Genomic DNA, 91,637 nt, shown 5'->3' on the forward strand with positions numbered 1-91,637 from the left:
GATCCAGGGGAACCTCGATTCGGCGATGCGGGCCTTCAGCACCTCCGTGCCGAAGTCGAACTCGTGATTCCCGAAGCCGACGACGTCCACGCCCATGGCGTTGAACAGGTCGGGCATCTGCGCCCCCTGCATTGTTCCGGAGAGCAGGGAGGGAGAGAGGAAATCGCCGCCCACCGTGGTCAGCGCTCCGGCGCTGCGCTCCCGCTCCGCCTTCAGCACCGTCGCCAGCGGGGCGAAGCCGCCGCGACCCTTCACCGGGGAAATCTCGTAGATGTCGTTGAAGTGCAGGAAGGTCACGGTGCCGTTCTGCGCGGCGGCGAGTGTCGGGAAAAGCAAGGTGCCGGCAAGAGCGGCGGCCCCCGCCAGCGTGCGAATCCGGGTCAGCATCGATCTCGTCTCCCTGGGGAAGTTGAAAGGCTTCCTTCGCGTCCTCGCACTGTACGCTGTCCCGCGACGCGGCGCATAGCCGCCTTGCACCGCTTGATTTCGCTTTGATTTCGCTGCCCCCGCCGCTCATGAACGGGGCATCCGCTTTCACCGACGTGGCCCCTCGATGCGCATCCTGGTCGTTCAGAACAACCGAAACGCCCCCGCCGGACTCGTCGGGGACGCGCTGACCGAGTTCGGCGCGACGCTGGTCACCGTCGCCGCGGACGAAGGGGAAGCGCTCCCCGCCACGCCGGAGGGCTATCACGGGCTGCTGGTTCTCGGCGGACCGCAGGACGCCTGGAACGATGGGCAGGGGCCGCACTTTCCGCAGGTCATGGAGTTGATCCGCGCCTTCGCGGCGGAGGAGCGCCCGGTGATGGGCATCTGCCTGGGCGCGCAGTTGGCCGCCCGTGCCTTCGGCGCCCGTGTCTACCGCCATTCGGTGGCGGAGATCGGCGTGGGCGCAGTCCGGCTGTTCAACGCCGCTTTGGACGATCCACTGCTCGGTGGGCTGGCGCCGGAACTGCACATGGTGCAGTGGCACTACGACACCTTCGAGTTTCCCGAGGGCGCCGTGCCGCTGGCCTGGAGCGACGCCTGCATGCGTCAGGCCTTCCGGCTCGGTCGCAACCTCTACGCCTTCCAGTTCCACCCGGAGGCCGACGCCGCCATCGTCCGCGGCTGGGCCGAGAAGTTCGGCGTCGACTCGCGGGAGCGCAACCGGGCCGTCCTCGACGGGCTGGACGCGGCGCTGGAGCGGCACCTGCCCGCCGCCGGGACGGTCGCCCGGACGATCTCCCGCCGCTGGCTGGATCTGGTGATCGAACGGGCCGCCTGACCTTACCCGCGAAGCTCCGCCAGCAGGTCCGGCGTGTCCACGTCGTAGAGGATGCCGCCGTCCTCCACCGGCACCTCGACCACCTGATCGGCGTGGGTGGCCAGCAGGGCCTTGGCCCCGGCGTCGCCGGAGAGCTTCGCCATCTCCGCGAAGAAGCCGCGGTCCCACAGGACCGGGTTGCCGCGCTTGCCATGGACGGTCGGGACGCAGACGGTCCGGCCCTCCAGCGGGTTGTAGGCGGCGATCAGCCGGTCGATGGCCTGCGGCGTGACGCGCGGCATGTCGCCGAGGCACACCACCACACCGTCGATATCCGCCGGCAGGGCGGCCAGCCCGGCGCGCAGCGAGGCGCTGAGCCCGTCGGCGAAGGACGGGTTGTGGACGATGGTCAGCGGCCGACCGGCCAGCGGGGCGGACACCGCCTCCGCCATGTGGCCGGTCACCACCACCACCGGCTTGGCCTGCGAGGCCAGCACCGATTCGACCGTGCGGACGACCAACGGCTCCCCGCCGACGTCGGCGAGCAGCTTGTTGCTGCCGCCCATCCGGCTCGACCGCCCGGCGGCCAGCACCAGCGCGGCGATGCGCGGCGCGCGGGGCGGCTCCACCGCAGCGGCGCCGGCGCGGGGCAAGGGACGGCTGGGGATTTCAGCCAGAAGGCCGCCCACCCCCATGCGCATCACGTCGGCCCGCGTCACCGGAATGCCGGCGGCGATGCGCTGGAGCACCCAGTCGAAGCCGTTCAGTTTGGGCGACCGCGCGCAGCCGGGCAGGCCGAGCACCGGCGTTTCGCCGATGCGGGCCAGCAGCAGCAGGTTGCCGGGATCGACCGGCATGCCGAAATGCTCGATCACGCCGCCCGCCCGCTCGATGCCCGCCGGCAGCACGTCGCGCCGGTCGGTGATGGCCGAGGCACCAGCGATCAGCAGCAGATCGACGCGCCCCGCCGCCGCGATGGCGTCGGCGAGCGCCGCCTCGCCGTGGTAGCAGCGCGAATCGCGGACCAGCCGCCCGCCCATCGCCTCCAGACGTTGCCGCGTCACGGTCACGGTTTTGTCGAGGACGCTGTCCTTCACGCCGGGCAGGCGGGTCTGGATCAGCGCGGCGGTCAGCGGACGGAAGGGGGCGACGCGCAGAGCCGGCACCCCGGCGGACGCCTCGACCTCCGCCCCCTCCACCGCGCCGCGGGGGGCGGCGAAGGGGATAATCTTGACCGTGGCGACCATCTGGCCGGGCTCGACCGGCGCGAAGGCGGGCAGGGTGGCGACCGTTACGCTTTCGTCGATGAGGTTCAGCGCGTTGATCCGTTCGATATCCGGAACGAACAGGCCGCGCGATTCGGCGAACAGGTTGACGCGCCCGGTGAAGGCGGCGCCGACGGTGATCTCCTGCCCCTTCAGGGCGGCGGCGATGCGGGCGGCGGCGGCGTCCTCGCCCACGTCGTCAGGACCGGGCTTGGCGACGGTCACCGTGGTAAGGCCGGCGTCGCGCAGCGCCGTCACGTCCTCGGCGCTGAGGACGCGGCCCTTCTTGAAGCTGACGGAGCCGCGGCGGACCGAATGCGCCAGAATGGCGCCCTCCAGCTCCCGCAAGGGCAGCGGGCCGAAAAACATGGTGATGAACTCCTGTCAGGCCGCGCCGGCCTTGCGCCGTACGGCGGTGATCTGGGCCATGACCGATAGGGCGATCTCCGCCGGGGTCACGGCGCCGATGTCCAGCCCGACCGGGGCATGGATGCGCGCCAGCTCCGCGTCGGTCATGCCCCGTTCCTTCAGCCGTTCCAGCCGCTTGGCGTGGGTGCGCTTGCTGCCGAGGGACCCGACGTAGAAGGCCGGGGAGCGCAGCGCCACCAGCAGCGCCGGGTCGTCCAGCTTGGGGTCGTGGGTCAGGGTCACCACGGCGGTGCGGTTGTCGATCGCCAGAGCGGACAGCGCCTCGTCCGGCCAGGCGTCGTGCAGGGAAACGCCGGGGAAGCGCGATTCCGTGGCGAAGGAGCCGCGCGGGTCGATCACCGTGACGGCGTAGCCGGTCAGCGCGGCGAGGGGGGCCAGCGCCTGGGCGATGTGCACAGCGCCGACCACCAGCAGGCGCAGCGGCGGGTTGTGGGTCTGGACGAACAGTTGGACGCCGTCCTCCTCCTCCTCCAAATCGCTGACGAGGCCGGAACGATCCTGGCGCAGCCGCTCCCGCACCTCCTCCAAAAGGTCGTCCTCCAGCCCGAAGCCGCCGTGGACGGCGTCCTCGTAGACGAGAGTCTGCAGACCGGTGCCGAGGTCGGTGACCAGGGCCACGGGACGCCCGGCCTTGCGGGCGGCCAGCAGCCGTTCGGTGATGTCGCGCTTCATTCCACGGCCTCGACATAGACCTGCACCCGGCCGCCGCAGGCCAGCCCGACCTCCCAGGCCATTTCGTTGCTGACCCCGAACGAGATCATCCGGGGCTCGCCATCCTCCATGGTCTTGCGCGCCTCGTGCACCACGGCCCCCTCGATGCAGCCGCCGGAGACGGAGCCAATCATCGAACCGGCGTCGTCCACCGCCATTTGGCTGCCCACCGGGCGGGGGGAGGACCCCCAGGTGGCGACCACCGTCGCCAGGGCCACTTTTCGGCCCTCCGCGCGCCAGCCTGCGGCCTGCTCCAGAATATCGTCCTTCATGCGGCCTCCTTCAGCCACTTGCGCAGGCTTTCGGCCCGTCGCGGCCCGTCGCGGTTCAATGCGTCGGCGAGCCCGGCCAGACTGTTCAGGTTGTGCACCGGGCGGAAGTCGTCCACATGCGGCAACAGGGCCCGGATACCGCTGGATTTTGGTGCGAACCCCTCCCACCGCAAGAGCGGGTTCAGCCAGACCAGACGGCGGCAGCTCTTGTGCAGCCGTTCGGCCTCCACCGCAAGCCCCTCGCCGGCATCCCGGTCCAGCCCGTCGGTGATGAGCAGAACCACCGCCCCCTGGCCCAGGACCCGCCGCGCCCAGGTCCGGTTGAAGGCGTGCAGCGCCGTCCCGATGCGCGTCCCGCCTGACCAGTCCGCCACCGCCGCCGACACGGCGTCCAGCGCCACGTCCACGTCCTTGTGCCGCAGATGGCGGGTGATGTTGGTCAGGCGGGTGCCGAAGACGAAGCTGTGCACGCGGTCGCGGTCGTTGCTGAGCGCGTGCATGAAATGCAGCAGCATCCGCGAATAGCGCGTCATGGAGCCGGAGATGTCGCACAGCACCACCAGCGGCGGTGGGCGCGTGCGGCGGCTGCGCCGCGCCAGATCGGCCAAGTCCCCGCCGGAGCGCAGCATCCGCCGCAGCGTCGCCCGTGGGTCCACGCGCGGCCCCCGCGGGTCGGGGCGGTGGCGGCGGGTCGTCACCTCGGCCACCGGCAGGGCGATGCGGGCGAGCATCCGCTTGGCCTCGGCCATCTCCGCCGCCGACATTTTCTCGAAATCCTTCTCCTGCAACCGTTCCTGGGCCGAAACGGTGAAGGCGGCGTCCACCTCGATCTCCGACTTCTCGGGCCCCTCGGCCTCCGGCGCGGTGCCTCGCAGCGCGTCGGCGACGCGGCGGGACAGCGGGTCCTGAGTGTCCGGCGACTCCGTGCGGATGGTCGGCAGCATCATCCCCATCATCCGCTTTAGGATGTCCGGGTTGCGCCAGAAGACGTGGAATGCTTGGTCGAAGACCTCCCGCTGGTCGCGCCGGTTCACGAAGACGGCGTACAGCGCCCAATAGAAATCCGCCCGGTTGGCGATCCCCACCGCCTCCACCGCCTCGACGGCCTGGAGCAGCTTGCCCGGCCCGACCGGCAGCCCCGCCGCCCGCAGCGCCCGGGCGAAATGCATCAGGTTGATGGCGAGGCCGCCCTGCATGGCCGCTCACCGCGCCGTGCTGGCGGCGAGTTCGGTCTTGACCTGGGCCAGGATGCGCGCGGCTTCGCTGCCCTGGATGCGGGCGATGTCATCCTGATACTTCAGCAGCGTGCCCAGCGTGTCGTTGATGACCGAGGGCTCCAACTCCAGCTGGTTCAACTCCACCAGCGCCTGCGCCCAGTCCAGAGTCTCGGCCACGCCCGGCGCCTTGTAGAGATCCATGCCGCGCAGGCTCTGCACGACGCCGACGACCTGGGCGGCCAGCCGGGCGTCGGCGTTTGGTGCCTTCACCGCCAGGATGGCGCGCTCGCGCTCGGCGTTGGGGTAATCGACCCAGTGGTAGAAGCAGCGCCGCTTCAGCGCGTCGTGAATCTCGCGGGTGCGGTTGGAGGTCAGGATGACGATGGGCGGCTCCGGCGCCGTGACCGTGCCGAACTCCGGGATCGAGACCTGGAAGTCGGAGAGGATTTCGAGGAGATAGGCCTCGAACGGCTCGTCGGTACGGTCCAGCTCGTCGATCAGCAGGACGGGAGGACCGGCCAAGTCGGGTTCCAGCGCCTGGAGCAGCGGGCGCTTGATGAGGAAGCGTTCGGAGAAGATATCGGCGCCGAGCGCGTCCCGGTCGCGGTCGCCCGATGCCTCGGCCAGCCGGATCTCCATCATCTGCCGGGCGTAGTTCCACTCGTAGACCGCCGCGGCGACGTCCAGCCCCTCGTAGCATTGCAGCCGCAGCAGGCGCCGCCCCAGCGTGGCGGACAGCACCTTGGCGATCTCGGTCTTGCCGACCCCGGCCTCTCCTTCGAGGAACAGCGGACGCCGTAGCTTCAGAGCGAGGTACAGCGCCGTTGCCAGCGAGCGGTCGGCGACGTAGTTCCCCCGCCGCAGCAGGTCCAGCGTGTCATCGACGGAGGCGGGGAGGGTGTTGGGCATGGTTGGCGGGATGCCTTGCTGGGTGATGTGACCCCTCTCCCCTCCGGGGAGAGGGTGGCCCGGAGGGCTGGTGAGGGGGTAGCGCTTATGGGAAGACCGGCACAAGCGCACCCCCCTCACCCTAACCCTCTCCCCAGAGGAGAGAGGGGACTTTCAAGGTAATGGGACTTTTACCCGCACGCCTCGACCGCGCGCTTCGCCATCACCCGCACCAGATGGGCGCGGTAGTCGGCGCTGGCGTGGATGTCGGCGTTCAGCCCGTCCGCCGACACCGACGCGCCGTTCAGGGCGTCGGCGAGGAAGTCCTGGGCCAGCGCCGCCTCCATGTCGTCCGCCCGGAAGACCGACGGACCGGCGCCGGTCACCGCCACCCGCACCTCGCTGCCGAACACGGCCACGAAAACGCCGACGATGGCGTAGCGGCTGGCCGGGTTGCGGAATTTGGCGTAGGCGGCCTTGTCCGGCTTCTGGAAATGCACGGCGGTGACGATCTCGCCGGGCTCCAGCGCCGTCTCGAACATGCCGGTGAAAAAGTCGTCGCCGGCGATCTCCCTCCGGTCGGTCCGGACCGTCGCCTTCAGCGCGACGACCGCGGCGGGGTAGTCGGCGGAGGGGTCGGCGTTGCAGATCGACCCGCCAAGCGTGCCCATGTTGCGCACCTGGCGGTCGCCGATGCCCTCGGCGAGGCTGGCCAACGCCGGGATGACGCGCTGCACGACCTCAGAATGGGCGACCTGGGCGTGGCGGGTGAAGGCGCCGACGGTCAGCCCGCCGGCCTCCTCCCGGATGCCCTGAAGCTCCGGGATTTGGCCGAGGTCGATCAGGTCGCTCGGCCGGGCGAGGCGCTGCTTGAGCGTCGGCAGAAGCGTCTGCCCGCCGCCCAGCAGCTTCGGGTCCTCGAACTGGCCGAGCAGGGCGACGGCGTCGGCGACGCTCTTGGGGCGGTGATAGGTGAAGGCGTACATGATGTCTCCTCCCTCTTACTCGGCCGCCTGGGCGGGGGTGTGGCGCCGGATCGCCTGCCAGACCCGCTCCGGGGTCGCCGGCATGTCGAGATGGGTGACGCCATACTCGGACAGGGCGTGCACCACCGCGTTCATCACGGCGGCCGACGCGCCGATGGTCCCGGCCTCGCCGCAGCCCTTCACGCCCAGCGGGTTGTGCGTGCAGGGCTGGTCCTCGTGGTAGCGCACCGTGAAGGACGGCACGTCGTCCGCCCGCGGCATGCAATAGTCCATGTAGGACCCGGTGATGAGCTGCCCCGACTCCTCGTCGTAGACGCAGTTCTCGTAGAGCGCCTGCCCGATGCCCTGGACCAGCCCGCCATGGACCTGCCCCTCGACGATCAGCGGGTTGATGACCCGCCCGAAGTCGTCCACGGCGGCGAAGCTCGCCACCTGGACCACGCCGGTGTCGGGGTCGATCTCCACCTCGCAGACGTGGCAGCCGTTGGGGTAGGTGAAGTTCTTCGGGTCGTAGAAGGCCTGCTCGTCCAGCCCGGGCTCCAGCTCGTCGAGCGGGAAATTGTGCGGGACGTAGGCCTGCAGGGCGATGTCGCCGATGGTCAGGGCCTTGTCGGTGCCTGCCACGACGAAGCGCCCGTCCTTCACCTCGATGTCGGCCTCGGCGGCTTCCAGCATATGGGCGGCGATCTTCTTGGCCTTGCGTTCCACCTTGTCCATCGCCTTGACGATGGCCGACCCGCCGACCGCCAGCGAGCGGGAGCCGTAGGTGCCCATGCCGAAGGGGATCTTGCTGGTGTCACCGTGGACGATCTCCACGTTCTCGATCGGCACGCCGAAGCGTTCGGAGACGAGCTGCGCGAAGGTCGTCTCGTGCCCCTGCCCATGGCTGTGGGAGCCGGTGAAGACCGTCACCGAGCCGGTCGGGTGGAAGCGCACCTCCGCCGATTCGTACAGTCCGGCCCGCGCGCCGAGCGCGCCGGCGATGTTGCTGGGGGCGATGCCGCAGGCCTCGATGTAGGTGGCGAAGCCGATGCCACGCAGCTTGCCGCGCCGGGCGGACTCGGCCTTGCGCGCCGGGAAGCCGTCGTAGTCGACCAAGGGCAGGGCGATGTCCAGATTCTTGGCGAAGTCGCCGGTGTCGTACTGGAGCGCCACCGGGGTCTGGTAGGGCATGGCGCTGGCCGGCACGAAGTTGCGGCGGCGCAACTCCGCCTTGTCGATGCCCGTCTCGGCGGCGGCGACCTCGACCAGCCGTTCAATCAGGTAGCAGGCCTCCGGCCGCCCGGCGCCGCGGTAGGCGTCCACGGGCACGGTGTTGGTGAAGACCGCCTTGACCTCGGCGTAGATCGCCGGGGTCTTGTACTGGCCGGCCAGCAGCGTGGCGTAGAGGTAGGTCGGGATCGACGGTGCGAAGGTGGACAGGTAGGCGCCCATGTTGGCGATGGTCGCGACGCGCAGCGCCAGGAAATTGCCGTCCTTGTCCATCGCCAGTTCGGCGTGGCTGACATGGTCGCGGCCGTGGGCGTCGGTCAGGAAGCTCTCGGAGCGCTCGGCGGTCCACTTGACAGGGCGCCCGACCTTCTTCGCCGCCCAGGTGACGACGGCCTCCTCCCCGTAATGGAAGATCTTGGAGCCGAAGCCACCGCCGACGTCGGGGGCGACGACGCGCAGCTTGTGCTCCGGAATGCCCAGCACGAAGGCGCCCATCAGCAGGCGGATGACGTGCGGATTCTGGCTGGTGGTGGTCAGCGTGTGCTCGCCGGTCGCCCGGTCATACTCGCCGAGCGCCGCCCGCGGCTCCATGGCGTTGGGGATGAGCCGCTGATTGACCAGATCGAGCTTGGCGACATGGGCCGCCTGCGCGAAGGCCGCGTCCACCGCCGCCGCGTCGCCCAGATGCCAGTCAAAGCAGAGGTTGCCGCCGACGTCGTCATGGACCAACGGCGCGCCGCCTTCCAGCGCCTTCAGCGAGGTCACGGCCGCCGGCAGCTCCTCGTAATCGACCATCACCAGCTCGGCGGCGTCTTTCGCTTGCTCGCGCGTCTCGGCGATCACCACGGCGACGGCGTCGCCGACGTAGCGCGCACGGTCGCGGGCGATGGGGAAGTGCGGCGGCTCCTTCATCGGGGAACCGTCCTTGGAATGGATCTGCCAGCCGCAGGGCAGGCTGCCGACCTTGTCGGCCTCCATGTCGGCGCCGGTCAGCACGGCGATCACCCCAGGGGCCTGCAAGGCCTCGGCCGCGTCGATGCCGGTGATGCGGGCGTGGGCGTAGGGGGACCGGACGAAGACCGCGTGGGTCTGGCCGGGTCGGTGGATGTCGTCGGTGTAGGTGCCGCGCCCGGTCAGGAAGCGCGCGTCCTCGCGCCGGCGCACGGAAGCGCCGATGCCGTTGGGGTTCGCCATCTTCGTGTTCCTCCCATGAGAGCCTTTTTCCGACCTTTATTCGGCGGCGGCCTTCATCGTGCCGCCCTGCATCGCCTCCGCCCCCGCCATCACCGCCTTGACGATGTTGTGGTAGCCGGTGCAGCGACAGATATTGCCCTCCAGCCCTTCGCGGACCTCATGCTCGCTGGGGGAGGGGTTGGCCGTCACCAGATCGACGGCGCTCATCACCATGCCCGGCGTGCAGAAGCCGCATTGCAGGCCGTGATGCTCGCGGAAAGCCGCCTGCATCGGGTGCAGCGTGCCGTCGGCCGCCGCCAGACCCTCGATGGTGGTGACCGCGGCGCCGTCGGCCTGGGCGGCCAGCATGGTGCAGGACTTCACCGACCGCCCGTCGATGTGGACGACGCAGGCGCCGCACTGGCTGGTGTCGCAGCCGACATGGGTGCCGGTCAGGCCGAGCTGGTCACGGAGGAAGGTGACCAGCAAGGTCCGCTCCTCCACCTCGCGCGAGACCGCCTTTCCGTTGACGGTCATGGAAACGGTACACGGCATCCGCTGTCCTCCCATTGTTGGTGACGTTCTGTTGCCCCGACCTTCGCGACGCTTCGTTCGACGGCTCTTCCAAATCTGCGGGATAAAGTGTGGTGCAGGACCAACCGGAACAAGGATAGGGGGGCGTCGTCCTATCCGGTCAAGACGCCGTTCGGCCTCCTCCGAAGGGAGAGTGCGTGTACCGAACCGCCGCGTTTCTTTCGGATCCTACGGACTGGCGGACCCACCGCCCGCAAGTTAGGATACCCAACAATCCGGCGCAAACCAAAGCGTCTTACGAACGATCCGAGACGGACAGCCTTTTGGGAGGGAAGTAGAATGAAGCGTTTCCTGGCCGCGGTCGGCGTCTGCATGCTCATCGCGCTGCCGGCCCAGGCCGAGCAGTTCGTCACCGTCCTGACCGGCGGCACCAGTGGCGTCTATTACCCGCTGGGCGTCGCGCTGTCGGGCATCTACGGCAAGGCCATCCCGGGGGCCAAGGTCACGGTCCAGGCGACCAAGGCCTCGGTGGAAAACCTGAACCTCCTCCAATCGGAGCGCGGCGAGATCGCCTTCTCGCTCGGCGATTCGCTGAGCGGCGCCTGGAAGGGTGACGAGGAAGCCGGTTTCAAGACCAAGCTGACCAAGCTGCGCACCGTCGCCGCCATCTATCCCAACTACATCCAGATCGTGGCGAGCAAGGATTCCGGCGTGAAGACGCTGGCCGACCTGAAGGGCAAGCGGGTGTCGGTCGGCGCGCCGAAGTCGGGCACCGAGCTGAACGCCCGCGCGATCTTCGCCGCCGCCGGGCTGGGCTACAAAGACTTCTCCAAGACCGAGTATCTGCCCTTCGCCGAATCGGTGGACCTGATCAAGAACCGGCAGCTCGACGCGACGTTGATCTCCGCGGGCCTCGGCGTGGCGGCGATCAAGGATCTGGCGACCTCACAGGACATCACCATCGTGTCGATCCCGGCCGACGTGATCCAGAAGGTTGGCGACCCGGCCTACATCGCTGAAACCATCCCGGCCAACAGCTACAGCGGCCAGAGCGAGCCGGTGCCGACCGCGGCGGTGCGCAACCTGCTGGTCACCCACGCCGGCGTGTCGGACGACGCGGTCTATGCAATGACCAAGGCGATGTTTGAGAATCTCGACGCGATGGCCGCGGCCCACGCCGCCGCCAAGCAGATCAAGTTGGACGCGACCACCATCCAGTCGCCGGTGCCGCTGCATCCGGGCGCCGAGAAGTTCTACAAGGAAAAGGGTCTGATGTAAGCGCGCCCCGTCGCCCCGGGAATCCCGTGCGATGAGCGCATCCTCCCAAGACGCGGACAACAAGATCCGCCAGGCCATCGACCGTGAGAACCCCTCCACGGTGGTGGCCTTCGAAGGCGTGGCGGGCAAGGCCGTCTTCGCCATCGCGGTGGCCTTCTCGGTGTTCCAGATCTGGACGGCGGCGTTCAACCCGCTGTCCAGCATGGTCGTCCGCTCGGTCCATGTCGGCTTCCTGCTGCTGATGACCTTCACGCTGTTCGGCTTCCGGCAGGACGCGGAGCGGCGCAGCGTGCCCTGGTACGACTGGCTGCTCGGCATCGGCGCCTTCGCGCTGGGTCTCTACCATTACGTGTTCGAGGTCGACCTGATCCAGCGGGCGGGCGATCCGAGCATCACGGATCTCGTCGTCGGGGCCGTCACCGTCGCCCTGGTGTTCGAGGCCGCCCGGCGCATCATGGGATGGGCGCTGCCGATCATCTGCGGCGTCTTCATCCCCTACGCTTTGTTCGGACGGCATCTGCCCTTCGGGCTGGCCCACCGCGGCTACGACATCGATCAGGTCATCGACAATCTGTACCTGTCGACCGAGGGCATCTACGGCACGCCGACCTTCGTCTCGGCGACCTTCATCTTCCTGTTCATCCTGTTCGGCGCCTTCCTGGAGCGCGCCGGCATGATCAAACTGTTCAACGACGTGTCGCTGGGCCTCGTCGGCTCCTCCAAGGGCGGGCCGGCGAAGGTGGCGGTCGTCTCCTCCGGCTTCATGGGGACGATCAACGGCTCGGGCGTGGCGAACGTGCTGACCACCGGCCAGTTCACCATCCCCCTGATGATGCGCTTCGGCTACCGCCCGGCCTTCGCCGGGGCGGTCGAGGCCACGGCCAGCATGGGCGGGCAGCTCATGCCGCCGGTCATGGGGGCGGCCGCCTTCATCATGGCCGAGACCATCGGCGTTCCCTTCAGCGACATCGCCATCGCCGCGGCGATCCCGGCCATTCTCTATTTCGGCAGCGCCTTCTGGATGGTCCATCTGGAGGCTGGCAAGCGCAACCTCGTCGGTTTGCCGAAGGACCAGTGCCCCAGCGTGTCCCGCGCGCTGGTCGAGGGCTGGTACCTGATCCTGCCGCTGGCGGCGCTGGTCTATCTTCTGTTCTCCGGCTTCACGCCGCTGTTCGCGGGGGTGATCGGCATCGCGTCGACCATCGCGCTGATCCTCGGCACGACAATCGTCGGCTCCATCGGGCCGATGGCGCTGCGCGTCGCCTTCTGGGTGGTTCTGGGTCTCGTCGCGGCGGCGCTGTGGAGAATGGGCTGGCGGACGGAGCATCTGGCCTTCGCCATCGTCGGGCTTCTGGTCATCCCCTGCCTGATCGTAAGGGGCGGGCGGGAGACGCTGGCAATGCTGGTGAACAGCCTCGCGGACGGCGCCAAGAACGCCGTTGGCGTGGGGGTGGCCTGCGCGCTGGTGGGTGTGCTGATCGGGATGCTGACGCTGACCGGTCTGGCCTCGAGCTTCGCCGGGACGATTGTTCAGCTTTCCGGCGGCAACCTGCTGGTCGCGCTGATCCTCACCATGCTGGCCTGTATCCTGCTGGGCACCGGACTGCCGACGACGGCCAACTACATCGTCACGGCGGCCATCGCGGCGCCGGCCCTGCTGCAGATGGGCGTGCCGCTGATCGTGTCGCACATGTTCGTCTTCTACTTCGGCATCATGGCCGACCTGACGCCGCCGGTGGCGCTTGCGGCGCTGGCGGCCTCGTCGATCTGCCGGGCAGGACACATGCAGGTCGGCTGGATCGCCACGCGGATCGCCATGGCCGGCTATGTCGTGCCCTTCATGGCGGTCTATTCCCCCGCGCTGATGCTCCAGACCACCGATCCGCTGGCCGTCGCCTACGTCCTGATCAAGGCGCTGATCGCCATCGGGCTGTGGGGAGCGGCGACCATCGGCTTCTTCTGGACGCCTCTCAACCTGGTGGAGCGGGTGTTCGCGGCGGCGGCGGCCTTCCTGTTCGTCGTGGCGCTTCCGGTGACCGACGAGACCGGATTCGTCATGACGGCGGCCTTCCTGCTGTGGCAGCGCCATCGCCTGCGCCGCGTGGGGCGGAGCAGCGCCCCGGCATGAGTGCAGCGTTATGCCTGTCGGCGCTCGGCGGGGCGGTTCTGGCCGCCCTGCCGGGTTCCGCCTTCACCCTGTCCTGGACCCATTCGGTGGAGAAGACCGAATGGCGGGAGGAGTGGCGCATCGCGGACCGGCGTCTCGTCCTGACCGAAGCCCGTGTGAAGGGGGGCGGCGCCGGGATGGAGCCGCCCGCGGGCGCCCGCTTGGCCGCTGGCTGGTGGGTTTGGGTGCCGGCGGTGCCGCCGTTGGAACGGGTGGTCCTGGCCGCTTCCTCCTTCACACCGGACCACACACTGTGCGCGGGCGGAGCGTGCCGTCCGCTTCACGGCTGGATCGGCGGGCCGGTCCCGAGTCCCCTCGAACTCAAGCCCTGCGGCTAGAGACACGTTATTCACGCACGGCCGATAAGGAAATTCCGAAGGGGCGTTCCGGCTTGGCTTAGCCCTTTCGGAGACGCATACTTCAGTAACTGATATTACAGATGAATGCGTGTTATGACCGACGCCCGACCGACCCGACATCGCCCCACCGGTTCCCTGACCGCCCCTTTGGCCGCCCTGGCGGGCCTCGCCGCCGCCGGACTGCCGGGGCTGGCCCTGGCGGCGGAGGCAACGGGCGCACCACATCTCGACGGGCGCGACCTGAATGTCTTCTGGGTAATTCCCTTCGTCGGAATTCTGCTGTCCATCGCCCTGATGCCGCTGCTGGCGCCGTCGTTCTGGCACCATCATTTCGGCAAGGTCGCCGCCGGTTGGGCCATCGCCTTCCTGCTGCCCTTCGCGTTGACCTTCGGGGCCAGCCTCGCTACCTACGAGCTGCTGCACACCCTGCTCCTCGAATACATTCCCTTCATCGTGCTGCTGACCGCCTTGTTCACGGTGGCGGGCGGCGTGCGGATCTGCGGAACGCTGGTGGGAACGCCGCTGGCGAACACGCTGGGGCTGGGGCTGGGCACGCTGCTGGCGAGCCTCATGGGAACGACCGGTGCCTCAATGCTGCTGATCCGGCCGCTGATCCGCGCCAACGAGCACCGGCGGCACAAGGTGCACACCGTCGTCTTCTTCATCTTCCTGGTGTCGAACGTCGGCGGCTCCCTGACGCCGCTGGGCGATCCCCCGCTGTTCCTCGGTTTCCTGAAGGGGGTCGGCTTCTTCTGGCCGACCGTCCACCTGTTCTGGCCGATGATGCTGGTAGCCGGTTGCCTGCTGGCGATCTACTTCCTGGTCGACCTCTACCTGCACACCAAGGACCCCGGTAAGCATCCGCTGATCGAGGGCGTGCATGAGCGGGAGCCGGTGCGCATCGAGGGGGCGGTCAACCTGCTCCTGCTCGTCGCCATTGTCGGCGCGGTGCTGCTGAGCGGCGTCTGGCATCCGGGGGTGGGGGTGGAGATTTATCACATCCAGGTGCCGCTGGAGACGATTGTCAGCAACCTGCTGCTTCTCGGCATCACCGGTGTGTCGCTGGTACTGACCAGCGCGCGCAGCCGCCGCCTGAACGCCTTCACCTGGGGGCCGATCCTGGAGGTGGCGAAGCTGTTCGCGGCGATCTTCCTGACCATCATCCCGGCCATCGCCATCCTGCGGGCCGGCACCGATGGCGCGCTGGGCGCCATCATCGCGGCGGTGAACCAGGACGGCCAGCCGGTGCCGGCGGCCTACTTCTGGGCGGCGGGCATCCTGTCGAGCTTCCTCGACAACGCACCGACCTACCTGATCTTCTTCAACACCGCGGGCGGCGACGCGCAGGTGCTGATGACCGACCTAGCCGTGACCCTGGCGGCCATTTCGGCGGGTGCCGTCTTCATGGGCGCCAACACCTACATCGGCAACGCGCCGAACTTCATGGTCAAGGCCATCGCGGAGGAGCGCGGCGTGGCGATGCCGAGCTTCTTCGGCTACATGCTGTGGTCCTTCGGCATCCTGGTGCCGCTGTTCGTTCTGGTGACCTGGGTGTTCTTCGTCTAGGTCCCCCACAAAAGGCCGGCGGGCGGCGGCGAAGTGCCGCCTGCCGCCCTTGTACGCCCTCAATGGGACATCAGGACCGGGGTGGTTAGGTTCGACAGCACCGTGCGCGTCGCTCCGCCCAGCACCATCTCGCGCAGACGGGAGTGGCCGTAGGCCCCCATCACCAGCAGATCGCCGCCCAGGCTGCGATGACTGTCCAGAATGATCTCCCCGACATCGCCGCCCTGGAAAATGCTGGCTTGGTGCTGGCTGCGAACACCGTGGCGCTCCAGCCAGATCATCAGGTCGCGGCCGCTGTCCAACGCATGGCCCGGCGGGTCGATGGTAACCACCGTGACCCGTTCCGCAGCCGTGAGGAAGGGCAGGGCGTTGCGCACGGCGCGCCCGGCTTCCCGCGTGTTCTTCCAGGCCACCACCACATGGCGGCCGATCTCCGTCCGGGGCGGGAAGTTGAAGGGGAGCACCAGGGTCGGGCAGGAGCTGGTCAGCGGAAGGCGGTCCGGCACCTGGAGCATCACCCGATCACCGAGGTCGTCGCCGTGGCTCTGGCTCACGATGGCGAGGTCGGCATAGGCGGCGCGGGCGGCCAGCAACTCCACATGTTCCCCTTCGTCGACCGTCCAGGAATAAGAGCAGTCCTTCAGCGCCGACCGGACCTCCTGTTCGATCTGTCCGGCCTTCTCGTGGGCGATGGCCGTGGCCTCGGCGATGTAGGCGTAGGAGGCGGCGCGTCCGGTCACCGCTGGCGGCATCGACACCGGCGTGGCCACGAACAGCACCTCGACAAAGGCGGAGAAGCGCTTTGCGAGTCCGACCGCGACCTCAAGCCGCTGTGTGTGGCGGTCGTCGTTCGACATGTGCAGCAGGATCGTCTTGATCGGCATGGTTTCGCTCGCAGGTTTCGAACCGGATGACCGGCCCTCCATAGGTAATGTTTGTTGAGCCAATCTGGCAACGATCCAGCTAACGGCTGGCGAGGCCGGTGCGCCCGCCCGCGCCGTGGTCGGGAGTGAGGCCGGAGATTTCCAGAAGCAGCTTGCTCAGGATGGCGTCGGCGAAGGCTTCGAAGCTGACCGCGGGCACCAGGAAAGCGCCGGGTCCGCCGATCACATGCTCCTCGTAATAGCCGTCGAGGTTCGTCGGCGCCGCCCCACCCCAGGGATTGGGCCGGTCGTTCAGGATCGGCAGGCCATTGATGGTGATCCCGGCGGCGACCGCCTCGTCGCGCGCCCATTGCACGGGACGGCCGCGGTTGTTGACCCCGTCGCCCGACACGTCGATGACCCGCCGTGTCCCTTCGAATCCGTTGTCGTTGAACAGGCGGGCACTGAAGTCGATGGCCGCGCTGATCGAGGTCCACTGCGCACTCAGCGTGGGCGATTCAGCGATGGAGGAGGCGAAGGCCTCGACGCTGCCGTGGTCGCTCAGCAAGGTCCAGGGCACGGTGATGCGCTGGAAGCTGTCTCCGGCCCATTCGACGTAGGTGACGGCGATGCGTCCGAAGGGACCGCCACGGATTGCCGCTTGTATCTTCGGGTCGGTGAGGGCGGCGACGTAGCCCTCGCGCTGGAGGCGGCCTTCCTCCGCATCCACGCTGCCGGACACGTCCACGGCCAGCACCAGTTCCAGATCGACCGGCGTGTCGGCCAGGACCGGCACACCCGCCCCGCCGGCCACAAGAACCGCGACGGCCACCCCCGCCAGACGCCACGAACCGTCCATGCCGTGTCTCCCCCGCGGATGTTTTCGCCCACACCCCTCAAGAAAAGAGATCGCCGCGCGGCCACGGCAAGGGGCCCTGTGCACGAGACGTTGACGGACGGGCGTCGCCGCTCCACCTCTCCACCCCATGCCGACCGATTTTCCCATCGAATTTCCGCCAACGTTTCCCGCCCGCCCGCTGTTTCTCGGCAGCGAGATCTACCGGGGCTCCAGCTACGGCGCGAAGCACCCGCTGGCCATCCCGCGGGTGTCCACCGCCATCGACCTCAGCCGCGCCATGGGCTGGCTGCCCGACGTGGTCTACCGCGACAGCCCGCTGGCGACGCCAGAGGAACTGGGCCGCTTCCACAATCCGGACTACATCGCCGCTCTCCACCGCGCGGAGGCGGACCAGCGGGTGGATGCCGAAACGGGGGAGCGCCACAACCTCGGCCGGCTGGAAAATCCCATCTTTCCGGAAATGTACCGCCGCCCTGCGATCAGCACCGGTGCCGCCATCCTGGCCGGGCGCCTGCTGGCGGAGGTGCCCGCCGGCATCGTCTACAGCCCGGCCAGCGGCACCCACCATGCCCGTCCGGGGAGGGCCAGCGGCTTCTGCTACCTCAACGCACCGGTGCTGGGCATCCTGGCTCTGCTCGATTCCGGGATCGGGCGGGTGCTCTACGTGGACCTCGACGCCCACCACGGTGACGGGGTGGAAGACGCCTTCGCCGACGACGACCGTGTGCTGACCCTGTCGGTTCATGAGGATGGGCGCTGGCCCTTCACCGGCAAGGCGGAGGATCGTCCTGGCGCTCTGGCTTTCAATCTGCCGGTCCCGCCGGCGTTCAACGACACCGAGATGGATTACCTTCTGGAGACGGTGATCCTGCCGCTGGGGCAAGCGTTCCGCCCCCAGGCGCTGGTCGTCCAGACCGGAGCCGACGCGCTCGCCGAAGACCCGCTGAGCCGGCTGGAACTGTCGAACGGCGCGCTGTGGCGGGCGGTGGAGGCGTTGATGGGGCTGGCGCCGCGCCTGATGGTGGTTGGGGGCGGGGGCTACAATCCTTGGTCCGTCGGGCGCTGCTGGGCAGGGATCTGGGCGGTGCTGAACGGCATCGACCCGGTGGTGCCGCCGACACCGCAGGCGGAGGACGTGCTGCGGGCGCTGACGTGGTCGCGCGCCGCCGGGCGCAACCCGCCGGAGCATTGGTTCACCACGCTCGCCGACGCGCCGCGTCCCGGCCCTCTGCGCGACGAGGTGCGTCGCGTTGCCGCTGCGGCAATCACGAAGATGGTCCGTACTGGATAATCTTTGGAAAGTTTTTCATTCACGTATGTCACGCAGTTGACGTATCGGGACGAATCGGACAGCCTGATTCGCGCGACTCGCGCTGTCCGCTGGCCAATTCGATGATTCACGCCATACCGGGAGCCGGATAGGGAGAGGGGCAGGCCGCCGATGTCCAACACCACCTTGCTCCTGCTGACCATCGCCGCGATGATGCTGGCCGCGGTGCCGGTCGCCATGATGCTGAAGCGTTTCCTGCCCGACTTTCTTCATCGCTCCGCAGGCATCGACCAGCTTGAGAACCGCATCTACGTCCTGCATTCGGAGATTCACGAGCTTCAGGACCGGGTGAACGGCAAGGTGCAGCGGCGCAACCACGCGTCCGCCGAGAAGCACCGCGCCGAAACCGAAAACCGCAAGATGGAGCGGGCGATCGCGGAAATCGCCCTTCAGCCGCCCGTGTTCGTGCACGAGGTGGGCGACCCCCAGGCCGGCCTGTCGAAATTCCTGGTGAACGTCGCCCAGGAAAAAGCCTCCTCCGGCGGTGACAAGTCCCAGGTCAACCCGATCTGGCGCTGTGCCAACGTGGCGGAGGTTTGGGCGTCCAACGCGGAGGAGGCCAAGCAACTCGTCGAGGTGGCGTTTCCCTTCAAGATGGGCTTCACCAAGGCGTTCCAGAAGACGCAGGGCCGCCTCAACCCCGCCCGCATCAAGGCACCCGCGTCATGATGATCAACTTCCTCATCATTCTCGGGATCATCGCCATTGGGGCATGGCTGGGGAATGTGCTGCTCGCGGTCGATGCTCAGGTGGCGCAGAGCCGCAGCCGGATGCGCGCCGCCAAGGATTCCATCGGCAAGCTGGAAGCGACGATCCGCCGGCTCCAGCGCGAGGAGGAGAGCCTCGTCAAGGAGATCGACGAGTGCATGGCCGACACCGTCGAGGCTCGGCGCAAGCAGTCTGACATCCAGCGACGCCTGTCCGAGGCGCAGACCAAGCAGCGGCCCCAACTCCTGATCCTGACCGACCGCCGGAATCCGAACGACAAGGAATGGCTGGTGACCGTCGTCAACACACAGATCGGCGAGATCGACGCCCTGCACCCTCTGGCCGTCGAATGGGCGCGCGGACGCGACTATCTCGTCTGGGCCGAGAGCGACCGGGAAGCCGGGGAGCGCGCCATCCGCCGCTTCAGCGCCCGCCCCGGCTACCAGATCAAGCAGGTCAAGCCCTTGACCAAGGACATCTACACCACCGCCACCGACCGGACGGCGGCGTAGCGCTGTCGAAGAGGCCGCTGGACAGCCGCACATCGCGGCGGCATCGTCCAAGCTCTGAACGTCAAGGAATGGGTTGGTCGCGATGATCGGACGGGCTGTGCGTGGCCTTGTGGGCGGGCTTCTGATGGGGGCCGCGATTCTGCTGTCTGCCTTGCCGGCGGCGGCGTTGGAGAGCTTCGCGCGCTCCTCCCTGACCGTCGAGACGGCGGGCGGCGGCAAGTACCGCTTCGACGTGGAACTGGCGGAAACCCCGGCGCAGCAGGCGCAGGGGCTGATGTTCCGCGAGAAGATGGCCGCCGACTCCGGCATGCTGTTCATCTACGACCGCCCGCAGCCGGCCAGCTTCTGGATGAAGAACACCCTGATCCCGCTCGACATGATCTTCATCGGCACGGACGGCCGGATCGTGAACATCCATGCCAACGCCGTCCCGCAATCGCTGGACGCGGTGAACTCCGCCGGTCCGGTGAAGGGCATTCTGGAGATCAACGGCGGCATGAGCGCGCGTCTGGGGATCCGTCCGGGCGACCGGGTGGCGCACGCGGCGTTCGGCACCGCGAAGTGACGGCGCCGCGGCGCTAACGAGCCTCATCGGGCAACCCGAAGGCGGTCAGGACGAGCCGGGCGGCCTCCTCAGGGGGCGTGGCGGCGCCGCCCACCACGATGCAGGCGCGCGGGTGCAGCCACATCCGCAAGGCGCGCCGCACCCCACCGACGGACGGCGGCTGTTCCTCCAGCACCGCCGCGGGCGTGCCCTGCCGCGCCAGCCGGACGGCGCCAAGGGCGACGAGTCCGGCGTCCCCTCCCACCCCGATCAGGCCGGCCGGCCGCCGTTCCGCGACGATCCGCGCGAGCGCGAGGACGGAAGTGCCGGTGTGGCGCTTGGCGAGGTCGATCTGGCCTATGCCCGGGTGCAGCGCCGCCCGCAACAATCCACCCCCCATCGGGGCCATGACGTCGAGCCCATATCCCCGCCGCCGCAGGGCATCGGCCAGAGCCACAGCGGCGCGTCCGGCCGGGGTGTCGTCCAGCCCGGACACGAAGACGGCGAGACGGGGCGGGGGCGAGGGCGAGGGCGGGGAGGAGGTGTTCAAGGAAGGGGTGGCCGACGCGGTCGAAGGGGGCGGCATCATACGGAAGGTCCACCCTGCGGGATAGATGCGGCAGCGTCTTGCCGTCCGCTCAGGGTTCGTGTATTCCACTGCGCGACGTCGGGGCGTAGCGCAGTCTGGTCAGCGCGCCAGTTTTGGGTACTGGAGGCCCCCGGTTCGAATCCGGGCGCCCCGACCAACGAAATTCGAACGATGCACCACGCACGTATCAGAGGAGATGCCGCGTCATGAAGGTCCGGATCTACCAGCCGAGCAAAGCGGCCACTCAGTCCGGGCGTGCCAAGACGCATCGTTGGTTGCTCGAATACGAGATCGAAACCCCGCGCCGTCCGGAGCCGCTGATGGGCTGGATCAGCTCCGGCGACACGCTGAACCAAGTGCGCATCGGTTTCGAGACGTCGGAGGAGGCGGTCGCCTTCGCCCAGCGCAAGGGCTGGGACTATACGGTCCAGGATGCGCCGGTGCGCCGCGTCCGTCCGCGCAACTACGCCGACAACTTCCGTATGGACCGTCCGCGATTCTGATCCGGACCGGGGCCCCATAGCTCAGTTGGATAGAGCAATCGCCTTCTAAGCGATAGGTCGCAGGTTCGAATCCTGCTGGGGTCGCCACCTTTCTCCGCAGCACCATTCCTCCATCACCATCGTGGGCCGTCCGCTGGTCATCATCAGCGGACCCTCTGTCGATTCCTAAAAACGGTCAACATAGTTATCCCCATATCCCCATTGCCGTAGGCCAAGGCGATGCGAAGCCTATGGTTTGCGGTGTAACGCTGACGATGTGCAGTGTATCCAGTGATTTCGCTTCGTGATGACCGGGCCCAATTTGGGGGCATAGGGGCAAGTTGACGCCACTCCAATAGGCTTGAAAACTCATCCACAAAGTTATCCACAGAAAATGGGGATAACTCGAAAGCGCCTGCGTGAGCAGAGGCTAAGGCGTTCTCATGCGCCACCGCCGTAACCATCTACCGCACGGAACGGTCTCCGTGCCGGTGGCGTTTTACGGGGCGCTTGATCAATCCCACGCCGTTCGGCGTCAGTACGAGGTGATGTCTTGGTGGGTTGGGTCGTCAGAACGCTTCTGCTGTGTTTCGTGGTCGGGTTGGTTCTGTCCTTTCTGGACATCAATCCGGCCAGTATCCTGACCAACAGTTGGGCCACCATCCAGGACATCGCCCGCCTTGCCGCGGACATGTTCCATTGGGCGCTGCCCTATATCCTGATCGGAGCGGTGATCGTCGTTCCGCTGTCCGTCATCGGAGCGGTCATGCGCTGGACCCGCACGCGGCACCGCCCGTAACGCAATCCCAATCTCCATCACCCGCAAAAGAAAAAACCGGAGATCCAGTGGATCTCCGGTTAAGTGAATACAGGGAGGGTTAGAGACAAGGACTGTCTAACTGTTCGGGAGATCCGCTTCGTTGATCTGCATCAATCTGCGATAATTTTATCGATACGCTGCAACCGGACCGGCTTTGACTTTGGACAAAAAAATAGCCGAGGGTTCCATTGGAACCCCCGGCATAGGCGAATACAGGGAGGGTTAGAGACAAGAGCTTTCTACCTCTTCCCGCCCCGGGCTACGTTGACATAGATCAAACACTTTTCGCATTGCAGCGAAGGTTTAGCGTCTTACTTATGCGTGTGTCCGTAGAGAACCGAAGGATCGGTTTCAACGTTCTGAATGATGGCGAGCTTCCCATCACGCAGCGCGCGGTAGAAGCAGCTGCGCCGTCCGGTGTGGCAGGCCACGCCGTCCTGTTCCACGATCACCAGCAGGGTGTCGCCGTCGCAATCGACGCGGAAGTCCTTCAGCCGCTGCATCTGGCCGGAGGTTTCGCCCTTGCGCCACAGCCCCTTGCGGGATCGCGACCAATAGCAGACGCGCCCTGTGCGCAGCGTTTCCAGAACGGCGTCGCGGTTCATCCAGGCCATCATCAGGATCTCGCCGGTTCCCTCGGCCTGGGCGATGGCGGGAACCAGCCCGTCGGCGTTGAAGGCGATGGCGGCGATCACGTCATCGAACGAGGGCTCGATTGAGGCCCCGGGCGCGGTGGCGTCCGTCATGATGTTCAATCCTCGTGTGTGTGCTCGTCGGGACCCGCCCTTTACAGGGCGGCCCTCAGGCGGGCGAAGGCGCCGTCCAGGTCGCGGATGAGATCGTCCACATCCTCCAGCCCGGCGTGCAGGCGCAGCATGGTGCCGGGATCGGTCCAGCGGGTTGCCGTGCGGATGGCGGCCGGGCGCGCCGGCAGGATCAGGCTTTCGAACCCGCCCCAGCTGTAACCCAGCCCGAACAGTTCCAGGGAGTTCAGCATCGCCGACAGGGCCGGCTTCGGCACCGCGCTCATGACGATGGAAAACAGGCCGGAGGAGCGTCCGATGTCGCGCTTCCACAGCTCATGGCCCGGGCATTCGGGGAAGGCCGGATGCAGGATACGCGTGACCTCGGGCTGCTTCGACAGCCACTCGGCCAGGGCGAGCGCGCTTGCCTCGTGCTGCTTCAGACGGACGGACAGGGTGCGCAGGCCGCGCAGCCCCAGATAGATGTCGTCCGGTCCGGCGCAGGTTCCCGTCCGCGTGGCGGCCTTCTTCACGGCCAGCCATTGCGCCTCGTTGGCGCAGGAGATCACGCCCAGCATCGCGTCGGCGTGGCCGACGATGTATTTGGTGGCCGAGTGGATCGACACGTCCACCCCGTGCCGCAGCGGCTGGAAGAAGAGGGGGGTGGCCCAGGTGTTGTCGATCATCACCGTGGCGCCCACCGTCTTGGCCGCGGCGGCGATGGCGGGGACGTCCTGCACCTCAAAGGTCAGCGAACCCGGCGATTCGAGGAACACCACGCTGGTGTTCGGCTTCAGCAACCTGGTGATGCCGGTGCCGATGGTGGGATCGAAATACTCGACCTCCACGCCGTAGGGGACGAGCGTGTCGTTGGCGAATCGGCGGGTCGGACCGTAGGCGCTGTCGGTGATCAGCACATGGTCGCCCGTCCTGGTGAAGGCGAAAAGCGCCGTGGCGATGGCGTTCAGGCCCGACCCGGTGTTGACGGAGCGGTAGGCTCCCTCAAGCTCGGCGATCGCCTGCTCGAAGGCCAGTGTGGTCGGAGTCCCGATGCGCCCATAGTTGATGCGGTCGAAAGGAGCTTGGTCGCCCGCTTCCAGATCCTCCAGCGTCGGGAACAGCACCGTCGAGCAATGGTAGACCGGCGGATTCACGATTCCGTGATTCTCGCGCGGGCTGCGCCCGGCGTGCCCGAGGATCGTATCTTTTCGTGCGTCTTTCATGGGGCTTCCCGCAACAACAGTGACGGAGGCCGCATCCCGACTTTCCAAGATGGACCCGACCGTCAGAGATTCTTTTCCCTAAGCCTCTGTAAGGGATAACCAAGCCAAATGCACGGCTTAAGGATGATTCGACAAGCCGGATGCGGTTGGTGCACTCTTGTCACACGCGCGTGTCCGCCATGCGGGCTGCGCAATGCATGAACCTAAGCGTAAAAACGCAAGAACAGGGTGGAGCTTAATATGAAATCGGGAATCCTCGCCGCTGCTGCCGCGGCCGTGGTGTTCGGCGCCGTGACCGGCGCTCAGGCCGGTCCGACGCTGGACGCCGTCAAGGGCCGCGGCTTCGTCCAGTGCGGCGTGAACGCCGGCCTTCCGGGCTTCGGCAACCCCGACAGCTCGGGCAACTGGACCGGTCTCGATGTCGATTACTGCCGCGCGGTCGCGGTTGCGCTGTTCAACGACCCCAACAAGGTCAAGTTCACCCCGCTGTCGGCCCAGCAGCGCTTCCCCGCCATCCAGTCGGGCGAGGTCGATCTGCTGTCGCGCAACACCACCGTCACGCTGACCCGCGACACCTCGGTTGGCCTGAACTTCGCCCCGGTCACCTATTATGACGGCCAGGGCTTCATGGTGAACAAGAAGCTCGGCGTGAAGAGCGCCAAGGAGCTGAACGGCGCCACTGTCTGCGTCCAGGCCGGCACCACGACCGAACTGAATCTCGCGGACTATTTCCGCACCAACAACATGTCCTACAACCCGGTCGTCATCGAGTCGAACGACGAGGTGAACGCCGCCTACTTCGCCGGCCGCTGCGACGTGCTGACGACCGACGCGTCCGGCTTGGCCGGGACCCGCGCCGGCGTGGCCCCGGTTCCGGACGACCACATCATTCTCCCGGAGATCATCTCCAAAGAGCCGCTGGCCCCCGCCGTCCGTCACGGTGACGACCAGTGGTTCGATGTGGTGAAGTGGACCGTCTATGCCACCATCCAGGCCGAAGAGATGGGCATCACCTCGAAGAACGTCGACGAGTTCGTGAACAGCAAGAACCCGGAGATCCAGCGCATCCTCGGCACCTCGCCGGGCATGGGCAAGGCGCTGGGCCTGGACGAGAAGTGGGCCTACAACGTGATCAAGACCATGGGCAACTATGGTGAGATCTTCGAGCGCAACGTCGGCATGAAGACCCCGCTGAAGCTGGAGCGCGGCCTGAACGCGTTGTGGACCAATGGTGGTCTGCAGTACGCGATGCCGATCCGCTGAGGACGGAAAGGGGGACCGCGGACCACAGGGAGGCCCGCGGTCCTTCCTTTTTTGACGACGGGCGGGGCGGCCGCAGGGCGACAAGAATCAATGCCCGTGCCGCAGGCCCGTTTGGGAGACGATATACGTGGCGCAAGTTGCGGCGGACGTTCGGGAGGCGGCCGGCGCCCTTATGCCATGCTGGTGAGGGGAGAGAACCGTGGCCAGCAAGACCCGGGACACCGCGCGCCCAAGCGCGCCTGGCGGTGTTTCATTTTCCCTCAGCGACCCGACGGTCCGTGCCGTGTTCTACCAGGTTCTGGTGGTCGGCATCGTCATCGCGGTCGGCTGGTTCCTTATCCACAACACGCTCGACAACCTGTCGAAGCGGTCCATCGCGACAGGATTCGGATTCCTGGAGCGTGAGGCCTCCTTCGGCATCGGTGAGAGCCTGATCGACTATCATCCGCGGGACAGCTACGGCCGGGCCTTCCTGGTGGGCGTGCTGAACACGCTGAAGGTGTCGATCATCGGCGTCGTCCTGGCGACCGTGCTGGGCACGCTGATCGGCGTCGCCCGCCTGTCCAGCAACTGGCTGATCGCCAAGCTGGCCTCCACCTACGTGGAGATTGTCCGCAACATCCCGCCGCTGCTCCAGCTCTTCTTCTGGTACGCGCTGGTCTCGGAAAGCATGCCGCCGGTGCGGCAGGCGCTGAACCCGATCCCCGGCGTGTTCCTGTCGCAGCGCGGCCTGTTCGTTCCGGTGCCCTCCGCCGACCCGGTGTGGGGCACGATGGGCTTCGCGCTCGCCATAGCGGTGATCGGCGTGATCTTCCTGCGGCGCTGGGCCAAGGCCCGGCAGGAGCGGACGGGCCAGCCCTTCCCGATCGGAACGGCAAGTCTGGGTCTGCTGATCGGCCTGCCGCTGATCGCCTATGTTGCCGGCGGCGCGCCGACGGCGCTGGACGTTCCGAAGCTGCAGGGCTTCAACTTCGTCGGCGGCGTGGTCCTCACTCCGGAGTTCTTCGCGATCCTGGTCGGGCTGGTCGTCTACACCGCCGCCTTCATCGCTGAGGTGGTGCGCAGCGGCATCCTCGCGGTCAACTGGGGCCAGACGGAAGCCGCAAGGGCGCTCGGCATCGACAGCGGCAAGACGCTGCGGCTCGTCGTCCTGCCGCAGGCGCTGCGGGTGATCGTGCCGCCGCTGACCAGCCAGTATCTGAACCTGACCAAGAACAGCTCCCTGGCGCTCGCCATCGGCTACCCGGATCTGGTGTCGATCGCCAACACGACGCTGAACCAGACCGGTCAGGCGATCGAGGGCGTGGCGATGATCATGGGCACCTATCTGGTCATCAGCCTGGGCATCTCGATCTTCATGAACTGGTACAACAAGCGCATCGCGCTGGTGGAGCGCTGACGGCCATGGCAAACAACGTTCATACCGGCAACGTCCATACCGGCAATGTCCCTACCGGAAGCATCCCCGACGAGCGTCCGCCGTCCAACACCGTCGGCCCCGTGGCGTGGCTGCGCAACAACCTGTTCAACACCTGGTACAACGCACTCCTGACCATCCTGATCGCCTGGCTGCTGTTCAAGGCGATCCCGCCGCTTCTCGACTGGCTGATCTTCAGCGCCAACAGCTTCGGCACGCCGCCCCAGGTGTGTCGGCAGGAGGGCGGGGCCTGCTGGACCTTCGTCAGCGAGAAGCTGCGCTTCGTCATGTTCGGCACCTTCCCGTACGACGAGCAGTGGCGGCCGCTGATCACCATCGTGATCATCATCGCGCTGGTGCTGGCGAGCTGCGACCGCCGTTTCTGGAAGCCCTGGCTGGCCCTCGTTTGGATCGCCGGCCTGACCGCGGTGGGCGTGCTGATGTGGGGCGGCGTGCTGGGCCTGACCTATGTCGAGAACACGCTGTGGGGCGGCCTGCCGCTGACGCTGATGCTCTCGGTGGTCGGCCTGTCCGTGGCCTTCCCGGCGTCGGTCCTGCTGGCGCTCGGCCGGCGATCGCAGCTTCCGGCCATCCGCGTGATCTCGGTGACCTACATCGAGCTGATCCGAGGCGTGCCGCTGATCAGCCTGCTGTTCATGGCGTCGGTGATGTTCCCGCTGTTCCTGCCGACCGGCGTGAACTTCGACAAGCTGCTGCGCGCCCAGATCGCCTTCATCATGTTCGCCGCCGCCTATATGGCGGAAGCGATCCGCGGCGGTCTCCAGGCCATTCCGAAGGGCCAGTACGAGGCGGCGGACGCGCTCGGCCTGAACTACTGGCAGGCGATGGGCAAGATCATCCTGCCGCAGGCGCTCGCCATCTCCATCCCGCCGCTGGTGAACACCTTCATCAGCTTCTTCAAGGACACGTCGCTGGTCATCATCATCGGCCTCTACGACCTGCTGGGCACGGCCAAGGCGGCGCTCTCCGACCCGGCATGGCGCGGTTTCTACCGCGAGGCCTACCTGTTCATCGGCGTGATCTACTGGGTGTTCTGCTACTCGATGTCCAAATACAGCCAAAAGCTCGAACGCGACCTGCGTCGCGGCCACCGTCGCTGAGGGAAAGGGAGAAGAGATGACCATGGCCCAAACCGCCGGCGCCGCGCGCAGCTTCCCGCAGGGGGAGCCGATCATCCAGTGCCAGGGCGTGCACAAGTGGTACGGCGAGTTCCACGTCCTGAAGGACATCGACCTGTCGGTCGCCAAGGGGGAGCGGATCGTGATCTGCGGCCCCTCGGGCTCCGGCAAGTCGACCATGATCCGCTGCCTGAACCGGCTTGAGGAGCACCAGAAGGGCTCCATCGTCGTCGACGGCATCGAGCTGACCGGCAATCTGAAGAACATCGAGCTGGTTCGCCGCGAAGTCGGCATGGTGTTCCAGCACTTCAACCTGTTCCCGCACCTGACCGTGCTGGAGAATTGCACACTCGCCCCGATCTGGGTCCGCAAGAAGCCGAAGGCCGAGGCGGAGGAGATGGCGATGCGCTACCTGAAGCGGGTGCGCATCGCGGAGCAGGCGCACAAGTACCCCGGCCAACTCTCCGGCGGGCAGCAGCAGCGCGTGGCGATCGCCCGCTCGCTGTGCATGAGCCCGAAGGTCATGCTGTTCGACGAGCCGACCTCCGCGCTGGACCCCGAGATGGTCAAGGAGGTGCTGGACGTCATGATCGGGCTGGCCGAGGACGGCATGACCATGCTCTGCGTCACGCACGAGATGGGTTTCGCCAAGTCGGTCGCCGACCGCGTCATCTTCATGGACCGCGGCGAGATCGTCGAGCAGAACACGCCCAATGAGTTCTTCAACCACCCGCAGTCGGACCGGACGAAGCTGTTCCTCAGCCAGATCCTGAACCACTGATGCTCATAACCGCGCCGGAACGGCTTGTTCCGGCGCGGTAAACCAGCGCAACCCGCAAGGAACGCTGGCGGGTTGCGCTGGTTTCGGGTTGAATGCAGTCCGTTCGTGCTGTTTGCCGCTATGCACAACGGAGCCTGCCTGATGGAGCTGCTGAGTCCCCGTCCCGGAATTGGCCAGATCAAGCCCTACCGTCCCGCCCGACCACCGGAGGACGGCGCCGCCTGGGTCGATCTGTCGCTGACGGTCAATCCGCTGGGACCCGGCAAGCGGGCGCTCACCGCCTACCGCCATATGGCGGCGCAAATCCACCGCTATCCCGACTGGTCGCAGGACCGCCTGCGCCACGCCATCGCCCGGCGTTACGATCTGGACGCCGGCCACATCACCTGCGCCAACGGCTCCGACGAGATGATCCACCTCGTGACCCAGGCCTTCGCCGGGCCAGGGGACGAGGTGCTGTGCCACGAGCATGGCTACCGCGGCTTCATGAAGGCGATCCGCGCCGCCGGAGCGACTCCGGTGATCGCCGCGGAACGCGATCTGGTTGTCGATGTCGAAGCGATGATCGACCGGGCGAACGAGAAGACCAAGCTCTGCTTCCTCGCCAACCCGAACAACCCCACCGGCACCTACATCCCGTCGGAGCTGGTCCTGCGGCTGCGCGCCGGTTTGCCGTCGCACACGCTGCTGGTTCTCGATTCGGCCTACGCCGACTATTGCCGCCGTGACAACTACAGCGACGGAACGGAGATCGTCGAAAATTCCGACAACGTGCTGATGGTGCGCACCTTCTCCAAGCTGCACGGGCTGGCCGGGCTGCGCGTCGGCTGGGCCTACGGCCCGGCAGGGGTGATCGAGGCGATCAACCAGACACGCGGCCCCTTCAACGTCGGGATTGCCGCGCAGGCCGCGGCGGAGGCCGCCATCGCCGACACCGAGCATGAGGAGGCGACCTTCGCCCACAACAGCGCGTGGCTGCCCTGGCTGAGCCACGAGCTGGAGCAGCTCGGCGTGCGCGTCTATCCCAGCGTCTGCAACTTCATCCTGGCGCGTATCCCGACCGACCCGTCGCTCGGTGTCCAGGCCGTGCTGGACCATCTGGCGCGCCGTGGCATCCTGGTGAAGCCCACCCAGGACTACGGGCTGGCCGACTGCCTGCGCATCACGGTCGGGCGGGAGGACGAAAACCGGGCTCTGGTCGCGGCTCTGGGAGAGATTCTGAGCTGATATCCGGCTCCTCGCCGGGAATTGGATCTGGCATCGGATCCGGATGTCGGGTGTGCTCGCGGGCGAAGATGAACAGGCCGGAGCCGACCACGATGACGATGCCGACCAGCGACAGCAGGTCCGGCCACTCGTCGAAGAAGATCGCCCCGATGGCCAGCGCCCACAGGATCTGGCTGTACTGGGCCGCCCCCACCCGATCCGCCGGGGCGAAGGCTGCGGCCAGGGTGAACAGGGCCTGGGCGGCGAAGGTCGTGGTGGCGAATCCCACCGTCAGAATCCATTGCTCCCGCGTTGGCCACTCGAAGCCGGGGATCATCAGCAGGCCGGACGCGACGGCGGTCGACAGGAACACCGTCCCGATCAGGGTGAAGCGTTTCTCCGTATGCCCGATCATCCGTCCGGTGATGACCACGACGGCGGAGCTGAAGGCACAGCCCAGCGCCGCGAAATGGCCGGGCAGCAACTCGCGGAATCCGGGACGGGCAACGATCAGCACGCCGATGAAGGCCGCCCCGACGGCCAGCCGCCGGCGCCAGCGCACCGGCTCCTTCAGCACGACAATCGCCAGCAGCGTCACCAGGCTGGGCATCAGGAAGATCATCGCGAAGGCTTCCGCGAAGGGAAGGCTGCGGAACGACATGACGCTGAGCGGGGTTGAGGCCGCCACGAAGACCAGCCGCACCGTCATCAGCCAGGGCCGGTTCCAGCGCAGCAGGTCGCTGACCCGGTCGCCCTTGGTCATGAAGACCGGGGAGAGTAGCAACGGCAGGATGTAGGCGAAGAAGGTGACCTCGAACGGGTCCAGCCCATGCCCGATCGCCTTCACCAGCGCATCGCCCCAGGCGAAGAAGGCGAAAGCCAGGAACGCGAACAGAATGCCCTTCGTCATGGCGTCGGTGTCCTGGCGTTCGTAGCGGCGGAGAGCGGGCCGGGTCGGCCCGTCACTCGTTGATCGGAATGTGCGGCGCCGAGGTCCGAGGCAGCCAGCCGAGGAGGCGCGGATCGCGGATCTCGCGAGTCACATGCCGGTAGGGCACGAAGCCCATCGATTGGTAGAGCGGTAGCGCCTTCGGATGGTCGAAAGTGCAGGTGTTGACGAGAAGCCGCGTCGTCCGGCCCTGCCAAGCCAGCCGGATCGCCGTGTCGAGCAGCCAGGGGCCGAGCTTCAGGCCGATGAAATCCGGGATCAGCCCGAAGTAGGCCAAGTCGGTGTCGTCCTCCCGTCGGTCGATCTCGGCGTAGCCGGCGGGCGTGCCGTTCACGTAGAGGACCCAGATCTCGACCCGCGGGTCGGTGACGACGCGCCCAAGTTCCGGCATCGGCATACGCCGCCGCTCGTGCCACAGCCAGGGCTCGCCCACCGTGTCGTAGAGATAGCGGTAGTAGGAGGCGGTCGGCGGGTTGGCCCGCACCAGCGCCACGTCACCTGCCGGGCGGGGCAGGGGCGCGTGGGCCGGCGGGGCCGTCATCTCCAGATAGGTGACGATGACGGACAGGCAGCCGGGCGGCACCGGCGCCACGATCTGGGACTGCGACAGGGACGTCCGGGGACGCGGCGTCAGGGAGAATCGGTCTTCAGCCATTTCTGCATCACGGTAACGGGACCGGTGGCATAGCCCAGCCGCTCATAGAACGCCACCACGGCGTGGTTCGTCGCGCGCACCATGAGTTGCGCCTTGGGCATGCCTGCCTCCACAAGCCAGCCCTCCGCCGCCCGGACCATCGCCCTGCCATGGCCGCTTCCGCGGCAGGCGGGGTCGACCGCCAGATAATAGAACCAGCCGCGGTGCCCGTCATGACCCACCATGACGGACGCCACGGTCCGCTCGCCCTCACGGCCGATCAGGATCGTGGCGTTCGGCTTCGACACCGCAAGCGCGATGTCGGCCACCGGGTCGTTCCACGGCACCACGAGGTTGCAGGCGGTCCACAGCGCCACCACGTCGTCGCGGTCCGCCGCCTCGTAATGGCGGATGCTCAGCGCTCCGGTCACAGCTTCGCCGGCCCGGTCTCCAGCGGCAGATCGGAGCGCAGACCCCATTCCGCCCAGGACCCGTCATAGACGGCCACATCCTCCTTGCCGGCCGCGGCCAATCCGAGTGCCAGAACGCAGGCGGTTACGCCGCTGCCGCAGGAGGCGACGATGGGACGCTCCAGGTCGAGCCCGGCGCCCTTCGCCCGCTCCGCGATGGTTTCGGGCGGCAGCAGGGTCTTGCTCTCCGCGTCGATCAGGTCCGTGAAGGGCAGGTTCAGGCTGCCGGGAATGCGACCGCTGCGGCGGCCCGGCCAGGGTTCGACTACAGCGCCCTCGTAGCGGTTGGCGCCACGGGCGTCCACCACCTGATCGACCCGCGAGTCGATGTTGGCGAGAACCTCGTCGGCCCGGCGCAGCAGGCCGGGCCGCAGCGCCGCCGTGAAGGCCGCCGGGGCCGGGGCCGCCGGACCGGATTCCAGCGGCCGGCCTTCCGCGATCCATTTCGGCAGGCCGCCGTCCAGAACGGCAACGCGGCCGTGCCCGAACAGGCGGAACATCCACCAGACGCGGGCGGCGGCGGTGGCCATGCCGGCGCTGTCATAGACGACCACCGTGTCGCCGCTGCCGACGCCGAGCGCCCCGACCTTGGCCGCGAAGGTCGCCTCGTCCGGCACCATGTGCGGCAAGGGGTGGGTGTCCGGCTGCGCCACGTCGTCGATGTCGATGCGCACGGCGCCGGGGATGTGCCGCTCCAGAAACTCGGTGTTCGGATCGCGGTCGGAGCCGGGCGTGAACCAGGAGGCGTCGAGAACGTGCAGACCCGGCTGGCCCAGCCGTTCCGCCAGCCAAGCCGTCGGGACGATCGGGCCGGGGAGGGTGAGCATGGTGTGCGAATCGGTCATAAGATGTTCTCCCCGTTCAATCCCGCAGTGTGACGATCACGCGCCGGTTCTGCTTGCCCTTGTTCTCGATCTTCACGACGTCCAGCCCGCCGATCTCGCCCAGCCGCTTCACATGGGTACCGCCGCAGGGCTGGCGGTCAACCCCGGCGATGTCCACCAGCCGGACGCGGCCGTGCCCGCGCGGCGGCTTCACCGTCAGGGTGCGGATCAGCTCGGGGTTGGCGTCCAGTTCCGCGTCGGAAATCCACAGCGAGCCGACCGGTGTGTCCGCGGCGACCAGCCGGTTCAGGGCCGCCGCGATGGCCTCCTTGTCGAGGCCCTCGGTCGGAACGTTGAAATCGACGCGGCTGCGTTCCGCCCCGACCTGGGCGCCGGTGATCGAGGCACCGGGCAGGACCGCGCAGACGAGGTGCAGCGCCGTGTGCATCCGCATGTGGCGGTGCCGGCGGTCCCAGTCGATCTCCGCCTCCACCGTGGTGCCGGGCGCGGGCAGGGCCGCGCCCGGCTCGGGCACATGGATGACGTCGTCCGGCCCGTCGCCCTTCACCGTGTCCACGATGCGCAGCATGGCACCGGCGACGCGCAGCAGCCCGGTGTCGCCGGGCTGGCCGCCGCCGTTGGGGTAGAAGACCGTCCGGTCCAAACGGATGCCCCGCTCGTCCGCGGATGTCACGGTGGCGGTGCAGGAGGTGGCGTAGGCGTCCTCGCGGAAGATCAGCTCCATGGAACCTCGGGTGCGTTTACGAATCCAGCCAATCGGGCACAGGCAGATTCTTCTCACGCAGGAAGGCCGGATTGAAGAGCTTCGATTGGTAGCGCTGCCCTCCGTCGCAGAGAATCGTCACGATGGTGTGGCCCGGCCCCATCTCCTTTGCGATGCGGATGGCCGCCGCCACGTTGATGCCCGACGATCCCCCCAACACGAGACCCTGCGACTTGATCAGATCGAAGATGACCGGCAGGGCCTCCTTGTCGGGGATCTGCAGCGCCTGGTCGACCGGAGCGCCCTCCAGGTTTGCGGTGATCCGGCCCTGGCCGATGCCTTCGGTGATCGAGCTGCCCTCGGCCTTCAACGTCCCATGGGCGTAGTGATGGTAGAGGGAGGCGCCCATCGGGTCGGCCAGAACGATGCGGACGTCCGGATTGCGCTCCTTTAGAGCCAGCCCGACGCCGGCCAGCGTGCCGCCGCTGCCCACCGCGCAGGTGAAGGCGTCGATCCGCCCCTCGGTCTGGGTCCAGATTTCCGGACCGGTGGTCAGACGGTGGCCCTCACGGTTCGCCACATTGTCGAACTGGTTGGCCCAGACGGCGCCGTTCGGCTCGGTCTTCGCCAGTTCCTCGGCCAGCCTGCCCGAATAACGGACGTAATTGTCGGGGTTGGAGTAGGGCACCGCCGGCACCAGACGAAGGTCGGCGCCGACCAGGCGCAGCATGTCCTTCTTCTCCTGGCTCTGCGTCTCCGGCATCACGATGACGGTGCGGTAGCCGAGCGCGTTGCCGACCAGCGCCAGCCCGATGCCGGTGTTGCCCGCCGTGCCTTCCACGATGGTGCCGCCGGGGCGCAGCAGGCCCCGGCGTTCGGCGTCGCGGACGATGGCCAGGGCCGCGCGGTCCTTCACCGAGCCACCGGGGTTGAGGAACTCCGCCTTGCCCAGGATCTCGCATCCCGTGGCCTTCGACGGCCCTTCCAGCCGAATCAGCGGCGTGTTGCCGATGGAGCCGATGAAGCCGGTGCGGATGTCCACGGACTGTCTCCCGAATCGAATGATGAACCGGGCAACACTATCGGATTGCGCACCAGGGAATTCAAGGTTGGCTTGTGAAATGCAGCATTGAACGAGATTGATTCGTTCTTTCTATTTCTCAACTTCCTCTATTTCCCAAGCCACTGACTGCGCAGCCGGTCGCGGTTCCGCGCGAACCAGCCCAGCGCGATGATGGCGATGGAGTTGTTCAGCCGGTTCTCGTCGAGCAGCCGGATCGCCTCGTCGGCCGGCAGGACCATGATGCGGATGTCCTCATGCTCTTCCGCCAGCCCGCCCGTTGCGGCGAGCCCCCGGCTGTCCACGCGGCCGCAGAAGACGGTGACATGCTCGTCGAAGGCGCCAGGGCTGGGATAATAGTCGCAGATCCTTTCGATGTCCCGCACGGTGCAGCCAGCCTCTTCCGTGGCCTCGCGCCGCGCGACCTCCTCCGGCGTCTCGCCTTCGTCCAACAGGCCGGCGACGATCTCCGTCAGCCACGCCCGTCCACCGGTGGAGGCGGCGCCGACCCGGAACTGCTCGATCAGAACGACGCTGTCGCGGTCCGGATCGTAGAGCAGGATGCCGACGGCCTGTCCGCGCACGCAGACTTCGCGCGGCGGCAGGACACCGGTCCAGGAGCCATCGAACTTCCTGTGGCGCAGGCGGTAGACGTCGACCTTGAGGTAGCCGTTGTAGGCTCTCTTCTTCTCTTGGATCTCGATGTCCGGGTGATCCACGGGCGGGGACTCCTTGGCTTGGGAGAGCACGGTCCAAGGATGTAGCGCATCCGCCGGTCCGGGGCGAGGCGGCCAAAGGATCTCTCAGAAGGTCGGGTTCAGCTTCAGCGTGCTGTAGCGGTCGGCGGAGGGGACGGCAACCGGCTCCAGCTTGGGGCCACGTAGCAGTTCCAGCGGCACGGTGACACCGGCTGGACCGAGACCCCAGACCTTCCGGTAGAAGTCCGCCAGCCCCTTCGGCCGCTGGCCGGCGACCCCGACGATCATGTCGCCCGGTTGGATACCCACGGTCGCCGCGGGACTCTGCGGGGTGACCCGTTCGACCATCAGGCGGCCCTGCTCCTCGCGCAGCGTGACGCCGAGCCAGGGCCGCGCCGGCTCCTGCCGCCGCCCGAAGGCCAGGAGATCGGCCAGGATCGGCTTCAGGGCGGAAACCGGAACGAACATGTTGCCGGGAACGCCGCCATGGGCCGGCACCGTGTCGCGCACGATCAGCGAGCCGATCCCGACCAGTTCACCCTTGCGATCGATCAGGGCGGCGCCGTTGAAGCCCATGATCGGCGGCGTGGTGAAGATCGCCTCGTCCAGCAGATACTCCCAATAGCCGGCGAACTCGCGTTTCGCGGCGATCAGCACCGGCTGCACCCCGGTGGAGCCCTGACGGGTGAGCACCATGGCGCGCTCCCCCTCCTTGATCGCGTCGGAGTCGCCGAGCCGGACGGGGGCGGCACTGAAGCCCATGCCGGCGCGCAGCAGCCCGAATCCGCTGGCCTGATCATACGCCACGAACTCGGCGGGATAACCGCGCCCCTCGCCAGTGGTGACCTGAAGCTGTGACGCCTCCAGAATCGTGTAGCCGATGGTGAGGATCAGCCCGGCCCCGTCGATGACGACGCCAGTGCCCTCGCGCTCCGTGCCGAGCGAGCGGGCGCTCTGGCTGTCGGGCAGGATGGTGGCGGAGATGCGGACGAGAGCGCCCGCCAGCTTCGCCGCGTCGAGCTGGTCCGCCCGTGCCGCGGTGATGGCAACAAACAGCGCAAGGAAGGTCGCCAAGAAGCTCATCGTCCAGGGGATGCTGCGCCAGCGACCCGTCATGCTTCCCTCCCTTGCCGGAGTCGAGTCGGGCGGACGCCGGACTGCTCGATCCCCGGATTAAACATGAGCGTCGGCGCGCAACCATCAAGGGGATTTCCGAATCGACCGGGGCCCTCTCGTCGGGGCCGTGAAACCTCCGCCCGCCGCCCAACGTTACCCGTACCAGCGACACCACGAAGGACGGGACGATGCCCATCAACAGCGAACGCGAACTCGAACAGGCGGTGGCGGAATTTCAGCGTCTCGCCGACGAGCCCGCCGGTTCGCCCGGCGAGCGCCGGAAGCTCGAACTGGATGCGGAGATCAAGGCCTTCTACGTTCAGCACTCCGATGACATGCGCAAAGGCAAGCCGCGGCACGAGTGACGCGCCACCGACACCGGCGCGCATTTCTTCATCGACGCGGGGGGGGCGGCTGGCCGACACTGCCGCCGCTCCCGGGCCGGACCGCAGCCCCGGGGGCGTCGTCGTTGAAGGAAGGAGCGCGTCCCCACGATGAAGCGAATCGACAATTGCTACACCTGCCTGTTCTGGGAAGGGCAGGGCATCCGCCAGAGGGGACCAAAGGGCTTGTGCCGCCGCTTTCCGCCGCAGGTGACCCCGCGCGACACGGAAGGGCGTTTTCCGATTACCCTGTCCACCGATTGGTGCGGCGAGTGGAAACGCGACATCGGCGATCCCGTCGGCGAGGCTGCGGACAACCGCCTGATCTATGACGATCCGCAAACTCGATAGAAAGCCGCCTCGATAGGAATCTGTCTTAATAGGCAGCCGAACAGGGCGGCCGGACATCGGGTTTTCGGTCCAAACCGGTCCAAGCGCGGCATTTCAACGGGGCATCGGTGCAACCACCAGCGACCGCTGGTTTTCCGGCAGCGCCGCATCGCCACGGACCAGCATCCGGTGCCAATCGACGCCGAGCAGGGCGACGGCAACAGCCATGGCGAGGGCGATGATCGCCACCGCGGCGATCCAGCCACCGTCTTCCTGCCGGCCGTCGGGCCGAGGGGGTGCAGCCTTGGGTGTGAAGGGTCGAAAGTTGAGGGGGAGAAGGGTCATGGGTCGCCTCCACCGCTGAACAGGCGCAATCCCGACTCGTGTGGGTGTCCGGTGGAATTGTAGCGCCGGAAGCGTTGCGGCGGCATCAAGCCTTCGGTCGGAACGCTCGTTCCTTCGGATGATGCCGGAAGCGGTGGCGGTGAAGGGACGATATGAGTGACCGCTATGAGAAAAGGCCGAGTCTGCGAGGACTCGGCCTTTTCATCGAAATGGCTCCCGGTGCTGGACTCGAACCAGCGACACGCGGATTAACAGTCCGCTGCTCTACCGACTGAGCTAACCGGGATCAGTCTGACCGGCCCTTGCGATGCGCAACGTCCGGCGTGGGCGGCTATATAGCCGACCCTCCGACGCTTGCCAAGTCTTTTGATGTCAAAAAAACGACGGCGGGGGCAGGGCAGGGGGCTGGAAAGGCGCAATGCCAAAACGCCGAAAAGCACCGGGCCGCACAGGCACGATGCTCATCAAACGCTTTGATTTTTCTGCTGTCTCAGCTGCATCAAGGATGGAGGCACGGGCGGGAATCGAACCCACGTACACGGATTTGCAGTCCGCTGCATCACCACTCTGCCACCGCGCCATCCTTGCGTCCGGCACCCCCTAGCGGGAGCGCCGCGGCGTGGGAGCGGACGTATACTGCGGTTCAAAGGGGTGGTCAAGCGCCTTCGCGGCGTTTTTTCGATGATCCGGTGTGGCGTTGTGTTCGTGAGACTTTGAAGATATATACGCGACGAGGCAGCGAGGCCGCGACCCACGGCTTGGCGCCGCGCTCCGTCCACCAGATTGTAAGCGACCGCCATGTCCGAATACGCCGCCGCCCGTCTCAACATGGTCGAAGGGCAGATCCGACCGAACAAGGTGACCGACCAGCGTCTGGTCGATGCCATGCTCGACATTCCCCGTGAACAGTTCGTACCGAAGGCGGCGCGCGGCTTCGCCTATGTGGACGAGGATCTCGCCATCGGCAACGGCCGCTATCTGATGGAGCCGATGGTCTTCGCCCGCATGCTCCAGGAAGTGGGCATCGACGAGACCGACGTCGTGCTCGACATCGGCAGCGGCTCCGGCTACTCGACCGCCGTGCTGGCCCGCCTCGCGGCGACCGTTGTCGGCATCGAGTCCGACACCGAGCTGGCCCGGCAGGCCACGGAATCGCTGAGCGCGGTCGGCGTCGACAATGCCGTCGTCATCACCGCTCCGCTGACAGAAGGCTACCCGCAGCAGGCACCCTACGACGTGATCGTCATCGAGGGCCTCGTTTCGGAGGTGCCGGAAGGCATCCTGGCCCAGCTGACCGAGGGCGGACGGCTGGTTGCCGCCGTTCTGGGCGATCGCAGGGTCGGCGAAGTGAAGCTGTACCAGCGCAGCGGCGGAGTCACCTCGGCCCGCACGCTGTTCGAGGCGCATCCGCACCCGTTGCCCGGTTTCGAAGCCAAGCCGAAATTTGTATTCTGATCCCGGAAAGAGTGACCCGAGGGGCTTCGGCCCCTTTCGACCGTCCCCCAGCCTGTCACCTTGCCTTTCACCGGCCGCGGTCCTGCGGCCCGCAGCGGAGAATCAAGGCATGCCGGCGCCGTTTGACATGGAAGTCGAGGATCTGGACCGCATCCGGACATCGGGTGGCGATCCGCTGGTGCTCGATGTACGGGAACCGGGGGAGGTGGCCATCTGCGCCCTTCCCAACAGCCTCCACATTCCGATGGGGGCGCTGCCCGCCCGCGCCGGGGAGTTGCCGCGGGACCGCGACATCGTTGTCGTCTGTCACCACGGCGGGCGCAGTGCGCAGGTGACCATGTGGTTGCGTTCCCAGGGATTTTCCCGCGCCACCAATCTGAATGGCGGGGTGGATGCCTGGGCGCGCCGAATCGACCCGAACATGAAGGTCTATTGAACATGACTGTGCGAAGCCGTTTCGCGCGCCATTTGATGGCGACCGCCCTCACGCTGGGGGTTGCCTTCGTCGGGGGCATCGACACCGCGTCGGCCCAATCCCTCGAAGACGCGCTAGCGCAGGCCTATTCCAACAACCCGGCGCTCGCCGCCCAGCGCGCCCGTCAGCGCGCCGTGGACGAAAGCGTTCCTCAGGCCCTGTCCGGCTACCGTCCGACGGTGCGGGCGACCGCGGGCATCACCCGCAACGCCACCAACAGCACCTTTCAGGGCGGCGAAACCGGTTCCGAGAACAACGCCAAGAGCGTCGGCGTCACCGCCACCCAGCCGCTCTACGACGCGACCGTAGGTCCGGCCGTCCGCCGCGCCGAGCGCACCGTCGAAGCCCAGCGCGCCACCGTGCTCGCCAACGAGCAGCAGATCCTGCTGAACGCCGCGGCGGCCTATCTGGACGTCGTGCAGAACCAGGCGGTGCTGGAACTCCAGGCCAACAACGAGCAGGTCCTGCGCCGCCAGCTCGACGCCGCCCGCGACCGCTTCCGCGTCGGCGAGTACACCCGCACCGACGTCAGCCAGTCGGAATCGCGCCTGGCCGCCTCCATCGCCGCCCGCATCTCCGCCGATGGCACGCTCCAGGCGTCGCGCGCGACCTACGAGCGCGTCGTCGGATCGATGCCGGGCAAGCTGAAGGCGCCGAAGCCGAAGTTCAAGCTGCCGGGGACGCTCGACGAGGTCGTCGAGATGGCCCGTTCCAACAACCCGTCGGTGCTGTCGGCCACCTACACCGAGGCGGCGCAGCGCGAGGCGGTGGACCAGCAGTTCGGCCGCCTGCTCCCGTCGGCCAACCTGTCGGCGCAGGCCAACCGCACCATCGACGCCGGCCGGTCGTCGGGCATCGACATCAAGCGGCAGGACGGCGCGCAGCTCACCGCGCAGCTCACCATCCCGCTCTATCAGGCCGGCCTGCCGGAAGCGCTGACCCGAGAGGCGAAGCACACGGCGAATCAGGCCCGACTGCAGATCGACGACACCCGCCGTCAGGCGGTCGAGGCGGCGATCAGCGCGTGGCAGGGCCTGCAGGCTGCGCGGGCGAGCATCGAATCCTACAACTCCCAGATCCGGGCCGCCGAGATCGCGCTGGAAGGCGTGCGGCAGGAAGCCCAGGTCGGCTCGCGCACCGTGCTCGACGTGTTGAACCAGGAGCAGGAACTGCTGAACGCCCGCGTCAACCTCGTCCGCGCGCAGCGGACCGAGATGGTCCAGGCCTTCACGGTCCTCGGCGCCATCGGCCAGTTGACGGCGCGGCAGCTCAACCTGCCGGTCCAGTATTACGACGCCGACACGCACTACAAGCAGGTGCGGAACAAGTGGATCGGCACCGGCGTTCCGGAGTGATCGCACTTGAATGCCCCTTCCTGGGTGATCGTCCCCGGATGATCGAAACGGCCCGCCTCGGCGGGCCGTTTTTGTCTGGTGGCTTTTTACCCAGTCCTGCCCTAGTGTCCGCGTCAGGATGACGTCCCCGGGTTTGCCACGATGAGCGATAAAGGCCAGCAAGAACCGTCGATGGAGGAGATCCTCGCCTCCATCCGCCGCATCATCTCGGAGGACGGCGAACCCGCGAAGGCGGAAGCGGCGCCCCTCCGCCGCCCCCCACCTCCTCCCCCGCCGCCACCTCCTCCACCCCCGCCGCCGCCTCCCCCCATGGAGGATGACGACGATGATGTTCTGGAACTCACGCAGATGCTCCAGGACGAGCGGAGGGACGAGCCCGACGAACCGGAGCCCGATCCGTGGCGTGACGAGCCGGCCTTCGGTGGCATGGCCGACCCGGAGCCGGCGTATCACGCGCCGGACCCCGAACCGCCGCCTCCGCCGCCACGTCCCGCCGCGAAGCGTCCGGCGCCGGCCTTCGACGATTTCGATGACGACGAACCGCCCCCGCCGCGGCCGCGCATCCGTCCGTCGGGTCTAGACGACGGGCTGATCTCCCGTCGGGTGGCCGAGGAATCGTCCCACCACTTCACGCATCTGGCGCGCCAGCTCGGCGACGACCTGTCCATCGGCCCGATGCCCGTCGGCGTCCGCACCGTGGAGGAAGTCGTCCGCGAGCTGTTGAAGCCGCTGCTGAAGGAGTGGCTGGACGAGAATCTGCCGACCATCGTCGAACGGCTGGTCCAGCAGGAAATCGACCGGATGATCCGGCGCTCCCAGAAATTCTGAGCGGCGTCACGCCCGCCACGCATTCCGTTTGAATTCGTAAGCGAAAGTTCCTGGTGATGTTGGAAAAGACGTACCGGCCCGCCGAGGTCGAGGAAAAGCACTACCGGCTGTGGGAAGAGACGGGCGCGTTCGCGGCGAAGACCGAGTCGAACGGCAAGCCCTACACCATCATGATGCCGCCGCCGAACGTGACCGGCAGCCTGCACATGGGCCACGCGCTGACCTTCACGCTCCAGGACGTTCTGACCCGCTACAACCGGATGCGCGGGCGCGACGCGCTGTGGCAGCCGGGCACCGACCACGCCGGCATCGCGACCCAGATGGTCGTGGAACGGAACCTTGCCAAGGAAGGCAAGACGCGCCACGACTTCGGCCGCGACGCCTTCATCGACAAGGTGTGGGAGTGGAAGGCCGAATCGGGCGGCACCATCACCCGCCAGCTGCGCCGGCTGGGCGCCTCGCCCGACTGGCCGCGCGAGCGCTTCACCATGGACGAGGGGCTGAGCCGCGCCGTCCGCAAGGTGTTCGTGGAGTTGCATAAGCAGGGGCTGATCTACAAGGACAAGCGGCTGGTCAATTGGGACCCCAAGCTGCACACCGCCATCTCCGACCTCGAGGTCGAGCAGAAGGAGATCAAGGGCAACCTCTGGCACTTCCGCTACCCGATTGAAGGCGAGGCGGACCGCTTCATCGTGGTCGCCACCACGCGTCCCGAGACGATGCTGGGCGACACCGGCGTCGCCGTCCATCCGGAGGATGAGCGCTACAAGGACCTGATCGGCAGGAACGTCGTCCTGCCGCTGGTCGGCCGCCTGATCCCCATCGTCGGCGACGAGTACGCCGATCCGGAGACCGGCTCGGGTGCCGTGAAGATCACCCCGGCCCACGACTTCAACGACTTCGAGGTCGGGCGGCGCAACAACCTTGCGGCCATCAACATCATGGACCGCGACGCCCGCATCACCGGCGACGAGGTTCCGGAGGCCTACCGCGGGCTCGACCGTTACGAGGCGCGCAAGAAGGTCGTGGCCGAGCTGGAGGCGCTGGGCCTGCTGGAGAAGATCGAGCCGCACACCCACATGGTGCCGCACGGTGACCGTTCCGGCGTCGCCATCGAGCCCTGGCTGACCGATCAGTGGTACGTGGACGCCGCCACGCTCGCCAAGCCGGCCATCGAGGCCGTGGAGACCGGCAAGACCGTTTTCGTTCCCAAGCAGTGGGAGAACACCTATTTCGAGTGGATGCGCAACATCCAGCCCTGGTGCATCAGCCGCCAGATCTGGTGGGGCCATCAGATTCCCGCCTGGTACGGCCCGGACGGTCATTTCTTCGTCGAGGAGACCGAGGGGGCGGCCATCGCCGCGGCCCAGGCCCATTACGGCAAGGACGTCGAGCTGACCCGCGACCAGGATGTGCTGGACACCTGGTTCTCGTCGGCCCTGTGGCCCTTCTCCACGCTGGGTTGGCCGGACGAGACTCCGGAACTGGCGCGCTATTACCCGACCGATGTGCTGGTGACGGGCTTCGACATCATCTTCTTCTGGGTCGCCCGGATGATGATGATGGGCCTGCACTTCATGAAGGACGTGCCCTTCCGGACGGTCTACATCCACGCTCTGGTCCGCGATGAGAAGGGCCAGAAGATGTCGAAGTCCAAGGGCAACGTCATCGACCCGCTTGAACTGATCGACCAGTACGGCACCGACGCCCTGCGCTTCACCCTGACGGCCATGGCCGCCCAGGGCCGCGACATCAAGCTGGCGGTCAGCCGCGTCGAGGGCTACCGCAACTTCGCGACGAAGCTGTGGAACGCCGCGCGCTACACCCAGATGAACGGGGTGGCCCCGGTCCCTGGCTTCAAGCCGGTCGGGCTGACCCAGACGGTCAACCGCTGGATCGTCGGCGCCCTGGCGGAGGCGGCGAAGAAGGTCGGCGAGTCCATCGAGGCCTACAAGTTCAACGAGGCCGCCAACACCGCCTACGCCTTCACCTGGGGCACCTTCTGCGACTGGTACCTGGAGTTCACCAAGCCGATCCTGAACGGTTCGGACGAGGCCGCCATCGCCGAGACGCGGGCGACCACCGCCTGGGTTCTGGACGAGATCCTGCACATGCTCCACCCGCTGATGCCTTTCATCACCGAGGAGCTGTGGGAGCAGCTGTCCACCGACCGGGCGAACCGCCTGATCTCCGCCCATTGGCCGGAACATGGCGCGGAACTGATCGACCCGGCCGCCCGTGACGAGATGGATTGGGTGGTGCGGACGATTTCCTCGGTCCGCTCCATGCGGTCGGAGATGAACGTCCCGCCCGCGGCGCAGATCGAACTGAAGCTGAAGGACGCCGGTCCGGAGAGCCTGAAGCGGCTGGACACGCACCGCGACCTGATCCTGCGCATGGGCCGTCTGGCCAGCGTCGAGCCGCTGTCCGGCCCGGTGCCCAAGAGCGCCGTTCAGGCGGTGCTCGACGAGGCCACGCTGATCCTGCCGCTGGAAGGCATCGTCGACCTCGACAAGGAGCGAGCGCGCCTGACCAAGGAGATCGAGAAGCTGTCCGGCGAGATCAAGAAGATCGACGCCAAGCTGTCGAACGAGCAGTTCGTCGCCAAGGCGCCGGAAGAGGTGATCGAGGAGCAGCGCGACCGCCGCGACACCGCGGAGCAGGCCCGCGACAAGCTGCAGAAGGCGCTGGAGATGCTGGCCGCGTAAGGCTGGTCATCCAGATCCCAAAAGCGAGAAAGGGCAGGGGCTTCGGCTCCTGCCCTTTCTCTTTGTCTGAAGAGTGCCTGACAGCTTGGTGCCTCAGATCTTGATGGAGGACACGAAGCGGTCGGCGTCGGCTTCGAGCTGCCGGAGTTCGTCCGCCAGTTGGGCGGCGGAGTAGATCATCTCGATGGCCGACTTACCGGTCTCCGCGGCGGTGATCGCCATGGTGCTGACGCTCTCGGTCACCTCGTGGGTGTTGTCGTTGGCCCGGCCCACGGCGCCGACGATCTCCTCGGTCTGTTCGAGCTGGTCGCGCACGGCGGCGGACACGTCCTCCGACAGGTGGGCGACCTCCTCAACGGTGGTCCGGATGGCACGGATTGCCTCGACGACGGAGCCGGTGGCCTCCTGGATGGCGCCGACCTGACCGGCGATGTCTTCGGTCGCCTTGGCGGTCTGGTTGGCCAGCACCTTGACCTCCGAGGCGACGACGGCGAAGCCCTTGCCGGCCTCTCCGGCGCGGGCGGCTTCGATGGTGGCGTTCAGGGCCAGCAGGTTCGTCTGCCCGGCGATGTCGTTGATCAGACGGACGATCTCCCCGATCCGCTGCGAGCTGTCAGCCAGTGCCGCCACCGCCGAGTCGCTCTGCCGGGCGTGGTCCACGGCGCGGCGGATGGCTGTGCTGGAGGTGGTCACCCGCCCGCCGATCTCGCCGATGGAGGCGGAGAGGGTGCGCGATACGTTGTTTACGATGCCGACCACCTCGGAGGTCCGCTCCGCCTTCTCGGACGTGTCGAGCGCCTGTTCCTTCATCTTCTCCGCGGTGTCGCGCAGGATGTGGGCGCCGTTGCGGATCTGGTCGGCGGCGTGGCTGACCGTGTGCAGCACGCGCCCGAAGGCCGAATCGAAGTCGTGGGCGATGGCGCGCAGCGCGGTTTCCCGCTCCTCTTCCGCCCGCCGTTCGGCCCGGCGGGACTCCTGCTCCAGTTCATGCGTGCGCTGAAGATTCTCCTTGAACACACTGACGGCGCGGGCCATCGCACCGATCTCGTCTCGCCGTCCGGTCTCCGGCACGGTTGCCGTCCGGTCACCGCCGGCCAGCCGCTCCATCACGCCCTCGATCAGGCGCAGCGGTCGGGTGATGCTGCGGGCGACGAGCAGGCTGATGATCGCGAAGCCGACCAGCAGGACGGAGCCGACCTGAAGCACGTTGGCGATCACCTCGCCGCGCACCCGGTTCTGCGTCTCCACCGCCCCGGCCATGCCGGCGTTGGCCGACTCCAGCAGGGCCTCGAAACGCGGCACCATGGCCTGGAAGGCGTCGTTGAAGGTCTGCACCTCGGCCCGGAAGGCCTTGGTGGCGTCCACAAAGCGGCCGAGGTCGCTGCGGTAGGTGCGGGCCTGCTTCTCCAGCCTGGTCTGGGTGGCCGTGTCCAGGCCTGAATCGGCGAGGAAGAAGGTGAATTCGTTGAAGGCCTTGCGGTGGCCGGACAGCAGCGATTCGTCGCTGTAGATGATGAAGTCCTTCTCCATCTTCCGCATGGACTCCATGCGGCCGGTCAGCTTGTCGGCGTTCGGCCACTGCTTCAGTTCGTCCTCAATGGCGCGGGCCGAGGCGCGCAGCACACCGCGCAGGCCGCTGTCGTCGGACAGGCCCAGTTCCTTTGCGCGCGCGACCACCGACGAGAAGCGCTCCGTCAGCGTGCCGATGCCCTGCGACAGATGGCCCAACTCCTCCTGCGGCAGGCGCTCCACGCCGCGTTCCTTGAGATCGTCCAGCAGGCGCGAGGCTTCCTCGGCGTTCTTCGCGAAGGCGTCGGCCGCCGTCTCGTCGCGGTCGGCCACGAAACGAAGCGCCTGGAAGCGCAGACGGCTGGCCCGGCGCTCGATGGCGGCGGTGTGCTCATAGGCGTCGCGGAACTGGTCCAGTTCGGCGGTCGCCTCGAACATGCGCTGGGCGCCGACGGTGACCGTCCCACCCAGCAGGCCCAAGGTGACCACGGACGCGGCGACCAGCAGCGCGATTCGCGTGCCGATGGAAATGTTCGACAGCATATGCGGGAAATCCTTGGTTGCACCGCGGACCTTACCCGCCGCCGAAGACGCCGCTGTTACGGATCGATGGCGGATTCGTTACCGTGCCGTCGCCCCCTGGGCATCGGGGATGAACATCCGTATCTAGAAACCACCGAAAATCGAAAGGGGAGGTCGGCTGTTGTCCTTCGTGCTGTCGAAGCTGCTGTGGCTCCTGGTTTCGCCGGGCAATCTGCTCGTGCTGATCCTCACCGCCGGAACGGCGCTGCTGTTCACCCGCCGTCTGGCCCACTGGGGGCGGCGGCTGGTCGTGGCGGTGACCGTGGGCTTCGTCATCGTCATGGTCACGCCGATCGCCTCGTGGGTCGCGCTACCGCTGGAGGAGCGTTTTCCCCGCCCCGAGTTGCCGGAGCGGGTGGACGGCATCATCATGCTGGGCGGAGCGGTGAACCCACCGATCACCCGCGATCGCGGCGAGCCGTCCGTCAACGACGCGGCGGAGCGTGTCCTGGGCTTCGCCGAGCTGATCCGCCGCTATCCGCAGGCTCATGCGGTCTTCACCGGCGGCTCAGGGCGTCTGGCCGGGCAGGACGCCCTGGAACTGCGCGAGGACCTTGCCGTCCGCGGCGCGCTTCGGCAGGTCGGAATCGATCCGGACAGCGTGACCTACGAGAACGAGTCCCGCAACACCTGGGAGAACGCCCTGTTCAGCCAGCGGCTCGTCAAGCCGAAGCCGGGGGAGACCTGGGTCCTTGTGACCTCGGCGATGCACATGCCGCGTTCGGTCGGTATCTTCCGGCAGGTTGGTTGGGACGTCATTCCCTATCCGGTCGATTACCGCACGCGCTTCGGCGGACGGCCTTTCGTCCGGTTCGAGTTCGACAAGCAGATCGACGCGCTCCAGGACCCGGTACGCGAATGGATCGGCCTCGTCGCCTACCGCCTGATGGGGCGGACCGATGCGCTGTTTCCGGGGCCCGCCCATGACCGCACTGCAGCACAGGCGGGCTCCTGAGGGGTGTTGCGCGGTTGGCGCGGCGAGGTAACTCGGCTAGAGTGGCGCCACCAGATTTAGCGGGGTGGGGCCATGCGACGCGCGCATATGCTGAGGGGGGCAGTCGTGCTCGCAGGAGCGCTGACGCTCGCCGCCTGTGCGTCCGCGCCGCCCACGCCATCCTCCTCCGGACTGCCGCGCAGCGGCGTCTACAAGGTCGGCAAGCCCTATCAGGTCAACGGCGTCTGGTATTACCCCGCCGAGGATTACTCCTACAGCGAGACCGGAATCGCCTCCTGGTATGGGCCGGGATTCCACCAAAAGGTCACCGCCAACGGCGAGGTTTACGACCAAAATGAGCTGACGGCCGCGCACAAGACCTTGCCCATGCCAAGCCTCGTGCGCGTCACCAATCTCGACAACGGCCGGTCGTTGGTTGTTCGCATCAACGACCGCGGCCCCTACGCCAACGGGCGAATCATCGACATGTCGCGGCGCGGCGCGCAATTGCTGGGGTTCGAAGGCAACGGCACGGCCAAGGTGCGCGTGCAGATCCTGGCCGAGGAAAGCCGAGCGGTCGCCGCCGCGGCCCGCCAGGGCACGCCGGCCCCGATGCTGGCGGAGTTGGACGGCCCGCCGCCGAAGGCCGCCCCGCGCGGCTCGGTGGAGGTCGGCGGCGTCGCCCGCGCGACTCCCGCCGCGGTCACCCGCGCCCCGGTGCCGCCGCCCACGACGGTGGCCGGCGACATGGTCGACGGACGATTCGTTCCGGCCCCGGTGGTCGCCGAGCTTCCGGTGAAGCCCTATGAGCAGATCTACGTCCAGGTCGGCGCCTTCGGCAGTCCGGACAACGTCACCCGCGTGCGCGCCCGTCTGGCCTCGCTGGGCCAACAGGCGCAGGTCACCCAGACGGTCGCGGGGCGGCAGCGTCTTCAGCGGGTGAGGGTGGGGCCGCTGGCCAGCGTGGACTCCGCCGACGCCGTTTTGAACCAGATCCTCCAAGCCGGCCTTACCGACGCCAAAATCGTGGTTGATTGATCACCGGCGAGCGAGCCCAGTCCAAGCTTGGCCCGACACCGGGCCTCGTTCCGTTTCACGTCTTGTCCAGTCCGCGTTTCGAAGGGAGTTGTCATGGTCGCTGTCGTCCGCACCCGCGTTGCCCGCACCCGTTTCGCCATGGGCCTTGCGGTCGCGCTGTTCGCGGCGGGGGTGGGGCCGGTGGCTCACGCCGCCAGCATCGAAACCATCGCCAAGCAGGCGATCCTGGTCGATATCACCTCGAACACCGTGCTGTTCGAGAAGAGCCCGGATCAGCGCATGGCGCCGTCCTCGATGAGCAAGATCATGACGATGTACATGGTCTTCGACGCGATCAAGGAAGGCCGGCTGACGCTGGACAGCACGCTGCCGGTGTCGGAGCGCGCGTGGCGGATGCAGGGCTCCAAGATGTTCGTGGAGCTGCACAACAACATCAAGGTCGACGACCTCATCAAGGGCGTGATCGTGCAGTCGGGCAACGACGCCTGCATCGTCTTCGCCGAAGGTCTCGCCGGCTCCGAATCGGCCTTTGCCGAGCGCATGAACAAGCGCGCCCGTGATTTGGGGCTGAAGGACACCAACCTGACCAACGCGACGGGCTGGCCCGACCCGAATCACTACATGACCGCTCGCGATCTCGCGATCCTGGCCGAGCATCTGATCAAGGACTTCCCGGAATACTACCACTACTATTCGATCCGGGAGTTCAAGTATCACGGCATCAACCAGGGCAACCGCAACCCGCTGCTCTACCGCGGCATGGACGTGGACGGCATGAAGACCGGCCACACCGAGGCCGGCGGCTATGGCCTGACCGCCTCGGCGGAGCGGGAAGGGCGCCGCCTCGTCCTGGTGGTCAACGGGCTGCCGAGCATGCAGGCCCGCGCCGACGAATCGGCCCGGCTGATCGAGTGGGGCTTCCGCGAATTCGCCACCTACGCCCTGTTCAAGGCGGGCGAGACGGTCGATCAGGTGCCGCTCTGGCTGGGCGCGCAGGACACCGTTCCGGTCACCGTGCCGGAGGACATGAAGGTCACCATGGCCCGCGCCGACCGCAGCGGCATGAAGGTGTCGCTGGTCAGCAACGCCCCGGTCGCCGCGCCGGTGAAGAAGGGCGACGTGGTCGGCAAGGTGGTCGTCTCCGCGCCGGGCTTCCCGGGCAAGGAGTTCCCGGTGGTCGCCGCCCAGGACGTGGAGAAGCTGGGCTTCGTGGGCCGCGCCCTGGCGGCGGCGAAGTTCCTCATTTTCGGGGCGAGCTGATTGGTGTAAGCCGGCCCGTCACCGCCGGATTTCGGAACGCGGCGGGCCTCATCACCATCGGGAGCAGACCATGACGCGCGGGCGGTTCATCACGCTGGAGGGCGGCGAGGGGGCGGGCAAGACCACCCAGATCCGCCTGCTCGCCGACGCGCTGATCGGTTTGGGGAAGCGGGTGGTGCTGACCCGCGAGCCCGGCGGCTCGCCGGGCGCCGAGGAGATCCGCGGCCTTCTGGTGTCCGGCGAGACCGGCCGCTGGGGTCCGGTGACCGAGGCGCTGCTGCACACCGCCGCCCGCCGCGACCATCTGGAGCGGACCGTCTGGCCGGCGCTGGAGGCCGGGCACTGGGTCATCTGCGACCGCTTCTTCGACAGCACCATGGCCTATCAGGGCTACGGGCTGGGGCTGGGGCGCGATCTGGTCGCCACGCTCCAGGCCACCGCCCTGGGCGATTTCCGGCCCGACCTGACCTTGATCCTCGATCTGCCGGTGGAGGACGGGCTGGCCCGGGCCGCCGCCCGGCGCGGCGGGGAGGACCGCTACGAGCGCATGGACGTCGCCTTCCACCACCGCCTGCGCGACGGCTTCCTCGACATCGCCGCGCGGGAGCCGGAGCGTTGCGTGGTCGTCGACGCCGGACACCCCGTGGAAACGGTGCAGGCGACCATTCTGGACACGGTGACCCGTCGCTTGGGAGCCTCCTGAGGTGAGCCGCGCCCGCGCGCCAGAACCGGTCGCGGAGGAGGATGCCCTCGCTCCGCGCCGCAACCCCGCGCTGACCGGCCATGACGACGCCGAGCGCCTGCTGCTCGACGCCTGGAACTCCGGGCGCCTGCCGCACGCCTGGTTGATCGGCGGTCCGCCGGGTATCGGCAAGGCGACGCTGGCCTTCCGCTTCGCCCGCTTCGTCCTGTCCCGGGGGCTCGAGCCGCCGGACGCCGGCCTCTTCGGCGCACCGCCGCCGCCGGCCTCGCTGGCGCTGTCCCCAGACGCCCCGGTCTTCCGGCGCGTGGCCTCGGGCGGGCACGCCGACCTGCTGACCGTGGAGCGCCAGCGCGACGAGAAGCGCGACCGGCTGAAGCGCGACATCGCCGTGGACGACGTGCGCAAGATCGGCCCCTTTCTGCGCAAGACCGCCGCCGAGGGTGGTTGGCGCGTGGCCGTGATCGACGGCGCGGACCGCATGAACCTCAGTGGTTTGAACGCCATTCTTAAGATTCTTGAGGAGCCGCCAACCGGCGCTTTGTTGCTGCTGGTCAGCGACAATCCCGGCGGCATGCTGCCCACCATCCGCTCCCGCTGCCGCAAGCTCACGCTTCAACCGCTTCCTGAAGAAACAGTCCTCAACCTGTTGTCCCAACATCGCCCGGACCTTGGCGACGACGACCGGGCGGCGCTCGCCCGGCTGGCGGAGGGCAGCATCGGCCGGGCCATCGGGCTGGCCGAGGCCGGTGGGCTCGACCTCTACCGGGAACTGATCGGGCTGCTCGGCACCCTGCCGCGGTTGGACATCACCGCCGCCCACGCCTTCGGCGACAAGCTGACCCGCAAGCAGGACGACGGACTCTACGAGACGGCCACCGACCTGCTCGTCTGGTGGCTGGCCCGCTTCGTCCGGTCGCTGGCCCGCGGCGCCTGGCCGGCAGAGGTGGTGGCTGGGGAGGCCGCCCTGATGACCCGCCTGGCCAACGCCCGCGGCCTTGAACGTTGGGTGGAGGTGTGGGAAAAGGTCCAACGCCACTTCGCCCGTGCGGAATCCGCCAACCTCGACCGCAAGCAGGTGGTCCTGAACGCCTTGGCGACGCTGGAAGCGGCTGCTACTTAACACGGACGACACAACACGCCCATCCGGGCCGGCAACGCGCTGGGCCGGCGCATTCTCGGGAGAGCCTCTGCCATGACCGGGTCGAAGACCTTCTACCTGACGACTCCGATCTATTACGTGAACGACGTGCCGCACATCGGGCACGCGTACACCACGCTCGCCTGCGACGTGCTGGCCCGCTTCATGCGGCTGGACGGCTATGACGTGAAGTTCCTCACCGGCACCGACGAGCACGGCCAGAAAGTGGAGAAATCCGCCATGAACGCCGGGATCGCGCCGCAGGAGTTCACCGACCGCGTGTCGAAGAATTTCCGCGACCTCGTCTCGCTGATGAACTTCTCCAACGACGACTTCATCCGCACCACCGAGCCGCGGCACATCGCGTCGGTGCAGGAGTTGTGGCGCCGCCTGGAATCGGCCGGCGAGATTTATCTCGGCAGCTACGCCGGCTGGTACTCGGTGCGCGACGAGGCCTTTTACGGCGAGGACGAGCTGACCACGTCGCCGTCGGGCAAGAAGATCGCCCCGACCGGCGCCGAGTGCGAGTGGGTGGAGGAGCCCTCCTACTTCTTCCGCCTCTCAGCCTGGCAGGACCGCCTGCTGGAGTTCTACGAGCAGAACCCGGACTTCATCGCTCCCGCCGGCAAGCGCAACGAGGTGATGGCCTTCGTGAAGTCCGGGCTGAAGGACCTGTCGGTCAGCCGCACCACCTTCAAGTGGGGCATCCCGGTGCCCGGCAATCCCGACCACATCATGTATGTCTGGCTGGACGCCCTGGCCAACTACATCACCGCGGTCGGCTTCCCGGACGAGGGCGGCGAGTACGCCAAATACTGGCCGGCCAACCTGCACATGGTCGGCAAGGACATCCTGCGCTTCCACGCCGTCTATTGGCCGGCTTTCCTGATGGCCGCCAAGCTGGCCCCGCCGAAGCGCGTCTTCGCCCATGGCTGGTGGACCATCGAAGGCCAGAAGATGTCCAAGTCGCTGGGCAACGTCATCGCGCCGGAGACGCTGGTCAACACCTACGGCCTGGACCAGACCCGTTACTTCCTGCTGCGCGAGGTGCCCTTCGGCAACGACGGCGACTTCTCGCACAAGCAGATGGTGCAGCGGATCAACGGCAACCTCGCCAACGATTACGGGAACCTCGTGCAGCGCTCGCTGTCGATGATCGGCAAGAACTGCGGGGCCGCCGTGCCGCAGCCGGGCGCCTTCACCGAGGCCGACGAGGCCCTGCTCAGCGCCGCCCGCAACCTGCTGCCGATCGTCCGGGCGGAGATCCAGGCGCAGGCCTTCCATAAGGCGCTGGACGCCATCTGGGCGGTGATCGGCGACGGCAACCGCTATGTGGACGAACAGGCGCCCTGGGCGCTGAAGAAGACCGATCCGGCGCGCATGGCCACAGTGCTGTACGTGCTGGCCGAGACCATCCGCCACCTCGCCATCCTGACCCAGCCGATCATGCCGGAAGCCTCGGCGAAGATCCTTGACCAGCTGGCGCAAGGGCCGGAGGCCCGCGGGTTCGACCGGCTGGGGGCGGGTGGGGCGCTGGTCGCCGGCACTCCGTTGCCCACGCCGCAGGGCGTGTTCCCGCGTTATGTGGACGAAGCGAAGAGCTGATGAACGATGCTGGTCGATAGCCACTGCCATCTCGACTTCCCCGATTTCGCCGAGGAGCTGGACGCGGTCATCGACCGCGCCCGGCAGGCGGGGGTGGGGCGGATGGTGACCATCTGCACCTACCTGTCGCGCTTCGACCGCATCCTGGGGGTCGCCGAGCGCTACGACGACGTCCTGTGCTCGCTTGGCGTCCATCCGCATCAGGCGGCGGAGGAAATCGACGGGGTGTCCGTCGAACGCCTCGTCGAACTCTCGAAACACCCGAAGGTGATCGGGCTGGGCGAGACCGGGCTCGACTACTTCTACGACAAGAGCCCGCGGGACGTTCAGCAGGAGTGCTTTCGCCGGCACATCCGGGCCAGCCTGGAGATCGGCCTGCCGCTGATCGTGCACACCCGCGACGCCGACGCCGACACCATGCGGATCATCCGCGAAGAGTCCGCCGGCCAGCCGGTCAACGGCTTGCTGCACTGCTTCAGCTCCGGGCGGCAACTCGCTGAAGAGGCTCTGGATTTCGGGTTCTACATCTCTCTGTCCGGGATCGTCACCTTCAAGAAGTCGGAGGACCTCCGCGCCATCGTGAAGGACGTTCCGCTCGACCGGATTCTGGTGGAGACGGACGCGCCCTATCTGGCACCGATTCCGTTCCGCGGCAAGCGCAACGAACCGGCTTACGTCGCCCACACCGCGGCCTGCGTGGCTGAGGTCAAGGGCGTGAACGCGGCGGACATGGCCCGGATTTCCACCGAGAACTTCTTCCGCCTCTTCCCCCGCGCCGGCACGGGCCAGCAGGCTGCCGCATGACCGGCCAGCGGGTCACGATCCTCGGCTGCGGCGGATCGCGGGGCGTCCCCGTGATCGGTCTCGGCTGGGGCTCATGTGACCCGGCGAACCCCAGGAACCAGCGGATGCGCCCGTCCATCCTGGTGGAGTGGGAGCAAGAGAGGGCCGGGCAGGGCGGTGGCGTCAGCGTCCTGGTCGACACCTCGCCGGACCTGCGCCAGCAGCTTCTCAACGCCGATGTGCGGCGGCTCGATGCCGTGCTGTGGACGCACCAGCACGCCGACCATTCCCATGGCATCGACGAACTCAGGGAACTGTGCCGCGCCATGCACGCGCCCATCGACGCCTTTGGCAGCGCCGATGATCTGGCCGAGTTGGAGCGGCGTTTTGGTTACTGCTTCGAGCCTCTTCGCCCCGGCGATCCCTTTTACCGACCGGTGTTGAGGCCTCGCGCCGTGGAAGGCCCGTTCGAGGTGCGCGGTCGCCGGATCGTGCCCTTCGAGCAGGATCACGGCTATCTGAAGACCCTTGGCTATCGCTTTGATAAATTTGCCTATTCGACCGACGTTGTGAAATTGGATGAAGATGCCTTCATGGCGTTGGAGGGCGTCGAGGTGTGGGTGGTCGACTGCGCACGGATCGAGCCGCCACATCCGGTTCACGCCCATCTCGCCCTGACGCTGGAATGGATCGCGCGGGTGCGCCCCAAGCGGGCCTACCTGACGCACATGGACCAGACCATGGATTACGACACGCTCCGCCGGCTGCTTCCCGCCGGTGTCGAGCCCGCCTATGACGGGCTCGTCATTGAGCTTTAGGGTTTACTTGATGACGGGATGGGGCAGGGCGACGGTCAGTCGTCCGGCATGATGAGACCCAGCCGCCCGGCGATGAAACGGTCCGCGGCCGCCTTGGCCGCCTGATCCGCCGTCTGGGGATTCAGCTTGAACTTTTCTCTGTAAAGCTTTGATGTCGCAGTGATGGCTGCCGGCAGAGTGTTCACCGCTGCGCGGTATTCCTTCTCCGGCCAGACGTCGAAATCGCTCCAGGATCGAAAAGCGGCCACGGCCCGGCCGCGCTGCTCGGCCATCTTCTTGGCTTCGGCGGACATGGGCGCTTCGAGAAGCGTGCTGGGCACCAGCGACGCTTGAAGATCGTCCACCTCGAACTGGCGTTCATAGCCATGGCGGATGCTGCCGCGTTCCACCAGGGCCGGCTCGATGGCCGGGTCCATGTGGGTGGAGACGGCCTTCCATTCCGGCAAATCGAACAAGGAGGACGGCGGGTTGCACAGGCCGGGCGTCTCGTCGCGCGCGTTGCCCCAGAAGGCGCCGAAGGCTTCGAACGCCGGCTGCCCATGTTTGGTGAACAGGAAGCAGGGTGCGTCCATTTCTGTGGTCGACAGGACGTGGCGCAGGAACAGCAGCGACGTGCTCAGCGGAGCGCTCGGAACATCACCGAGATTCGCCATCTCTTCATGAAGATAAGGGTCTTTTGGGAGACCTTGGTTCAAGATCTCGCCCACCAGTCGGCGCACCGTGGCGTCCTTGTCGGGCGCCGCCACCGCGCCACTCTGGTGGAGATAGACCAGCCATGCCTTCGCCGGCGCACCGCTGTAGCGCTGGAGCGCCGCGGCAGCGGCCTTGGCGTCCTTTGGAATGCCGGCGACAATCGCGGCCAGTTTCTTCTGCGCCGCTGAATTCTGAGCGGCGAGGTCGGCGGTGCGTTTCTCGTACAGGGCTCGACAGGCCGGGATGGTGGACTTGTCAGCGCAAGCGGTGTCACGTTCGGTCAGGAACGCTTTCTGCGCACGCTCGATGGCATCCCGGTCATCGGTGGATGTGTTCCCCAAGGTGTCGCGCAGCAACGTCGCCATATCCTCGGCGGCGACCTTCAAGTCGGCGCTGGCGCAGATGGTGCGTTCAGCGCGGCCGGATGGTTTGGCGCAATCGGGTGCCGTCTGGGCCACGGCGGCGAACGGAAGCAGACAGAGCGACAACGCGGGGCCGAAAAGCCACGAGGAACGAGGCATAAGGCGCAGCCTTCATCGATGGAATTGGACGCAGAAACGAGCCGCGACGATAATCCATCGACCGGAAGGCCGGAAGGGACGGATTGGTGCCCTGCTCGCTTCCTTGTGATCATATTTTCCATAATACAGATTATATGATCGCTCTTTCCCTGGGAGTGACAGCTCCTCCACCCTTGGCAATGTCCAAAATGCGCATTACATAAATCCCAGTTTATAGCCAACGGTCGGAATTCGGTGAAGGACTCCCACACGCCGACGACATGGCGGCACCGATGCGCCAAGGCGCTGCTTGCCGCCGCCGTTGGGGTCGCTGCGACCGCTTGGGCGAACGATGGCGGCGCGGTGTCCGATGGCTCCGCGGACAGCGAGCCCGTCTCCGCGCAGCCGCCTTCCGTACATGACGTTCCGCCCGTTCCCGCCGTGCCCGATCTGTCGGCGCTGCGGACCGCCTTGGCGGAGTTTCATTGCGCCGAACTCGATGTCGCCATCGGCAAGGACCAGAGGGTGGCGATCTCCGGCTTGACCGCGGGCGATACCGATCCGGACAGCCTCGCGTTGCTCGCACAGGATCTCCTCACCGGTCAACGGGCCGCCGTCGACGTCGAGCGCGCATCCCCTGCCCTGTGCGAGCCTCTGACCCTGATCGGACCGCTGCGGTCCGCCAACGCCGGTTCGGCGACACCCTTGTCGATCCGTTTCAAGGAGGCCGCCGGAACGCCGTTCAAGGGCGGCCAAGACCTGATGTTCGACGTCGTAACCCCTGATTTTCCAACGCATCTGCAAGTGGATTATTTCACGTCGGACGGCGACGTGATCCATCTGCTGCCCAATCCCTTGGAGATCAGCAGCCGTGTGGAGCCCGGTGCGATTCGCCGGCTGGGTGAGCGCGGCGCCGGCGGACGATTCTGGAGCATCGGGCCGCCATACGGTCATGAGTTGATCGTCGTGATCGCCAGCCCCGCACCGCTGTTCCCGTCTCCTCGCCCTGAAGCCGAAACGGCGGCATCCTATCTTCCCGCATTGAAGCAGGCGCTGGACTCCGCCGCTCCGACCACCGTGGCCACGGCGCGTTTCCTGAAAACCAAGGCGCCCTGACAGGCTTGGCTATGCACCCTGTATTCAGGCCGGGAGAAGGACGAAGCGGGCGAGAATGAGGGTGATGTTGTCCGGCCCGCCCGCTCCGTTTGCGAAATCGATCAGCTTGGCGCAGGCATCCTCGGGAGCGGGAGGCGGCTGTTGGGTGAGAATCCGCTGGATCAGCCCTTCCGGCACGATTCCGGTCAGCCCATCCGAACAGAGAAGGTAGAGATCATCAGGCTGCAGATCGTGGATGGCGATATCGGGCTCCACCTGCTCCCCGGTGCCAAGCGCGCGGACAATGATGTTGCGCTGGGGAGCCTGCCCGCGGCGCCCGTTGTCGAGCCACACCTGGTAAAGGCTGTGATCGCGCGTCAGCAGACGAAACTCACCGCCGCGCAAACGATACAACCGGCTGTCTCCGGCGTGGAACACCACCACCCGCCCGGTTCCCGGAATGCGCCAGAGCCCCACCAGCGTGGTGCCCATGCCGCGCCCTTCGGCGAAACCGCGCTGGCGGTTCAGGGCGTTGATGCGGCGGTTGGCAGCCACCACCGCGGAACGGACCGTCAATGCGGCGTCGGCGGCCGCCCTGTCCTCCTCCGCCAAGGTTGGTGTCCGGCCGTCATGTCTGCGGTCGTAGGACGCAACGACCGCAGCCACCACCTCTACCGCGGTGCGGCTGGCGATGTCGCCGCCAGCGTGCCCGCCCATGCCATCGCAGATCACCGCCAAGCCAAGTGCCGGGTCGAGGTGGAACGAGTCCTCGTTGCGCGACCGGACACGGCCAACATCCGTTTGTCCAGCGGCGATCATGTCGATCAGGGCGGAATGCATCACGCGAACGGCTCCAGCGCGTTACAGCCGAACCAGCTCCCTGGAAACAGCCTTCGGCAACGCGAAAAACCGCCTCGGCTTTGCATACGATAATGGCGGAGAGGTTGCGAATTGAACAGTGGGAAAGGACGCGTGAAAACGCCTCAGACGCTGACGTCCAAGAGTGTGCCCCGCTGCTTGCCGCCGTAGCCGGTTCCGTTCGTTCGTGCCTGGACAGCCGCCGTCTGCGGATCGATCGCCTGCCCCGACTGGGTGGCGTTGCGCGTTTCCCGTGTCTGGTCCAGCTTGCCGACCGCCTGGGTCGCCTGGACCGTCTGCGTGCGAACAGTGGAGGTGGTCTGCTGCGCCGCCTGAACCGCCGGAGACATAGCCATCTGCATCGCCGGTGTGATCGGCGGCTGAGGCTTTGCCATCGGAGGCATATTGAGCGGGTTTAACTGCATGTTAAAAACATGAGCCTGCGCACCCACCGATTCAAGATCCGAATCGACGCAGTGACCGATTAAAAAGCGAAGGCTGCAAGTGCCCTCGCCTTTCTGCTAACCAGTGAATGCGCCGGATCAGACCGCCGGCTGCTGCTGGGTAATGCAGTGGATGCCGCCGCCGCCGCGCACAATGTCCAGCGCCGGAACCTGCACCACCTCGCGGTCCGGGAAGGCCCGGCGCACGATGCGGAAAGCCTCGTCGTCCGCCGAATCCTCGAAAGCCGGCATGACGATGCCGCCGTTGGCGATGTAGAGATTCGTGTAGGACAAGGTCAGCCGCACGCCGCTCTCGTCGCGCCGCGCCGGTTGGCGGACCGGGATGACCTCCAGTTCCCGCCCCTGGGCGTCGCGGGCGCGCTTCAACCGGTCCAGGTTGTCCTGGAACGCCTTGAAATTGGCGTCGCCGGGATCGTCGGTGGTGATCGCCATGACGACGCCGGGCTTCACGAACAGGGCAATCTCGTCGATGTGACCGTCCGTCTCGTCGTCCTGATAGCCCTCGCCCAGCCAGATCACGCTAGAGATGCCGAGATGCTCCTTGAGAAGCGCCTCGATCTCCGCCTTGCCGAGATTCGGGTTGCGGTTGGGATTCAGAAGGCACTGCTCGGTTGTCAGCAGCGTCCCCTCCCCGTCCACATGGAAGGAGCCGCCCTCCATGACCAAGGGCGCTTCGAAGCGGCGCAGGCCGAGATGGTCGAGCATCAGGCGCCCGACCTGCTGGTCCTTGGCGCTGTCCGGATAGTTGCCGCCCCAGGCGTTGAAACGCCAATGGACGCCGGCCACCTGCCCTTTCCCATCGGTGACGAAGCTGGGTCCGGTGTCACGAATCCAGGAATCGCTGATCGGCAAGGGTAGGATTTCGACGCCCGGCCCGCAGGCCAGGGAGGCGTCGGCGACGTCGGCGGGATCACAGACCATGGTCACCGGCTCGAACCGGCTGATGGCGCGGGCGACATCGGTGTAGGCGGCAGCGGCGGCGTCGAAGGCCCCCTCGGGCCACGTCTCGGGCCGGCACGGCCACGCCATCCAGCAGCGGGTGTGCCGTTCCCATTCGCCCGGCATGGTGAAGCCTTCCGCCGCCGGTGTCGTCATCTTTGAATCTCCTGCCAAATCCCTGAATGGCCCGGCTCTTGTGCGTGGCCGGAGCGGGTCGTCACGGCGTTACCCGTGACCCACGGTCACCCTAACCACGGAGCGGAGGATTTGGCAACGGCCACCAAAGGGGCCACCGGAATGCCCGGAAGGGCGGCGCGCTCGACCGCTCAGCGGCGGGAGGGCGGACGATCCGAATAACGGCGCTTGGGCGCCGAAAAAGGCATCGAAAAACCAAGACGAAGCATTGGGAACCATAAGAGCGCGCGCACGATACGACCTCATTCGCTGTTGCAGATGCCATTACAATAGCAAATGCAACGGCGAACGGCCACCCCCACCGGCTGCGGCCTAACGGCATAGCCCCTATGAGGCGACACGGGAGGGAGTCAGCCCCCCTGCACCGCCATTTGCTCGTCCCGCTTCCTCTGCCTTTCCTGCCGCGCCATGACCAGGCTGGCGATGAAAATCCCGGTGGCGACCACCACCATCATCAGAGTCGCCAGCGCATTGATCTGCGGGCTGATGCCGAACTTCACGCTGGAGAAGATGACCATCGGCAGGGTGGTGGAGCCCGGCCCCGACACGAAGCTGGCGACCACCACATCGTCGAGCGACAGGGTGAAGGCGAGCAGCCAGCCCGACACGATGGCCGGGGCGATGATCGGCAGCGTGATGACGAAGAACACCTTGGCCGGGCGGGCGCCGAGGTCCATCGCCGCCTCCTCCAGGCTCTCGTCCAGGCTGACGAGGCGCGACTGGATGATCACCGCCACATAGGCCATGGTGAAGGTGGTGTGGGCGATGGTGATCGTCGTCATGCCGCGGCCGTCCGGCCAGCCGATGGCCTGCTCCAGCGCCACGAACAGCAGCAGAAGCGACAGGCCGGTGATGACCTCCGGCATGACCAGCGGCGCGGTGATCATGCCGCCGAACAGCGTCCGCCCGCGGAACCTCCCGAAGCGGGCCAGCGCCAGACCCGCGACGGTGCCGAGCACCACCGATGCGGTGGCCGACATCGCCGCCACCTTGAGCGACAGCCAGGCCGCCCCGAGAAGCTGGTCGTTCTGCAGAAGCTCCGTATACCATTTGGTGGAGAAGCCGCCCCACACCGTGACCAGCCGCGACTCGTTGAAGGAGTAGAAGATCAGCAGCGCGATCGGTACGTAGAGGAAGGCGTAGCCAAACCACAGCGCCCAGGCCAGTTTTCCCATCTGCTTCATCGCCCGGCCTCCGTCTGGCGCCCCTGGACATGCTGGAAGACCATGATCGGCACCACCAGGAACAGCAGGAGCGCGATGGCCACCGCCGAGGCGACGGGCCAGTCGCGGTTGGCGAAGAACTCGTTCCACAGCACGCGGCCGATCATCAGCGTGTCCGGACCACCCAGCAGTTCCGGAGTCACGAACTCGCCGACCGAGGGGATGAAGACCAGAAGCGACCCGGCGATGATGCCCGGCAGAGACAGCGGCAGCGTCACCGTCAGGAACGCCTTCCAGGGCCGGCAGCCGAGGTCCGCCGCCGCCTCCAGCAGCGTCGGGTCGAGCTTCTCCAGCGTCGCGTAGAGCGGCAGCACCATGAAGGGCAGATAGCAGTACGTCATGCCGATGTAGACAGCCCAGTCCGAGTAGAGCAGCTCGAACGGCTCCGTCGTCAGACCGGTCCATTGCAGCAGGTTGTCCACCACCCCGTTGGCCTTCAGGATGCCGATCCAGGCGTAGATGCGGATCAGGAAGCTGGTCCAGAAGGGCAGGATGACCAGCATCATCAGCGGCCCGCGCTTGGACGGCTCCGCCCGGGCGATGGCGTATGCCATGGGATAGCCCAGCAGCAGGCAACAGACGGTGGTGACCAGCGCGATCTTCACCGAGTTCAGATAGGCCAGGATGTAGAGGTCGTCCCCGCCCAGCCGCAGATAGTTGGACAGGTTCAGCAGGATCTGGAGCTTGGTCGTGCCCGCGTCCTCGTCCACCAGCCAGTCGATCAGCGGCGCGTAGGGCGGCTGCGCCAGCATCGCCTCCGACAGGCTGATGCCGAACACGATCAGGAAGGGCACCAGGAAGAACAGCAGAAGCCACAGGTAGGGGATGGCGACCACCACCCCCCGCCCCCACAGGCCGATCCGGCGCAGAAGATCGATCATTGCGTCAGCACCACCCCGGCGAAGGGACGCCAGCTCAGATGCACCTCGTCGTCCCAGGTGATGGGCATCTCGGTGCGCCGCACCACGTTGGGCGCCGTGACACGCACCGTCTTGCCCGTCTTCAGCTCGACCAGATAGATCGACACGTCGCCGAGATAGGCGATTTCGCGCACGATCCCGTTGGTGACGTTGCGCCCGTCGGAGTTGGCCGGCGGCTCCTTGCTCAGTGCGATCTTCTCCGGGCGGACGGCGACGCCCACCGTGGCGCCGGCGGGGACCGCCACCGCGTGGTTGATGTAGAGGTCGCAGCCGGCGTCCTCGGAGCGGATCAGCACATGGTCGGCCTGATCCTCCACCACCCTGCCCTCGAACATGTTCACCGAGCCGATGAACTCGGCGACGAAGCGGGATTGCGGGTATTCGTAGATCTCGGTCGGCGTGCCGGTCTGGGCGATGACGCCGTGATTCATGACGGCGATCCGCGAGGACATGGTCATCGCCTCCTCCTGGTCGTGGGTGACCACGATGAAGGTGACGCCCAGCTTCTCCTGGATGTTGACCAGCTCGAACTGGGTCCGCTCGCGCAGCCGCTTGTCCAGCGCGCCCAGCGGTTCGTCGAGCAGAAGCAGCTTGGGCCGCTTGACCAGCGAGCGGGCCAGCGCCACGCGCTGCCGCTGGCCGCCGGACAGTTGGTGCGGCTTGCGCTTGCCGAACTGGCCGAGTTGGACGAGGTCGAGGATGGCCCCCACCCGCTCCTTGATCTCGGCCTTGGCGACGCCGTCCTGCTTCAGGCCGAAGGCGACATTCTGCTCCACCGACATGTGCGGGAACAGGGCGTAGGACTGGAACATCATGTTGACCGGCCGCTCGTAGGGCGGGATGCCGGCCATGTCGACGCCGTCGATGAAGATCTTGCCCTCGGTCGGCGTCTCGAACCCGGCCAGCATGCGCAGCAGGGTCGTCTTGCCCGACCCGGAGCCGCCCAGCAGGGCGAAGAACTCACCCCGGTAGATCGACAGGCTGACCTCGTCCACGGCGACGAAATCGCCGAAGGTCTTGGTCACCTTCTCGATTCGCACATAGGGCTTCTGTCCCGGGTCCTGCCAGGGTTCCAGGCGCGTGGGCTTGCGGATCGGCTGGACGGCCATGCGGCTCCTCTCGGCGTCCTCTTCTCATGGGAACGCCCCGGCCGTTCCCGATGGGAAACGACCAGGGCGCGTGTCGTGCGTGCCGGTTCGCGGCGCGCTTACTTGCCGGTCTTGACCTTGGTCCAGACGCGGGTGCGGGCGCGGTCGGTGGTCTGCTTGATCGACTTCAGGGCGAACAGCTTGAGGTTGCTGTTCTCCGGCAGGAAGACGGCCGGGTTGGTCTTCACGCCCTCGTCAACCGAGGCCAGCGAGGCCGGGACGGCGTTGGCGTAGCTGACCGTGTTGGACACCGCCGCGATGTTCGCCGGGTCCAGGATGAAGTTGATGTAGGCGTGCGCGCCCTCCTTGTTCGGCGCGTCCGCCGGGATGGCCAGCGTGTCCCACCACACCTGCACGCCTTCCTTCGGCGTGATGTATTCGACCTTCACGCCGTTCTTGGCTTCCTCGGCGCGGGCCGCACCCTGGATGGCGTCGCCGTTGTAGGCCATGACGACGCAGGCGTCGCCGCCCGCCAGGATGTTGATGTTCTGGCCGGTGACGAACTGCTTGATGTAGGGGCGGACCGCCAACAGCGTCTTCTCGACCTTGTCCAGATCCTCCTTCTTCTCGGAGTTCGGATCGAGGCCGAGGTAGTTCAGCACCGACGGGATCACGTCGATGGCCGAATCCATCACGGTGATGCCGCAGGCCGCGACCTTCTTCGCCACCTCCGGCTTGAAGATCAGGTCCCAGCTGTCGAGCGGGACGTCGGGGGCGACGGCCTTGATCTTCTCCGGGATGATGGCGATGCCGACCGTGCCGCCCAGATAGGGCACGGCGAACTTGTTGCCAGGGTCCGAGTTCTCGAGGAGCTTGAGAACCTTCGGATCGACATTCTTCAGGTTCGGGATCTTCGCCTTGTCGAGCGGCGCCACGACCTTCGCCTGGATCATGCGCGACAGGGTCGGTTCGGCGGTCGGGACGATCACGTCGTAGCCCGACTTGCCGACCAGCACCTTCTGCTCCAGCAGTTCCAGGCTGTCGTACAGGTCCACCTTGGTGTCGTAGCCGGTGGCCTTGGTGAAGTCCGCCAGCGTCGATTCGCCCAGATAGTCGTTCCAGATGTAGATGTTGACCGGCTTCTTGGCCTGGGCCAGCGCCGGGCCGGCGATGGCGATCGCCGCGACGGCGCCGATGACGCTGAGAGCGAAACGTTTCATGCAGAAAGCCCCCGAATTCTGGATCGTTCGTCAGTTCGTGACTGGTCGACTTTTTTCCATTCGACGTGGGAGGCGGCGTGCGTTGCACGGCGTCCCCGGCGCGAGCGCTATTGCACCCACGGGGGGGTTGGTTGTCAACGATTTGCGGGTGGTTTTGCGGGTTTTGCGGAGCGCAAACGCCCCCTTCCGCGGCAGCGGCGGAAGGGGGCGGAAAAATGCTCAAACGTTCAGCAGAAGATTCTCGCGCTCCCAGGAGCTGATCACCCGGTGATAGGCCTCATACTCGGCCTCCTTCACGCAGGTCACCGCATCCAGGAACTTCTCGCCCAGCACCTCCTTGAGCGGCTTGCAGGCGTTGAACTTCTGCAAGGCGTCGCCCTGGTGGCGCGGCAGGGTGAAGGCGAGCCGGTAGGCGGAGCCCTTCACCGGGTCGGTCGGCTCCAGCCCCTGCGCCATGCCGAGATAGCCGCAGGCCAGCGAGGCGGCGATGGCGAGGTACGGATTCGCATCCGCGCCGGCCACCCGGTTCTCCACCCGGCGCGAATCGGCGGGCGAGACGGGAACGCGCAGGCCGGTGGTGCGGTTGTCGCGGCCCCAATGCACGTTGATCGGCGCGTCGGAGTTCGGCACCAGCCGCCGGTAGGAGTTCACGTTCGGCGCCAGCAGCGGCATCGCGTAGGGCAGATACTTCTGGAGCCCGGCGATGTGGGACATGAACAGCGGCGTGTCCGCCCCGTTGGCGTCGGAGAACAGGTTGCGCCCAGTGTCCGCATCGACCACCGACTGGTGGATGTGCATGGCGCTGCCCGGCTCGTTCTGCATCGGCTTGGCCATGAAGGTGGCGTAGACCTGATGGCGCAACGCCGCCTCGCGCGCCGTCCGCTTGAACAGGAAGGCCTGGTCGGCCAGTTCCAGCGCGTCACCGTGGTTGAAGTTGATCTCGATCTGCGCCGCCCCGGCCTCGTGGGTCAGGGTGTCGATGTCGATGTCCTGCGCCTCGCAGAAATCATAGACCATCTCGAAGATCGGATCGAACTCGTTCACCGCGTCGATGCCGAAGGCCTGCCGCCCGCTCTCCACCCGCCCGTTGCGCCCGACCGGCGGCACCAGCGGATAGTCGGGGTCCTTGTTGACCTGGACGAGGAAGAACTCCAACTCCGGCGCCACCATTGGCTTCCAGCCGCGCTCCTCGTAGAGCGACAGCACCCGCTTCAGGACATGGCGGGGCGAGAAGTTCACCGGGCTGCCGTCGGCGTAGACGCAGTCGGTGATGACCTGGGCGGTCGGCTCCTCGTACCAGGGGACGAAGCGGATCGTCCGCTCGTCCGGGATCATGTAGATGTCGGAATTCTCATCCGAGGTCACCGAATCGTCCTCCGGATACTCCCCGGTCACGGTCTGGACGAAGATCGCCTCAGGCAGCCGCAGACCGCGGTCGCGCAGGATGCGCAGGAACTTCTCGGCGGGCACGATCTTGCCGCGCGCGATGCCCGACATGTCGGGCACGAGGCATTCCACTTCGGTGATGCGGTTCTTCTTGATGAAGTCTTCCATGAAACCCATGAACGTATGGACCGCACCGGACGGTGGGCAGCCCCTCCCTGCTGTGAACGACCGCCTTACTATGATCCCGCACCCCCTCCTCGCGCCAGAGGGGAACAAAGATCCTGCCCATATGACCGCTGGAATCATTGACGGGGCGGGGGTCCCTCCCCTAACTCGGCGGTCATGCCGACATCATCCCACATCCGCTCGTGGTACGCCGACACCGCGACTCCGCACCCGCAGCACCCGATGCTGGAAGAATCGCTGTCCTGCGACGCCTGCGTGGTCGGCGGCGGCTACACCGGGCTGATGACCGCGCTGGAACTGGCCGAACACGGCTACGACGTGGTTCTGCTGGAAGCCAACCGCGTCGGCTGGGGTGCATCGGGCCGCAACGGCGGGCAGATCATCACCGGCTACAACAAGTCGATGAGCACCATCGAGCGTTGGGTCGGGGCGGAGGATGCAAGGCGGCTGTGGGACCTCGGCGAGGACTCCAAGGCGTTGCTGGCGGAGCGCGTTGCGAAGCACGCCATTCCCTGCGACCTCACCTGGGGCTTCGCCCACGCGGCGGTGAAGCCGCGCCACATGGACGACGTGGCGGCGATGGAGCGCGAGATGCGCGACCGCTACGGCTACAACAAGGTCCGTGCGCTCGACCGCGAGGCCATGCGGGCGGTGGTGGGCAGCGACGCCTATGTCGGCGGGCTGGCCGACGACGGAAGCGGCCATCTGCACCCGCTGAACTACGCGCTGGGCCTCGCCGCCGCTGCTGCCCGGGCCGGCGTGCGCATCTTCGAAGACAGTCGGGTCACCGCCATCGACACCGGGGATCGTCCTGTCGCCACCACGGCGAAGGGGCGGGTGTCGGCGCGCTTTCTCGTGCTGGCCGGGAACGCCTATCTGGGGGCGCTGGCACCGCGCCTGTCGGCCGTGGTGATGCCGGTCGCCACCTACATGATCGCCACCGAGCCGCTGGGCGAGGCCACCGCAACGTCCCTGCTGCCGACCAATATCGCGGTCAGCGACATGAACTTCGTGCTGAACTACTTCCGGCGTTCCGCCGACCACCGGCTGCTGTTCGGCGGCGGCGTCAGCTATTCCGGGATGGACGCACCGGGGCTGAAGACCGCCATGCGGTCCAAGATGCTGGCGGTCTTTCCGCAGCTCCGCGGCGCCACGGTCGATCATTTCTGGGGCGGCCATGTCGCCATCACCATGAACCGCATGCCGCAGGTCGGGCGGCTGACGCCCACCACCTATTTCGCCCACGGCTATTCCGGCCACGGGGTGGCGCTGGCCGGCATGGCCGGGCGGGTCATGGCGGAGGCGATCCGCGGCACGGCCGAGCGGTTCGACGTGTTCGCCCGCGTGCCCCACCTGCCCTTCCCCGGCGGGCGGCGATTCCGCACACCGGCCCTTGTCCTCGCGATGCTCTGGTTCCGGCTGCGCGATCTGCTGTAACCTGCCCGTCCCATTCCCGCTTCCGGTCCCCGCCCATGTCCGATGTCCCCGATACCGAAACCGGAAGCACGGAAGCCGATGCCAAGGCGACGCTCGCCCCCGCAGTGACCGATGCCGCTCCCGCGGCGCCGATGCGGGACACGCATTTCGATTTCGAGCACAAGGTGTTCAGCCTGTCCGGGGCCTTCTTCTGCATCGACCCCTCGTCCAAGCAGCCGGTGCTCCACATCCTGTTGGGCGATCTGAAGGCCGCCCTGCCCTTCAACACGCTGATGGAATCCTTCGACATCAAGGAGGACAGCCGCGATTCCAAGCTGCTGGACGTGGTGGAAAAGGGCTTGGCCTATGTGAAGCAGATCCGGCCAGGCGAACAGATTCCGGGGGAACTGCTGGACGGCCGTGCCTCCTGGTCGGTGGAGGAGAAGCACCGGAACATCGCGCGGGGACGCCTGACGGTGCAGCTTGTTTCCTCGATCTCCGGAAGCGAAATGATTGTGGTGAAGGCCGACGAGTTGGAGCAGATCGTCGAAGACCCGCAGACGAAGCAGCGCGTCAAGGCCGCCTTCAAAGACATCGCGGCGAAGCTCAACCTGCAGGACAATTACGAGCAGTATCTGACCGACCGCATCGAGGATCTGACTCAGGAGCTGTCCTACATCGAGGCGCTGCGCGACCGCTTCAACGCCATCAGCGCCATCAGCGGCAAGCTGACTCGGCTGACCCAGATCTACCGGACCGACCGCACCCTGTGCAACGAGGTTGCGCGCATGCAAGGGCTGCTGGGCAAGCCGCTGAAGGACTATGACGCGATCTTCGAACAGGCGGACGCCCAGACCGGCGAGATCTTCGGCGCGTTGAAGTCCTTCGACACCACCGTGGCCTTCATCCGCAAGATCCGCGACGACCTCCGCGCCCGGCTTCTGGAGTGGGAGGACATCCTCCAGGCCTGGGACACCACGCCGGTGGAGAAGTCCACCGCCATCGAACAGTTGCAGAAGCAGACCTACCGCTTTCTCGCCAACCGCTTCATGGAAACCAAGGTCTGGATTCGCAAGTAACCGGATTCGCCGCCCTCCCCCGCCATTGCCGTGGCCGAGGATTCGAATGGCTGCGATGATCGGAATCGGCTTGTCACCGGAAAGGCGATAGCGAAGCATCCCTCCATCCGCACCTCGACGGTGGCCGACACGGAGGATGTCGCCATGACAAGGATCAAACTGTCTTTATGGGGTATTTTAACCCTTCTCACGATTTTATGGCTTGCCGCTGAACCCGGCGTGTTTCGCGCGGACAGCTTTTTCGGTCTTCGCACTGCATTGGTTCAGTACAGCGGGATCATCGCCATCGGTTGCATGGGGATGGCAACGATCCTGGCGCTACGGCCACGCTGGCCGGAGGCGTGGTTCGGCGGCCTCGACAAGATGTACCGCCTGCACAAGTGGCTGGGCATCGCCGGCCTCGTCGCGGCGGTCGTCCATTGGCTGTGGGCCCAGGGGCCGAAATGGGCGGTGGGCTGGGGGTGGCTGGTCCGGCCGCAGCGGGGACCGCGGGCAATTCCCGACAGCTCCCTCGAACAGTCGCTCCGCAGCCTGCGCGGCACCGCCGAATGGCTCGGCGAATGGGCCTTCTACGCGGCCGTGCTGCTGATCGCGCTGGCGCTGTTCAAGCGCCTCCCCTACTGGCTGTTCTTCAAGACGCACCGCCTGCTGGCGATCGCCTATCTGGTGCTGGTTTTCCACGCCGTCGTGCTGACCGACTTCGCCTACTGGAGTTCGCCCATCGGCTGGGTGATGGCGCCGCTGCTCGCCGCCAGCGCCTGGGCCGCCATCGTGGTGCTTCTCGGCCGGGTCGCCGCCGACCGGCGTGTTCCTGGCACGATCGGCGCGCTCCATTACTTTCCCGGCGTACACACCCTTGAGGTCGCGATCGACGTTCCGCAGGGCTGGCCGGGCCACAAGGCGGGCCAGTTCGCCTTCGCCACCTCGGACAGAGCGGAGGGCGCCCATCCCTACACCATCGCCTCGGCCTGGAACGATGCCGAGCGCCGCATCACCTTCGTGGTCAAGGAACTTGGCGACCACACCCGGCGGCTACGGGAACGGCTGGCGGTCGGCCAAGCGGTGACGGTGGAGGGGCCTTATGGATGCTTCACCTTCGACGATTCCTGTCCGCACCAGATCTGGGTGGGTGGCGGCATCGGCGTCACGCCCTTCATCGCCCGCATGAAGTTCCTGGCGGCAAGGGCCGAACGGCCACGGCAAACCATCGATTTCTTCCACACCACCAGCGAGTACGACGGGGACGCGATCGCGAAGCTCACCGCCGACGCGGCGGCGGCGGGGGTTCGCCTCCATGTCCTGATCGACAGCCGCGACGGCCGCCTGGATGGCGAGCGCATCCGTGCGCTGGTGCCGGAATGGCGCGATGCCAGCGTCTGGTTCTGCGGCCCGACGGGCTTCGGGCAGGCGCTGCGGCACGACTTCGCGGCCCACGGCCTGCCGGTGGACCAGCGTTTTCACCAGGAACTCTTCGCGATGCGCTAACCCCAAGGAAGCCTTACGCTTCCGGCTCGCGCAGCAGGGCCCCCTGGCGCAGCAACTCGCGCTGGATGGCGCCGACCGGGATGTCGCGGGTGCGCTCGCCGCGCCGCGCCGCCATCGACGCGCAGACCCCGGCGGCCTGCCCCGTCGCCATGCAGGTGGGCGTCACCCGGTAGGAGGAATGGGCCTCGTGGCTGCCGGAGATGCAGCGTCCGGCCACCAGCAGCTTCTCCGTCCCCTTGGGCAGAAGCGCGCGCATCGGCACCTCGTACCATTCGCCGGAGGGCACGCGCTTCAGCACCGTGCCGCGGCCGGTCGGGCTGTGGATGTCCACCGGGTAGGTTCCGCGCGCGATGGCGTCCTTGAACTTCGCCGCCCCCAGCACGTCGTCCGCGGTCATGGCGTAATCGCCGACGATGCGCCGCGTCTCGCGGATGCCAATTCCGGTGCCGGTCTGGCAGGTGTAGGCGTCGGCGAATCCGGGGGCGTATTTGCGCAGGAAATTGGCGATCTGAGCGGCCTGCCGATGGCTCTCCCACTCCGCGCGGGTCAGGTCGAAGACGTTGGTGCCCAGCGCGCCGGTGACTCGCGTGCAGTTCAGGGCGATCTCCCCGGGATGGGTGGTGGCGAAGAACAGGATGTCCTCGCGCGCCAGATCGAGGTCGCCATTGGCCGTGGCCTTCGACACGAGGTCCCACAGCCCGTGAACGCCGCGCCATTGCGTCGGATGCTCCCGCACATAGCCGTTGAAGGCGTCATGGTCGAAGCCGACCATGCGGAACATCAACGTCATCGGCTGGGTCAGTCCGTCCTCCTCCCGCCCGACCTCATAGTCGCAGCCGGCCAGCGCCGCGATGTCACCGTCCCCGGTGCAATCGACGATCACGTCGGCCTCGATCACCACAGGGCCGGACTTCGTCTCGAAGACCACCGCGTCGGGCTTGCCCGGCTCGCCGAGGACGGTGGAGGCGAAGGCGTGCAGCAGCACCTTCACTCCAGCCTCGTCGAGGATTTGCTGGGCGGTGACCTTCAGCACCTCCGGGTCGAAGGGAACAGTGAAGCCGGTGTCCGGCGAGGGTGGTATCGCTCCCTGGTTGGTGTAGAGCCGGCCCAGGAAGACAGCCAGCGCCCCGCCCACCACCGGCTCGCCGGGGCCGTGGTCCTGCGGCATCAGGCGGGTGTTGTCCACGACCGCCACCGAACCGCGCTGGGTGTAGAAGCTCATCCAGGGCATGACGAGGGCCGCCGTGGCGTTGCCGCCGAGGAAGCCGTAACGCTCCACCAGGATGGTGTCGGCCCCGGACTGGGCGGCCCCGATGGCCGCCCCCATGCCGGCGGGGCCGCCGCCGACGACGAGCACGTGGCAGCGCGCGACCTTCATGGCGCGGCGCGGTGGCAGGGTGACCGACTCAGGGTTCGGGGGACAGGGCAGAACGGGCAAGACTGGCTCCTTTCGTCATTCCGCTGCTTTGGCCGCTGCTTTGGCCGCTGCTTCAGCGCGCGGCGCCACCGTCTGCAGGGCCAGCGGCGCCGTCTCGCGGGCACGCTCCATCAGCACGGGAATCCGGTCGCGCAGCAGTCCCTTCTGCTCCGCACGGTGGTCCCACAGGCGGTCGAGGTCGGCGAGGAAGGTTCCGGCGGTGGTGTGGGACACCGTCGCCCGCGGCTCCAGCCCGATCGAGGACAGGAAATCCGACACCTTGGAGGCATAGGGCAGCGCGATCAGCGGCGTACCGGTGATGGCTGCGAAGATCAGGAAATGCAGCCGCATCCCCACGGCCATTTCGAAATGATCCATCAGCCCGATGATCTGGCGCGGCGTGTAACGGTATTGCAGCAGATGGGCGCGCTCCGACACCGCCATGCGGCCCATGACGCGGTGCGCCTCCCGCACATCGGCGCGCTCCATCGGCACGAACACCACATCGGCGCCGAAGCGCTGTACGATGTAATCCGCCGCCTCCGCCAAGAGCTGGTGATAGGCCGCGTCGCTGAGTTCAGGCGCCGCGGCCCCCTGCTCGCGCACCGAAAGGCCGACCAGCGGCCGGTCGCGCGGGATGCCGGCCTCGGCCAGCATCTCCTCGGTGAAGGGCTCCGGAGTCAGCAGCAGCGCCGGATCGGCGGTGACCGTCACCGGAATCTGCACACCGATCTCCTCGATTAGCCGCTTGGCGCTCGGTTCGCGGACGGTGATGCCGGTCATGCGGTCGAGCCCTTCGCGCACCGCGTCGCGCTCCACCCGGTCCTTCAGCGGACCGACGCCGATGGCGAAGGTGTAGGACGGCACGCCCAGCTTCTGCGCGATGGTGACCTCGCGCAGGTAGGTCTGCGCCTCGCTGTCGTAGAGGATGCCGCCGCCGCCCAAGAGAAGCAGGTCGAGCCGCTCGACCTCCGGCGTGATCTCGTCCTTCATGGCTTCCCGCGGATTCAAAACGCGGTCCACCGTGTGGTTCTCGCGGGTGTGGGCGGCGTTGCGCGAGAAGACGACCACCTCCACCCCCGGCACCGTGGCGCGCAACTGCTCGATGGCCGAGGTAAGGATCGCCTCGTCCCCCAGGTTCAAGCCGCCGTAAGACCCTGAAATGCCTATGACCGTCATCCGTACCCCCCTGCCGCACCGCAGCCGTGCGCCTATGCCTTCGGGTGCAACCCGACCGGCTGGCGAAGGTTCCGTGCGACCGGTAGTCTGCGGTCGCGTTCATCCGGAGTGGGATGGGCCGGAGTTGGGCGGGCTGGACGTTGGACAGGCAGGACAAGGCAGACGATGCAGAGACCCAAGCTGTTTCTCGACCTCGACGGCGTTCTGGCCGATTTCGACCGCGGCGTGAAGGCAGTCACCGGCAAACGCCCGGAGGAGATCCCGATGAAGGTCATGTGGCGGGAACTGTCCCGCCATCCCGACTTTTTCGGCACGCTGGATTTCATGCACGACGCGCAGGATCTCTGGCGATTCTGCGAACCTTACGCCCCGACCATCCTGACCGGCCTGCCGCTCGGCTCCTGGGCGCCGGAGCAGAAGCGGCGCTGGGTCGCCCACATGCTGGGTCCCGATGTGCGGGTGATCACCTGCATGGCCCGCGACAAGCACCGCCATGGCGGGCCGGGGACGGTCCTGGTGGACGACCGCGAGAAGGCCCGCGATCCCTGGACGCAGGCGGGCGGCGACTTCATCCTCCACACCAGCGCGAAGGAGAGCATCGCCGCCCTGAAGCGCCTGGGCTTCACCGGCTGACCAGGGTCATTTGATTGGCATCACTCCGCCGGCAGCCGCTTGCCCTCGCTGCGCGTTTTCAGAAGCGAGACGACCACGCCGCCCGCGATCAAGGTCAGCGTCACGCCCAGCGAGATCAGCGGGTCCGGCTTGCCGAATATCTGTGTGTAGAAGATTTTGCCGCCGATGAAGACCAGCACCAGAGCCAGCGCGTACTTCAGGTAACGGAAGCGGTGGACCATCGCCGCCAGCGCGAAGTAGAGCGCGCGCAGCCCGAGGATGGCGAAGATGTTGCTGGTGTAGATGATGTAGGGGTCGGTGGTGATGGCGAAGATGGCGGGCACGCTGTCCACCGCGAAGATCAGGTCGGCGAACTCGACCATCATCAGCGCCAGGAACAGCGGCGTGGCGTAGAGCGCGGTCCGCCCGTCCGGACCCGCCTCGCGCACGAAGAACTTCTGGCCGCGGAAGCCGTCGGTGATCCGTAGGTGGCGGTTCAGGAGGCGCAGCGCCGGGTTGTTGGCGAGGTCCGGCTCCTTGTCGACGGCGAACAGCATCTTCACGCCGGTGAGCAGCAGGAAGGCGCCGAAGATGTAGAGCACCCAGTGGAACTCGCTGACCAGGGCGGCGCCGGCGGCGATCATCAGGCCGCGCATCACGATCACGCCCAGAATGCCCCAGAACAGCACGCGGTGCTGATAGGCGCGCGGGACCGCGAAGTATGTGAAGATCAGCGAAATGATGAAGACGTTGTCGAGCGACAGGCTCTTTTCGATGAAGAAGCCTGTGTAGTACTGGGCCGCCGCGGTGTCGCCCATCGACCACCAGACCCAGCCGCCGAACAGCACGGCGACGACGATGTAGAAGGCGGAGAGACGGAGGCTTTCCTTGACGCCGATCTCACGGTCGCGGCGGTTGAGGATGCCTAGGTCGAAGGCCAGCAAGGCCAGAACGAGGCCGACGAAGGTCAGCCAAACCCATACGGGCTTTCCCATGAAATCGAGAAAGACGGGTGCGATAAGGGAATCCATAACAAGACCCACTTGATTGCGCTGCGTCTGCAGTGAATTCAAGCGGTATCCGACATCACGGCTGACGCCTCAGCCGTCAGAGGGGCCCGGACCCGAACGCCGCTGAAGTGGTGTTGCTGTTTTTGCGTTCAAGGCCCGCGGCCGGCGAGTCGATCAACTATCAACGGAAAACATCGTCCATTTTCCGCTCGCTCCGCACCGTTGTGCCGCGGTGGGCGGTCGCTTTGATGCATCCGGGCCACAGGGGATGCAAGAAGTCATCATTGGCAAAACACTTATGGTTGCCTTTCCGGCCATCGCTCTTGTGCCGATGGATTCAATCTGCCAAGAACACGGAAAAATCCACGCGCGCACCCGCACCAGGAGTTTCGCATGAACCAGGCCGAGCTCATCGAGACCGTCGCGACCGACGCCGGCATCCGCAAATCCGATGCGGCGAAGGTCGTCCAATCGGTGTTCGAAGGCATTTCCTCGGCCCTCGGTCGTGGTGAGGATGTGCGCCTCGCCGGGTTCGGCATTTTCGAGGTTGCCGAGCGCGCCGCCCGCGAAGGGCGCAACCCGCGCACCGGCGAGGTGGTGCAGATCGCCGCGTCCAAGGCGCCGCGGTTCAAGCCGGCCAAGCAGTTGCGCGACGTGGTGAACGTCTGATCGACCTCGCCCTAATCCAAGGCTGTTCCAAACGGCTGATCCACAGGGGAACGGAGCTGAACGCGGCCATGACCATCGAAGCATCGGAATTGCAGGCCCTGACCGCCAAGGTCGTTGCGGCCTATGTCGGCAACAACACGGTGCCGGTCGCCGACCTGCCGGCGCTCATCCTCAACGTTCAGACGGCCTTCAATGGCCTTGGCGAAGAGAAATCCGCGCCGGCCAAGGCCGAACTGGTCCCCGTGGTGCCGATCAAGAAGTCGGTGACCCCGGAATACATCATATGCCTGGAAGACGGGAAAAAGCTGAAGATGCTGAAGCGGCATCTGAAGACCGTCTACGACATGTCCCCGGACGATTACCGCGCCAAGTGGGGCTTGCCGGCGGAGTATCCGATGGTCGCACCGAACTATGCGAAGGCCCGGTCGGAGATGGCGACAAAGCTCGGTCTGGGCCGCAAGCGGGTGGTCCAGGACTGACCCCTTCCCCAAGCCGCACACTCAATGGCGGGCGCATCCTGGCGATGCGCCCGTTCTTGCGTTCAGCGGTGATGGATGGCGTCGAAGGAACGATCAAGACGCACCAGGGTGACGACGCTGTGTGCGGTGGGACATAAAACTCCGATATGCCCTTCCGTCGCGTTTCATTCATGAACCCGGGCCGCTGGACAAATCACCCGTCGTTCCGCCCAGTCCCATCAACGCCCCTCAGGCGGTGACGCATCCCCGTTGCCGAGCGGGCGCTGCATCAGGACGCTGTCCACCCAGCGCCCGAACTTGAACCCCACCGCCTTCAGCAGGCCCGCCGGCTCGAAGCCCAGGCTGCGATGCAGACCGATGGACGACGCGTTCTCGCTGTCGCCGATCACCGCGATCATCTGGCGGCACCCAGCCTCCTCACAGCGGTCGATCACCGTCGAGAGCAAAGCCCGGCCGGCACCGCGCCCCATGCAGTCCGGATCGAGATAAATCGAATCCTCGACGCTGTAACGGTAGGCGGTGCGCAGCCGGTAGGGACCGGCATAGGCATAGCCTATGACCCTCCCGTCCATCTCCGCAACGACATAAGGCATACCCCGGGCCAGCACGTCGTCCCGCCGACGGGCAAGCTCTTCCAGGCCGGGTGGGACTTCCTCGAAGCTGGCCGCACCGGTCAGGACATGGTGTGCGTAGATCGCCTGGATGCGCTCCAGATCGTCCGGTCGGCTGCTGCGAATGTTCATAGTGGGGCCTCTCACCTTGCGTCGTCCTGGATTTCCTTCCCGAATAGCACGCCCGCAAGCCCGTGGAACACAAGCGTCGCCGCGGACCGCTCCTGCACTGCCCACCCATCCCTGAGGAAAATTCTATGCCGAAAGGCCGAGCAGGCTAGCCTGTATGGCCATGCCTTATGAAATGGATACCCATCTCCGGCCGAGTGATGACAAAGCGGAGAGACCGGCATCTGCCTTCATTCCAAACGAAAGCCGTCATATTTTCGCCAATCTCCCAAAAGTTCTCCGGATCTTTTTGGCATTCATAAGGACCGAATAGTCCGGATATACGCCAAAAAATATTGCTGCACCGCCGTTTCAAGGCTTGATCCAACTTGGTGGTGGCGGCACAGTATCAATGTCTGATTGACGTGTTCCTGGATAATTTCGGCAAATCCCCACAATAAGAATGCCGAAACGATGGGCGTCTGCGAACGGCCATCGAAAAGGTTCCGCGGCAAGAGACGGTGGAGCGTTGGAGAGAGGAGGCCGGTGTGCTCAAGAAACTCCTGACTGGTGAAAACGCCAGCCTGACCCGTTATGTCGAGGAGTCGAAGCGGTTCCCCATCCTGGCCCCCGACGAAGAGCGCGAGCTGGCCGTCGCTTGGCGCGACCGCGGGAACGGCCATGCGCTGGAGCGTCTGGTGGGCAGCCACCTGCGGCTGGTCATCAAGATCGCCCGCGGCTTCGGCGGCTACGGGCTGCCGCTGGTCGACCTCGTCGCCGAAGGCAATGTGGGCCTGATGCAGGCCGCTCAGAAATTCGATCCGGGACGCGGTTTCCGTTTCGCGACCTACGCCACCTGGTGGATCCGCGCGGCCATACAGGAATACATCCTGCACAGCTGGTCCCTGGTGAAGATGGGCACGACCGCCGCGCAGAAGAAGCTGTTCTTCAACCTGCGCCGCCTGAAGAGCCAGATGCAGGAGTTGGAACAGGGCGATCTGTCCCCCTCCACCGTCACCGCCATCGCGACCGAGCTGGATGTGCCGGAGCAGGAGGTGATCGAGATGAACCGCCGTCTGTCGTCCAACGACAGTTCGCTCGACGCCGCCCTTTCCAGCGATGGCGAAACCAATTGGCTGGAGCTTCTGGCCGACGACCGTCCGACCCAGGAAAGCGTGATCGCCGAGGCCGACGAGCTGGCGCTGCGCCGCCGGCTGGTTGGACAGGCCCTGGAGCGTCTGGACGATCGTGAACGCCGCATCCTGTTCGAGCGGCGCCTGAAGGAGGACCCGTCCACCCTGGAGTCGTTGAGCCAGCAGTTCTGCGTGTCGCGTGAGCGGGTTCGCCAGATCGAGGTCCGGGCCTTCGAAAAACTGCAGAAGGCCGTCCTCAGCGCCGCCCAGGCTCTGCGCCGCGCCCCGGCCCATATGGCGGCCTGAGGTAGACGAACCAATATTTTCACGACGGCTTGCAACATACCGGCGGATGCCAAACGGCTCCGCCGGTTTTCTATTTCGTTAAAGCCTGATGATTTGTTGGGCCTGCGACAACTCTGCCGGTTTCCACACCGAGCGTAACCCTCCATAGTGCGCGCGCAGGTTAGTTATTTCGCATTAAAAACAAATTGCGCTAATCTGAGGCGGTCCTATTTTCGCGGGGAAGTCGATCCATGTCGCATTCTGCCCAGACACAATCCATCCTCGACCGAATCTCCTTCTTGCGAATCGACGAACCCACGAAGGCCGTCCTTCGGGAATTTCAACCCCACCTCGCCCAACGCATCGATCAGATCCTCGAGGAATTCTACGGCTACCTGCGCTCGGTCCCGCAGGTCGCGGTGCTGCTCGCCAATCCCACGGTGGTCAGCCGGGCACGCGACATGCAGAAGCAGCATTGGCTGAAGAACGTCTTCACCGGCACCTTCGACGACGCCTACATGGCGCAGGTGCTGAAGATTGGGCAGGCCCACCAGCGCATCGGTTTGGAGCCGCGCTGGTACACGGGCGCTTACTGCTTCACGCTGAACAAACTGATCGACCTCGCCTATCAAGTCTACCGCAAGAAGCCGGAAAAGATTGCCCAGCTGATGCAGGCGATCAACAAGGCGGTCTTCCTGGACATGGATCTGGCGACCTCCGTCTATGTCGATCTGAACACCGCCGCGATCATTTCACGCGAGCTGGGAACCACCGCCGACTCCTTCGAACTCGAAGTGAAGAGCGTGGTCCAGGCCGTGGCCTCCGCCGCGCAGCAGCTCCAGGGAACCGCCCAGAACATGAGCCGCACCGCTGAGGAGACCAGCGCGCAGTCCACCCAGGTGGCGGCAGCCGCGGAGGAGGCCTCCGTCAACATTCAGACGGTTGCCGCGGCGGCGGAGGAGCTGACCGCCTCCATCGGCGAGATCAGCCATCAGGTGACCCAATCGGCGGCCATCGCCGGCGAGGCCATGTCGCAGGCGGAGCGCACCAACACCACCGTGCAGGGTCTGGCCGACGCCGCCAGCCGCATCGGCCAGGTGGTGAAGCTGATCCACGACATCGCGAGCCAGACCAACCTCCTCGCGCTGAACGCCACCATCGAGGCGGCCCGCGCCGGTGAGGCCGGCAAAGGCTTTGCGGTTGTCGCGTCGGAGGTGAAGAGTCTCGCCAACCAAACCGCCAAGGCGACGGAGGAGATCAACTCCCAGATCGGCGCGGTTCAGGGGGCGACCCAGGACGCGGTGCTCGCCATCCGCTCGATCTCCACGACCATCGCGCGGATCAACGACATCTCGACCTCCATCGCGTCGGCCATGGAAGAACAGGGCACTGCCACCACCGAGATCGCCCGCAATGTCCAGCAGGCGTCGATCGAATTCCTCGGCGTCGGACACCGGCTCAGAAGCGCGCAGCGTCCTGTCGGCGACGAACGAACTGTCCATTCAATCGAACAATCTGAGAGCCGAAGTCGACCGTTTCCTGGCACGGGTCCGGGCTGGCTGATTGTTGCAACGGCCTGTGGCCGGCGGCGCCATCCGGTGCCGCCGGCTCATCGAACCGACCGCCCTGCCTTCATGCAGGCTGTCCTCGTGCAGGCCCCCCGCGCGTTGACGTCAGAGAACGGTGCGGAGAACCGTATCGCTGACCTTGATCTTTGCTGCGTTGGCCGCTGAGCGGATATCATCGAGCGAACGCCAATGGCTGCGGCCACTGATCGTGGTCAAAGCACCATTCTGCATCGCCACGTAAAGGCCGGTGCGCCCCAGATTGACAATCTTGATCATCGCACGGTCCTCCCTGTCTCCTGGTGCTCTCACGTGGCTCGTGAGTCGCGCCCTATCACCGAGCGGCCGTCTCTCCGCTCCAATTCGTTTAGAGACTTATCAAGAATCCACGTGGTTGGTCAATCAGGCTGTTCGTCATATCCTCTGGGTTGTTCAGCCCTTGCTCCCTGGATGATTTTATAAACAAATTCTCTAAACTTATCCCTTTCTGTTGCGGTTGGCGGGCCTGTCTTTGCCCGATAAGACTTTCATTGGTCGCGGGGAACGCCGCGCCGCGTCGGTCCGTTCACTCTGTCAGATGCTTCGAAGTCCGGAGGAGGAATGGACGCCGCCACCGCGTCGCAGGATGTGATCAGCCTGCCCGTCACAATTCGCCCGGCCTGCCGGACCGACCTGCCGGATCTCGAATGGTTCGGGCTGCACACGCCCCACCGGGAAATCCTGGCCACGGCCTTCCGGGCTCAGGAGCGTGGAAGCGGTGCTCTTTTGGTGGCGGAGGTCAACGGCTTTCCCGCCGGTCAGATCTGCATCGACTTCCAGCGCAAGCGGCATCTGCGCCGCGCCACGCTGTGGGCGTTGCGGGTGTTCCAACCCTTCCGCAACCGGGGCATCGCCACGCGGCTGATGACCGCCGCCGAGGGCGCCGCGCTCGACCACGGCTATTCGGAATCGGAACTGGGCGTGGACCGGGACAACGCCGGAGTCCTCGCCTTCTATGAGCGGCTGGGCTACGAACTGCGGGGCACCGAACGGGGGCGCTATTCCTACCGCACCCCGGCCGGCGAACTGGTCCAGGTGCCCATCGATCAATGGATCATGCGCAAGCCGCTGTTCCGGCAGGTGGTCTGGCAGACCGGAGCCGGCTTCGCGCCGGTCATTCCGCCGCCAGCGCTATGAGCCGGGCCGGACGGCGCCGCGGCAGACGGATGCGCGCGCCGTCCAGAATGTCCGCCAGCTCCCGTGCGGAATCGGTGGCCATGGTCAGGGCGACCAGGGGAAGCCAACGGTCGAACACCTGGGTCGTCACGTCGCTTTCTCCCGCCTGCATGGCGGCCAGCGCGTCCAGCACCGCCATCTCGTCCATTCCTACCCGCGAGCAGGTCGGGCAGCGGAAGGCCGGCCGCCCGGCGTTGGTCACGGCAAAGGTGCCCAGCAAGGCGAACAACGGCAGCAGAGCCGACGACGGCACGCCGGCCACGCCGAAGCTGGCCCGCATGGCGGCCATCGCGCCGGCGGTGCCGTGACGGAACCACTGCCGGAAACCGGTCAACAGCGCGCGTTCCGCCGTCGTCAGATCGGACACCGTCCAGGGGGACAGCCGCCCCTCGCCCACCGAATCGCACATGTTGACCCCTCCCGACTGAAGTGACGGAACCGACCTTAGACGATCCGCGCCTAATTTGCGAGTCATTCGCATTTGCAATTGATGGACCTTCTGACGCAGGGCACCCGCACCGATGAGGCTGTGACAACGCTCCGTGACAAAAGCCGGCCCGATCCGATGGAAAGGTCGGGTTAACCATATTCCTGGACCCTTTCCACGCCCGCAGACAGGAGCGTGGAAGGATGAGGCGGACAGTCGGACAGGCGCTGCTCGGATTGGTGGCGGCGTTGGCAATGCTCGGTACGGCGCAGACGGCGGCGGCCCAGATTCACCTGAACCCAGCCTATGGCGACGGCGCCCTGCTCGGCCCGACCATGGCCCGCGGCGCGGTGGTGTGGAGCCATGGCCGGTCGGTGGAGGTGGAGGACTCCAACGCCCCCACCCCGCTCTACATGAAGACTATGAAGGACGCGGGGTGGGACGTGTTCCGGCTGGACCGCATGCGGGTCAGCGACACGCTGCCGAACAGCTCCCGCGCGTTGGCGGGCTATGCCGACCAGCTGAAGGACCGTGGCTACCGCAAGGTCGTGCTGACCGGCCAATCCTTCGGCGCCTTCCTCTCGCTGATGGCCGCCGGGCAGAGCGACCGGGTGGATGCCGTCGTTGGCACCGCCCCCGCGGCCTTTGGAAACTTCTCCGACTCCTACGACAGCTTCCGCGACAACGCCGCGCAGCTCTGGCCGATCCTGCGCGGCATCCACAATGCGCGGGTGATGCTGTTCTTCTTCCACGGTGACGATTTCGACCCCGGCGGACGCGGAGAGTCGGCGCGCAGCATCCTGTCCTCGCGCGGGCTGGACCACATCGTCGTGGATCAGCCGGCCCTGCTGACCGGCCACGGCGCTGCGACGACCGGCATGTTCGTCCGGCGGTTCGGGTCCTGCATCCTGCGCTTCGCCGAGGCGGCGCCGCGCCGGGGCGACCCATCCTGTGACGAATCCTGGGGCCGCACACCGAGCGCGGAGTTGATGCGGGCCGCAGCGCCGGAGCCACGCACCGGCAGCGGCACCTCATCCCCGGCGGGCACCGGGGCCCGCTCCTTCCTCGGCGTCTGGTACGGCGCCTACATCAACGGGCGGGAGATCGCGCTGGCGGTGGACCGGGTTGAAGGCGACGCCGTCTATGCCGACTATGTGCTGGGGCCGGGCATGGAGGCCGACCAGCCGATGGAGCGCGCCCAGCGCAAGGGCCGCATCGAGAACGACGAGTTGGTGTTCGACGAAAAGGGGCGCAACGTGTTGCGCTACAGCGTCCGGACAGACGGGCGCCTGTCCGCCACTTGGCTGGACCGCTCCGGCAAGGGCCGTTTGGAGACGACCCTCCGCCGGATGGATTGAGCAATCACAGACGGTGAGCGATCACAGCCGGCGGGCGAGCGCCAGCAGCCCGCCGGCGCCGATCATCAGACCGCCGGTCAGACGGTTGAGGGTGCGGGCCGCGGATCCGCTGGTCAGGCGGGCGCCGATGCTGTTGCCCCCGGTGGCGTAGGCCATGATCCAGCCGAACTCGATCACCACCATGATCGCCACCAGCGCCACGAGTTGGGGCATCAGCGGGGTTGTCGGGTCAATGAACTGCGGGAACAGGGCGGCCATGAAGACCAGCGCCTTCGGGTTGCTGAAGGCGACCAGCAGCCCACGCAGAAACAGGCGATGGGCCGGGGCTTCCTCCGCCGCAGCGGCGCCGACGACGCGCGGCGAGCCGTCCGACACCGGCGCCCGCCACGCGGCGATGCCGAGCCAGGTCAGATAGGCCACGCCCGCCCACTTCACCGCCTGGAAGGCCGGCTCCGACGCCGCCAGCAGGGCGCCGAGTCCGAGCACCGACAGGGTGGCCATCGTCGTCAGCGCCACGCACATGCCCAGCCCGCCCCAGGCCGCGCGGCGGACGCCGTAGCGCAGGCCGAGGCTCATCGCCAGCAGCATGTTGGGGCCGGGAGTCATCGACAGCACGAAGGCCGTCGCGAAGAAGAATCCGAGGGTCTGCCAGTTCATCGCCGTCATCCGAAGGGGGCCACGATGTCACCACGGCGCGCCGCGTCTGGCAAACGCCGCCTGTGCAAAGCTGGTCAACGCCGGTTCGCATCGTTCGGCACCGGATCGCGGTAGTCCCAAGGCGGCGTGCGCAGCCACTCCTCCAGGCTGCCCGGCGCCGCCTTGCCCCGCGCTTCCGGCCGCTCGGCCGACTGGATGGGCTCGGCTGGCTTCGAGCCGAGAAGCGCGCCAGGCCACACCCGCCCATCCCGATCGACCCGCGCACGGTAGCGCAACCCCATGGAGGCGATGAACTCCCCCTGCCCGGTCGGGCGCCCGAACGCGAATCCGCCGACGTAGCGGTGACCGTCCGGCAGGGTCAGCGTCCCCGGGCCGGTGGCGAGGCCATGCTGGAAACGGCCCTGGAAGATCGTCCCATCCGCGCGACCGCTGCGCCCCGGCCCCTCGGCCCGGCCATCGACGAAGACCGCCTCGGTCCAGTCCGCCGGCTCAGTGCCATCGAACGTTTCAAGAACACCGGCACCGTGAGCGAAGCCGTTGCGGCAGGCGCCGCTCCAGCGGACGGACCTCCCCCGGCTCGGATCAGGGTCGCGGACGCGGCAGCCGCTGACCGGGTCGGTCAGAACCCGCTCCGCCGTTTGCCGCTCCTTCCCTTGGACGGGGCACGACAGGAACGCGCCCAGCGACAGGGCCGCCAGTCCGGCGAGCAGGAACCGGGTTCGCATGATCGGACACTCCGCATGCGCGCACAGCCTTGCGCGGGAGCGGATCCAAACACCGTGAGGAGGACGCCGTCTGTGCGCTGCCTCTCACCTCACGCCGGTTTCGTCCAGCGGGCCGCCGCCGTGTCGTCGGACTCCTTGGCCTCCACCCAGCACTCGCCCTCCGGCGTGGCCTCCATCTTCCAGAAGGGCGCCTTGGTCTTCAGCCAGTCGATCAGGAAATGGCAGCTTTCGAAGGCCGCCTCTCGGTGGGCACTGGCGGTGGCGACCAGCACGATGCGGTCGCCCGGCTCCAGCCGCCCGTAGCGGTGGATGATCAGCGCGTCGTCCAGCGGCCAGCGTTCCCGCGCCTCCGCCTCGATCGCCTCCAACTGCCGCTCGGTCATGCCGGGATAATGCTCCAGCGTCATGGCGCTGACGGACTCGCCGCCGGCCATGTCGCGCACCAGCCCGACGAACAGGGTCACCCCGCCGATGCCGGTCTTGCCGCCCGTCATCGCGGCCAGTTCCGCCCCGACGTCGAAATCCTCGCTCTGCACCTTCACCGTCACGGCAACGTTTCCTTCCTCAGCCGCCGGTTACCGGCGGGAACAGGGCCACCTCGTCGCCAGGGCCGACCGGATGGTCGTAGGGCACATGCTCCTGGTTCACCGCGACCTTGACCACCGTGCTGTTGGCGAGCGCGTCGGCGTGCTTCGGGCTGCGGGTCTTCAGCCACTCCACCAGGGCGCCGACGTCCCGGACCTCCGCCGGCAGGTCCACCGTCTCGGTCGCCACGCCGATCTTGGTGCGCAGCCAGGCGAAATAGAGGATCTTCATCACCGAACCTCACTGAAAGGCAGGAAATCCACGATCATCCCCGGCTCGACGCGGGTGATCTCTTCCGGCAGTTCGACGAGCCCGTCGGACTCGACCATCGACGACAGGATGCCCGCCCCGTCGCGCGGGTGCTTGACCGCGGTCAAAATCCCGTCGGCGGCGCGGGCGAGCGTGGCCCGCACATACTCGCGCCGCCCCGCCTTTTTCTTGTAGGTAAAGCCCGCGCGCAGCGGGAACAAGGCGGGCGCCTCGTCGGCCGCCCCCATCAGCCGGAGCAGGATCGGGCGGGCGATGCGCAGGAAGGTGACCATGACCGCCACCGGGTTGCCCGGCAAGCCGACAAAGACGGCGCCCTTGGCCGTCCCCAAAGCCACCGGGCGCCCCGGCTTGATCGCCAGCCGCCAGAAATGCAGGCCGCCCAGAGCCTCCACCGCCGCCTTGACGTGGTCCTCTTCTCCGGTGGACATGCCGCCGGAGGTGATGAGAGCATCGTGCGTCCCCGCTGCGGCCTCCAATGCACCGCGAACGGCGTCGAGCCGGTCGGGCAGGATGCCGAGGTCGGTCACGCGGCAACCGAGCTGGCGCAGCGCGGCGATCAGGGCGAAGCGATTGGCGTCGTAGATGCAGCCCGGCTCCAGTGGCACGCCCGGCTCCCGCACCTCGTCCCCGGTGGAGAAGACGGCGACGCGCAGGGCCGTGCGCACCGTCGCCTCCCGCCGCCCCAGCGAGGCGAGCAGGCCGATGTCCTCCGCCCGCAGCCGGCGTCCGGCGGTCAGGACGGTGCTCCCCTGCGCCATGTCCTCGCCAGCGCGGCGACGGTTGGCGCCGCGGCGGATGCCGGGGGGAATGGCGACAGTGCTCTCCTCCGCCTTGCAGTCCTCCTGCATCAGCACCGTGTCGAAGCCCTCGGGCATCGGGGCGCCGGTGAAGATGCGCACCGCCTCGCCGCGCCGCCCCGGACGGTCCAGCGCGTGGCCCGCGGCGACACGCGCCGTGACCGGCAGCCGCGTGGCGGCGTCGGGCGTCAGGTCGTCGAAGAAGACCGCGTAGCCGTCCACCGCCGAATTGTCGTGCGGCGGCACGTCGAACGGAGCGACGACATCCTCGGCCAACACATGGCCCAGGGCGTCGGCAAGACCGATCCGGCGGGTCGCGGTGACGGGGTGAAGGCGGCCGGAGAGAAGCTCCAGCGCCCGGTCCACCGCCATCATCTCGCCGCCGAAGGCGAAGCAATCATCGCTAAGCTGAGCCATTGCCCTACTCCACCCTGCACACCGCCGTCTCAGACAGCCTGTCCCGTTGCCTTGCACCGGTCCAGCGCGCAACGCTCGATGATGAAGGACGCGATGGCCTCCTCGTCGTTCAGGTCGAAGACGGGCACCCCGGCGTCCGGCACCGGCCCGTCGCTGGCGATCGCGACGATGCTCGGATCGTCGCGTGCGATCAGCGACTTGCCCACCGAGGCGCGCCACACCTCGATCTTCTCGTGCGGCTCGCGCTTGAAGCCTTCGATCAGCAGCAGATCGACCGGCGACAGCTTCGGCAGCAGTTCCGCCAGGGACAGTTCCGGCTCGTCGTTGCGGATCTCGTGCATCAGCGCCCAGCGACGGGGCGAACTGACCAGAACCTCGGTGGCTCCGGCCTCGCGATGGTTGTGGCTGTCCTTGCCGGGGTGATCGATGTCGAAGCCCTTGTGCGCGTGCTTCATGGTCGAAACGGTCAGGCCACGCCGGATCAGCGCCGGGATCAGGCGAACGATCAGCGTCGTCTTGCCGCTGCCGCTCCACCCCGTCAGGCCGAACATCTTCATGGAAGCCCCTATCCTCCGCCTTGCCGCCCATCGCTGTGCGGGCGTTCCCCGGTCACATAGCAGAAACACACGGGCATGCGAACGGACAAACCGGATTTGTGGTCCGCTCTGCCGCCAGCCGGAAAGCCGTTTGCGATAAAAGCGACTCGGCCCAGAAACGCGGCTCAGCCCGGCGTGCGGGCCGGGTTGCCCGGGGTACCCTTCCGGGGCTTGGCCGGCTGGTGGGCCATCATGTGCTTCAGCCCGGCGCGCATGTAATCCCACCCGGTGACGAAGGTGAGGATCGCCGCCACCCACAGGCCCAGCGTGCCGATCAGAGTGACCGGGATGTGGACCGGACCGTAATCGCCGACGATCAGGAAGCCGATCGCCACCATCTGGATCGTCGTCTTCCACTTGGCCATCCAGGTGACCGGCACCCCGACGTTCAGCCCGGCCAGATACTCCCGCAGGCCGGACACCAGAACCTCGCGCAGCAGGATGACCACGGCGGCCAGCACCGACAGCCCGGACAGCCGGGCGAAGGCAACCAGCATGATCAGGGTCGCGGCGACCAGCAGCTTGTCCGCGATGGGGTCGAGGAACTTGCCGATGACGCTTTCCTGCTCCCAGGCGCGGGCCAGATAGCCGTCGAACCAGTCGGTGATGCAGGCCGCAGCGAACAGGGCGCAGGCCGTGTAGGCGGCCCACGCCTCCGGCACGTAGAACAACCCGACCACGACGGGAATCACCGCGATGCGCGACAGGGTGAGCAGGTTCGGCAGGCTGGTCAGCATCGGTCGCAACTCTGGAATCGGGGGAAACGCGCGGCGGGCGGCGTCATTCTAACCGTCTGAATGGAAATGATCGTATATCTTTTTCGCCACTGTCTTGCTGATCCCTTCGACCGACTCCAAATCCGCCAGACCGGCGCGGGAAACGGCGACGGCGCTGCCGAAATGGTGCAGCAGGGCCTTCTTCCGGCTGGGTCCGATTCCGGGAATCTCGTCGATCATCGATTTGCCCAACGCCTTGGTGCGCTTGGCCCGGTGGGTGCCGATGGCGAAGCGGTGCGCCTCGTCCCGCAGCCGTTGCAGGAAATAGAGCACGGGATCGCGCATTTCCAGTTGGAACGGCGCGCGGTCCGGCATGAAGAAGCGCTCACGCCCGGCGTCGCGGTCCGGCCCCTTGGCGATGCCGACCAGCGTCACGTCGTCGATCCCGAGATCGGCCAACACGCCCAGCGCCATGTTGAGCTGCCCGATGCCGCCGTCGATCAGCACCAGATCAGGCCACGTGCCCTGCGTCCGCTCCGGATCCTCCTTGATCGCCCGGCCGAAGCGGCGGGCCATGACCTCGCGCATCATCGCGAAGTCGTCGCCGGCGGCGCCCTCGGTCTTGATGTTGAACTTGCGGTAGGCGTTCTTGATGAAGCCCTCCGGCCCGGCGACGATCATGGCGCCGATGGCGTGGGCGCCCTGGACGTGGGAGTTGTCGTAGACCTCGATCCGCTGCGGCGGGCCGTCCAGCCCGAACACCGTCGCCACCCCGTCGAGCAGCCGTGCCTGCGACGAGCTTTCGGCCAGCCGCCGCCCGTGGGCCTCCCGCGCGTTGGTCAGGGCGTGTTCGACGATGCGGCGCTTGTCGCCCCTCTTGGGCGCGGCCAGCTCCACCCGGTGGCCGGCACGCAGCGCCAGGGCCTCGGTCAGCAGTTCCTGCTCCGGCAGGTCGTGGCTGACCAGGACGAGGCCGGGGGCCGCCTTGTTCTCGTAGAACTGGGCGATGAAGGCGGCCAGCACCTCCGGGGTCTCGGCGCTCTTGTCGTGGCTGGGGAAGTAGGCGCGGTTGCCATAGTTGCGCCCGCCGCGGAAGAAGAACACCTGCACGCAGGTCATCCCGCCCTCCGCGTAGGCGGCGATCACGTCGGCGTCCTCGACCACCCCTTCGACGTTGATGTCCTGGTGCGCCTGCACCGCGGTCAGCGCACGGATACGGTCGCGGTAGCGGGCGGCGGTCTCATAGTCGAGATTCTCCGCCGCCTTGGTCATCTCCGCGACGAACTCCGTCTGGATGTCGCGGCTCTTGCCCGACAGGAAGGCGCGGGCCTGATCGACCTGCGCCTGATACTCCGCCGGGCTGACCCGCTCCACGCAGGGCGCGGTGCAACGCTTGATCTGGTACTGCAGACAGGGCCGCGTGCGCGCGGCGAACACCGTGTCGGCGCAGTTGCGCAGCAGGAAGGCGCGCTGAAGCGCGGTGATCGTCCGGTTGACCGCCCCCGCCGAGGCGAAAGGACCGAAATAGTCGGCGTCGCGCGACCGCGCGCCCCGGTGCTTGGTCAGCTGCGGGTAGTCGTGGTCCTTGGTGATCATGATGTGCGGGAAGGTTTTGTCGTCCCGCAGCAGCACGTTGTAGCGCGGCATCAGCCGCTTGATCAGGTTCGATTCGAGGAGCAGCGCCTCGACCTCGGTGTGGGTCGTGACGAACTCCATGGTTTCCGTTTCCGACACCATGCGCTGCAGCCGCACGGGCAGGCGGTTGACCTGGGTGTAGTTGAACACCCGCCGCTTCAGGTTCTTGGCCTTGCCGACATAGAGCACGGCCCCGTCGCCCGCCAGCATGCGGTAGACGCCGGGCGTCTGCGGCAGGGTCTTCAGGTGGTCGCGGATCACCTCCGCCCCCCGGGCGAGATCGGCGGGGCGCCGTCGCGGGCGTGGCGTCTTGTCCACGCCTTGGGTATCCGCGCTTGGTGCGTCGGCGCCCAGAAGGTCGGCGCCGTCCGTCTCCGGGAGGATGAGGTCCGTGGGGGTGTCTGCGGTATCGGCCATGTCTCGAATGTCGTCGGGTCCGGGGAGGGGGTCAACCACCCCCTGTCCTGAATGGTTAAGACGAACGATCCACCTCTTCGGTGGACATCCGTCGGGATATCCACGAATCCTGTGGATAAGTGTGTCAATAACCCAAGGGTTACCCCAGTGGAACCAAGGCGGCCCAAGGGATTCCAAAGCTATGCATAAAAATTGGGCATTTCACGTAAGGTATTGTTTTTATTGGAGACCCCCCGAGTCAAGTCGGCACTTTGGCGCTGCGCCGCTATTTTTGCGGATCGTGCAAACAGCCCCTTGCGCCGATGAGGCCGGATGTGTACAACGCGCGGTCCTCTTGCCGGGGCGCCCAACCCACCAAGGGGTTGTCCGCTGAACGGCCAGACGGTCCCTTGCCGAACCGTCTATTCCGTTGGCACGAATCCCAAGGACGGCTGCGCCCATCCCAAATGCTCGCCACCGTCGAGCGCGACCATTTGCCCGGTGACCGACGGCGCGTCGATAAGGAAGCGCAAAGCCGCGCAGATCTCTTCCGGCGAGGGGCCGCGCCTCAGCGGAGTCGCTTCACGCTGTGCGGCGAACTCCTCATCCGTCTGCCGGACATTTTTCAACGTCGGGCCCGGCCCGATCGCGTTGACCCGGATGCGCGGGGCGAGTGCCATGGCGAGCGTCTGGGTCAACGTCCACAGGCCGGCCTTCGACAGGGTGTAGGAGATGAAATGCGGGGTGAGGTTCCACACCCGCTGATCAATCATATTGACGATCAACCCCTCCGCGTCGCCCGGCACCTGAGCCGCGAAGGCTTGGCTCAACACGAAGGGAGCGCGAAGATTCGCCTCTATGTGGCGGTCCCAGGACTCGCGGGTCACATCCCCCACCTCGTCCCGTTCGAAGCGGGAGGCGTTGTTGACCAGCAGCGACAGCGTGCCCAGCCGCTCGACGGCTTCGGGCACCAGCGCCTGCGCGTCCATCTCGCGCTCCAGATCGGCCTGAAGCGCCACGGCAACGCCACCCTGCCCGACGATCTGCGTCACCACCGCGTCGGCCTCGCTGCGGGAATGCCCGAAATGCACGCCCACACGCCAGCCACGCACCGCGAGATCGAGCGCGATGGCGCGTCCGATCCGCTTTCCCGCCCCGGTGACCAGGGCCGCTTTCCGCTTGATCTCCACCATGCCGCCATAGGTACCTTGCCGCCCGTTCCGGTCAAGGGGTTCCCTCCGGGTCAAGGACCGGACCGGTGAAAGACAGGCGGAGCGGGGCGCGACCATGCTGAGAGAAGCATTCGAGTATCTGACCACACCCTGCCCGCCCTTGTCCCGGCGCTACGGCTATCTGGCGGAAGCGGTGGCTCTCGGCGCGCGCCACCGGCGCCAGCGGCAGGCCTGGGCGCCCCACGTCGATGCCTGCCGCCGCTTCGTCCAGGAAGCCGCCGAACGGGCACCGCGGGGCGGCCGGGCGCTGGTGGCGGGGTCCGGCTTGCTGATCGAGGTTCCGCTGGCGATGCTGGCCGAACGATTCGGCGAGGTGGTGCTGGTCGACATGGTTCACACCCACAGCGCTCGTCTGAAGGCGCGACGCCATGCCAACGTCCGCCTGCTCACCCTCGACGTCACCGGAGTGTTGGCGCCGCTGGATGCCGCTCTCTCTGATGGCTCACCGCTTCCCTCACCGTCACCGCCGGACCTTCCAGGGGAGCGATTCGCCTTCGCCCTCTCCTGCAATCTCCTGTCCCAACTCCCTCTCCTGCCATTGGACGCCGTCGACCGCAAGGCACCGAACACGCCGGAGGCTGAGCGGGAACGCTTCGCCCGAACCCTTGCGCACAGCCACCGCTTTTGGCTTGCCAGCGTCGCCGAACAGGCCACGCTCTTCACCGATACGGAAAGTCTCTGGTTGGAGGACGGCCTGGTTCAGGAGCGTGAGGACTCGCTCTGGGGGCTCGACCTCCCTCACCCCGACCGGACCTGGGACTGGGACATCGCTCCGGCTCCGGAGGAGGACCGTCGGCGCAGCCTGCGTCACCGGGTCGGCGCTTGGCTCAATCTCGCAATCCCAACTGGGACCTGACGGTGTGGCAGGCGTCGCTCCCCGCCGTGAATTCGCGGCACACCAGGGGGCGATGCTCATAGACGCTGCAAAAGACGGACTCGCCGAGGGTCCCCATCAGCGCCGCACAGCGATTGCCGTTGCACCGCATGCGTCCGTCCTCCTTCAGGTGCTCCATGATTTCATCGCCGTCCCAATCCCCGATGAAGGTGGGCCACTCCCAGGAGTAGGCGCAGCAGGCCCCGCAGCTTTCGCAATCCGGTACGTCACCAGCCATTGGTAAGCATGCCCCCGTTTTTCGTCGCTCGTCGCCCAAACACGACGAAAAACCGGCGCCTTCCGTTGGGGAAAGCGCCGGCCTTGCCGTTCATGAAGCCGATTGTCAAGTGTGTTTGAAACCCATCCATCCAAGTCCTTGATGGCTTGGCGTGTGCCGTGGTGACCTGGCGGCGACCTACTCTCCCACGTCTTAAGACGCAGTACCATCGGCGCTGAGGCGTTTCACGGCCGAGTTCGGAATGGGATCGGGTGTTGGGAGCCTCGCCATGACCACCAGGTCACCAAGGCACACGCGAACCATCCGGACCGGACGGGCGGGTTTCGTTAAGTTTGAGGACGTCTGCTCTTGTTCTTTGCGGTGTTGGCTCGTGCGTCCAGGGCTTGCCGCTGCGCGCGGGCCGCCTGCTGGTAAGGATCAAGCCTTTCGAGCGATTAGTAAGGCTCAGCTTCAGGCGTTGCCGCCCGTCCACATGCCTCCTATCGACGTGATGGTCTGTCACGGCTCTCAAGGGAGTTCTGGTTTTGAGGTGGGTTTCCCGCTTAGATGCTTTCAGCGGTTATCCCGTCCATACTTAGCTACCCGGCCATGCCACTGGCGTGACAACCGGTGCACCAGAGGTATGTCCATCCCGGTCCTCTCGTACTAGGGACAGATCCTCGCAAAACTCCGACACCCACGGCAGATAGGGACCGAACTGTCTCACGACGTTCTAAACCCAGCTCACGTACCACTTTAATCGGCGAACAGCCGAACCCTTGGGACCTGCTCCAGCCCCAGGATGTGATGAGCCGACATCGAGGTGCCAAACGACTCCGTCGATATGGACTCTTGGGAGTCATCAGCCTGTTATCCCCGGCGTACCTTTTATCCGTTGAGCGATGGCCCGTCCACGTGGGACCACCGGATCACTATGGCCGACTTTCGTCTCTGCTCGACTTGTCTGTCTTGCAGTCAGGCGGGCTTATGCCATTGCACTCGTCGAGCGATTTCCGACCGCTCTGAGCCCACCATCGCGCGCCTCCGTTACACTTTGGGAGGCGACCGCCCCAGTCAAACTACCCGCCATGCAGGGTCCCGGCTCCGGATCAACGGAGCGCGGTTAGATGCCAGAGACCTCAAGGGTGGTATTTCAAGGATGGCTCCACCCGAGCTGGCGCCCGGGCTTCCTAGCCTCC

The 91,637-nt window shown here is 66.7% G+C and carries 90 protein-coding genes, 4 tRNA genes, 2 rRNA genes and 2 pseudogenes (2 of these 98 running past the window's edge); 45 read left to right on the forward strand and 53 right to left on the reverse strand.

Features of this window, described 5'->3' with window-relative positions:
• Positions 1–387, reverse strand: partial view of a bifunctional metallophosphatase/5'-nucleotidase gene (locus ACWPXE_RS14155; protein WP_454018351.1) — the 5' portion only. The gene continues 1,131 nt to the left of window position 1, outside the view; the window shows 387 of its 1,518 coding nt (coding positions 1–387); it begins with the start codon at positions 385–387; its stop codon lies off the left edge, out of view.
• Positions 388–553: 166 nt separating this feature from the next.
• On the opposite strand from ACWPXE_RS14155, the gene ACWPXE_RS14160 reads away from it, so the two are divergent.
• Positions 554–1,267: a type 1 glutamine amidotransferase gene (locus ACWPXE_RS14160; RefSeq protein WP_454018352.1), complete on the forward strand. Its 714-nt coding sequence runs from the start codon at positions 554–556 to the stop codon at positions 1,265–1,267.
• Positions 1,268–1,269: 2 nt separating this feature from the next.
• Here the strand turns inward: ACWPXE_RS14160 and ACWPXE_RS14165 are convergent, their stop codons facing one another.
• The 8 genes from ACWPXE_RS14165 to ACWPXE_RS14200 all read right to left on the reverse strand — a co-directional run bounded on the left by ACWPXE_RS14165 (position 1,270) and on the right by ACWPXE_RS14200 (position 9,954).
• Entirely contained in the window at positions 1,270–2,880 is a 1,611-nt protein-coding gene (locus tag ACWPXE_RS14165; protein ID WP_454018353.1) for an NTP transferase domain-containing protein, read from the reverse strand.
• Between the two features lie 15 nt (positions 2,881–2,895).
• Positions 2,896–3,612: an XdhC family protein gene (locus ACWPXE_RS14170; RefSeq protein WP_454018354.1), complete on the reverse strand. Its 717-nt coding sequence runs from the start codon at positions 3,610–3,612 to the stop codon at positions 2,896–2,898.
• Complete coding sequence (locus tag ACWPXE_RS14175) at positions 3,609–3,923, reverse strand: XdhC family protein (protein WP_035673760.1); 315 nt, start codon at positions 3,921–3,923, stop codon at positions 3,609–3,611. Before ACWPXE_RS14175 ends, ACWPXE_RS14170 begins: the two co-directional genes overlap by 4 nt.
• Positions 3,920–5,119 (reverse strand): vWA domain-containing protein, encoded by a 1,200-nt coding sequence (locus ACWPXE_RS14180; RefSeq protein WP_454018355.1) that lies wholly within the window; start codon positions 5,117–5,119, stop codon positions 3,920–3,922. The genes ACWPXE_RS14175 and ACWPXE_RS14180 overlap by 4 nt, the downstream gene beginning before the upstream one ends.
• Before the next feature lie 6 nt (positions 5,120–5,125).
• The gene (locus tag ACWPXE_RS14185; RefSeq protein ID WP_454018356.1) at positions 5,126–6,049 is read right to left on the reverse strand and encodes an AAA family ATPase; all 924 of its coding nucleotides are present in this window, start codon (positions 6,047–6,049) and stop codon (positions 5,126–5,128) included.
• 170 nt (positions 6,050–6,219) lie between these two features.
• Positions 6,220–7,014: an FAD binding domain-containing protein gene (locus ACWPXE_RS14190; RefSeq protein WP_454018357.1), complete on the reverse strand. Its 795-nt coding sequence runs from the start codon at positions 7,012–7,014 to the stop codon at positions 6,220–6,222.
• A 15-nt stretch (positions 7,015–7,029) separates the two neighbouring features.
• Positions 7,030–9,420: a xanthine dehydrogenase family protein molybdopterin-binding subunit gene (locus tag ACWPXE_RS14195; RefSeq protein ID WP_454018358.1), complete on the reverse strand. Its 2,391-nt coding sequence runs from the start codon at positions 9,418–9,420 to the stop codon at positions 7,030–7,032.
• A 36-nt stretch (positions 9,421–9,456) separates the two neighbouring features.
• Positions 9,457–9,954 carry a (2Fe-2S)-binding protein gene (locus ACWPXE_RS14200; protein WP_035673773.1) on the reverse strand — a complete coding sequence of 166 codons (498 nt, stop codon included), beginning with the start codon at positions 9,952–9,954 and terminating at the stop codon, positions 9,457–9,459.
• Between the two features lie 318 nt (positions 9,955–10,272).
• Here ACWPXE_RS14200 and ACWPXE_RS14205 point away from each other — a divergent pair, with 318 nt between their 5' ends.
• The 4 genes from ACWPXE_RS14205 (at position 10,273) to ACWPXE_RS14220 (ending at position 15,303) form a co-directional block, all read left to right on the forward strand.
• Positions 10,273–11,211, forward strand: a complete 939-nt coding sequence (locus ACWPXE_RS14205) for a TAXI family TRAP transporter solute-binding subunit (RefSeq protein WP_454018359.1) — start codon at positions 10,273–10,275, stop codon at positions 11,209–11,211.
• 31 nt (positions 11,212–11,242) lie between these two features.
• Positions 11,243–13,339, forward strand: a complete 2,097-nt coding sequence (locus tag ACWPXE_RS14210) for a TRAP transporter permease (RefSeq protein ID WP_454018360.1) — start codon at positions 11,243–11,245, stop codon at positions 13,337–13,339.
• Complete coding sequence (locus tag ACWPXE_RS14215) at positions 13,336–13,716, forward strand: DUF1850 domain-containing protein (RefSeq protein WP_454018361.1); 381 nt, start codon at positions 13,336–13,338, stop codon at positions 13,714–13,716. Before ACWPXE_RS14210 ends, ACWPXE_RS14215 begins: the two co-directional genes overlap by 4 nt.
• Positions 13,717–13,830: 114 nt before the next feature.
• The gene (locus tag ACWPXE_RS14220; protein WP_454018362.1) at positions 13,831–15,303 is read left to right on the forward strand and encodes a sodium:proton antiporter; all 1,473 of its coding nucleotides are present in this window, start codon (positions 13,831–13,833) and stop codon (positions 15,301–15,303) included.
• A gap of 59 nt (positions 15,304–15,362) precedes the next feature.
• On the opposite strand, the gene ACWPXE_RS14225 is transcribed toward ACWPXE_RS14220, so the two are convergent.
• Both ACWPXE_RS14225 and ACWPXE_RS14230 read right to left on the reverse strand, forming a co-directional pair.
• The gene (locus tag ACWPXE_RS14225; RefSeq protein ID WP_454018363.1) at positions 15,363–16,187 is read right to left on the reverse strand and encodes a universal stress protein; all 825 of its coding nucleotides are present in this window, start codon (positions 16,185–16,187) and stop codon (positions 15,363–15,365) included.
• A 79-nt stretch (positions 16,188–16,266) separates the two neighbouring features.
• On the reverse strand, positions 16,267–17,025 hold the full coding sequence (locus ACWPXE_RS14230) for a DUF1194 domain-containing protein (protein WP_454018364.1): 759 nt from the start codon (positions 17,023–17,025) through the stop codon (positions 16,267–16,269).
• A 127-nt stretch (positions 17,026–17,152) separates the two neighbouring features.
• Here ACWPXE_RS14230 and ACWPXE_RS14235 point away from each other — a divergent pair, with 127 nt between their 5' ends.
• From ACWPXE_RS14235 to ACWPXE_RS14250, 4 genes are all read left to right on the forward strand, one after another.
• Complete coding sequence (locus tag ACWPXE_RS14235; RefSeq protein WP_454018365.1) at positions 17,153–18,316, forward strand: acetoin utilization protein AcuC; 1,164 nt, start codon at positions 17,153–17,155, stop codon at positions 18,314–18,316.
• Between the two features lie 150 nt (positions 18,317–18,466).
• On the forward strand, positions 18,467–19,024 hold the full coding sequence (locus ACWPXE_RS14240; protein ID WP_237903593.1) for a hypothetical protein: 558 nt from the start codon (positions 18,467–18,469) through the stop codon (positions 19,022–19,024).
• Positions 19,021–19,575, forward strand: coding sequence for a hypothetical protein (locus ACWPXE_RS14245; protein ID WP_454018366.1), 555 nt, complete (start codon positions 19,021–19,023; stop codon positions 19,573–19,575). Before ACWPXE_RS14240 ends, ACWPXE_RS14245 begins: the two co-directional genes overlap by 4 nt.
• Before the next feature lie 82 nt (positions 19,576–19,657).
• Positions 19,658–20,140 (forward strand): DUF192 domain-containing protein, encoded by a 483-nt coding sequence (locus tag ACWPXE_RS14250; protein WP_454018367.1) that lies wholly within the window; start codon positions 19,658–19,660, stop codon positions 20,138–20,140.
• A gap of 13 nt (positions 20,141–20,153) precedes the next feature.
• Here ACWPXE_RS14250 and ACWPXE_RS14255 read toward each other — a convergent pair whose 3' ends face one another.
• Positions 20,154–20,669, reverse strand: coding sequence for a hypothetical protein (locus tag ACWPXE_RS14255; RefSeq protein WP_454018368.1), 516 nt, complete (start codon positions 20,667–20,669; stop codon positions 20,154–20,156).
• Between the two features lie 118 nt (positions 20,670–20,787).
• Between ACWPXE_RS14255 and ACWPXE_RS14260 the strand changes: the two genes are divergently transcribed.
• The 4 genes from ACWPXE_RS14260 to ACWPXE_RS14275 all read left to right on the forward strand — a co-directional run bounded on the left by ACWPXE_RS14260 (position 20,788) and on the right by ACWPXE_RS14275 (position 21,989).
• Positions 20,788–20,865, forward strand: a tRNA-Pro gene (locus ACWPXE_RS14260).
• A 49-nt stretch (positions 20,866–20,914) separates the two neighbouring features.
• A complete protein-coding gene (locus ACWPXE_RS14265) occupies positions 20,915–21,211 on the forward strand; it encodes an ETC complex I subunit (protein WP_014240426.1) in 297 nt (98 codons plus the stop codon).
• A 10-nt stretch (positions 21,212–21,221) separates the two neighbouring features.
• Positions 21,222–21,298, forward strand: a tRNA-Arg gene (locus ACWPXE_RS14270).
• Between the two features lie 448 nt (positions 21,299–21,746).
• Entirely contained in the window at positions 21,747–21,989 is a 243-nt protein-coding gene (locus tag ACWPXE_RS14275) for a DUF6460 domain-containing protein (RefSeq protein WP_236778071.1), read from the forward strand.
• Between the two features lie 332 nt (positions 21,990–22,321).
• Here ACWPXE_RS14275 and hisI read toward each other — a convergent pair whose 3' ends face one another.
• Both hisI and metC read right to left on the reverse strand, forming a co-directional pair.
• Positions 22,322–22,756, reverse strand: coding sequence for a phosphoribosyl-AMP cyclohydrolase (gene hisI, locus ACWPXE_RS14280; RefSeq protein ID WP_454018369.1), 435 nt, complete (start codon positions 22,754–22,756; stop codon positions 22,322–22,324).
• Positions 22,757–22,797: 41 nt separating this feature from the next.
• Complete coding sequence (gene metC, locus ACWPXE_RS14285) at positions 22,798–23,976, reverse strand: cystathionine beta-lyase (RefSeq protein ID WP_454018370.1); 1,179 nt, start codon at positions 23,974–23,976, stop codon at positions 22,798–22,800.
• Positions 23,977–24,216: 240 nt separating this feature from the next.
• Between metC and ACWPXE_RS14290 the strand changes: the two genes are divergently transcribed.
• The 5 genes from ACWPXE_RS14290 (at position 24,217) to ACWPXE_RS14310 (ending at position 29,803) form a co-directional block, all read left to right on the forward strand.
• On the forward strand, positions 24,217–25,239 hold the full coding sequence (locus ACWPXE_RS14290; RefSeq protein WP_183179578.1) for an amino acid ABC transporter substrate-binding protein: 1,023 nt from the start codon (positions 24,217–24,219) through the stop codon (positions 25,237–25,239).
• A 199-nt stretch (positions 25,240–25,438) separates the two neighbouring features.
• A complete protein-coding gene (locus ACWPXE_RS14295) occupies positions 25,439–26,638 on the forward strand; it encodes an amino acid ABC transporter permease (protein ID WP_454018371.1) in 1,200 nt (399 codons plus the stop codon).
• 5 nt (positions 26,639–26,643) lie between these two features.
• Positions 26,644–27,777 (forward strand): amino acid ABC transporter permease, encoded by a 1,134-nt coding sequence (locus ACWPXE_RS14300; RefSeq protein WP_454018372.1) that lies wholly within the window; start codon positions 26,644–26,646, stop codon positions 27,775–27,777.
• Between the two features lie 22 nt (positions 27,778–27,799).
• On the forward strand, positions 27,800–28,576 hold the full coding sequence (locus ACWPXE_RS14305) for an amino acid ABC transporter ATP-binding protein (protein WP_454018778.1): 777 nt from the start codon (positions 27,800–27,802) through the stop codon (positions 28,574–28,576).
• A gap of 141 nt (positions 28,577–28,717) precedes the next feature.
• Positions 28,718–29,803 (forward strand): pyridoxal phosphate-dependent aminotransferase, encoded by a 1,086-nt coding sequence (locus ACWPXE_RS14310; protein ID WP_454018373.1) that lies wholly within the window; start codon positions 28,718–28,720, stop codon positions 29,801–29,803.
• On the opposite strand, the gene ACWPXE_RS14315 is transcribed toward ACWPXE_RS14310, so the two are convergent.
• The 8 genes from ACWPXE_RS14315 to ACWPXE_RS14350 all read right to left on the reverse strand — a co-directional run bounded on the left by ACWPXE_RS14315 (position 29,739) and on the right by ACWPXE_RS14350 (position 36,257).
• The gene (locus ACWPXE_RS14315) at positions 29,739–30,692 is read right to left on the reverse strand and encodes an EamA family transporter (RefSeq protein WP_454018374.1); all 954 of its coding nucleotides are present in this window, start codon (positions 30,690–30,692) and stop codon (positions 29,739–29,741) included. The genes ACWPXE_RS14310 and ACWPXE_RS14315 overlap by 65 nt on opposite strands.
• Before the next feature lie 52 nt (positions 30,693–30,744).
• Complete coding sequence (locus ACWPXE_RS14320) at positions 30,745–31,386, reverse strand: GNAT family N-acetyltransferase (protein WP_454018375.1); 642 nt, start codon at positions 31,384–31,386, stop codon at positions 30,745–30,747.
• Positions 31,362–31,796, reverse strand: coding sequence for a GNAT family acetyltransferase (locus ACWPXE_RS14325; protein ID WP_454018376.1), 435 nt, complete (start codon positions 31,794–31,796; stop codon positions 31,362–31,364). Before ACWPXE_RS14325 ends, ACWPXE_RS14320 begins: the two co-directional genes overlap by 25 nt.
• Positions 31,793–32,680, reverse strand: coding sequence for a 3-mercaptopyruvate sulfurtransferase (sseA, locus tag ACWPXE_RS14330; RefSeq protein ID WP_454018377.1), 888 nt, complete (start codon positions 32,678–32,680; stop codon positions 31,793–31,795). The genes ACWPXE_RS14325 and sseA overlap by 4 nt, the downstream gene beginning before the upstream one ends.
• A gap of 16 nt (positions 32,681–32,696) precedes the next feature.
• On the reverse strand, positions 32,697–33,404 hold the full coding sequence (locus tag ACWPXE_RS14335) for an alanyl-tRNA editing protein (protein WP_454018378.1): 708 nt from the start codon (positions 33,402–33,404) through the stop codon (positions 32,697–32,699).
• A gap of 16 nt (positions 33,405–33,420) precedes the next feature.
• Entirely contained in the window at positions 33,421–34,425 is a 1,005-nt protein-coding gene (locus ACWPXE_RS14340) for a cysteine synthase A (protein WP_454018379.1), read from the reverse strand.
• A gap of 128 nt (positions 34,426–34,553) precedes the next feature.
• Positions 34,554–35,162, reverse strand: a complete 609-nt coding sequence (locus ACWPXE_RS14345; RefSeq protein ID WP_454018380.1) for an NUDIX domain-containing protein — start codon at positions 35,160–35,162, stop codon at positions 34,554–34,556.
• Positions 35,163–35,246: 84 nt separating this feature from the next.
• Positions 35,247–36,257, reverse strand: coding sequence for a S1C family serine protease (locus ACWPXE_RS14350; protein ID WP_454018381.1), 1,011 nt, complete (start codon positions 36,255–36,257; stop codon positions 35,247–35,249).
• Positions 36,258–36,445: 188 nt separating this feature from the next.
• Between ACWPXE_RS14350 and ACWPXE_RS14355 the strand changes: the two genes are divergently transcribed.
• Positions 36,446–36,622, forward strand: coding sequence for a hypothetical protein (locus ACWPXE_RS14355; protein ID WP_014240443.1), 177 nt, complete (start codon positions 36,446–36,448; stop codon positions 36,620–36,622).
• 129 nt (positions 36,623–36,751) lie between these two features.
• Positions 36,752–36,991, forward strand: coding sequence for a hypothetical protein (locus tag ACWPXE_RS14360; protein WP_174439373.1), 240 nt, complete (start codon positions 36,752–36,754; stop codon positions 36,989–36,991).
• Positions 36,992–37,084: 93 nt separating this feature from the next.
• Here ACWPXE_RS14360 and ACWPXE_RS14365 read toward each other — a convergent pair whose 3' ends face one another.
• The 3 genes from ACWPXE_RS14365 to ACWPXE_RS14375 form a co-directional block, all read right to left on the reverse strand.
• Positions 37,085–37,315 carry a hypothetical protein gene (locus ACWPXE_RS14365; RefSeq protein WP_454018382.1) on the reverse strand — a complete coding sequence of 77 codons (231 nt, stop codon included), beginning with the start codon at positions 37,313–37,315 and terminating at the stop codon, positions 37,085–37,087.
• A 210-nt stretch (positions 37,316–37,525) separates the two neighbouring features.
• Positions 37,526–37,601: transfer RNA gene (locus ACWPXE_RS14370), tRNA-Asn, on the reverse strand.
• 220 nt (positions 37,602–37,821) lie between these two features.
• A tRNA-Cys gene (locus ACWPXE_RS14375) sits at positions 37,822–37,895 on the reverse strand.
• 218 nt (positions 37,896–38,113) lie between these two features.
• Between ACWPXE_RS14375 and ACWPXE_RS14380 the strand changes: the two genes are divergently transcribed.
• The 5 genes from ACWPXE_RS14380 (at position 38,114) to ACWPXE_RS14400 (ending at position 44,136) form a co-directional block, all read left to right on the forward strand.
• Positions 38,114–38,770 carry a protein-L-isoaspartate O-methyltransferase family protein gene (locus ACWPXE_RS14380; protein ID WP_237903574.1) on the forward strand — a complete coding sequence of 219 codons (657 nt, stop codon included), beginning with the start codon at positions 38,114–38,116 and terminating at the stop codon, positions 38,768–38,770.
• Positions 38,771–38,879: 109 nt separating this feature from the next.
• Positions 38,880–39,206, forward strand: coding sequence for a rhodanese-like domain-containing protein (locus ACWPXE_RS14385; protein ID WP_237903573.1), 327 nt, complete (start codon positions 38,880–38,882; stop codon positions 39,204–39,206).
• A gap of 35 nt (positions 39,207–39,241) precedes the next feature.
• Positions 39,242–40,600 (forward strand): TolC family outer membrane protein, encoded by a 1,359-nt coding sequence (locus ACWPXE_RS14390; protein ID WP_454018383.1) that lies wholly within the window; start codon positions 39,242–39,244, stop codon positions 40,598–40,600.
• A 141-nt stretch (positions 40,601–40,741) separates the two neighbouring features.
• Positions 40,742–41,428, forward strand: a complete 687-nt coding sequence (locus tag ACWPXE_RS14395; protein ID WP_454018384.1) for a DUF2497 domain-containing protein — start codon at positions 40,742–40,744, stop codon at positions 41,426–41,428.
• Between the two features lie 56 nt (positions 41,429–41,484).
• The gene (locus tag ACWPXE_RS14400; RefSeq protein WP_454018385.1) at positions 41,485–44,136 is read left to right on the forward strand and encodes a valine--tRNA ligase; all 2,652 of its coding nucleotides are present in this window, start codon (positions 41,485–41,487) and stop codon (positions 44,134–44,136) included.
• Between the two features lie 93 nt (positions 44,137–44,229).
• Here ACWPXE_RS14400 and ACWPXE_RS14405 read toward each other — a convergent pair.
• Positions 44,230–45,279: pseudogene (locus tag ACWPXE_RS14405) on the reverse strand (methyl-accepting chemotaxis protein); the annotation flags it as partial.
• A gap of 1,078 nt (positions 45,280–46,357) precedes the next feature.
• On the opposite strand from ACWPXE_RS14405, the gene ACWPXE_RS14410 reads away from it, so the two are divergent.
• From ACWPXE_RS14410 to ACWPXE_RS14445, 8 genes are all read left to right on the forward strand, one after another.
• The gene (locus ACWPXE_RS14410; RefSeq protein WP_454018779.1) at positions 46,358–47,182 is read left to right on the forward strand and encodes a YdcF family protein; all 825 of its coding nucleotides are present in this window, start codon (positions 46,358–46,360) and stop codon (positions 47,180–47,182) included.
• 105 nt (positions 47,183–47,287) lie between these two features.
• Positions 47,288–48,199, forward strand: a complete 912-nt coding sequence (locus ACWPXE_RS14415) for a septal ring lytic transglycosylase RlpA family protein (RefSeq protein ID WP_454018386.1) — start codon at positions 47,288–47,290, stop codon at positions 48,197–48,199.
• 93 nt (positions 48,200–48,292) lie between these two features.
• Positions 48,293–49,459: a D-alanyl-D-alanine carboxypeptidase family protein gene (locus ACWPXE_RS14420; RefSeq protein WP_454018387.1), complete on the forward strand. Its 1,167-nt coding sequence runs from the start codon at positions 48,293–48,295 to the stop codon at positions 49,457–49,459.
• A 70-nt stretch (positions 49,460–49,529) separates the two neighbouring features.
• Complete coding sequence (gene tmk / locus ACWPXE_RS14425) at positions 49,530–50,162, forward strand: dTMP kinase (protein ID WP_454018388.1); 633 nt, start codon at positions 49,530–49,532, stop codon at positions 50,160–50,162.
• A gap of 1 nt (position 50,163) precedes the next feature.
• On the forward strand, positions 50,164–51,282 hold the full coding sequence (locus ACWPXE_RS14430; protein WP_454018389.1) for a DNA polymerase III subunit delta': 1,119 nt from the start codon (positions 50,164–50,166) through the stop codon (positions 51,280–51,282).
• A gap of 72 nt (positions 51,283–51,354) precedes the next feature.
• Entirely contained in the window at positions 51,355–52,905 is a 1,551-nt protein-coding gene (metG, locus tag ACWPXE_RS14435) for a methionine--tRNA ligase (protein ID WP_454018390.1), read from the forward strand.
• Between the two features lie 6 nt (positions 52,906–52,911).
• The gene (locus tag ACWPXE_RS14440; protein ID WP_454018391.1) at positions 52,912–53,709 is read left to right on the forward strand and encodes a TatD family hydrolase; all 798 of its coding nucleotides are present in this window, start codon (positions 52,912–52,914) and stop codon (positions 53,707–53,709) included.
• Positions 53,706–54,506 carry an MBL fold metallo-hydrolase gene (locus tag ACWPXE_RS14445; protein WP_454018392.1) on the forward strand — a complete coding sequence of 267 codons (801 nt, stop codon included), beginning with the start codon at positions 53,706–53,708 and terminating at the stop codon, positions 54,504–54,506. The genes ACWPXE_RS14440 and ACWPXE_RS14445 overlap by 4 nt, the downstream gene beginning before the upstream one ends.
• A gap of 35 nt (positions 54,507–54,541) precedes the next feature.
• On the opposite strand, the gene ACWPXE_RS14450 is transcribed toward ACWPXE_RS14445, so the two are convergent.
• Positions 54,542–55,720, reverse strand: coding sequence for a lysozyme inhibitor LprI family protein (locus ACWPXE_RS14450; RefSeq protein ID WP_454018393.1), 1,179 nt, complete (start codon positions 55,718–55,720; stop codon positions 54,542–54,544).
• Positions 55,721–55,954: 234 nt separating this feature from the next.
• Here ACWPXE_RS14450 and ACWPXE_RS14455 point away from each other — a divergent pair, with 234 nt between their 5' ends.
• Positions 55,955–56,815, forward strand: a complete 861-nt coding sequence (locus tag ACWPXE_RS14455; protein WP_454018394.1) for a DUF4384 domain-containing protein — start codon at positions 55,955–55,957, stop codon at positions 56,813–56,815.
• A 24-nt stretch (positions 56,816–56,839) separates the two neighbouring features.
• Here the strand turns inward: ACWPXE_RS14455 and ACWPXE_RS14460 are convergent, their stop codons facing one another.
• The 8 genes from ACWPXE_RS14460 to ACWPXE_RS14495 form a co-directional block, all read right to left on the reverse strand.
• Complete coding sequence (locus tag ACWPXE_RS14460; protein WP_454018395.1) at positions 56,840–57,634, reverse strand: PP2C family protein-serine/threonine phosphatase; 795 nt, start codon at positions 57,632–57,634, stop codon at positions 56,840–56,842.
• Positions 57,635–57,777: 143 nt separating this feature from the next.
• A complete protein-coding gene (locus ACWPXE_RS14465; RefSeq protein ID WP_237903558.1) occupies positions 57,778–58,008 on the reverse strand; it encodes a hypothetical protein in 231 nt (76 codons plus the stop codon).
• Positions 58,009–58,194: 186 nt separating this feature from the next.
• Positions 58,195–59,211, reverse strand: coding sequence for an agmatine deiminase family protein (locus ACWPXE_RS14470; protein ID WP_237903557.1), 1,017 nt, complete (start codon positions 59,209–59,211; stop codon positions 58,195–58,197).
• A gap of 389 nt (positions 59,212–59,600) precedes the next feature.
• Positions 59,601–60,434 (reverse strand): ABC transporter permease subunit, encoded by an 834-nt coding sequence (locus ACWPXE_RS14475; protein ID WP_454018396.1) that lies wholly within the window; start codon positions 60,432–60,434, stop codon positions 59,601–59,603.
• Positions 60,431–61,354 carry an ABC transporter permease subunit gene (locus ACWPXE_RS14480; RefSeq protein WP_035673867.1) on the reverse strand — a complete coding sequence of 308 codons (924 nt, stop codon included), beginning with the start codon at positions 61,352–61,354 and terminating at the stop codon, positions 60,431–60,433. Before ACWPXE_RS14480 ends, ACWPXE_RS14475 begins: the two co-directional genes overlap by 4 nt.
• Entirely contained in the window at positions 61,351–62,502 is a 1,152-nt protein-coding gene (locus tag ACWPXE_RS14485; protein WP_454018397.1) for an ABC transporter ATP-binding protein, read from the reverse strand. Before ACWPXE_RS14485 ends, ACWPXE_RS14480 begins: the two co-directional genes overlap by 4 nt.
• Positions 62,503–62,600: 98 nt before the next feature.
• Positions 62,601–63,701 (reverse strand): extracellular solute-binding protein, encoded by a 1,101-nt coding sequence (locus ACWPXE_RS14490; protein WP_349597134.1) that lies wholly within the window; start codon positions 63,699–63,701, stop codon positions 62,601–62,603.
• A 219-nt stretch (positions 63,702–63,920) separates the two neighbouring features.
• The gene (locus ACWPXE_RS14495) at positions 63,921–65,264 is read right to left on the reverse strand and encodes a glutamine synthetase family protein (protein ID WP_237903554.1); all 1,344 of its coding nucleotides are present in this window, start codon (positions 65,262–65,264) and stop codon (positions 63,921–63,923) included.
• 165 nt (positions 65,265–65,429) lie between these two features.
• On the opposite strand from ACWPXE_RS14495, the gene ACWPXE_RS14500 reads away from it, so the two are divergent.
• The 3 genes from ACWPXE_RS14500 (at position 65,430) to ACWPXE_RS14510 (ending at position 69,253) form a co-directional block, all read left to right on the forward strand.
• Positions 65,430–66,710, forward strand: a complete 1,281-nt coding sequence (locus ACWPXE_RS14500) for an NAD(P)/FAD-dependent oxidoreductase (RefSeq protein WP_454018398.1) — start codon at positions 65,430–65,432, stop codon at positions 66,708–66,710.
• Between the two features lie 35 nt (positions 66,711–66,745).
• Positions 66,746–67,768 carry a hypothetical protein gene (locus ACWPXE_RS14505; protein WP_454018399.1) on the forward strand — a complete coding sequence of 341 codons (1,023 nt, stop codon included), beginning with the start codon at positions 66,746–66,748 and terminating at the stop codon, positions 67,766–67,768.
• 144 nt (positions 67,769–67,912) lie between these two features.
• A complete protein-coding gene (locus ACWPXE_RS14510) occupies positions 67,913–69,253 on the forward strand; it encodes a ferredoxin reductase family protein (protein ID WP_454018780.1) in 1,341 nt (446 codons plus the stop codon).
• Positions 69,254–69,266: 13 nt separating this feature from the next.
• On the opposite strand, the gene ACWPXE_RS14515 is transcribed toward ACWPXE_RS14510, so the two are convergent.
• Both ACWPXE_RS14515 and ACWPXE_RS14520 read right to left on the reverse strand, forming a co-directional pair.
• Positions 69,267–70,691: an FAD-dependent oxidoreductase gene (locus ACWPXE_RS14515; RefSeq protein WP_454018400.1), complete on the reverse strand. Its 1,425-nt coding sequence runs from the start codon at positions 70,689–70,691 to the stop codon at positions 69,267–69,269.
• A 15-nt stretch (positions 70,692–70,706) separates the two neighbouring features.
• Positions 70,707–71,849, reverse strand: a complete 1,143-nt coding sequence (locus tag ACWPXE_RS14520; protein ID WP_454018401.1) for a polysaccharide pyruvyl transferase family protein — start codon at positions 71,847–71,849, stop codon at positions 70,707–70,709.
• A gap of 165 nt (positions 71,850–72,014) precedes the next feature.
• On the opposite strand from ACWPXE_RS14520, the gene ACWPXE_RS14525 reads away from it, so the two are divergent.
• Positions 72,015–72,482 carry a hypothetical protein gene (locus tag ACWPXE_RS14525; protein WP_454018402.1) on the forward strand — a complete coding sequence of 156 codons (468 nt, stop codon included), beginning with the start codon at positions 72,015–72,017 and terminating at the stop codon, positions 72,480–72,482.
• 20 nt (positions 72,483–72,502) lie between these two features.
• Here the strand turns inward: ACWPXE_RS14525 and ACWPXE_RS14530 are convergent, their stop codons facing one another.
• Positions 72,503–73,492, reverse strand: coding sequence for a TerC family protein (locus ACWPXE_RS14530; RefSeq protein WP_454018403.1), 990 nt, complete (start codon positions 73,490–73,492; stop codon positions 72,503–72,505).
• A 321-nt stretch (positions 73,493–73,813) separates the two neighbouring features.
• On the opposite strand from ACWPXE_RS14530, the gene ACWPXE_RS14535 reads away from it, so the two are divergent.
• Positions 73,814–74,140 (forward strand): HU family DNA-binding protein, encoded by a 327-nt coding sequence (locus ACWPXE_RS14535; RefSeq protein WP_269145369.1) that lies wholly within the window; start codon positions 73,814–73,816, stop codon positions 74,138–74,140.
• A 68-nt stretch (positions 74,141–74,208) separates the two neighbouring features.
• Entirely contained in the window at positions 74,209–74,619 is a 411-nt protein-coding gene (locus ACWPXE_RS14540) for a MucR family transcriptional regulator (RefSeq protein ID WP_014240479.1), read from the forward strand.
• Positions 74,620–74,837: 218 nt separating this feature from the next.
• Here ACWPXE_RS14540 and ACWPXE_RS14545 read toward each other — a convergent pair whose 3' ends face one another.
• Entirely contained in the window at positions 74,838–75,362 is a 525-nt protein-coding gene (locus ACWPXE_RS14545) for an N-acetyltransferase family protein (protein ID WP_454018404.1), read from the reverse strand.
• A 524-nt stretch (positions 75,363–75,886) separates the two neighbouring features.
• Between ACWPXE_RS14545 and rpoH the strand changes: the two genes are divergently transcribed.
• Positions 75,887–76,777, forward strand: coding sequence for an RNA polymerase sigma factor RpoH (gene rpoH, locus ACWPXE_RS14550; RefSeq protein WP_014240481.1), 891 nt, complete (start codon positions 75,887–75,889; stop codon positions 76,775–76,777).
• Between the two features lie 230 nt (positions 76,778–77,007).
• Positions 77,008–78,319, forward strand: a pseudogene (locus ACWPXE_RS14555) (protoglobin domain-containing protein).
• Between the two features lie 110 nt (positions 78,320–78,429).
• On the opposite strand, the gene ACWPXE_RS14560 reads toward ACWPXE_RS14555, so the two are convergent.
• The gene (locus ACWPXE_RS14560; protein ID WP_454018405.1) at positions 78,430–78,600 is read right to left on the reverse strand and encodes a hypothetical protein; all 171 of its coding nucleotides are present in this window, start codon (positions 78,598–78,600) and stop codon (positions 78,430–78,432) included.
• Between the two features lie 321 nt (positions 78,601–78,921).
• Here ACWPXE_RS14560 and ACWPXE_RS14565 point away from each other — a divergent pair, with 321 nt between their 5' ends.
• Entirely contained in the window at positions 78,922–79,497 is a 576-nt protein-coding gene (locus tag ACWPXE_RS14565; RefSeq protein WP_237903542.1) for a GNAT family N-acetyltransferase, read from the forward strand.
• On the opposite strand, the gene ACWPXE_RS14570 is transcribed toward ACWPXE_RS14565, so the two are convergent.
• The gene (locus ACWPXE_RS14570; protein WP_237903541.1) at positions 79,475–79,945 is read right to left on the reverse strand and encodes a hypothetical protein; all 471 of its coding nucleotides are present in this window, start codon (positions 79,943–79,945) and stop codon (positions 79,475–79,477) included. The two genes, ACWPXE_RS14565 and ACWPXE_RS14570, sit on opposite strands and share 23 nt — an antisense overlap.
• A 221-nt stretch (positions 79,946–80,166) precedes the next feature.
• Here ACWPXE_RS14570 and ACWPXE_RS14575 point away from each other — a divergent pair, with 221 nt between their 5' ends.
• The gene (locus ACWPXE_RS14575; protein WP_454018406.1) at positions 80,167–81,321 is read left to right on the forward strand and encodes an alpha/beta hydrolase; all 1,155 of its coding nucleotides are present in this window, start codon (positions 80,167–80,169) and stop codon (positions 81,319–81,321) included.
• A 21-nt stretch (positions 81,322–81,342) separates the two neighbouring features.
• Here the strand turns inward: ACWPXE_RS14575 and ACWPXE_RS14580 are convergent, their stop codons facing one another.
• The 9 genes from ACWPXE_RS14580 to ACWPXE_RS14620 all read right to left on the reverse strand — a co-directional run bounded on the left by ACWPXE_RS14580 (position 81,343) and on the right by ACWPXE_RS14620 (position 89,308).
• Entirely contained in the window at positions 81,343–81,978 is a 636-nt protein-coding gene (locus ACWPXE_RS14580; protein ID WP_454018407.1) for a LysE family translocator, read from the reverse strand.
• A gap of 74 nt (positions 81,979–82,052) precedes the next feature.
• Positions 82,053–82,703, reverse strand: coding sequence for a hypothetical protein (locus tag ACWPXE_RS14585; RefSeq protein ID WP_454018408.1), 651 nt, complete (start codon positions 82,701–82,703; stop codon positions 82,053–82,055).
• An 89-nt stretch (positions 82,704–82,792) separates the two neighbouring features.
• Complete coding sequence (locus ACWPXE_RS14590) at positions 82,793–83,251, reverse strand: molybdenum cofactor biosynthesis protein MoaE (protein ID WP_454018409.1); 459 nt, start codon at positions 83,249–83,251, stop codon at positions 82,793–82,795.
• Between the two features lie 16 nt (positions 83,252–83,267).
• Positions 83,268–83,519: a molybdopterin converting factor subunit 1 gene (gene moaD, locus ACWPXE_RS14595; RefSeq protein WP_014240490.1), complete on the reverse strand. Its 252-nt coding sequence runs from the start codon at positions 83,517–83,519 to the stop codon at positions 83,268–83,270.
• Complete coding sequence (gene moeA / locus ACWPXE_RS14600; protein ID WP_454018410.1) at positions 83,519–84,772, reverse strand: molybdopterin molybdotransferase MoeA; 1,254 nt, start codon at positions 84,770–84,772, stop codon at positions 83,519–83,521. The genes moaD and moeA overlap by 1 nt, the downstream gene beginning before the upstream one ends.
• Before the next feature lie 29 nt (positions 84,773–84,801).
• Entirely contained in the window at positions 84,802–85,329 is a 528-nt protein-coding gene (gene mobB, locus ACWPXE_RS14605; protein ID WP_094302047.1) for a molybdopterin-guanine dinucleotide biosynthesis protein B, read from the reverse strand.
• Between the two features lie 164 nt (positions 85,330–85,493).
• A complete protein-coding gene (gene pgsA, locus ACWPXE_RS14610; RefSeq protein ID WP_454018411.1) occupies positions 85,494–86,105 on the reverse strand; it encodes a CDP-diacylglycerol--glycerol-3-phosphate 3-phosphatidyltransferase in 612 nt (203 codons plus the stop codon).
• A gap of 48 nt (positions 86,106–86,153) precedes the next feature.
• Positions 86,154–88,136 carry an excinuclease ABC subunit UvrC gene (gene uvrC / locus ACWPXE_RS14615; protein WP_454018412.1) on the reverse strand — a complete coding sequence of 661 codons (1,983 nt, stop codon included), beginning with the start codon at positions 88,134–88,136 and terminating at the stop codon, positions 86,154–86,156.
• Between the two features lie 401 nt (positions 88,137–88,537).
• Positions 88,538–89,308, reverse strand: a complete 771-nt coding sequence (locus ACWPXE_RS14620) for an SDR family oxidoreductase (RefSeq protein WP_454018413.1) — start codon at positions 89,306–89,308, stop codon at positions 88,538–88,540.
• A gap of 94 nt (positions 89,309–89,402) precedes the next feature.
• On the opposite strand from ACWPXE_RS14620, the gene ACWPXE_RS14625 reads away from it, so the two are divergent.
• Positions 89,403–90,203: a hypothetical protein gene (locus tag ACWPXE_RS14625; protein WP_454018414.1), complete on the forward strand. Its 801-nt coding sequence runs from the start codon at positions 89,403–89,405 to the stop codon at positions 90,201–90,203.
• On the opposite strand, the gene ACWPXE_RS14630 is transcribed toward ACWPXE_RS14625, so the two are convergent.
• From ACWPXE_RS14630 to ACWPXE_RS14640, 3 genes are all read right to left on the reverse strand, one after another.
• Entirely contained in the window at positions 90,175–90,459 is a 285-nt protein-coding gene (locus ACWPXE_RS14630) for a YkgJ family cysteine cluster protein (protein WP_237903531.1), read from the reverse strand. The genes ACWPXE_RS14625 and ACWPXE_RS14630 overlap by 29 nt on opposite strands.
• Positions 90,460–90,623: 164 nt before the next feature.
• Positions 90,624–90,739 (reverse strand): 5S ribosomal RNA (gene rrf / locus ACWPXE_RS14635).
• 133 nt (positions 90,740–90,872) lie between these two features.
• Positions 90,873–91,637, reverse strand: a 23S ribosomal RNA gene (locus tag ACWPXE_RS14640); it runs 1,982 nt beyond the window's last position.

Source organism: Azospirillum sp. Marseille-Q6669, assembly GCF_965111635.1.

Coding starts and splice junctions, on each gene's coding strand:
- ACWPXE_RS14160 (WP_454018352.1), top strand. CDS start 554: ATGCGCATCCTGGTCGTTCAGAACAACCGAAACGCCCCCGCCGGACTC.
- ACWPXE_RS14165 (WP_454018353.1), bottom strand. CDS start 2,880: ATGTTTTTCGGCCCGCTGCCCTTGCGGGAGCTGGAGGGCGCCATTCTG.
- ACWPXE_RS14170 (WP_454018354.1), bottom strand. CDS start 3,612: ATGAAGCGCGACATCACCGAACGGCTGCTGGCCGCCCGCAAGGCCGGG.
- ACWPXE_RS14175 (WP_035673760.1), bottom strand. CDS start 3,923: ATGAAGGACGATATTCTGGAGCAGGCCGCAGGCTGGCGCGCGGAGGGC.
- ACWPXE_RS14180 (WP_454018355.1), bottom strand. CDS start 5,119: ATGCAGGGCGGCCTCGCCATCAACCTGATGCATTTCGCCCGGGCGCTG.
- ACWPXE_RS14185 (WP_454018356.1), bottom strand. CDS start 6,049: ATGCCCAACACCCTCCCCGCCTCCGTCGATGACACGCTGGACCTGCTG.
- ACWPXE_RS14190 (WP_454018357.1), bottom strand. CDS start 7,014: ATGTACGCCTTCACCTATCACCGCCCCAAGAGCGTCGCCGACGCCGTC.
- ACWPXE_RS14195 (WP_454018358.1), bottom strand. CDS start 9,420: ATGGCGAACCCCAACGGCATCGGCGCTTCCGTGCGCCGGCGCGAGGAC.
- ACWPXE_RS14200 (WP_035673773.1), bottom strand. CDS start 9,954: ATGCCGTGTACCGTTTCCATGACCGTCAACGGAAAGGCGGTCTCGCGC.
- ACWPXE_RS14205 (WP_454018359.1), top strand. CDS start 10,273: ATGAAGCGTTTCCTGGCCGCGGTCGGCGTCTGCATGCTCATCGCGCTG.
- ACWPXE_RS14210 (WP_454018360.1), top strand. CDS start 11,243: ATGAGCGCATCCTCCCAAGACGCGGACAACAAGATCCGCCAGGCCATC.
- ACWPXE_RS14215 (WP_454018361.1), top strand. CDS start 13,336: ATGAGTGCAGCGTTATGCCTGTCGGCGCTCGGCGGGGCGGTTCTGGCC.
- ACWPXE_RS14220 (WP_454018362.1), top strand. CDS start 13,831: ATGACCGACGCCCGACCGACCCGACATCGCCCCACCGGTTCCCTGACC.
- ACWPXE_RS14225 (WP_454018363.1), bottom strand. CDS start 16,187: ATGCCGATCAAGACGATCCTGCTGCACATGTCGAACGACGACCGCCAC.
- ACWPXE_RS14230 (WP_454018364.1), bottom strand. CDS start 17,025: ATGGACGGTTCGTGGCGTCTGGCGGGGGTGGCCGTCGCGGTTCTTGTG.
- ACWPXE_RS14235 (WP_454018365.1), top strand. CDS start 17,153: ATGCCGACCGATTTTCCCATCGAATTTCCGCCAACGTTTCCCGCCCGC.
- ACWPXE_RS14240 (WP_237903593.1), top strand. CDS start 18,467: ATGTCCAACACCACCTTGCTCCTGCTGACCATCGCCGCGATGATGCTG.
- ACWPXE_RS14245 (WP_454018366.1), top strand. CDS start 19,021: ATGATGATCAACTTCCTCATCATTCTCGGGATCATCGCCATTGGGGCA.
- ACWPXE_RS14250 (WP_454018367.1), top strand. CDS start 19,658: ATGATCGGACGGGCTGTGCGTGGCCTTGTGGGCGGGCTTCTGATGGGG.
- ACWPXE_RS14265 (WP_014240426.1), top strand. CDS start 20,915: ATGAAGGTCCGGATCTACCAGCCGAGCAAAGCGGCCACTCAGTCCGGG.
- hisI (WP_454018369.1), bottom strand. CDS start 22,756: ATGACGGACGCCACCGCGCCCGGGGCCTCAATCGAGCCCTCGTTCGAT.
- metC (WP_454018370.1), bottom strand. CDS start 23,976: ATGAAAGACGCACGAAAAGATACGATCCTCGGGCACGCCGGGCGCAGC.
- ACWPXE_RS14290 (WP_183179578.1), top strand. CDS start 24,217: ATGAAATCGGGAATCCTCGCCGCTGCTGCCGCGGCCGTGGTGTTCGGC.
- ACWPXE_RS14300 (WP_454018372.1), top strand. CDS start 26,644: ATGGCAAACAACGTTCATACCGGCAACGTCCATACCGGCAATGTCCCT.
- ACWPXE_RS14305 (WP_454018778.1), top strand. CDS start 27,800: ATGGCCCAAACCGCCGGCGCCGCGCGCAGCTTCCCGCAGGGGGAGCCG.
- ACWPXE_RS14310 (WP_454018373.1), top strand. CDS start 28,718: ATGGAGCTGCTGAGTCCCCGTCCCGGAATTGGCCAGATCAAGCCCTAC.
- ACWPXE_RS14315 (WP_454018374.1), bottom strand. CDS start 30,692: ATGACGAAGGGCATTCTGTTCGCGTTCCTGGCTTTCGCCTTCTTCGCC.
- ACWPXE_RS14320 (WP_454018375.1), bottom strand. CDS start 31,386: ATGGCTGAAGACCGATTCTCCCTGACGCCGCGTCCCCGGACGTCCCTG.
- sseA (WP_454018377.1), bottom strand. CDS start 32,680: ATGACCGATTCGCACACCATGCTCACCCTCCCCGGCCCGATCGTCCCG.
- ACWPXE_RS14335 (WP_454018378.1), bottom strand. CDS start 33,404: ATGGAGCTGATCTTCCGCGAGGACGCCTACGCCACCTCCTGCACCGCC.
- ACWPXE_RS14350 (WP_454018381.1), bottom strand. CDS start 36,257: ATGACGGGTCGCTGGCGCAGCATCCCCTGGACGATGAGCTTCTTGGCG.
- ACWPXE_RS14355 (WP_014240443.1), top strand. CDS start 36,446: ATGCCCATCAACAGCGAACGCGAACTCGAACAGGCGGTGGCGGAATTT.
- ACWPXE_RS14360 (WP_174439373.1), top strand. CDS start 36,752: ATGAAGCGAATCGACAATTGCTACACCTGCCTGTTCTGGGAAGGGCAG.
- ACWPXE_RS14365 (WP_454018382.1), bottom strand. CDS start 37,315: ATGACCCTTCTCCCCCTCAACTTTCGACCCTTCACACCCAAGGCTGCA.
- ACWPXE_RS14380 (WP_237903574.1), top strand. CDS start 38,114: ATGTCCGAATACGCCGCCGCCCGTCTCAACATGGTCGAAGGGCAGATC.
- ACWPXE_RS14385 (WP_237903573.1), top strand. CDS start 38,880: ATGCCGGCGCCGTTTGACATGGAAGTCGAGGATCTGGACCGCATCCGG.
- ACWPXE_RS14390 (WP_454018383.1), top strand. CDS start 39,242: ATGGCGACCGCCCTCACGCTGGGGGTTGCCTTCGTCGGGGGCATCGAC.
- ACWPXE_RS14395 (WP_454018384.1), top strand. CDS start 40,742: ATGAGCGATAAAGGCCAGCAAGAACCGTCGATGGAGGAGATCCTCGCC.
- ACWPXE_RS14400 (WP_454018385.1), top strand. CDS start 41,485: ATGTTGGAAAAGACGTACCGGCCCGCCGAGGTCGAGGAAAAGCACTAC.
- ACWPXE_RS14420 (WP_454018387.1), top strand. CDS start 48,293: ATGGTCGCTGTCGTCCGCACCCGCGTTGCCCGCACCCGTTTCGCCATG.
- tmk (WP_454018388.1), top strand. CDS start 49,530: ATGACGCGCGGGCGGTTCATCACGCTGGAGGGCGGCGAGGGGGCGGGC.
- metG (WP_454018390.1), top strand. CDS start 51,355: ATGACCGGGTCGAAGACCTTCTACCTGACGACTCCGATCTATTACGTG.
- ACWPXE_RS14440 (WP_454018391.1), top strand. CDS start 52,912: ATGCTGGTCGATAGCCACTGCCATCTCGACTTCCCCGATTTCGCCGAG.
- ACWPXE_RS14445 (WP_454018392.1), top strand. CDS start 53,706: ATGACCGGCCAGCGGGTCACGATCCTCGGCTGCGGCGGATCGCGGGGC.
- ACWPXE_RS14450 (WP_454018393.1), bottom strand. CDS start 55,720: ATGCCTCGTTCCTCGTGGCTTTTCGGCCCCGCGTTGTCGCTCTGTCTG.
- ACWPXE_RS14460 (WP_454018395.1), bottom strand. CDS start 57,634: ATGCATTCCGCCCTGATCGACATGATCGCCGCTGGACAAACGGATGTT.
- ACWPXE_RS14465 (WP_237903558.1), bottom strand. CDS start 58,008: ATGGCTATGTCTCCGGCGGTTCAGGCGGCGCAGCAGACCACCTCCACT.
- ACWPXE_RS14470 (WP_237903557.1), bottom strand. CDS start 59,211: ATGACGACACCGGCGGCGGAAGGCTTCACCATGCCGGGCGAATGGGAA.
- ACWPXE_RS14475 (WP_454018396.1), bottom strand. CDS start 60,434: ATGAAGCAGATGGGAAAACTGGCCTGGGCGCTGTGGTTTGGCTACGCC.
- ACWPXE_RS14480 (WP_035673867.1), bottom strand. CDS start 61,354: ATGATCGATCTTCTGCGCCGGATCGGCCTGTGGGGGCGGGGGGTGGTG.
- ACWPXE_RS14485 (WP_454018397.1), bottom strand. CDS start 62,502: ATGGCCGTCCAGCCGATCCGCAAGCCCACGCGCCTGGAACCCTGGCAG.
- ACWPXE_RS14490 (WP_349597134.1), bottom strand. CDS start 63,701: ATGAAACGTTTCGCTCTCAGCGTCATCGGCGCCGTCGCGGCGATCGCC.
- ACWPXE_RS14495 (WP_237903554.1), bottom strand. CDS start 65,264: ATGGGTTTCATGGAAGACTTCATCAAGAAGAACCGCATCACCGAAGTG.
- ACWPXE_RS14500 (WP_454018398.1), top strand. CDS start 65,430: ATGCCGACATCATCCCACATCCGCTCGTGGTACGCCGACACCGCGACT.
- ACWPXE_RS14505 (WP_454018399.1), top strand. CDS start 66,746: ATGTCCGATGTCCCCGATACCGAAACCGGAAGCACGGAAGCCGATGCC.
- ACWPXE_RS14510 (WP_454018780.1), top strand. CDS start 67,913: ATGACAAGGATCAAACTGTCTTTATGGGGTATTTTAACCCTTCTCACG.
- ACWPXE_RS14520 (WP_454018401.1), bottom strand. CDS start 71,849: ATGACGGTCATAGGCATTTCAGGGTCTTACGGCGGCTTGAACCTGGGG.
- ACWPXE_RS14525 (WP_454018402.1), top strand. CDS start 72,015: ATGCAGAGACCCAAGCTGTTTCTCGACCTCGACGGCGTTCTGGCCGAT.
- ACWPXE_RS14530 (WP_454018403.1), bottom strand. CDS start 73,492: ATGGATTCCCTTATCGCACCCGTCTTTCTCGATTTCATGGGAAAGCCC.
- ACWPXE_RS14540 (WP_014240479.1), top strand. CDS start 74,209: ATGACCATCGAAGCATCGGAATTGCAGGCCCTGACCGCCAAGGTCGTT.
- ACWPXE_RS14545 (WP_454018404.1), bottom strand. CDS start 75,362: ATGAACATTCGCAGCAGCCGACCGGACGATCTGGAGCGCATCCAGGCG.
- ACWPXE_RS14560 (WP_454018405.1), bottom strand. CDS start 78,600: ATGATCAAGATTGTCAATCTGGGGCGCACCGGCCTTTACGTGGCGATG.
- ACWPXE_RS14565 (WP_237903542.1), top strand. CDS start 78,922: ATGGACGCCGCCACCGCGTCGCAGGATGTGATCAGCCTGCCCGTCACA.
- ACWPXE_RS14570 (WP_237903541.1), bottom strand. CDS start 79,945: ATGTGCGATTCGGTGGGCGAGGGGCGGCTGTCCCCCTGGACGGTGTCC.
- ACWPXE_RS14575 (WP_454018406.1), top strand. CDS start 80,167: ATGAGGCGGACAGTCGGACAGGCGCTGCTCGGATTGGTGGCGGCGTTG.
- ACWPXE_RS14580 (WP_454018407.1), bottom strand. CDS start 81,978: ATGAACTGGCAGACCCTCGGATTCTTCTTCGCGACGGCCTTCGTGCTG.
- ACWPXE_RS14585 (WP_454018408.1), bottom strand. CDS start 82,703: ATGCGAACCCGGTTCCTGCTCGCCGGACTGGCGGCCCTGTCGCTGGGC.
- moaD (WP_014240490.1), bottom strand. CDS start 83,519: ATGAAGATCCTCTATTTCGCCTGGCTGCGCACCAAGATCGGCGTGGCG.
- moeA (WP_454018410.1), bottom strand. CDS start 84,772: ATGGCTCAGCTTAGCGATGATTGCTTCGCCTTCGGCGGCGAGATGATG.
- mobB (WP_094302047.1), bottom strand. CDS start 85,329: ATGAAGATGTTCGGCCTGACGGGGTGGAGCGGCAGCGGCAAGACGACG.
- pgsA (WP_454018411.1), bottom strand. CDS start 86,105: ATGCTGACCAGCCTGCCGAACCTGCTCACCCTGTCGCGCATCGCGGTG.
- uvrC (WP_454018412.1), bottom strand. CDS start 88,136: ATGGCCGATACCGCAGACACCCCCACGGACCTCATCCTCCCGGAGACG.
- ACWPXE_RS14620 (WP_454018413.1), bottom strand. CDS start 89,308: ATGGTGGAGATCAAGCGGAAAGCGGCCCTGGTCACCGGGGCGGGAAAG.
- ACWPXE_RS14625 (WP_454018414.1), top strand. CDS start 89,403: ATGCTGAGAGAAGCATTCGAGTATCTGACCACACCCTGCCCGCCCTTG.
- ACWPXE_RS14630 (WP_237903531.1), bottom strand. CDS start 90,459: ATGGCTGGTGACGTACCGGATTGCGAAAGCTGCGGGGCCTGCTGCGCC.